The sequence below is a fragment of the Brucella sp. GW823-FHT04E01 genome (assembly GCF_058796175.1).
This window is the reverse complement of the sequence record NZ_JBXAIK010000004.1, coordinates 284,718-400,060: the sequence shown is the minus strand read 5'-3', so window position 1 is coordinate 400,060 and position 115,343 is coordinate 284,718. Positions and strand designations below refer to the sequence as shown.

Here is a 115,343-nt window from a genome sequence, read left to right as displayed (position 1 = left end):
CGGAAGCCATCATTCTTGCTGCACTCGCTTCCGTTGTTCCGGATATTCCGGTTGTGGCTGAAGAAGAAGTGGCAGCGGGACGTTTGCCTTCACATTTGGGGCGGCGATTTTTATTGGTCGACCCTCTCGACGGCACCCGTGAGTTTCTGTTGCGAAACGGCGATTTCACGGTGAATATCGGCCTGATCGAGGACGGCGCTCCGGTTCTCGGCATCGTTTATGCACCAGTTCGCAATCGCTTGTTTATTGGAAACAGCAATGGTGCTGAAGAAATAACGACGACCAAAGATCATGCAATCGGAACAAGGCGTGGGATAGCGGTGCGCGTCCATGGGCCAGAGCGGGTGGCCGTCTGCAGCCGGTCACACAAGAACCCGGAAACGGAAAAGTTCCTGAACGACAACAGGATCAACAGCTGTGTTTCCATCGGTTCGTCGCTGAAATTCTGCCTGATTGCCAGTGGAGAGGCCGATATTTATCCACGTTTCGGCCCGACGATGGAATGGGATACGGCGGCGGGCGATGCCGTGTTACGCGCCGCTGGTGGCCTCACCACGACTTTCGAGGGAACGCCGCTCTCTTATGGTCAACGCGCCAATGAAGGTGTTGCGGGTTTTGCAAACCCCAATTTCGTGGCTTTTGGCGGTGGTACGAAGCCTGTTTTTGCTATGCTTTAATAGATTTTGGAAGCAAACGGATAGCGCCGTCCTGCTCTCATATGCAACTCGTCTGAAGCCATTTCCAACTTTTGGGGTTAGGCATTAAAAAAACGACAGGATGCTCTTGCAGCTTGAAATTGGGGGCGTTATAAGCCGCCTCAATGGTCAAGACCACGTGGTCACGGAGTGTAGCGCAGCCTGGTAGCGCACCTCGTTCGGGACGAGGGGGTCGGAGGTTCGAATCCTCTCACTCCGACCATTTTCCTGAGAGTGAAGGCTGCTCTTTCATCCGATTTTTAGTATCAGACAGAGTATATCATCGCCGATGATGGGCAATTGCTTGTGTGTCAGGCGATGCTTTTTTCCTTCAGAACATCAGTATTGGCTACCTCCTAAACGGATACTGTGGTAAGTGCCTTTTCGAAGAGCATTGGCGCATTGAGGTAGACTTTGCCTAACTAATACCGGTCTCAACCCAGTTTCACCTACGCGACCTGACAGCAGAGAGCTGTCGGGCGTGTGAACTTGTTCATTGGGTGGTGGCTAGAGACCGGTTTGGCATTGTCAAATGTGCCGGAACAGCTTGCGCTGTCTCTGCTCTTCAGCCACTTGAAATATCGCCATGCCGCGCCCGGATTGGGCACCTCATTCGCCATCTTGGTGAACTTCCAAAATGGAAGACCGAGATATTATGAGCGATACTCTTCGGGTGCGGTGGATGATCACACCGAATATTGCCCCCCAGCCTTGGATTGCGTGCAGCGGATGCGGCAAGCTGAAGCCTTTTCAATCAAGTGGAAAGGTTCGGTTGAATGCCAACGGTCGCAAGCTTGATGCGTGGCTGATCTATAAATGCCTGACATGCGACAAGACATGGAACCGGACGATCTTCGAACGACAGAATATCCGCGAGATCAATCCCAGGATACTGGAGGCACTTCATTCCAACGATCCGCAATGGATTTGGGTCGAGGCGTTTAATATGCAGGCACTGAAACGGAAATCGCAGCGCGTCGATGAGTTCCCGGAGTACGATGTTGCTAAACGTATCGTGTGTGGGGCTGCCAGCTGCAAGGCAATCGAGATCGAATTGCAAATTGCCCTGCCGGTCAGCATTCGCCTTGATCGTCTGCTTGCAGCTGAGCTTAAATTATCTCGTGCTCGCCTTCAGGCACTTAGCGATGGAGGTGTAATTCGGATTGTACCGGATGAAAACGGCATGCTGCGACGACGCCTCAAAACCGGTGTCATGATCTCGATAAAACCGGGAGAACCGGGTCAAGAGACTGGTTGGCAGTCGCTGCTTACGGCAGTCACGTCCTGACATAAAAGGAGGCCCGTTTCGGGCCTTCTATCATCCTCAATGGGTGATGTTTGAATGCTGTTGCGCTCACTTAGTCCGTTTTCCCGAAAACCGACATGCGCATGAACTCCCCATCATATTGGGCGAGGGCGACCACGCGTTTGCGATCCAGTATCTCCACTCTGTTTGAGCGAAACAGGATCAGCCCTTCCTCGCGCAGGTCACGCAGCATCCGATTGAGATGTATCGGTGTCAGCCCAAGAGCGTCGGCAAGCTGATATTGCGTCAGCGGGCAGTAGAACGAATTCGGATCACCCATTCCGCACGATTTCACGCGGTCGGAAAGCTCCAGAAACAGATGCGCAGTTCGGACGAACGCCGCGCGGCATCCGATATTGGTGAGATGTTCGATCAACATCGACCGCTGCCGCGCCAGAAGTTCGATAAGGATCAGACTGAGACGTGGCGCGCGTTCGATAGAAGCTTCAAGTGAGGCAAGCGGAATCTCGAAAGCCGACATAGGCGTAATTGCCGCGATTGTGTTGTAGCTGTAGCCATCGGCGGTTCGGAGTCCGAGAAAATCGCTTCGCATGGGAAAGTCGATGATCTGCCGCTCGCCGCTTGAAAGATCGCGATATACGCACCCCCAACCGGATCGCACGAGATGGATGCTTCTGACACGTGCCCCCTGTTCAATGAGGGTGGCATCGGCCGCATAATCGTTTTCGATAACAGTGAGAGAAGAAAGCGCATCTGTTTCCCGCGCTTCCAGCTTGGCAAGAATTGGAGGTGCCTCCAATAAACCAATAAGCGCTTCAATCGATGGGTCTGTGATCTGCTTGCCACTATGCATTTCTAACCCACTAGAGCGTATCCCGAAATTTGTGAAACAGCCTTTCGGAAAAGATGCGCGTCAACATGAACAGTTAGGGCGCTCGTTCGATTCAATCAAATCGATATGCAATTTAAAGCACTTCCACCATACCGCATGGCGGTTTTGCGCGGAAATCGAATAAACAACCAGTTGAACATTTCAGTTGGAAGTCTGAGTTGCCCCTGAGCTTTGAAACGCGCAATTGCCCCCCTTTGCGCTGACGAATTCAGTAAAATCGAAAACCAACTAAACGAAAGATATAGAGGCTATATCCTACCTCTCTCCAAGTCGTTCTTATGGACGGTCATAAATTTTCTGCATTGCTAACATAAGTTAATGACACGATTATTTCCCGATAGCAATATTTACCCCAGTCAAGGCTACAGGTCTATCCAGACAAGCACCGGAAATCACTCGTCTCTGACGAAAGTAATAGTTGGATGCATAAACATAGAGCAACTTGAGTAGCGCCGGGAGTATCACATGTTGGAAACAAGAGGGGATAGCCTTTGGGCTGCTTCGGAAAGCATGGGCGACAGGGGAAACGCCGCAAGCATTGAGGCAGCACGTGGTCGGCGTTTGTTGCTCGTATGCAAGAGCAATCTTGAGCGGCAGTGCCTTTATAACGGGCTTGTGCTGAACGGACTCAAGCTTCCCGTGGAAACACAAGCGGCGGTTGAACTCGCAGATCCAACGGACGATATTGCTGTTGTTCTGATCAATATCGGCTCAAAGCGTTTGGCCGATCCGTTTTTTTCGGAGAAGTTGCAGGCTGTGATCGAACTCTGGCGTCCGGTTCCGGTCGTTTTTCTCGCCGAACGCGAGGAGTGGTCCCAGGTTGTGCGCGCCATGGAAATCGGTGCTCGTGGCTACATTCCCACTTCAGTCGATATCAAAGTCTGTGTTGAAGCCATCCATCTTGCCACCGCTGGCGGTATGTATGTTCCGGCCTCCATGGTTTTCCAAACCGCGCCGACCGATATCGACGACGATGTTTTGGGTGAACTGCTCACGGCACGAGAGATCGAGGTCGTCCATGCCATCCGAATTGGCAAATCGAACAAGATCATCGCGTTCGAACTCGGTATGAGCGAAGGCACGGTAAAGGCACACGTGCATAATATCATGAAGAAGATCGGTGCCGCGAACCGCACGGAAGTAGCGTGCAAGCTGCACAGAATGTACGGCGAGAAGTTCGATTTCGACTGACTATTTCGATTTTCGTTGGACTGGCTCAGCGCCTGTTGCCCACAAAATATGGAGGGGCGAACTGGTGATCCGCTCCTCCATAATAAGGATGGATGTTCTTTTGTTGGGCTCTCAGTCCAGTCTCCCCTGAAATACCAGCCTTCCAGAGCCCGATTACATACTCGATCTGCTACGCTATAACGCTACTCATTCCCCACATTCTTCGACCAAAGCTAAACAACATCATTAAACGGCTCGATGGTTTTGTTTTTTAGTTACATCGAACCGGGATAAATGCGCTATGCGAAGTTTTTACCATACCAGTAACTCTTGCTTTGCTTCAGTCTTTCGTGTGCAAGAGATAACTGAAAGAATACAACTGTTCGATTTTCAGTGAATATAGATATTGGATTCTCTATTAACGATTAGGTTTATGAGAGTTGCGTCGGGCCGTTCGAAGGGGCGGTCGAGCTTTAGACATTGATCGGTGAAATATGCGTTTCGTTTGAAATGTAAACGAATGTTTATACTTGAATTTATGCTGTTTTTGTTGGCCATTGGGCGAAAGCGACAAATATCGAAAATTGCTGAAAAGCGAATGCTATTCGAAGCCATTCGAACTGAAATGGTTGCTTTCTATTGAAAAAACGCGAAATTACCCGAACGTAATCAGAATAATGCCAGATCCGGGATAAAAATGCAGCTCACTCCCCGTCACAACGCAATTCTTGAGCTCGCTCGCAAGCAAGGGCAGGTTCTGGTGGATGATCTGGCTGCGGCTTTCGAGGTGACGCCGCAGACGGTCCGCAAGGATTTGAATGATCTTTGCCGCGCCCGGATGTTGCGCCGCATCCATGGGGGTGCACTCTATCCATCCGGCGTCGAGAACATGGAGTATGAAGCACGACGCCGCATCGCCGCGCATGAAAAGGAATCGATCGGGCGCGCTGCCGCAGAAATCATTCCGGACGGTGCTTCCTTGTTCATCAATATCGGCACCACAACCGAAGCCGTCAGTCAAGCGCTGGTCGACCACAACAATCTGATGGTCATCACCAATAATATCAATGTTGCCAATACGTTGCGTGTTCACCCCTCTATAGAGGTGGTGGTGGCAGGCGGCGTCGTGCGCCCGTCTGATGGAGGGATTGTTGGCGAGGCCGCCGTTGATTTCATCCGCCAGTTCAAGGTCGATTACGCAATCATCGGCGCTTCGGCTATGGACGAAGACGGTGCTTTGCTCGATTTCGATTTCCGCGAAGTGAAGGTGGCGCAGGCCATTATCGCCAATGCCCGGCACGTAATCCTTGTGACTGACGCCACAAAGCTGGAGCGGACAGCTCCGGTGCGTATCGGCCACATATCGCAGATCAATACCTTCATTACCGACCATTGTCCGTCGAACCAGTTGCGGGAGCTGTGCCACGAAAGTGAGGTAGAGCTGATTGAAACCCTTGGAGAAAGCCGGGCGGCAGAAAAACAAGCATAGTTTCGTTTATTTTCGATTTGCTTTCGTATGAAATGATTTATATTCGCTTTGGTTTTCGGAGAGTGGTCTTCGGGGTTCGCCATGGCGCAAGAGAAACTATTTGATATTTTTGTAATCGGCGGTGGCATCAACGGCTGCGGTATCGCACGTGATGCGGTTGGTCGGGGATTTTCAGTTGGCCTTGCCGAGATGAACGATCTGGCAAGTGGCACCTCATCGCGGGCAACCAAACTCATTCATGGTGGTTTGCGCTATCTGGAGCACTATGAATTTCGTCTGGTGCGCGAGGCGCTGATGGAGCGCGAGGTGTTGTGGGCCAACGCACCCCACATCATTCATCCGATGCGCTTTGTGCTGCCTTATCATAAGGGCGGAATGCGCCCTGCATGGCTGTTGAGGCTCGGGCTGTTTCTCTACGACCATCTGGGCGGGCGTAAAAAGCTCCCCGCCACGCGTACGCTTGATATGCGCTCCGACCCGGCTGCGCAGCCCTTGAAACCGCTTTTTACCAAGGCATTCGAATATTCGGACTGTTGGGTGGATGACGCGCGTTTCGTTGCCTTAACTGCCCGTGATGCAGCGGATCGCGGAGCGATAATCCAAACCCGAACCAAGGTCGTGGCGGCGCGCCGGGACAGGGAATACTGGACCATTACGCTCGAAGATACCGGCACACGTGAGCGCGAGGAAGTTCGGGCTCGTCTGCTGGTCAATGCTGCTGGTCCCTGGGCCGACAAGGTTCTGCAGGGTGTCGAAGGAGATCGACAGCTTCACAATGTCCGGCTTGTTCAGGGCAGCCATATTGTGGTGCGCAAGAAGTTCTCCGATCCCCGTTCCTATTTCTTCCAGAACAATGACGGGCGTATCATATTCGCCATCCCCTACGAGGATGAGTTCACCCTGATTGGCACAACCGATCAGGACTATCAGGGTGACCCGGCCAAGGTTGCGATCACCGACGGCGAGACCGACTATCTCTGCGCGGCAGCCAGTGAATATTTCAAGGAGCCGGTCAGACGCGCGGATATCGTCTGGACCTATTCCGGTGTGCGCCCGCTTTATGATGACGGTGCAAGCAAGGCACAGGAAGCAACGCGCGATTATGTCCTGAAAGAAGACGCACCCGATGGGCTTGCACCTCTGATCAACGTTTTTGGCGGTAAGCTGACCACTGCGCGGCGACTTGCCGAACATATGCTGGAGAAGATCGAGCATAGGCTGGGACAAAAAGGTGCGCCGTGGACCCATGCTGCTCCGTTACCCGGTGGTGATTTCGTGGATGTCGAGTTCGAGCGTGAGCTGCAGAAGGTGAAAGTTGCATATCCTTTCCTGACGCCTGCTCATGCGCGGCGCCTGTTCCGGCAATATGGGACGCGTATTCGTGTTCTGCTTGGGGAAGCCGCTTCACTTGCCGACCTTGGACAGCATTTCGGTGCCGATCTTTATGAAGCCGAAGTGCGGTATCTGCTTGAGAATGAATGGGCGGTGAGCGCCGAGGATATTTTGTGGCGGCGTACGAAACTTGGTCTTCGCCTGAATGCGGCGGATGTTTCCTCGCTTGAGGAATATCTGAAGCCTGCACGCGTCGCCTAAGCCCTCTCAATCTGTAGCCGCACTTGCCAGTTGTGTTTTGAGCGGTCATTATCCTCCCAGACAGCGGGTTCCAGCCTTCCTGGGAGGAAAAGATGGGCACACCGCAAGACCGAACACATGCCGATCTGATTCAATCCGCGATCATGACAGCGGGAGGGGCAGCGCGATCTGCTCTGGTCGCCTCGTGGCGACGCTCGTCGGAACTGCACGGGCTTGATCCTGCCGAACTGGGGTCTGTGCGCACCCTTTCCGATGGTGAATTCAGAACTGCTCATCAACGTATCGAACGTCTTGTCAGCATAGCGCAAGCCAGTATGGATCGCCTTTATCTGGCCGTCGGTGGTGTGGGTTGTTGCGTGCTTCTGGCTGACAGCGAGGGCGTTCCCGTTGAACGTCGTGGTGCGCCGGGCGATGATGATACATTCTATCGCTGGGGGCTTTGGACCGGTGCTGTCTGGAGCGAACAGAGCGAAGGTACCAACGGGATCGGCACCTGCATTGTTGAACAGCGCCCGCTGACAATTCATCGCGACCAGCATTTTCATACCCGTAATATCGGGCTTTCCTGTACGGTCGCCCCGATCCATGATCATCAAGGGCGTTTGATGGCAGCGCTTGATGTTTCCTCGTGCCGCGCCGATCTGACGGAGGCTTTTGCGCAGCTTATATCTGTCGCAGTGATCGATGCTGCACGGCGCATCGAGGCTGAAAATTTCCGTCAGGCTTTTCCCGAGGCTCGTATCATGCTGGCGCCAAGCCCCGACAGAACCGGCGGAGCACTGATCGCGGTCGACAAGGATGATCTGGTCATCGGCGCCACACGTGCGGCGCGTCTGGCAATGGGCCTTGACGATGCCGCTATTGCAGTTCCGTTGCCTGCAGCCGATCTTCTCGGCTGGCATGCTGACCCTCGTGAGGATATGGCCGAGTCAGAGCGCAGCGTTATTCTGCGCGCTCTTGCGCGCGCGGAAGGGAATATTTCGGCCGCAGCCGGCCTTTTGGGCATCAGTCGCGCCACGCTTCATCGCAAGCTCAACCGCCTGAAGATCATTCGTCCGCACTAATCAGCAATAAGCGGGCGCAACTGTCTCAATATTGCGACACATAACCTTGCGAGCTTGAATGCGCGGGATGACTCTTTCGTGCTGCCGCGCGATCCTCACTCATGAAACGCTGTAGGAGCAGCGTGGTTTTGGGAGGAATGTCATGAACAAGGTTGAATTCAGCCGGACCGTGAAGCCGGCTTTCGCAAAACGCTACGGAAACTTCATCGGGGGCAGATGGGTCGAGCCCAAGTCGGGCCGCTATTTCGAGAACACTTCACCGGTCAATGGTCAGGTGCTTTGCGAAGTAGCCCGCTCGGATGCCGCCGATGTTGAAGCGGCTCTTGATGCAGCGCATGCCGCCAAGGATGCCTGGGGCAAGACGAGCGCGGCGGAACGCGCGCTCATCCTCAATCGCATTGCTGACCGGATTGAGGAAAATCTGCCTGCGCTCGCTGCCGCCGAAACCTGGGACAACGGCAAGCCAATCCGCGAAACCACCGCTGCCGATCTTCCTCTGGCCATCGACCATTTCCGCTATTTCGCCGGTGTGATCCGCGCCCAGGAAGGCAGCATTTCCGAAATCGACCACGACACGGTCGCTTATCATTTCCATGAACCACTCGGCGTTGTCGGTCAGATCATTCCGTGGAATTTCCCGCTTCTCATGGCGACGTGGAAGCTCGCTCCGGCCCTTGCGGCGGGCAACTGCGTCGTACTGAAACCGGCTGAACAGACACCGGCATCGATCCTGGTGCTCATGGATCTGATCGGCGATCTTTTGCCCCCCGGTGTGATCAATGTCGTCAATGGTTTTGGTCTTGAGGCAGGCAAACCGCTCGCGTCGAGCCCGCGCATCGCCAAGATCGCCTTCACCGGCGAAACGACGACGGGTCGATTGATCATGCAATATGCCAGCCAGAACCTCATCCCGGTTACGCTGGAACTCGGCGGCAAGTCGCCGAACATCTTCTTCAAGGATGTCGCAGCGGAAGACGACGATTTCCTCGACAAGGCCATCGAAGGCTTTGTGATGTTCGCACTCAATCAGGGCGAGGTCTGCACGTGCCCAAGTCGCGCGCTCATCCATGAATCGATTTACGACAAGTTCATGGAAAAGGCGCTCAAGCGCGTGAATGCAATCGTGCAGGGCGATCCCCTCGATCCTGCCACGATGATCGGTGCACAGGCTTCCAGTGAGCAGCTGGAAAAAATCCTGAGCTATCTCGATATTGGCCGCCAAGAAGGTGCTGAAGTGCTGGCAGGTGGCGAGCGCAATATTCTGCCGGGCGATCTGGCTGGCGGTTATTACGTCAAGCCAACCGTATTCAAGGGCACTAACAAGATGCGCATTTTCCAGGAGGAAATCTTCGGACCGGTTGTGTCAGTTGCTACCTTCAAGGACGATGCGGAGGCGCTATCGATTGCCAACGATACGCTTTACGGTCTGGGCGCCGGTATATGGACGCGTGATGGCACGCGTGCATATCGCTTCGGGCGTGCCATTCAGGCCGGTCGTGTGTGGACCAATTGCTACCATGCCTATCCGGCGCATGCAGCATTCGGCGGTTACAAGCAATCGGGTATCGGTCGCGAAAACCACCTCAAGATGCTGGATCATTATCAGAACACCAAGAACATGCTGGTGAGCTACAGCCCGAAGAAACTGGGTTTCTTCTAGCCGAAGCTGACCCCGGAACTGCAATACGGAGAAAACATCTTCGTATTGCGCTCAATCAAGGGATGGAACCGTTCCTCATGCCAGTATTGCGTCGAGCATAACGGTTTCCAATACCCCTCCCAAGGGGGCCTGGGCGGAAACGCCCGGGCGACCTTCTTCTAGTGCCTCCGGAAAGCATTCAGTTTTCGACATTCATTTCTTCCCTCCCCCAGGAAGCCAGCTCAGTTCGACAACGAAGGAGAAACTTCATGGCAAAGACAATGAAAGCCGCTGTGGTGCGCGCATTCGGAAAGCCACTGACAATCGACGAAGTGCCGATACCCGAGCCCGGACCGGGACAGATACAGGTTGCCATCCATGCGTCCGGCGTTTGCCATACCGATCTGCATGCAGCCGAAGGCGACTGGCCGGTAAAGCCCAACCCGCCATTCATTCCGGGGCATGAAGGCGTCGGTTATGTTTCGGCTGTCGGTAGCGGTGTCAAACACGTTAAGGAAGGCGACCGCGTCGGCGTTCCATGGCTTTATACCGCATGTGGCCACTGTCGTCATTGCCTGGGCGGCTGGGAAACACTCTGCGAAGAGCAACTTAATACAGGCTATTCGGTCAATGGTGGCTTTGCCGAATATGTCGTTGCCGATCCGAATTTTGTTGGTCACTTGCCGAAGAACATTGATTTCAACGAAATCGCGCCGGTTCTCTGTGCTGGCGTGACGGTCTACAAGGGTCTGAAGGTAACGGATACCAAACCCGGTGACTGGGTTGTGATCTCCGGTGTCGGTGGTCTCGGCCATATGGCGGTGCAATATGCCAAGGCAATGGGGCTTAACGTTGCCGCTGTCGACATCGACGACAGAAAGCTTGATCTCGCGCGGAAGCTTGGCGCGACGGTTACCGTCAATGCAAAAACGCATAATGATCCGGCGGCCTATATCAAAAAAGAAACCGATGGCGGTGCGCAAGGCGTGCTGGTTACGGCTGTTTCGCCGATCGCATTCGAACAGGCCTTGGGCATGGTATCGCGTGGTGGGACTGTATCTCTAAACGGTCTGCCACCCGGTGACTTCCCGCTCTCAATATTCAACATGGTGCTGAACGGCGTCACCGTGCGCGGCTCAATCGTCGGTACGCGGCTCGATCTGCAGGAGTCGCTGGATTTTGCTGGCGACGGCAAGGTCCGCGCTACCATCCGCACGGAGAAGCTCGAAGATATCAACTCCATCTTCGATGATATGCGCCAAGGCAATATTGAAGGTCGCGTAGTCGTGGACCTGACTCAATAGGCAAGTTGGGCTAATATTAAGAGAGGGCGGTGAATTTCCGCCCTTTCGTATCATGGAGGAGGATATGGTTGAGGTAGCTCCCGGCGACGGCAAGGGTCAGGTTAGCGCCACGGCGGCAGCGCTTGACCTCATCCGTGAATTGCAGGCCGAATATGGGCCGATCATGTTCCACCAGTCGGGTGGTTGTTGTGACGGGTCATCACCGATGTGCTATCCACAAGGAGAATTTATTGTCGGCGATACGGATGTAAAACTGGGCGAAATCGGTGACGCTCCGGTCTATATCAGCGGCCCGCAATATGAGGTCTGGAAGCATACCGAACTCATCATCGATGTCGTTCCGGGGCGCGGAGGCATGTTCTCCCTCGACAATGGGCGCGAAGTTCGGTTTCTGACGCGTTCGCGGGTCTGTTCGGTTCCCTGATTTCTCTTTTCGTTTTGTGGCGAAGCGGTTAGTTAGATCGGAGAGGGAGGGAGACGATCCAACATGGCCGCAGCAGGAAAACGAGCAACCATTCATGATGTGGCACGCCTTGCCGGTGTGTCGATCAAGACAGTTTCACGCGTCTACAATGACGAACCGAATGTGCGCGAAGCCATTCGCGAAAGGGTCAGACAGGCGGGGGGTGAGCTCCGTTACCGTCCCAATGCTGCAGCACGCAACCTTGTTGAACGGCGTTCTCACCTGATCGGACTTTTCTTCGAGAACCCCAGCGCCAGCTATGTCACCGAACTGCAGATGGGCGCACTGGAACGGCTGCGCGACACGCGATACCGGCTGCTGATCTTCCCCGTCGAAAATCGCGAAGACATCCGTGGTGCGCTGATCGAAACAGCCCACGCTTCAGGTCTCGACGGCATCATCGTGACGCCCCCCATGTCGGACGATCCTGAAATTCTGGCCGAACTGACGGCTTCCGCAATGCCATTTGCCCGTGTCGCAGGCGACGCGAATGTTCACCCGACCGATAGCGTCACGATCGATGACGAAGCGGCTGGCGTCGATCTGATGGAGTATCTTCTGAAACTCGGCCATCGCCGGATTGCGATCGTGATTGGCGATCCAACCCATCGCTCGGCAGAGCTGCGCCTCGCAGGCTATCGCCGCGCACTGGAAAAGGCAGGGATCAAGCGCAATCCCGATTATGAGGTGCAGGGTGGCTTCAGTTTTGCGAGCGGTCTCGCCGCCGGAAAGAAGCTGCTTTCGCTTGAGGAACCACCCACCGCAGTGTTTGCGTCAAACGACGATATGGCCGCCGCCGTCATGCAGGTCGCCTATGACCGCAACATTGCGATACCTGATCAGCTAACGGTGGTTGGCTTCGATGACAGCGCGATTGCCAGCATGGTTTCGCCGCAGATCACCACCGTCCGCCAGCCGATTTTCGAGATGACCCGCGATGCGGCGGACATGCTTCTCAACCAGATCGAAACCGGTCATTTGTCGGCCTCCCGGCGGATTGAGTATAAACTCATCATCCGCCAGTCATCGGGAAAAGCGCCGGTATAGGCCTGTCTAGCTCTGGGCAGGATGCGAGGGGAAGAACCGCTCGCGGGCGAAATTGCTGCCGAAGATCATGTCATATTGCAGCATCTGATAGTCACGCAGGAGAGGAGGAAATGGCGGCCTCTGTTGCCAGCCTTCCTCGACTTTCTCCGAGCGGTCGAAAACCGCATGATTGTCAACGACCTGGTAGCGCTCATGCAACTGACGCAGGAAGCCTGTGTAATAGGGATGCTGCATCCCTGCCATATCCAGAATGTGCAGGGGCAGGAAGGCAGGGCTGATCGTACCGGTTCCCCGCTCGGCACCACGTTTATTCGACCAGAGAACAAGCGGCGTTTCGTGTTGCAGCATCATATCGGCGGCAGGCGCTGTGCGGCTCGCGACCCGGTTTGCCATGAACCCGGTCTCGACATAGACGGGGCCGAGTGGTGGCAGATGGTCACCGAAGAAGACGAGAATGGTTTCGCGGTCGCGCTTCGACGCCCACTCCATCAACCGTGCAAGGCTCGCATCGGCATCCATGGCGCCTTGCGAATAGGAACGGATCGACTGGCGCGTGTGCTCGCTGGCGTCAGTCTGCACCTCAAGTTTGGAATCCGGGTAACGATTGGCTTCGTAGGGGCCATGTCCCTGAAGCGAGACGGCAAAGAAGAAGAACGGCGCATCCATGGAATCTGCTTCGCGGATGATTTCGTCGGTCAAAGCAGCGTCGGAGGCCAATGAGCCGCGCTTTTCCAGCGGTGGCATGTTTTCTTCTGACATGAACTTGTCAAAGCCCATGCTTTCATAGACGGGGCCGCGGTTCCAGAACCATTGGCGATAGGGGTGGATGGCGCGCGTCGCATAACCCTGATCCTTGAAAAAGCTTGCAAGCGAGGGAAGCGGGCGACGGATATATTGCTGATAAGGGATACTGCCGGAGGGCAGGAAGGCTTTGGAAAAACCGGTCAGAGCCTCGAACTCGACATTGGCAGTCATGCCACCGAATTCTGGCGAGAAGACATGGCCGGATTGTTCCGCCCGGACTGTCGGAATCGGGTCGGCGCTGAAAGCCACGCCCGGAAGGCGGGTCGGATCCCAGAAGGATTCGCTCATCACCATAATGACGTCAGGCTTGCTGGTATCGAATGCAGCAGGGATCAACTGCGCCGGCGGTTCGATGGCGGCAATTGCTTCGGAAGAATAGCCTTCCGGAGCGAAGACGGTAGCCATTGGCACATTCAGGATGAAGGCCATGGTAAAGCCGTTATGGGCGTAGTTTTCCTTCTGGTCCCACATGATCGGCAGGATGCGCAGACGGTCGCGCGCCAGCGAAAAACTGGCATAGTCGGAAATCACTGCGAACCAGGCGAGCAAGGGCAGCGCGAAGGCAATACGCAGCATCCGACCCTTCCATGGGATCGGATCAAAGCGCCGCCACCAGAACAGCGTCACGGTGATCATCACCGCTGCCGAAGCGATGAGAAGCAGGGCTATGCCGACCGCACTCCACGGGCGGTCACGCACCAGAAGCGGCAGAAGATCGACGATCTGACGGGCATAGAGAAAATCGCTCGGATAAAGCGGGTCACCGAGATAAAGGCTCTTTTCGCGTGCAGTTGTGGCCGCAATCAGTGCCAGCGGGGCGACAACAAAGAAGCCATAGTGAATGCGTCCGAAAATAGCGTCGCTTGCTGTCAGGACCACGACGAAGAGCGCAACGGTCGTCCATGCAGGCTTATGCGGTGTGCGGAAGAACTGCATCGTGTCGGTGAACGAGCCGCGCACGATCCATTCGACAGTGAAAACCAGCAGCGTTGAAAGTACAATGGAAGCGAGCGCAATTGCGGCGAGGCGCAGCGGCCAGGCAATACGGGCAGGCCCGAAAATCGCGGCATCGCTCCAGCGACGCGCTGCGGTATTTTCCATCACACCCGGCATGTTTTACTCACTAACTCCCGCACTTCTACAAAAAGCCTGTCACATTTCTGTCATGGAAATGTCAAGGCACGCTTGGGCCGCGAGTGATACGCACCGTGATCTGAATGGATGATGAATGGAGCATGTCTCCCGAAAGTGGGAACCGGTTTCAGGATAAAGACATGCGTAAAAACAAACAGATAGAGCATTTCGAATGTTTCAATCAAAACAGGGAATGCTCTAAAATGAAAACAGGGCCGGAACTATTCCGGCCCTGTCCATGGCATTATAGCGGATTGGATTACGAAAAGACGTCTTCCAGTCCCTTGGTCAGTTCCAGCGCCTGCCGCTCGAACAGGCGGCGATAGATGCCACCCGGCTTGCGGATAAGCGCATCATGATCGCCTTCTTCAAGGATCTTGCCCTTGTCGAAAACCAGCAACCGGTCAAGCGCACGAACCGTCGAAAGCCGGTGCGCAATGACAAGCGTCGTACGACCAACCATCAGCCGTTCCATTGCCTGCTGGATCAGCACTTCCGATTCTGAATCGAGGCTCGATGTGGCCTCATCCAGAATAAGGATTGGTGCATCTGCCAGAAACGCACGGGCAATCGCCACACGCTGACGCTCGCCACCCGAAAGCTTCACACCCCGTTCACCGACAAGCGTTGCATAGCCTTTCGGCAGGCGGCTGATGAAGTCATGCGCGCTTGCGAGGCGTGCAGCCTCTTCGATTTCCGCCTGTGTCGCACCGGGGCGGGCATAGGCGATGTTCTCGGCCAGCGTCCGGTGAAACAGGATTGGCTCCTGCTGCACGATGGCGATCTGCGATCTGAGCGATGCCTGTGTGACTTCGGCAATGTTCTGTCCGTCAATCTTGATGGCGCCGCCACTGACATCGTAGAGACGCTGGATCAGCTTGACGAACGTCGTCTTGCCCGAGCCCGAATGACCGACCAGACCAACCCGTTCGCCTGCCTCGATCTTGACTGAAAAGTCGCGATAGAGGGCTGCTTCGTGGTTGCCATAGTGGAAAGTGACGTGATCGAAGGTGATCTCGCCATTTCCAATCTTGATCGCCGGTGCACCTGGCTTGTCGGCAATGCCGTAAGGCTGTGCCTCGATGTCGACCAGTTCTTCCATGTCGTTGACCGAACGCTGCAGGTTGCGGATATGCATTCCTACGTCGCGCAGATAGCCTTGCAACATGAAGAAGGCTGTCAGGACGAAGGTGATATCACCCGCCGTTGCCTTGCCCTGGCTCCACAGATAGAGCGCAAAGGCGATGACCACGCCGCGCATCACCAGCAGGTTCGCGCCCTGAATGAAGCCATTCAGCGTACCGATCAGCCATGTGCGGCGTGTGCGACCGCGCCACTTGGAAACGACCTTTGCAAGACGCGCATCTTCACGGCTTTCCGCGCCAAATGCCTTGACAACGGCGTTGCACGAAATGGCATCGGCCAAAGCGCCGCCCATGCGCGTGTCCCAGCTATTGGCAAGCGTTGCCGCAGGCGCAACAAAGCCAAGCGAAATCACGATCGTGCAGACGATGAACAGCACCGAACCGATTGCAACCAGCAACCCCATCAGCGGCCAGTACCACGATAGAAGTACCACCGAACCAACCAGCATCAGGATTGACGGCAACAGTGCCACGATCAGCGTATCGTTGAGCAGGTCGAGCGCCCACATGGCACGCGAGACCTTGCGCACGGTCGATCCGGCAAAGGCGTTGGCGTGCCAGTCTGTCGAAAACCGCTGCAGCTTACGGAACGAACTTGCTGCCATGTCGCTCATGATCTTCAAGGTGAAGTCCGTGATGACATAGAAGGTCAGCTGACGCGTAATCAACGCCAGCGCACCCAGCGCAAGCAGGATGATCAGGGCGTGGATGGCCGCATCCCATCCACTGTCGCCGCCAAGCGACAATGCGTCGACCAGCCGACCGGAATAGAGCGGTGTCAGAACATCTGCGGCTGTTGCAAGCAGCATGCCGATTATCATCAGCGTCAGCCGCAAGGGCTGACTTCGCCAATGGCCGAAAGTGTAGCCGAGGACATTGCGGAAGGCAGGTCCCCGGAAATCTATGCGAAACCGAGTCATATCTATAATACCAGGCCGTGTTTAAACGGATTCTGGTTCCTTTAAAGAAGACAAAACAAGCAGCCGGTGAGGGCTGCGGCAAATTTGGAAGTTTTGGAATTTGCCCTTTTAGGGAGGGCGTTCAGGCCTCAGCCTGCAATGCGGGCCAAAGACTTAAAGCTTGGAAGCGCCCGCGCAAACACTGGGCACCATGGGGAATGGGTAATAGACACGCATCTCATACCTCTTGCCAGTGTTGCAGATGCGTGCACAATAAATGAGCAGAAAATTTTGCCAAGACGCAAAATGGCGAATTTCCTATCCAGCCATTTGACTGTGACAAATTTGCAAGCCTTGTTTAAAGGGCGTTGTTAGCTTTCAGCCCTTTGCCGACCGGATATTTTCACTTTTTCCGTTACAGGACGGCTCCGGCCTTGCAATTCTGCCGCTCATGGGTGAAGGGTCGTCCTGAGATATATCAGAGCCGTGCGGCGCACAGGGAGAGTTCATGACAGTCCATCAAAATCTGATCGCGGGCGAATGGGTCGGCGGCGACGGGATCGCCAACATCAATCCTTCGGATACGAATGATGTCGTTGGGACCTATGCGCGGGCAACTGCCGAAGACACCAAGGCAGCCATTGCCGCCGCGAAAGCCGCTTTCCCGGCCTGGTCGCGTTCCGGCATTCTGGAACGCCACGCCATCCTGCGCAAAACTGCCGATGAAATTCTGGCGCGCAAGGACGAGCTTGGCCGTCTCCTGTCGCGCGAAGAAGGCAAGACGCTGGCTGAAGGCATCGGCGAAACCATTCGCGCCAGCCAGATTTTTGATTTCTTCGCGGGCGAAGCCCTGCGTTTGGCTGGCGAAGTTCTGCCTTCTGCACGTCCGGGTATCGGTGTGGAAATCACCCGTGAGCCGATCGGTGTCGTGGGCATCATTACCCCATGGAATTTCCCGATCGCTATTCCGGCCTGGAAGATTGCGCCGGCACTTTGCTACGGCAACACGATTGTGTTCAAACCGGCTGATCTCGTGCCGGGCTGCTCCTGGGCGATTGTCGATATCCTGCACCGTGCGGGATTGCCAAAGGGCGTTCTCAATCTCGTCATGGGCAAGGGTTCGGTTGTCGGCCAGACCATTCTGGACAGTGCGGACGTTCAGGCCGTCACCTTCACCGGCTCGACCGGCACGGGCAAGCGCGTTGCGGCGGCTTCCATCGAGCACAACCGCCGCTTCCAGCTCGAAATGGGCGGCAAGAACCCGGTTGTCGTCCTGGATGACGCTGATCTCGATGTCGCTGTCGAGTCCGTGGTCAATTCGTCCTTCTTCTCGACGGGCCAGCGCTGCACGGCGTCGTCGCGTATCATCGTGACGGAAGGTATCCATGACAAGTTTGTCGCTGCTGCAATCGAAAAGCTGAAAAGCGTTGTGGTCGACAATGCCCTGAAGCAGGGCACGCATATCGGCCCGGTTGTTGATGAAAGCCAGCTTCAGCAGGACATGGATTATATCGAGATCGGCCGCAAGGAAGGCGCAAAGCTTGCTTTTGGCGGCGAACGTCTGAACCGCGAAACGCCGGGCTTCTATCTCCAGCCTGCGCTTTTCACTGAAGCCACCAACCAGATGCGTATCAGCCGCGAGGAAATCTTTGGCCCGGTCGCTTCGGTCATCCGCGTCAAGAATTATGAAGAAGCGCTTGCTACCGCCAACGATACGAGCTTCGGCCTGTCGTCGGGCATCTGCACGACGAGCCTGAAATACGCCACGCATTTCAAGCGCAATTCGGAAGCGGGCATGGTGATGGTCAATCTGCCGACCGCCGGTGTCGATTTCCACGTGCCATTTGGCGGACGCAAGGGTTCGAGCTACGGTCCGCGCGAGCAGGGCCGCTATGCCGCCGAGTTCTACACGACGGTCAAGACAGCCTATACGCTGGCCTGATAGCAATGTGAGTGGATGCAAAAACCGGCGGGAAACCGCCGGTTTTTTCTATGCGGCTTTTTTAGGCCAGGCAGCAAGCTTGCGGGCGAAATGCGACACGGTGCCGTGCAGCAGCATGGTGAAGGCCGCCAGCACGAACAGGCAGGCGAACATCAGATCCACCTTGGCGCGTCCATTGGCGAGCAGCATCAGATAGCCGAGACCTTTCGATGCGCCCACCCATTCGCCGACTACAGCGCCGATGGGCGCATAGACTGCGGCGAGGCTCAGACCCGACGCCAGCGAAGGAAAGGCGGATGGGATGCGGATGCGAAACAGGATCGCCATGCGTCCGGCACCGAGAATTTCCGCTGCGTCGATAAGGCTGCTGTCGGTCCGCCGCATGCCGTCGAAGAATGTCGAAACGACGGGAAAGAAGATCATCAGCACTGTGACTGCAATCTTCGATGCGGGACCGTAGCCAAGCCACAAAGTCAAAATGGGGGCGAGCGCGAAGATCGGGATCGCCTGACTGAACACCATGGCGGGCATGACAAGCCGCTGCGCCAGCGGTGACATCATCAGGCAGATGGCGGTGGCAATGCCGACCGCGCAGCCAAGCGCCAGACCGCCCAGAACTTCGCCGATAGTGGCGGCAGCGTTTTCGGCAATCAGCCCGGCATTGCCGATCAGTGACTGCAACACATCCAGCGGGCCGGGCAGGATGAAGCGCGGCATCTGGCCGATGCTCACCACCGCCTGCCAGATGGCAAGCGCTATGGCTGCCGACAGTAAACCGTCGGCAGCACGCTTTTTTCGACTTCGGTTCGGGAGTGCTTCGTTCACTATCCGGCCTTCAAGCCCATGGACCAGAAATCGGCTTCGAGCCTGCTTGCCGTCGCGAAAATCTGGCAGAGCCTTGGCCAGCGCGGGCTTTTCTCAAAGTCGTCGCCGATGCGGTCCTTTGCAGCCTGATCGAACAGCTTGCCGACCGTGTGGCACATGTCCTGATAGTCAGGCCCCGCATAGGTGTCGATCCATTCTTGATAAGGCGTACCGGGCAGGGCGGTCACGGCAAGGTTGAGGCCGATCTCGCCGTAGCCGTGTGCGCAGGGCACGAGCGCCGTCAGCAGGTCGAGGAAATCGCCCGCCTGTCCGCAGTCGAGCACATAGCGCGTATAAGCGAGGTTTTCCGGTTCTTCCTTCGTCGCGTAGAGCTCGTCTTCACTGATCCCTTCACGAGCACAAATGCCGACATGAAGCGGCAGTTCCGTGACGGCCAGACCATGCATGATCTGGGCGCAGAGCCGTGTTTCCTGCAGTGTGTTGGCCTTGACGACGCCGAGCGCAAAGGCGCGGGCATAGTGGTGCAGATAGACATAATCCTGACGGAGATAATGCAGGAAGGCTGCCTTGGGTAACGTGCCGTCACCCAATCCGCGCACGAATTCATGATCGATATAGGGCTTCCAGTCATCAAGCGTCGCGGCGCGCAGGCGCGTGAACAGTTCGGATGAATAATGCGGTTGCGGCTGGCTCATGACTTGCTCCCTTCCGCGTTGACGTCGATGGCGAATTTTTCGACCGGAAGGACCGAAGGCACGAGACCGTTTTCCTTGAGATAGGTTTCGTAGCGGCTCCAGCGTCCGTAATCGAGACTTGCAGGCGAGCGGGAGAAACGGGCGACCGTGTCTTTCCAGGCGCGCTGGTTCAGCTCGTCCTTGAGTTCGGAACTATAGGATGCGAAGACGTCGTAGCTCTTCTCCGGGTGATTGACGATATACTGCGCGGCCTTCTCGGTAGCCGAGAGGAAGCGTGCGATCTTGTCCTTTTCCGCCGCGTCCAATTTGTCGGAAGCTGCGACATAGACGAGCTCGTCATAAACCGGCACGCCTTCTTCCTCGACGAAGAAGCATTTTCCGGGCACGCCTTCGACAGCCATCTGGTTCAGTTCGACATTGCGATAGGCGCCCATCACCGCATCGACCTGCTTCGACATCAGCGATGGCGCGAGCGAGAAATTCACATTGATGAGCTCGACATCCGAAAGTTTGACGCCGTGCTGGCCGAGAATGGTGCCGAGCAATGTTTCCTCGGTTCCGGCGACCGAATAGCCGATCTTCTTGCCCTTGAGATCGGCGATGGAATTCACCGATCCATCGTCTCTGGTCATCAGGCAGTTGAGCGGCGAGTCGATCAACGTGCCGACGCGGATAAGCGGCAGGCCTTCATGCACCTGAAGATGCACCTGCTGCTGATAGGAAATGGCGAGATCCGCCTGTCCTGCCGCCACCATCTTGGTGGGCGTCGAGGCGTCAGCAGGTGCGACGATGTCCACATCCAGACCGGCATCCTTGAAGTAGCCAAGCTTGTCGGCGACGATGATGGGGCCGTGATCGGGGTTCACATACCAGTCGAGAATGAGCTTCAGCTTGTCGTTAGCGTGAGCCGAAGTGGCAGCCGTGAGGGCGAGGCCGAACAGGGCGGCGAAGGCGGTCTTTTTCATAGGGTCTGCTCCAGAGTATGGCCTGCATAAGTGCGCGTGGTTTCGATCCATTGGCGCAGGCGGCTTTCGGGGTCGGCATGGAGGGTAATGTCGGTGACGACGGAAACGATATCGGCGCCTGCTTCGAAAACACCGGGCGCGCGTTCAACGCTCATGCCACCGATGCCCACCAGCGGAATGTCGCCGATGCGCGCTTTCCATTGTCCAAGGCGCGGCAGGCCCTGCTCGTGCCACTTCATCTTTTTCAAAATGGTCGGATAGATGGGGCCGAGTGCGATATAGTCAGGCTTCACCGACAAGGCACGGTCCAGTTCGGCCTCGTCATGGCTTGAAACACCCAGTTTCAAGCCACCGCCGCGAATGGCACTGAGATCGGCATCGTCGAGGTCTTCCTGCCCAAGATGGATGAAGTCGCAACCTTCCTCCAGCGCCAGCTTCCAGTAGTCGTTGACGATCAGCTGGCAGTTATGTGCAAGGCAGATTTCCCGTGCGGCACGGATTTCACTGCGCAGCTCCGGCTCGCTCTTATCCTTGACGCGCAGTTGCACCAGCTTGACGCCGAGCGGCACCATACGCTCCAGCCATTGGGCGCTATCGAAGATCGGGTAGAACGGATCGAGGGCCATTACAAAAATGCCTTTCCGAGAAGAGGGGTGGACGGCGCGGCCATGTCGCGCGCCTCGATGGCGTCTGCTTCGAAAGCAAGCCGCCCGGCTTCGACCGCAAGCGCGAAGCCGCGTGCCATGGCGACGGGATCGCCAGCCTTGGCGACGGCGGTGTTGATGAGCACGGCGTCGAAGCCCAGCTCCATCGCCGCTGCCGCATGGGACGGCACGCCGATGCCGGCATCGACAACAAGCGGAATATCGGGGAAATGCGCCCGCATGGTCTTCAGCGCATAAGGATTGTTGAGGCCTCGGCCCGAGCCGATCGGCGCCCCCCAGGGCATCAGCACCTTGCAGCCAGCTTCAATGAGCCTTTCCGCGACGACCAGATCGTCATTCATATAGGGAAAGACCTCGAAGCCGTCGTCGCAGAGTGCGCGTGCCGCCTCGACCAGTCCGAACGGGTCTGGCTGCAATGTGTCGGTATCACCGATCACTTCCAGCTTGATCCAGTTGGTGCCGAAGATTTCGCGCGCCATTTTTGCCGTGGTCACCGCTTCGCGCGGCGTGTGGCAGCCTGCCGTGTTGGGCAGAACGGCTACGCCCAGCTCCCGGATAAGCGCCCAGAAATCCTGTCCGGCGCGAGCCCCGCCACTCTCACGACGCAGCGAGACGGTGACGATATCGCTTTGCGAAGCGCGCACCGCATCGGCCAATATGGCAGGCGATGGATATTGCGCCGTGCCGAGTAGCAGGCGGCTTTCAAATTTTTGTCCGTAGAATTCCAGCATCTCAGCCTCCCTGCATCGGGGCCAGAACTTCGATGCGGTCGCCAGCCGACAGGGTCGCGGCTGCGCGCTCGTCGCTGGCCACGAATTCGCCGTTCAGCGCGGTTGCAACAACCGCTTCATCCAGTTCGATTTCGGCGAGCAGCGCCGCCAGATTGGCGGCTGCCGTGGTGATGACCTCACCGTTCAGCACGATCGTCATGCATAGTCCTCCACAAATTCTGGTTTGGGCTCTGGCGCATCCTCCGGCATGGTCGCGCTCGCAACCGCCATGCGCGCTATCGCCGGCGAAAGCAGGAAGCCGTGGCGGTAAAGCCCGTTGACATAGACGGTTTTGCCGCGCCGTCGGACGCGGGGCAGATTGTCGGGAAAGGCCGGGCGCGCATCGACGCCGGTTTCGAGAATTTCCGCCTCGCCGAAGGCCGGATGCAAGGCATAAGCGGCGCTCAAGAGTTCCAGCGTCGAGCGCACGCTGATGCCACCCCGCTCATCGCTTTCGATCATCGTCGCGCCGATCATGTGCACGCCGTCGCCGCGTGGCACGATGTAGAGCGGAATCCGCGGATGCAGGAGGCGTATGGGTCGCTTGAGATTGATATCGCGCGAGCGCACAACCAGCATTTCACCCTTGACGCCGCGCAGGTCCTGCAACTGATCACGCGCTGCAAGACCGCGTGCATCGACGGTAATGTCGGCCTCGACTTTGACGTCTTTCGCATCCTGTCCCAGATGAAAGACCACGCCTTTCTTCTGCAGTTTTTCGGCGAGCTCGATCAGTGTCTGGCGCGGGTTGAGATGGCCTTCTGCCGCAAAGAAAAGTCCCTGCCGAAAACGGCCGGCAAGGTCTGGTTCCAGCGTATCGATCTGGTCTTGATCAATGGTGTCAAATGCTTCCGTCCGGCGGGCGAAGCGGCGCAGTTCGGTCGCATCGCGTGTGTGCGAGAGTACAAGCGTACCCTTGCGATGGACTGTCGAAACGTGCCGCTCCCACCAGCCGATCGCTTCCTGTCCCAAACGAACGACCGGCTCTTCCGCGCTCTCGCCTTCGCACCATGGTGCCAGCATTCCGCCTGCAAACCATGAGCAGCTGTCGGAACCGATCTCAGTGCTTTTGGCAATGACAGTGACGGCATGTCCCTGATCGTGAAATTCTGCCGCGCACACTAGACCGGCGACACCTGCTCCGATGATGGTGACGCGCATCACATTGCCTCCTCTGAGTGAACTTTCCAGAGATTATGGAAGTGATGAACAGGCCCATGGCCGTGTCCGATCTTCAACGCATCGGCGGCGCGGATTGCCCCTTGCAGATAGGCATGGGCTGCAATGACTGCTTTTTCGAGCGGCAGGTTCTTGGCAAGCTCTGCAGCAATGGCTGAGGAGAGCGTGCAGCCCGTGCCATGGGTGTTGGCGGTCCGGATACGCGGTGCCTCAACACGCAACGTGGGCTGATCGCGGCGAACCAGCAGGTCGACGCAGATTTCGCCTTCCGCATGGCCGCCCTTCATCAAAACAGCTTTCGCGCCGAGTTCGAGCAAGGCACGCCCCTGTTCTTCGGCGTCTACATCGTCGCGAGCCAGATCGCTGTCGAGCAGGCAGGCCGCTTCAGGCCGGTTGGGCATCAGCAGCGTGGCCAGCGGAACCAGTTTCTGGCGCAAAAGCGCAATGGCGTTTTCGCTCAAAAGCCGGTCGCCGGATTTTGCAACCATCACCGGGTCGAGTACGACAGGGCCGGAGAAATGCGCAAGGCCCCGCGCTATGGCCTCGATGGTTTCGGGCACGGAAACCATGCCGATCTTCACCGCCGCTACATCGAGATCGCTGAAGACGGCATCGATCTGCCCTGCGACGATGGCGGGTGGGATATCGTGCACCGCGCTCACCGTGCAGGTGTTCTGCACGGTCACAGCGGCAATGACGCTCGCACCATAGACGCCGAGCGCCGAGAATGTCTTGAGGTCGGCCTGAATGCCAGCTCCGCCACCACTATCGGAACCGGCAATAGTCACGCATATGGGCACGAATGCCGCACTGCCGTTTGATGTGGTTCGGGAGAAACTGTTTTTTTGGTCCATCATCACGTCTCTCATTCCGAACGGAAAAATGAGACGTCATGAACCTGTTTGGAGCTTGAACTCCGATGAGGGAAACCCTCGGCTGCGACGCGTCAAACTCCGTTCCCTACGCAGGTATTACCCGGATCAGGTTCAATGGGTTAACGCGATCAGCGTCTCTCAGCCTTTTGTGTCGCAACATCGGACGGAAAACTGCTTGGCACTTTTCCTGATATTGCTTCGAAGGCACCCCAACGAATTTTGCGTCTTTAGGCATAGGCTGGAAGTTGAAGCCGGTCAAGCGATGGAAAAATGCAGTTTTAAAGAAAATCCTTAAATCGACCCTCAATTTGTATATGGTTTATTAAAATTCTCGGCTTTAATCTATGTTCGGGGTGCATCTTCCGCGTGTTACTCATGGTGCCATGAAACTTGACGGTCCACTTATAGGGTGGATCGAGATTATCCAGTAGGATCAGTTGGATGAGGGATTTACGATGAGGAAGCGGAGGGGCGCTTCAGCTTCGACGGAAGGCACGATGGCGCGCACGTCCGAGCAGGACTTCCGCATCCTTTTCACAACCCATCCGACACCGATGTGGGTTTATGACCCGGAGACGCTGCATTTCATCGTGATGAATGACGCTGCCTATCGGCTCTATGGATACACTGCTGATGAAATTCCGGGCATGACAGTGCTCGATATTCGACCCCAGACAGAACGGGATCGAATGCTGGCTGCCATTCGTGATCGCAGCGACCTTGAACGACCGGAGCGCTGGCAGCATCTGCGCGCGAATGGTGAAATCATTGATGTTCTGACTTATGGACGTCAGGTTCTTTTCGACGGCAAGGAAGCGATTCTCGCCATTGTTCAGGACAGGACAGAGTTGGCAGAAGCCAATCGTCAGGCAAACCACGCCCAAACCCTGCTGGACAGCCTCGTCAACAATCTGCCGCTTGGTGTCTTCGTCAAGGATATGCACGATGACGGTCGGTATGTGCTCTACAATCAGGCCGCATCAGCGGCGAGCGGACAGCCGGTAGACGAAGCCATCGGTTCGACCGACCTCGATCTTTTCCCTGAACGCGAGGCAACCGTCATCATCCAGCAAGATCGCACGGCGATGCGGCGTCGGGGCGTGTTGAACGTCGAACGCAAGATCGAGCGCAAGGACGGAACGTCACGAACGATGCGGATCATAAAATGTTCGATCCCACCGGTCGAGGGCAACGAGCCTCGCTATTTGATCGGGCTCGTTGAGGATATAACCGAACGGCGTGAGATTGAGGAACGCATGGCACATATTGCCATGCATGACAGTCTGACAGGCTTGCCGAACCGCGCCTATTTTGCTCACCATGTAGAGAGTTTGTTGAAAAAGGGCGGGGATTCCGAGCCTTTTGCCTTGTTCTACCTTGATATCGATCATTTCAAGAACATCAACGACAATATCGGGCATCAGGCTGGCGACCAGCTTTTGCAGGAAGTGGCGCGTCGACTGAAGCAGATCACGACTTCGGACGAATTCATTGCCCGGCTGGGAGGCGACGAATTTGCCATTGTCTACCGGAGCGGGACGCTGGCACAAATTGCAATGTTCGCTGACCGTATCCTTTCTGCTTTTCAGGATCCGTTCGAACTGGTGCGCAATTCAGAATTCGTCGCCTGCAGCATGGGCATCGCCCAAGCGCCATTGCATGGAGACAACCCCGATGTGCTGATGCGCAATGCCGATCTCGCGCTTTATGCTTCAAAATCAGGTGGACGCCGTACATTCCGGTTCTATCAGCACTCCCTGCGCCTGGCGGCGGAGAAGCGTTATGTCATGACCGGCGAACTTCGTCAGGCTCTGCTGGATGAACAGTTTGAACTGCATTATCAACCGATTTTCAATCTTGAGAGCGGCAAGATTTCCGGCTTTGAAGCGCTGATCCGCTGGCGTCATCCTGATCGCGGTATGGTTTCACCGGCGGAATTCATTCCACTGGCAGAAGAAACCGGGCTCATCGGACCGATCGGCGACTGGGTTCTAAGGACTGCATGTCGGGAGGCTGTGCTCTGGCCGGAGGACATAAAAGTCTCGGTCAATCTTTCACCGGTCCAGTTCAGTCAGACCACGCTCTTGAATTCCGTCACGGATGCGTTGGAAGCAGCACGTCTTTCACCCGACAGGCTTGAGCTTGAAATCACGGAGTCGGTCTTCCTGTCGAACAGCAAGAACAATATCGAGTTGCTGTTCGAACTTCGCCGATTGGGTGTTCGTATCGCGATGGATGATTTCGGGACTGGCTATTCCTCTTTGAGCTATTTGCGATCATTCCCATTTGATAAGATCAAGATTGATCGCAGTTTCGTTTCCGGGATCGAAGTCGATACCCGCGATCTGGCCATCATTCAGGCTGTGGCAACGCTCGGTGCGGGCTTCAATATTGTCACGACGGCTGAGGGCGTGGAAACCGCACAACAGCTGGAACGTTTGAAGACCGAGCGTTTTGGTGAGGTGCAGGGTTTCCTGACCGGGCGGCCAATGCCTGCCGGAGACGTGCATTCCTTTATCCAGAATCGCAGCAATGTCGGTCTGGAAATGCCTGCGGCACACAACAGATTGCCGATTTAGGGCATCGCCCACCTGTTATTGAGCGGCGCTCGAAAAGCCATAACACCAAACGAAAAGTCCAAATCGAACCTCGCCTTAAAAAGGGCTTGACCTTCCAACGGTGGGAAGGCCTATCTAAGGAGCAACTCTCGAATTATGCCCTTTCCGGGCGATGAAAGGGATTGCCATGAACAAGCCTGTTAATCACGAAACCATCAGTTTTCCAGTGCCCGTCGAAGGGATGAGCTGCGCGTCTTGCGTGTCATCCGTTGAAAAAGCCGTGTCCAAAGTTCCGGGCGTCGACAAGGTTTCCGTCAATCTTGCAACGGAACGCGCCGACGTGACTTTCAAGGGCGAACCGGATTTGCCGTCGGTGATCGATGCCATTCGCAAGGCGGGTTATGATGTCCCGGCAGGGAACATTGATCTCGCTATTGAAGGCATGACTTGCGCTTCCTGCGTTAGCAAGGTTGAGAAGGCGCTGAATGCTGTGCCGGGCGTAACACGCGCCAGTGTTAATCTCGCAACTGAACGTGCCCATGTGGAACTGGCCGGGCCGGTACAGCCCTCCGAACTCATCAAGGCGGTTGAACAGGCAGGTTATGAGGCGCGTTCGCTGGGTGACGCGCAGAGCGACGTCAAGCAGGAAACCCAGTCCGAGAAGCGGGATGCTGAAGCGGCAGAACTGAAGAAAAGCGTCATTCTCTCTGCCGTTTTGACCTTGCCTGTTTTCGTTATGGAAATGGGTTCGCATCTGATCCCTGCGGTTCATATGTTCGTCATGGACAGGATCGGCATGCAGAACAGCTGGTATCTGCAGCTTGTGCTCACCACGCTGGTTCTGTTCGGTCCGGGATTGCGCTTTTTCAAGAAAGGCATTCCGGCGCTGTTGCGCGGCACGCCTGACATGAATTCGCTCGTCGTGGTTGGCACGCTCGCGGCATGGGGCTATTCGGTGGTCGCGACTTTCCTTCCCGGTGTGCTGCCGGAAGGCACGGTGAATGTTTATTTCGAGGCCGCCGCCGTCATCGTCACATTGATCCTGATCGGGCGTTATCTGGAGGCGCGTGCCAAGGGACGCACCAGTGCGGCTATCAGCCGGCTGGTTGGCCTGCAGGCGAAATCGGCGCGTGTGGTGCGTAATGGCGAGACGATCGATGTGCCGCTGGAAGATGTTCGCGCTGGTGACGTCGTACAAGTCCGCCCCGGCGAGAAAGTGCCGGTCGACGGCGAAGTGATCGAAGGTTCGTCCTATGTGGATGAATCGATGATTACCGGCGAGCCTGTGCCTGTTGCCAAGGAAAAAGGCGCGGAAGTGGTTGGCGGTACGATCAACAAAACCGGTGCTTTCACCTTCCGCGCAACCAAGGTTGGCCGTGATATGGTGATCTCGCAGATCATCCGCATGGTCGAGGACGCTCAGGCTGACAAGCTGCCAATTCAGGCAAAGGTCGACAAGGTGACCGGCTGGTTCGTACCCGCTGTTATGGCAGCCGCAGCACTGACCTTCGCATTGTGGCTTGTGATCGGTGGCACGGGCATGCTGGGTTACGCGCTGGTGAACGCCATTGCGGTTCTCATCATCGCCTGCCCGTGTGCCATGGGCTTGGCCACGCCGACCTCCATTATGGTTGGCACTGGCCGCGCAGCCGAGTTCGGCGTCCTGTTTCGCCGCGGTGACGCATTGCAGACCTTGCGCGATGCTTCCGTTATCGCCGTCGACAAGACCGGTACGCTGACACAGGGAAAGCCCGCGCTGGCTCATTTCGCGACCGTCGAAGGCTTTGAGAAGGACGAACTTCTGGCGCTTGTCGCGGCTGTGGAGGCACGTTCCGAACACCCGATTGCCGACGCGATTGTGGAAGCAGCAAAAGAGAAGGGATTGAAGCTTGCGGATGTATCGGCTTTCGAAGCCGTTCCTGGATTTGGCCTGAAGGCTCATGTGTCCGGCCATGAGATTGCCATCGGCGCTGATCGTTACATGGCAAAGCTTGGTCATGACGTTGCTGTCTTTGCCAATGATGCGAAGCGTCTCGGCGATGAAGGGCAGTCTCCGCTCTATGCAGCTGTCGATGGTAAGCTGGCAGCAATCCTGACTGTTGCCGACCCAATGAAGGAAACCACGCCAGCGGCGATTGCTGCCCTGCACGAGCAGGGGCTGAAGGTCGCCATGATCACCGGCGATAACCGCCGCACGGCGGAAGCCATCGCAAAACGTCTCGGCATCGATGAAGTCGTTGCAGAAGTGCTGCCGGACGGCAAGGTCGAAGCGTTGAAGCGGCTTTCGGCAGGTGGCAAGCGGATTGCTTTTGTCGGTGACGGTATCAACGATGCGCCTGCACTGGCTGCTGCCGATGTTGGCATTGCGATTGGCACCGGCACGGATATTGCGATCGAAAGCGCAGATGTGGTGCTAATGTCGGGCGATCTTCGCGGCGTGGTCAATGCCATTGCCATATCGAAGGCGACGATCCGTAATATCAGCGAAAACCTGTTCTGGGCCTTTGCCTATAACGTCGCGCTGATCCCTGTCGCGGCGGGTGTCCTCTATCCGTTCACTGGCACGTTGTTGTCACCGGTTCTGGCGGCAGGCGCCATGGCTTTCTCCAGCATCTTCGTGCTGAGCAATGCCTTGCGGCTCAAGGCTTTTAAAAGCCCGATAGAGGCCTGAGCAAAAGAAAGGCGCGGTGTTGACCGCGCCTTTCGATTTCAGTGGGTTCCGACAGCCTTGCCGTATGTCCGGACCACATTGCGGACGGCCTCCACCATCAAGGCGTGGGGCGTCGCTTCAATCTCACCCGAGGCGACTGCTGGATAAAGCGTGCCCAGATACTGACTGATCAGCGTTTCCGGTATCTTGCGCCCTTCCAGACGGTTCAAAAGCGCATCCACGGCAGCAGTTGCGACCGGATGCGGCCAGTAATAGCGAATGCGGTCGCTATAGGAGAAATGGCGTTGCAGGCGCAGTTCTTCCGCGTCGCCGTGGTAATATTTTTCCCAGTTCTTCGGTTCGGCCAGCAGCAGTGCTTCCATCTTGCCGCGCAGGGTTTCTTCTTCCGGCAGCTTGTCGAGGAAAGCCGCAATCTGGTCGAGCCCATAGAGCGCCTCGCGCAGCGCAAAAGTCAGGCCGGGGCCGACTTTCAGAATGGTGAAACCGTCATCAACCAGATCGGAAAGCGCTTCCACCGGCTGATAGTCGGTGGAGTGGGCTTCAAAGACGAATTGCGCCATTTCGCTGAGAACGCCGCTGAGAGCTGTCGCCTTTTCGCTGTTGTAGAAGACGACATTTTCGTTGCCGAACTCGACGCCCGGCTGCACCACGACACCGATGGCGCGGGCGAAGGCGTCCTCCAGCCCGAGTGCCGCAAAAGCCTTGCGGTGAATGGCGACGGTTTCGACCGCCGCACCCGGCTTGGTCAGCTCCAGCTCTTCGATTTCTTCCATCGCGCCGCCTGGGATCGGGACTTCCGTTCCGATGATATAGACAGGCAGGTCGTATCCGGCTTCACGGGCCGCTGCTTCCGAAACCTTGGCCAGACGCGCAGCGCGCCCGGCGGTCACGGCATCAGGCAGCGCGACCGGTTCGCCAGCGCAACCCATCGACGTATCGAGATGGATTTTGGTGAAGCCTGCGCGCACGAAGGCGTCGATCATCACATCCGACTTCGCAAGGGCTTCTTCGGCGGGCAGATGCTTCCACGGGTTGGGGCCGAGATGGTCGCCGCCCAGAATAAGCCGCTTGGTGTCGAAGCCGACACGGGCGGCGATGTCTTCCACAAAACGGCGGAAGTCGGCGGGCGTCATGCCTGTATAGCCGCCGTCCTGATTGACCTGATTGCAGGTGGCCTCGATCAGCACGTCGGTCTCGGTCGCGATGCCTTCAAGAAGGGCTGCTTCAATCACCAGCGGATGCGCAGAGCAGATCGACGTAATGCCGCCGCGAACGCCGCTGGCGTAACGGGCGGGAAGTGCGCTCAGAACCTTCGTGCTGCTCATGCTGGAACTCCGTTTTTCTGAAGGAAGGCTTCAATTTCGGCCATGGTCGAGGTGCCTTCCATCGGTCCCTTGACGCCGACGGCGCGTGCGCCGGTGGCGTTGGCGATGACGAGGGCTTCTTTCGGTGCCATGTCGCGCAGCCAGCAGGTAACGAATGCCGCGCCAAAACTATCGCCCGCTCCGGTCGGGTCGATCTCATCGACCTTGAAGGCAGGCGCGAAAACTTCGCCGGACTGATCGAAATAGCTTGCGCCTTCCGCACCGCGCTTGACCACAACGGCCTTGACGCCCCGCGCCAGCAGTTCTTCCACGGCCGCCTTTTCCTCGGTCGCCTTGGTGAAGAGGAAGATTTCCGGGCCGCTTGGCATGAACAGGTCGGTGTTTTCCAGCGCATGGGCCAGTGCCTGGCGCATACCCGGCAATTCCAGCATTTCCTTGCGGATATTCGGGTCGAAGGAGACAGTGCCGCCCTTTGCCTTGATGCGGATCGTCGCCTCGTGGATCGCCGAAACAATGCCCTCGGAGAACAGGGCAGAACCCATGATATGCAGATGATCGGCGGTCTCGATCAGCTTTTCGGCTTCCGGCGTCAGGCCGATGGCACTGCATGCGCTGTGCTTGATGTTGAAGATGAAATCGCGATTGCCATCCGGGCGATAACGCACGAAGGCGCTGCCGGTGGCGGCTGTCGGATGCACGCCGATGGCCGAAACATCCACGCCGTCCTTCTGCAGGCGCTCGACATTGAGCGCGCCGAAATCGTCATTGCCGACCGCGCTGACCATGCCGCAAGGCTGGCCCATCTTGGCCACCTGATCGATGAAGATTGCGGGCGCGCCGGAGGCGAACGGCCCGATCAATGGGATGGCGGTCTTGAAACCGTTGCCGGTTTCTAGGGCCATGATTTCGACGACGATCTCGCCGATGGTGATGATCTTTTTCATAAGGTGCACCGCGATTATGTGCGCATGGATTTCGAGCGCACGTCCAGCCAGACGGCGACCAGAATGACCACGCCCTTGACGATGAGCTGATAGAAATAGGGCACCGACAGCATGTTCATGCCGTTGTTGATGACACCGATGATGAGCGCGCCCAGAATGGTGCCGACCATGGTGCCGACGCCGCCAGCAAGCGAGGTGCCGCCAAGCACGACCGCCGCAATGGCGTCGAGTTCATAGCCCATGCCTGCATTGGTCTGTGCTGAGGACAGGCGTGATGAGAGCAAGATGCCGCTGATGGCTGCCATGACGCCGGAGAGCATGAAGACGATGATCTTGATGCGGTCGACGCGGATACCCGAATAGATCGCCGCTTCCTTGTTGCCGCCCGAAAGATAGATGCGGCGGCCGAAAACGGTCTTCGACAGCAGGATATAATTGAAGATGAACAGGATGCCGACGATCCAGATGATGATCGGCAGACCGAGCCAGTTTTCCGAGCCGATGGTAAGCCAGGTATCGTTTTCGATGATTTCAGGCGCGCCATTGGTCGGCAGACTGACCATGCCGCGATAGATGCCCATTGTCGCAACCGTCACGATGAAGGATGGCAGCATCAGCTTTGCCGAAAGCACGCCGTTCAGGCCACCCATGATGGCGCCCGCCGCAAGGGTGAAAACGACCGTCGGCACAAAGCCGAAGCCCATGGCGAAGGCTTGCGCTGCCACCATGCCGGAAACTGCGATGATCGAGCCGATGGACAGGTCGATTTCGCCGAGCAGGATCACATAGGTCATGCCATAGGCAGCAACGGCGATCACCGCCACCTGCTGCATGATGTTCATGAAGTTGTTGAAGGCGAGAAAGCGCGGGTTCAGCACCGCGAAGACCACGCAGAGCACGGCCAGTGAGATGATGATGCCGCCATACTGGCGAACCAGCGGGGAGGAGAAAAGCGAACGGCGGACTTCCGCGTCCACGGCTTTCTTCTGAATATTTTGTGCGTTGCTCATATGTGCATTCCTGCTGCGTAGCTCATGACGGTTTCGGGCGTAAGACCATCGGCATCGACAATGGCGGCGACATGCTTGTTATGCATGACGGCCACGCGGTCGCTCAGGCCCAGCACTTCCGGCAGTTCGGAGGAAACCATCAGGATCGCCGCGCCATTGGCGGCAAGTTCACGGATGATGCGATAGATTTCGAATTTCGCGCCGACATCGACGCCGCGTGTCGGCTCATCGAGAATGAGAATGCGCGGCTTTGTCTGCAGCCACTTTGCCAGCACGATCTTCTGCTGGTTGCCGCCGCTGAGCGACCCGGCAACCGTGTCGATGGATGCTGTCTTGATGGCAAGACGCAGTACTTCCGCCTTGGCGGCGGAGCGCTCTGCTCTGGAACGCATCAGGCCGAAAGGCCCTGCAAGCTGTCCGAGCCCAACCATGTTGATGTTGCGCTCAACGCTATGCGGAAGGACAAGGCCTTCTTCCTTGCGGTTCTCGGTCACGAAAGCAATGCCGTTGCGGATGGCGTCGGTCGGTGAGGAGAGGGTGATAACCTCTCCGTCCAGCCTGATTTCGCCCGTGGGCCGCAGCATACCGAACAATGCCTTCATCACGTCCGAACGGCCGGAACCGACCAGTCCGAAAAGACCCAGAACTTCGCCGGGTTTCACGTCGATGGAAACATCGCTAAATTTGCCCGCAACCGAGAGGTTCTTCGTTTCAAGTATGGGCGGCACGCTTGCCGATGGTCTCGGCGCTTCGCGCGGCGGATAGATGTCGTTCATCTCACGGCCGACCATCAGGGCGATCAGTCGCTCGATCGTGGTCTCACTCTTCTCGGTTGTCGTTACATATTCGCCATCGCGAACGACCGTAATGTCGTCGGAAAGCCGCATGATTTCTTCCATGCGATGCGAAATATAGATGACGGCTGTGCCCCTGGCTTTCAGGCGCTCGATAATCGAAAACAGGATTTCCGCTTCGCTGTCTGAGAGCGATGAGGTCGGCTCATCCAGAATGACGACGTCAGCAGGCTGGCTCAGGCCCTTGGCGATTTCGACGAGCTGGCGCTGGGCAATCGACAGGTCGCCAACCTTTGCGCGTGCATCGACAGGCAGACCAAGCTCATCGATGAGCTTGTCGGCAGCGGCGTTCAGTTCGCGCTCCCGCACAAAACCGAAGCGGCTTGGCTCATGATTGGCGAAGATGTTTTCGGCCACGCTGAGATTGCGCGACAGGCTCAATTCCTGAAAGACGATGGCAGTACCATTTGCACGGGCATCGCGCGGGTCTTTCGGCGCATAGGCCGCGCCCTTGAGCAAAATGGTGCCGGAGGTTGGCTTGAAAACGCCAGCCAGAATCTTCATCAGCGTGGATTTGCCGGCGCCGTTTTCGCCAAGAAGCGTATGCACGCGGCCGCGGCGCACGGTCAGGTTCATGCGCTTGAGCGCGATGACCGGGCCGAAGGATTTCGCCACATCGCGAATTTCAAGCACCGTATCCGGCAGGGCGTTTCGTTCGGATCTGGTGGCTGTCTCGGTATCTGTCACTTTGGGGGCCTCCACTCTCCGTTATTCAGTTTCGCAGTGGATTTTAAGATCGATCCCGAGCGAAGTCTGCAATTCAAAAGGGTTGCGGCGGCGGCAAGGCGTGTGGTGTTCGCCGGGCCGCCGCACGCAGATAGGAAACAGCGACTGGGAGGAGTGTCGCTGTTTCACGCGGTGTTACTTGGTTTCGCCGTCCTTGGTGACGACGCCCGGAACGATTGGCTGCTTGGCTGGAACTTCCTCGCCCTTGATGACCTTGGCAGCGGTTTCAACTGCAACCTTGCCCATCTGGTCCGGGTACTGGGCGATAACGCCGACCATGACCGGGTCGCTTTTGACGGCATTGCGGGCTTCTTCCATGCCATCGAAGCCGATCACCTTGACCTGGTTTTCAAGCTTGGCCGACTTTACTGCCGAGGCAGCAGCCAGCGCAGCGTCGTCACCGAAACCGAAGATGCCGACAATATCCGGATTGGCCTGAAGGATGTTCTGGGCAGCCGAAAGAGCTTCCGGACGGGTGATGCCCGGCTGGATCGCCACGATCTTGATGTCGGGATATTTGGCAATGCCCTTCTTGAAGCCTTCAATACGGTCCACGACCGACTGAACCGTCGGATAATCGATCACGGCGACGTTGCCCTTCTCGCCGATGGACTTTGCCATCAGTTCGGCAGCCTTTTCACCGCCTGCGAAATTGTCCGTGCCCACAAAGGAGGTCACATCGACATTGTTGGCCGGTACGTCGACAGTAATGACCTTGATGCCAGCCTTTTCAGCCTTGTTGATGGCCGAGCGAACGCCCTTGCTGTCAACCGGCGAGATGATGATGACGTCAACGCCCTTGGTGATGAAATCTTCCACATCAGCAAGCTGCTTGCTCAGGTCCTGATTGGCGATGGAGACTTCCAGCGGTACATTTTCTGCCTGCGCTTCCTTCTTCATCGCGTCTGCGAGCGAGATGTAGAACGGATGCTGCTGGGTGAGAAGCGATGCGCCGATGCCTTCGGCAGATGCAGCACCTGCCATCATTGCCAGAGCTACACCGGAAAAGAGAATACGGCTGAGCGATTTGCGAAACATGATTTCCTCCGAATGACCGGCGCTCGCCGGGGCGTCCTTCTATGGGACATGAACAACGGTTTTCCTGCTGGTCCGTCAGTTGTCGCCAACTTCAAACCTCCCGAAGGGCAGGGCCTTCAGCTCGTGATTGAGCTCCCCTAGACATGCTAGAGCTTGTTCAGTGTGTCAATATAAAATTTTTCACGTGTAAAAATTATAACGATTGAATTTGGGCAGGTTACATAGGCGTGAACTGCAGTAAGCACGTGAAGGCGTGGACTACTGATCACTGATGTGTTGAAACTTGTTGCTTCCGGGCGGAAATAAATTTACGCATGAAAAGAAAAGTGGGTGGCGCCGAAAAAACGCTTCGATACCCCAATGGGAAAAGCAGGGCATGACCGAACAGAAGATCAGGACGATGGAAGAGTTCGCGGCGGCAAGCGGATTGTCTCGTCCTACGGTCTCGAAATATTTCGACAATCCTGAAAGCGTAAAGCCTTCCACGCGGGCTCGTATCGAAAAGGCGTTGAAAGACTATAATTATCAGCCCAACATTTTTGCAGTCAGCCTCAATCGCAAGAAGCCGAAGAACATCGGCGTTATCGTTCCGCATATATCCGATCCATTCTACGCGGAAATCATTCGCCAGATCGAGATGCGCTGTCTGGCGGAGGGCTACTGGACCATCGTGCTGTCATCTCATGGTGAGAGAAAACTCGAAGCGCGGGCGATGCGCACCTTGATGTCTCTCAAGATTGCGGGTGTTCTGATGGCTCCGCTCGGTTTCGATACGGATGAGAAGCTTCTTTCCAGTCTGTCGAACTCGACACCTGCAGTTTTCCTGGACAGCCGTATCAGCGACGATCAGCCGTTCGTCGGCACGGATAATCGTCAGAGCATAGGGAATATCACCGAGTATCTCTATCGAACGGGGGAACACCCCTGCTTCCTCGAAATGCCGGCCGTAAACCAGAATGCGCTGGAACGGCGTTCGGCCTATATCGAAACCATGGAAAGGCTTGGCGTTGAACCGATCGTCCTTCCCATAGAAGCAAAGAACTGGAATTTCGAGGAACTGGGCTATCAGGAGGCAGGCCGGATTTTTGATCGCGGCGGGTTTCCGACGCGCACGGTTCTGTGTGCCAATGATCGTCTGGCCTTCGGCGTGATCTCCGCCGCCTTCGAGCGTCGGCGCCATGTCGGACGCGAAGAGGGCTGCGATCTTCGTGTTGCCGGTCACGACGACCATCCTCTCAGTCGCTTCACCTGTCCGCCGCTGACGACGGTTGCGCAGGATTATCGGCAAATCGCGCAATTGGGTCTCGATATGCTTTTCTCGCGGATCAATGCGCAGGAAAGCGGGGTAGCCGTCGAGAAGGAAATTCGCCGTCTCGATAGCCACCTCATCATGCGCGGCTCTGCGTGATGCCACCGAAAAGCCTCCTGAAAGCCGGAATATACACAGTTTTGCCATGCGTTAGCCATAATTGATGGGCGAAAATACGCCTATTCGCGCAACCTTTCGCGTCTTCTGACAGCTCAAAGCTTCTTTTCGGCACTCTGCCTTAATTAAGGATGCCGCTTGGACTGAAACCAGTCCCTCTCGACCTTTCCGGCGAAAGAATTACTCTGCCGCTCCCTAGATTTTTTCCATGCTCGCCTATGTGGATATGTAGGCAGCAGGGAGTTGTGCGGCACACGGATTGCTGCAAGACTTGCAACCTATATCTGACCATATCTGGCCATATCTGGAATGCCTCGAAATTGGTGAGCGGTTAATCCGCCCGGCTTCCCTGCACATATGACGGGATGCCGGTTGTGCTAGAAGGGGGTAATGTCTTGCTTATCTGGTTAACTTCTATTGTTCTTTTCCTGATCGGGCTTGCGCTCGGCGCGGGAGGCATCTGGCTCGCCGCACTCGGCGGTAGCTGGTATTACATACTCGCGGCGATCGGCTTTCTGCTGACCGCCGTTTTGCTTTCCCGGCGCAGCGCCACAGCATTATGGGTCTATGCGCTTGTCATTCTTGGATCGCTCGGCTGGGCCGTTTATGAAGTCGGCTTCGATTGGTGGCAGCTTGGCGCACGCGGCGGCATCATCGTGCTGCTCGGCTTCTGGATGCTGACGCCCTGGATCAGGAAACCATTGAATAACGGAGCAGGCGATAGCGGTCTGCCATTGGCTGCAGCCTCGGTGATCGCAGTCGTGGTCGCAGGCTATGCGATAACACAGGATAGCTACAATATTGCCGGAGACCTGCCGACGGAGAAGGTCGCTGCAACGCCCGATCTTGGTGGCAACGTACCCGATGGTGAATGGCATCAATATGGTCGAACGCCTTACGGTCAGCGCTATTCGCCACTGGCACAGATAACGCCGGAGAATGTCTCCAGGCTTCAGGTCGCCTGGCAGTATCAGACCGGCGATGTGAAGCAGCCGCAGGATGTGGGCGAAACGACCTATCAGGTCACGCCGCTCAAGATTGGCGATTCCCTTTATCTCTGCACGCCGCATAACTGGGCTATTGCGCTGGATGCGGCGACCGGCAAGGAAAAGTGGAAATTCGATCCCAAGGTCGGTTTCAATACAGACCGCCAGCACCAGACCTGCCGTGGTGTGAGCTACTGGAAAGATACGACCGCAACGGCTGGAGCGAAATGCGCCGAGCGTGTCTATCTGCCGACATCTGATGCGCGATTGATTGCACTGGATACGGCCACCGGAGAAATCTGCACGGATTTCGCCAATGGTGGAACTCTCGATCTCAGCCACGGCATGAAATACAATCCGGCAGGGTATTACTACTCCACTTCGCCCCCTGCGGTCGTCGGCGACAAGATCATCGTTGGCGGTGCCGTCAACGATAATTATTCGACGGAAGAACAGTCGGGCGTCATTCGCGCATTCGATATCCGCACCGGCCAACTGCTGTGGAACTGGGATTCAGGCAATCCGGATGTCACCACGCCGCTGCCGGAGGGTGAGCACTACACGACCAACTCACCCAATAGCTGGTCCGTTTCAAGCGTCGATGAGAAGCTCGGGCTGATCTTTGTTCCGCTCGGCAACAAGGTGCCCGACCAGCTTGGTATGGACCGCAGCGAGAATGTGGAGAAGTTTTCCTCGTCCATCGTCGCTCTCGATGTGAACACCGGACAGCTTCGCTGGGTGCGCCAGACAGTTCACCATGATCTATGGGATATGGACGTTCCAGCCCAGCCGGTCCTGCTGGAAATCAACGGGGTTCCGGCACTGGTCGGACCGACGAAGCAGGGCGATCTCTATGTTCTGGATCGACGCACTGGCGAGCCGATCATTCCAGTCAGGGAAATTCCTGCTCCGACAGGCGCGATACCCGAGGACCATACTGCGCCGACGCAGCCGATCTCCGATCTTACTTTCAGTCCGCCGCCCTTGCGCGAAAGTGACATGTGGGGTGTGACGATGTTCGATCAGCTCGCTTGTCGTATCAAGTTCCACGAGCTGTTCTATGAAGGCCGATATACCCCGCCTTCGCTGCGCGGAACGATTGTCTATCCAGGCAATTTCGGTGTGTTCAACTGGGGCAGCGTTGCTGTCGATCCGGTGCGGCAAGTCATGTTCGGTATGCCGACCTATCTCGCCTTCACCTCGCGCCTCGTTCCACGCGCGGACATTCCGCCGAAAGGACAGGATGAAAAGGGAAGCGAGCAGGGCCTGAACCGCAACGACGGCGCCCCTTATGGCGTCTTCATGGGACCATTCCTGGGCCCACTCGGTATTCCCTGCCAGACGCCGCCATGGGGTTATGTCGCTGGTGTTGACTTGCGAACCGGCAAGATTGCCTACAAGCATCGGAATGGAACGATCCGCGATATGTCACCGGTTCCACTTCCGCTGAAGGTCGGCGTCCCGGGCATTGGCGGACCGATGATCACCGCAGGCGGCGTTGCCTTCCTTGGTGCAGCCGTGGATGATTATCTGCGCGCCTATGACCTGACTTCGGGCAAGCAGCTCTGGGAAGCACGGCTTCCTGCTGGCGGGCAGTCGACGCCAATGAGCTATACGGTCGGCGATCAGCAATTCGTTCTGATGGTTGCCGGCGGGCATGGTTCTGTTGGCACCAAGCCCGGCGATTATGTGATCGCCTATACTCTGCCGAAAGGCTGAGCCGGTGATGTGAAAGAAAAGCGCCGGGAGTGATCCCGGCGTTTTATTTGCAGACCTTAAATTTTACCGTGCAGCAATTCACCTTTGCGTGGAGCCGGGCGTTTGCGGCTTTCCACGCTGTTTTCTGCGAGCTGGTGAATGATCGGGCAATCGGGGCGGTTGTCCCCGTGGCAGTTTTTCGCGAGGTAGCGCAGCGTATCAGCCATTTCCTGCAACTGACGCATCTTGGCTTCCAGCTCCTCGACATGGCCAAGCGCTACCTTCTTGACGTCAGCCGATGCGCGGTTGCGATCGCGCCAGAGCGTCAGCAGTTCCTTGATCTGTTCAACCTGAAAACCGAGATCGCGGCTGCGGCGGATGAAGCGCAGCGTCTCAACGTCTTTCTGCGTATAGACGCGATAGCCCGAACCGGTTCTCTCGGCAGCTTCAATGAGTCCGATCGTTTCATAATGGCGGATCATCTTCGCCGATATGCCAGATGCTGCAGCTGCCTGCCCTATATTCATCCCGTTCCTCGCTGGCTGGTTATTTGCAAGGATATAGGAATGCAGAGACGTCTTTCAAAGAGGCTTATGCGTTCAGATGGCTCGTCCGGAACGTTTCATGAGGTAATGTTCAATTGCCTGAAACCCATCAAAGATGAGTATGGCAAGTGCAGCCACGACGAGCCCTCCTTGCAAAACAAAAGCAAGATTGTTGGAAATGAGCCCGGCGATGATGACTTCTCCAAGTGTTCTGGCAGCGACAGTCGAGCCAATGGTAGCCGTTGCAAGGCCGATCACAACGGAAAGTCTGATACCCGCCAGAATAACCGGCATGGCAAGCGGAACCTCGACTTTGACAAGCCGTTGCGCGCTGGTCATCCCCATGCCGCGTGCAGCTTCGACAACCGGAGGCGGCAAAGTCGTTAGTCCTGTCAGTGTATTTTCAAAAATCGGAAGCAGACCATAGAGGAAGAGTGCAATCAGGGTCGGCTTGTCTCCGAAACCGAAGACCGGCACTGCAAGTGCCAGCACTGCAACTGGAGGAAAGGTCTGGCCGATATTCACAAGGCTGCGTGAGAGTGGCAGAAACTCTGCGCCCTGCTTTCTGGTAACAAAGATTGCCATCGAGACGGCTACAATCGTGGATGCAAGTGCGGCCAGAGCGACCAGGCCGAGATGCTGCAAAGTCAGTGTCACGAAGTTTGCACGATCATAAATGACCGGGACGCCCTCATCGACGAGCGGTCGAAACAACGGCTCGAAAAGATGGGGCCGCCACAGAAACAGCAGCAGAACGCCCAGAAGCAGCGCACGCGGAACAAGGGACAGGAACAACCTCATGCCGGACGCTCTGCCTGATGCAGGAGCCTGTCGAGCGTAACTTGTCCAAGTGGTCTTCCATCATGATCAAGAACGGGAAGAGCCTTGCGTCCTGACCACAGAAGCTCGGCAAGGGCATCGCGTTGCGACGCTGTTACAGGCATTGTTGCACCGCTTGCATCACCGGGCTGGAGCACGGTTTTAAGGTCCATGAGAGAGAGGAGGCGGAAAGGCCGTTCGCCCGTACCGACAAGACGTTCGACGAAATCGGTTGCCGGACGGGCAAGAATTTCTGCCGGTGGACCATATTGCAGCAATTTTCCGTCATCCATGACGGCGATACGATCACCCAGCGATATGGCTTCCTCCATGTCGTGCGTGACAAGGATTATGGTCGTGCCGAGCCGCTTCTGGATCGCCTTCAGATCTTCCTGTGCCTTGGCTCGGATTACCGGATCGAGTGCCCCGAATGGCTCGTCCATGAGAAGGATGTTCGGCCCGGCAGCGAGTGCGCGTGCCACACCGACGCGTTGCTGTTGCCCTCCGGAAAGTTCATGCGGATAGCGGTCGCGATAGTCCGCTGGTTCAAGCTGGAAGAGGTCAAGCAGTTCATCCACACGTGTATCGATGCGCCGTTTCTGCCATCCAAGCAGAAGGGGAACCGTCGCTATGTTTTCCGCGACGGTACGATGCGGAAAAAGTCCGTTCTGCTGGATGACGTAACCGATCTGCCGCCGCAGAACATGACCAGGTTCGTCCATGATGCTGCGGCCATCGATGCGGATTTCTCCGTCGGTCGGCTCGACCAGACGATTGACCATCCGCAGGAGGGTCGTCTTGCCGGAACCTGACGTCCCGACAATGGCAGCAATACTGTGGGGTTCGATGGTGAAGCTCACCGCGTCCACCGCTGCGCGTCCGTTATAGCGCTTCGTGATATGGTCAAACTCGATCATTGGGAGCTGCCTTTCCCGGTGATTTCTATCGCTGCATCGAGAATGACAGCAGCCGCAAAGGCGAGGAGAACGGTAGGCAAGGCACCCAGCAGAACAAGATCCATGGCCGTTTGCCCAATGCCCTGAAAGACGAATGTTCCGAAGCCGCCGCCACCAATCAATGCCGCAATGGTCGTCAGGCCGATATTCTGCACCATGACGATACGTATGCCGGTGAGAATAACGGGAAAAGCGAGCGGAAATTCCGTTTTGAAGAGGCGTTGCAGGCGCGTCATGCCCATGCCGCGGGCTGCGTCCGTTACCGGCTCCGGCACCTGTGCCAGCCCTGCGACGGTATTTGCCACGATAGGCAGCAGCGAATAGAGGAAAAGCGCAACGAATGCCGGTGCAGCGCCGATACCACGGATACCGATAGCACCCGCCCAGGGAAACTGCGTGGCGACCCAGCCGAGTGGCGCAATCAAAATACCGAACAGGGCCATCGATGGAATGGTCTGCACGATATTGAGGCTGTTCAGAACGAAAGCGCGCAACCCGGCCAAGCGATGGCAGACAAGCCCCAGCGGAATGCCCACTGCGGTCGCCGCTGCAAGCGACCCCAAAGCCAGGGCTATATGTCGTTCGGCTTCGTTCCAGAAGCTGTCCGCGCGGCTTTGATATTCCTTCATGAATGAGATGCTGTCCCAGAGGCCTGAGGAAAGCAGCGCGGCCAGAAGTAATCCTGCAATGACCAGCAGTCCGACCCGTAAAAACGGACCGGCACGCAACCGGACCAGCCCATCCGCGACATAAAGTGCGCTCGCAAAAAACAGCAGCCAGAAACCGGAAGCCGGAGAAACGCGCGCATATCTGCTTCCTTCAGGCGACAGATATGACGCGGCCAGGCCGATTGCCACCATGACGGATGTGAGGCAGAACAGAGCCGCGAACAGCCGCAACAAATTGTTGCTGCGGACAAAGCCGATCAGCAGTCCTGCCGCTACGACAGCGGCGAACAGCAGCGCCAATGAGGGTGGCAGGGCATCCAAAAGATAACGCGGCTCGCCTTGAACGATGCGGTTTGCCCGAAAGTTTGCGAATGGCAGAAGCAATCCCGATAAGCCGATTGCCGCAATGACCAGTCCGAGCTTGTCGATATATGCAAACAAGCCCCTCGTGCCATTTGCCTGGATCGTCTGGTGTGTTGCACTCATGCCCGGCAATTATCCGTTATCGCGCTCTCTACTTGAGAAATCCGTTGGCTTTAAGAAAATCCTCGGCAACCGCCTTTGCCGGTTCGCCACCCAGTTGCACGCGACCGTTGAGTTCCTGAAGGGTGGTCAGATCGAGTTTCTCGAAGACGGGTTTCAGAAGTTCCTCGATCTTCGGATTTTTCTTCAAGACTTCCTCACGGATGATCGGGGCGGGCTGGTAGACCGGCTGCACATGCTTGTCGTCTTCGAGAACGACAAGTCCGGAAGGCGCGATGCCGCCATCGGTGCCGTAGACCATGGCCGCGTTGGCGCCGCTGGTCTGGTTGGCAGCGGCAGCAATGGTTGCAGCCGTGTCCCCGCCTGAAAGTGTGATGAGCTGGTCGGGTTTCAGGGTAAAGCTATAGGCGGTCTGGAAAGCGGGCAGGGCTGCTGCCGAGTTCACGAATTCCGAGGATGCGGCCAGAATGACCTTTCCGCCGCCTGAAATGTACTTTCCGAATTCGCTCAGGTTCGTAAGCTTGTTTTCGTCGGCGACATCCTTGCGCACCGCAATGCCCCAGGTGTTGTTTGCCGGTGATGGTGCCAGCCAGACGATCTTGTTGGCATCGTAATCGAGCTGCTTTGCAGTCTCATAAGCTTTGGCTGGGTCTTTCCAGAGCGGGTCGTCAGCCTTGTTGAAGAAGAAGGCGGCATTGCCCGTATATTCGGGATAGATGTCGATTTCGCCAGCGGTGATCGCCTTGCGAACGACCGGCGTGGCGCCGAGCTGGATGCGATCAGTGGTCTGGATACCATTTGCATTGAGAATGGCCAGAATGATGTTGCCAAGGACGCCGCCCTCAGTGTCGATCTTGGAAGACACGACCACCTGTGCCTGCGCGAGGCTGGGAAACTGAACTGCGCCTGCAAAGAGGGCAAGTGCGATGGCACTTCCCTTGAATAGGTTTCTGTACGACATGCTCATCATCCCATCGCGCTGGTTTTTCCTTGTGAAGGTAAACTATAGCGCCAACGGGAAAAGGAAACCGCCGTTCGACACCCCTCCTGACAGCAGGCTGGCAGGAGGGGTAATGTCAAAAGGCTGGATCAGGCAGCAAAATCGTTTTGCGTGCCGTGTGCTTCAATAGCCTGTGCAAGACGCTGCAGCGCATGGACATAAGCTGCCGAGCGAACCGTCACATTGTGCTGCTTGGCATGGTTCCAGATGGCGCGGCCTTCACGTTCCATGATGGTTTTCAAGCGCTCGTGGATTTCTTCAAGCGTCCAGTAATAGCCCTGACGGTTCTGCACCCATTCGAAATAGGAAACTGTCACGCCACCGGCATTGGCCAGAATATCCGGCAGAACGATGACGCCATTTTTCGCAAGGATTTCGTCTGCTTCCGGTGTCACTGGACCATTTGCAAGCTCGACAATAAGCTTTGCCTTGATGGAAGCTGCGTTGTCGGCATGGATCATGTTTTCCATGGCGCTTGGCACCAGAACATCGCAGTCGGCTGCAAGCAATTCATCGGGAGTGATGGCTTCATGGCCGTTCTTGCCAGCTGTCGAGACAACCGACTTGTTCTGTGCTTTCGCTTCCAGAAGAGCATCGAGATCAAGGCCGTTGGCGCAATAAACAGCACCTGACGAATCCGATACGGCAACGATCTTGTGACCATCGCTAGCCATCAGCTTGGCGATGAACTGACCGGCATTGCCGAAGCCCTGAACCGTGACGCGAAGCTGCGCAGCAAGGCCCAGATCGTGTGACAGATGGCGCACGAGATAAAAGCCGCCGCGCGCCGTGGCATCATTGCGTCCAAGCGAACCGCCAAGCGCCAGCGGCTTGCCGGTGATGACGGCAGGCGAGGACTGTCCGACGATCTGGGAATATTCGTCTGCCATCCAGCCCATGATCATGGAATTGGTGTAGACATCCGGTGCCGGAATGTCGCGATCCGGCCCGATAATACCGGAGAAAGCCTGGATATAGGCGCGCGAAAGACGCTCCAGCTCAGCCTTTGAGAGTTGACGTGGATCGACCTGAATTGCACCCTTTCCGCCGCCATAAGGCAGGTTCATGACTGCGCATTTGAAAGTCATCCAGAAGGCCAGCGTTTCAACCTCTTCCGCGGTCGATTCCGGATGATAGCGGATGCCGCCCTTCGTCGGTCCGCGCGTGTCGTCGTAGCGGCAGCGCCATGCAAGAAAGGATTTGCGAGAACCATCATCCATGCGGATCATCAGTCGCACTTTCATGGTCTCACGTGCATATTTCAGCTTCTCGATGACGTCCGCATCGATGTTGATGTGGCCTGCAGCCTCGTCCAGACGGACAAGTGCACTTTCGAGTAGATTCTCCTTAGTCACGGAATCACCTTTCTTGCGTTTCTTTTATTTTGGACGCGATTTTACGAAAGAATGCGTAGTCTTTTGCGCAATAAAAGAAAAGGGAAAAGGACAATAATGTTGTCCTATTTTACAGGGGCGATTTTTGAAACTGCTTTGCCGTCAGGTTGCAGACGCGGGCCCACTTGTATGAGGTGGGCGAGATGTCGCGAAATGGTGGGCATGTCGTATTTGTGGCGTCTTTTGACGCAAGCCTGCTGTCGGGTTTGAAACGGAAACAATAGAAATATCATCAAAGGCTTCGCTTGTGCCGACAGGGCGCTTGCGGTCGCGAAACTGGTGGTTGTCTATGTCCCGTTTTTCTGCAGCTTCTATTATTAAAAATGCGCTTTCCGGCAACAAGAACTGGAAGCCGCAATGGCCGAATGCCGAACCCAAGGCCGAATATGACGTGATCATCGTCGGCGCTGGCGGGCATGGTCTGGGTGCGGCCTATTATCTGGCCAAGGAACATGGCATCACCAATGTCGCGGTCATCGAAAAAGGCTGGCTTGGCGGCGGCAATACCGGGCGCAACACCACAATTATCCGCTCCAACTATCTCTATGATGAGAGCGCACATCTCTACGAACATGCGATGAAGCTGTGGGAAGGCTTGAGCCAGGACCTCAACTACAATGTCATGTTCTCGCAGCGCGGCGTGATGATGCTGGCGCATACGGTGCATGATGTGCAGAGCTTCAAGCGTCACATCCATGCCAACCGCCTCAACGGCATCGACAATGAGTGGCTGACCAAGGAGCAGGCGAAGGAATATTGCCCGCCGCTCGATATTTCAGCCAATGCGCGCTATCCGGTCGTCGGTGCCACCTTACAGCGGCGCGGCGGCGTGGCCCGTCACGATGCGGTTGCATGGGGCTATGCACGCGGCGCGACGGAGCGCGGCGTTGATATCATCCAGAATTGCCCGGTCACGGCCATTCGTCGCGATGCGTCGGGTCGCGTGACCGGCGTGGATACGCCACGCGGTTTCATCAAGGCGAAGAAAGTGGCGGTTTCCGCTGCTGGCAGCACATCGATTGTCATGGATACGGCAGGCGTGCGTATGCCGCTTGAAAGCTTTCCGCTACAGGCGCTCGTGTCCGAGCCGGTCAAGCCGATCTTCCCATGTGTGGTCATGTCCAACACGGTTCATGCCTATATCAGTCAGTCCGACAAGGGCGAGCTGGTGATCGGTTCCGGCACGGACCAATATGTGTCCTACAGCCAGCGCGGCGGCCTGCCGCTGATCGAGCATACGCTTGCGGCCATCTGCGAAGTCTTCCCAATCTTCACCCGTATGCGAATGCTGCGCAAATGGGGCGGTATTGTTGACGTCACGCCGGATCGTTCGCCGATTATCGGCAAGACGCCGGTTCCGGGCCTGTTTGTCAATTGCGGCTGGGGTACCGGCGGCTTCAAGGCGACGCCAGGTTCGGCGCATGTCTTTGCCCATACGATCGCACGCGACGAACCACACTGGATCAACGCACCGTTCACGCTTGAACGCTTCACCACCGGTCGCCTGATCGATGAAGCGGCTGCTGCCGCCGTCGCGCACTAAGGGAGGTATGATATGCTTTTAATCCGTTGCCCTTATTGCGAGATGGAACGTCCTGAGCTGGAATTCGCCTATGCGGGCGAAGCGCATATTGCGCGTCCAGCCGACCCATCGACACTGACCGATGATGAATGGCGCGACTTCCTGTTCACGCGCTCCAATCCGCGCGGCACCCATTATGAACGCTGGCGGCATATCAATGGCTGCGGCCGCTTTTTCAATGCGGTGCGCGATACGGTGAGCGACAAGTTTGTCACCACCTACAAGGCCGGTGAGCCCCGTCCTGCTTTGGCAGAAACTCCGGCTGCGGAGACGAAATGATGACCGATATGCGCATTCATAACAAAGGCCGTGTCAACAAGACCAAGTCCGTGCGATTCAGCTTCAACGGCAAGACCTATTCCGGTTTTGAAGGTGACACACTGGCATCCGCGCTGCTTGCCAATGGCGAACATCTGGCCGGTCGTTCGTTCAAATATCACCGCCCGCGCGGCATTCTTTCTGCCGGTTCCGAAGAGCCGAATGCACTGATGGGCGTCTCGCGTGGACCAGGTCGGTTTGAGCCGAACACCCGCGCAACGGTGCTGGAACTCTATGATGGTCTCAAGGCCGAAACCCAGAACCATTGGCCGTCGCTGAAGCACGATGTCGGCGCGATCAATGATGCGTTCTACATGTTCTTCTCGGCAGGCTTTTACTACAAGACCTTCATGTGGCCGAAAAGCTTCTGGAACAAGGTTTATGAGCCTTTCATCCGTGGCGCTGCCGGTCTTGGCAAATCGCCGTCCGAGCCCGATCCGGACACCTATGCCAGCCGCTATGCTTTCTGCGATGTGCTGGTTGCCGGTGGTGGACCTGCCGGTCTGGCCGCCGCCCTTGAAGCCGCAAAGAGTGGCGCGAAGGTCATCCTCGTCGACGAGCAGGCCGAATTTGGCGGCTCGCTTCTGTCGGAACCGGAGCCGGTCATCAATGGCCGCGCAAGCTGGGACTGGCTGAACGAAACCATAGCGGCCCTTAAAGCCAATCCGAATGTCACGCTTTTGCCGCGCACGACGGCCATCGGCTATTACCATCAGAACATGGTTGGTCTTTGCGAACGCCTGACCGATCATCAGGCCAAGCCTGCCTCCAATGCGCCGCGTGAGCGTATGTGGCGCGTGCGCGCAAAACAGGTGGTGCTGGCGCAGGGCGCGATTGAAAAGCCGCTGGTCTTTGCAGGCAATGATCGCCCCGGCGTGATGCTGGCTTCTGCCGCACGCACCTATCTCAATCGCTATGGCGTCAAGGTCGGCAATCAGGCTGTCGTCGTCACCTCGCATGACAGCGCATGGCTTGCGGCTTTCGATCTCGCGGTCGCAGGCGTCAAGGTTCCGGCCATCATCGATGTGCGTTCAAGCGTTGCCGACAGCCTCGTCAATCGCGCAAAAATGCTTGGCATTGAAACACTGACCGGCTGGACTGTGACGGATACCGGCGGACGCCATCGCGTGTCGTCGGTCCGCGCTAATCCGGTTTCTAACGGCTCGGTCGGTGCTGCGCGCACGATTGCCTGCGATGTGCTGCTGATGTCCGGCGGCTGGAATCCGAGCGTGCATCTGTTCTCGCACACGAAAGGCTCTCTCGTCTGGGATGAGGCACGCCAGATTTATCTGCCAGGCGAACGCACCGAGGAAAGCCGCTGCGCCGGTGCAGGCAATGGCAATTTCGACCTGCAGGCTGCATTGCGTGAGGGTGCGGAAGCGGGTGCCGCTGCTGCCAATGATTCCGGACACAAAGCCAAGGTATCGGAATATGCGGTCGCCGGTGATTTTGTCTGCGATGGCGTAAGCTGTCGCGAACTGCCAACCGATCGCGATCCGGGCAAGGCCAAGGCTTTCATCGATTTCCAGAACGATGTGACTGCCAAGGATATTCGTCTGGCCGTGCGCGAGGGTTTCCATTCCATCGAGCACGTCAAGCGCTATACCACCAACGGCATGGCGACCGATCAAGGCAAGACCTCGAACATCAACGGTCTGGCCGTTGCAGCCGATGCGCTCAAGCGCCCAACGCCGCAGGTGGGTCTCACTACCTTCCGCCCGCCCTATACGCCGACGACCTTTGGCGCTTTCTGCGGTTACAATCGCGGCAAGCTGTTCGATGTCACGCGCAAGACACCAATCGATAGCTGGGCCGAACAGCATGGCGCAGCTTTTGAGCCGGTCTCACTGTGGCGTCGCGCATGGTACTTCCCGAAAACCGGCGAAGACATGCATCAGGCCGTGGCGCGCGAGTGCAAGGCGACCCGCCAGTCGCTCGGCATGTTCGACGCCTCAACGCTTGGCAAGATCGAAGTGGTCGGCCCGGATGCCGCGGAATTCATGAACCGCATGTACACCAATCCATGGACGAAGCTTGGTGTCGGGCGCTGCCGTTATGGTCTGCTGCTTGGCGAAGATGGTTTCATCCGCGATGACGGTGTTGTCGGTCGTCTGACGCAGGACCGCTTCCACGTGACGACCACGACCGGCGGCGCCGCGCGTGTTCTCAACATGATGGAAGACTATCTCCAGACCGAATGGCCTGACCTGAAAGTCTCATTGACCTCGACCACCGAACAGTGGGCAGTGGTGGCAATCAACGGCCCGAATGCGCGCAAGCTCATTGAGCCAATGGTTGAAGGTCTGGATATTTCCGATGAAGCCTTCCCGCATATGTCGGTTGCGGAATGCACATTCCTTGGCGTGCCAGCGCGTCTGTTCCGCATGAGCTTTACCGGCGAGCTGGGCTATGAAATCAACGTGCCTGCCCGTTACGGCCTGTCACTCTGGAAGGCGCTCTATGAGGCCGGTCAGCAATATGACATCACGCCTTATGGCACCGAAGCCATGCACGTTCTGCGCGCTGAAAAGGGCTATATCATTGTCGGTCAGGACACTGACGGCACGATTACGCCGGATGATGCAAGCCTTGGCTGGGCTGTCGGCAAGCAGAAGCCGGATTTCGTCGGCAAGCGTTCGCTGGCGCGTCCGGATATGCTGAAAGCGGATCGCAAGCATCTCGTGGGTCTGTTGACCAACGATCCGAAGCTGGTGCTGGAAGAAGGTGCGCAGATTGTTGCCGATCCAAAGCAGGCGCTGCCGATGACCATGCTTGGTCATGTCACCTCGTCCTATTGGAGCGAGGCGCTTGGTCGTTCCATCGCCATGGCAGTGGTCTCCGGTGGCAAGGATCGTATGGGTGAAACGCTTTATATGCCGATGCCTGATGGCACAGTGCATGAGGCTGTGGTTTCGGGAATGGTCTTCTATGACCCCGAAGGAAAGAAACTGAACGGATAACACTACAGCTGCATTCTTCGTGATGCCGGGCTGCAAAGAGCAATTTGTCTGCGTTCCGGTGCTCACGTACCTTTAAGTACGCTCCGCTCCGGTACTCGAAAATCACTCTTTTCGCCACGGCCTGACGAATTTGCAACTGTAGTGATAAGGATTGAACCATGCTTGTTGAGACAAAACCTTATTCGAACCGCAAGGTCGTCATTCCCGGTCGTCTGGAAATCCATGCAGCCGATGATGCCGCCCGTTTCATCCTGCGCATTGCCCCGGCAAAACTGGCCTTGGCCGAAAAGGCACTGGGTGCAAAAATCCCGGCAAAGATCGGCGGTTTGATCCGCACGGACGATATTGCCGTTGCCTGCATCGGACCGGATGAATGGTATATCTGGGCTGATGAAGCCAAGGGTGCTGCGATCACGCAGGCTTTCGCCACGCTTTATGAAACAGAGCCGCACAGCCTGACGGAAGTAAGCCATCGGGAAACCGGCATCGATATTTCCGGTTCGCAGGCCGAATGGCTGTTGAATGCCGCTTCCCCACTTGAGCTTTCGCAGATGAGCTTTCCGGGTGCTGCGCGCACAATCTTTGATCACGCCCAGATCATTCTGTTGAAGTGGGATGCCGATCACTACCGGATCGAAGTGTGGAACTCGTTTGCCGATCACGTCTGGACCTTGCTGGAACTGGCCAGCAACGAGGTTTAACACGCAATCCAATTCATCAAATCGAGACTGAAAACGCCGCCCAACCGGGCGGCGTTTTTGCATTCAAAGCCCAAATTCGGTCTTGCCTTCCATAAATCCATATGTGAAGACTGTATTCACATAAGAAATTCATGAGGAGGGAATTTCCCGATGTCGGAAAGCGAACTGCCGCTGAGCGGGCTTGTCGTTGTCGATATGAGCCAGTTTCTGTCGGGGCCTTATTGCTCGTTGCGTCTGATGGATCTGGGCGCACGCGTCATCAAGATTGAACGGCCCGATGGTGGCGATCTCTCGCGCAGGCTTTATCTGAGCGACACGGAGATCGGCGGCGATTCCACGATTTTTCATGCGATCAATCGCGGCAAGGACAGTCTTGCGATCGACCTCAAAAATCCTGACGATTTGGCTGCTTTGAAAAAGCTTCTCACACAGGCGGATGTGCTGATCCAGAACTTCCGTCCCGGTGTCATCAAGCGTCTTGGCCTTGACTACGACGCCGCTAAAGAAATCAATCCGCGTCTCGTCTATGCATCGATCAGCGGCTATGGCGAAGAGGGGCCATGGGTCGGGCGTCCGGGGCAGGATCTGCTGGCGCAGGCGCGCTCGGGCCTGATGTGGCTCAATGGCGATGAAGGGCAGGGGCCGGTGCCATTTGGTCTGGCGGTTGCCGATATGCTGGCGGGTGCAGCCGCAGCGCAGGGCATTCTTGCAGCACTGGTTCGGCGCGGCATCACCAATAAAGGCTCGCATGTCGAAACCAGCCTTCTCGAAGCGCTGGTTGATTTCCAGTTTGAAGTGCTGACCACCCACCTTAACGATGGTCGTCGTCTGCCAAAACGTTCCGATTTCCGCAGCGCCCATGCCTATCTTGCTGCTCCCTATGGCGTCTATCCGGCAGCGGACGGCTATCTTGCCATCGCCATGATGCCGATTGCGAAACTGGCAGCATTGCTTGAAACAGATGCGCTTTCGCCTTTTATCGACGATCCGAAAGTGGCTTTCGCCAAGCGCGATGAGATCAAGCGTCTGATTGCCGAATGTATTGCCAAGAAAACTGTCGATGAATGGCTCGCCATTCTGGAACCTGCCGATATCTGGTGCGCCCGCGTTCTCAACTGGGAAGAACTGCTCGCAAGCGAAGGGTTTTCGACCCTCGACATGCTCCAGACGGTAACGCGTGAGGATGATGTTTCCATTACCACGACACGTTCGCCGCTGCGCATCAACGGACAACGCCCAAAGGTGGCACGTGCTGCACCGCGCATTGGCGAAAACAGCAAAGAAATTCGCGAGGAGTTCGGTCTATGAGTACGATCAAGCTGAAAGGCATGACCTGGAGCCACCCGCGCGGCTATGATCCGATGGTTGCGGGTGCCGAACAATGGCTTGCTGACAAGGGCGTCGAAATCGAGTGGGAAAAGCGGTCGCTACAGGATTTCGAGACCTTTCCGGTCGAGGAACTGGCCCGCAATTTCGATATGATCGTGATCGACCATCCGCATGTGGGGCAGATCACCAAGGAAGGCTGTCTGCTGCCGCTTGATGTGCCGGGCCGCGAAACGGAACTGAAAGAGCTTGCCGATGGTTCCGTGGGCCAGTCCTTCCCAAGCTATAACTGGCAGGGGCGGCAATGGGCGTTTCCGCTCGATGCAGCAACACAGGTTCAGGCATGGCGTCCGGACCTGATGGATAAGCCAGTCACCTCATGGGGCGAGGTGTTGCGTCTTGCCCGCGCCGGGAAAGTTCTGCTTCCACTGCGCTCGCCGCATTCGCTGATGTGTTTTTACACGCTTGTCGCCAATGCTGGAACACCGTGCGCGGTCGAAGGCGAGCTGATCTCTGTTGAGGATGGTGTCAAAGCTTTCGAGCAACTGCGCGAGATCGCTTCGCTAGTAAAGCCGAAATGCTTCGGCATGGACCCGATTGCCGTGTTTGAGGAAATGGCAAAGCCAGATTCGGATATTGCCTGCTCACCGCTGATCTACGGCTATGTGAATTATGCCATGCCGGGCTTCCGCGATCGCCTGATCCGTTTTGCCGATATTCCAGCGGGTGCGGCGGGTGTTGCTGGTTCTGCTCTGGGTGGCACAGGCATTGCAGTTTCTGCCTTCAGCAAGCATCCTGAAGCGGCAATCGACTTTGCTTATTGGATTGCCAGTGGTGACGTGCAAAAGGGGCTTTATGCGGCGTCCAACGGCCAGCCCGGACATGCAGATGCATGGGAAGACGATACCGTAAACAATGCAACTTCAGGCTTTTATCGCGACACGCGCGCGACGTTGGAAGGCGCATGGGTGCGCCCGCGTCACGATGGCTATATGCCGTTTCAGGAAGCGGCGTCGGAACGCATCAACAAAGGCTTGCGGGAGAATGAGAAGGCGGAGGTCGTCATCGCCGATCTCAACCGGCTTTTCCGCGAAAGCTTCTGATTTATATGGAAAGGCTGGCGGCGTGCCGCCAGCCTGATTGGTTTTATAGTTTCCAGAGGCGCGTTGCATTCTCAGAGAGAAGCAGCGCTTTTTCGTCTTCGCTGCATCCTTCAAGAAGCGCATGGGTTGTGGCCACCCATGTCGAAAGTCCGGCATCGACATTGCTTGCCAGTGTGCAGACAGGCCAGTCGCTGCCCCACACAATCCGCTCCCAGCCGAAGGCCTCAATGACATGCTCCACATAGGGACGTACCGTGTCGACGGTCCAGCTTGTCTGCTCGGCATAGGCCACTACGCCGGAAATCTTTGCCGTCACATTGTCGCGCTGCGCAATCTCGGTAATGCCCTTTTTCCAGCCGTCCAGCGCACCTGACTTGATGTCCGGAACGCCGCAGTGATCGAGCACGAATTGCACGTCCGGGGCAAGATCGGCCAGCGCAAGTACCTTGTCGATCTGATGTGGGAGTGTGCAGAGATCGAAGGTCAGGCCAGTGCCTTCCAGCCGCTTGATATTCTCGCGGAAAAGAACACCCTCGGAAACGTCATCAGGTACGACATGCAGCACACGACGAAAGCCTTTGACGAAAGGATTGCCAAGCTGCAATTCGAGATACTCGGGAAAGCCCGGTTCTTCCGGGCGGCAGGAGGCAATTGCACCTTTTATGAAGCCATCATTCGCGATTGAAATATCCTGAACATGGTGCGTCTCGGCTTGAATGCTATCAGCCGCAACATCCACTTCCATATGCAGTGCTGCCTTGATGCCGCAGCGCTCAGCCTGCTTCCGATAGGTCTCAAACAGAAAATCGCGGTCGAGCGCCGGTACATCCCCCAGCCATGGGTAAGTCAGCGCGCTTTTGTCTATCAGATGCAGATGGGTATCGATAATCATGAAAACTCTCCTCCATTGACATACTTTCAAAAAAGAAGAGAGTTTTCAAATAAGAATTATCGGCATTGCTTAGTCGGTTGCCCCGATATCGGAGCCAACCAGTTTCGACAGGTCTTTGACGGTCTTTTGAAGCAGGCTGATGGTCTGCGTAATGTCGGGTGCTGAAGCCGAATTGACGAGTGTCACATAGGGACAGGTCAGTGAGGCAATGCAAGTACCATCCGGGCCGAGAATCGGGGCCGAGAGATTGTAGACGCCTGCCACCTGAGCGCTGGGCATCATTTCATAGCCACGTTCGCGAATCTGGTCGAGGCGCTCGTAGAAACTCTCATCGAGCTTCACGCTTTCACCGTCTTTTGCATATTCGGCAATCATCATCTTGCGTTCTTCCGGTGACCGGAAGGCGAGAAGCACATGGCCGGAACCGGTATCGAACAGACTGATATGCGAACCGACGCGGATTGAGATGCCCCAGTAATCCGGAGCCTCCTGCTGTGCAATGACAACGACAGATCCCCGGTCAAACACGGCAAGCTGGTTGGCCTGCTTTGAGCGGTCGGCAAGTTCACGCATGAAAGGCGTGGCAAAGGAAGCAAGTCTGCGCACCGGTGCATGAAGGTGTGCAAGACCGAACAGCTTGAGCGTCAGTGAATAGCGGTCGCCCTCGAGCTTGGTCACGTAACCGCGCTTCACCAGGCGATCCAGCATCCGGTAAAACTCGTTGGGGCTGCGGTCGAGGTGTTTGGCAATTTCTGCCTGTGTCAGCCCACCATCCACGCTCGCAAGCAGTTCCAGAATATCCAGTCCTTTGTCCAGCGCGGGCGCGCGGTAGCGATCGTCTGTTTCCAAGTTGGCTCCCCTCATGAATATCCCTCTTCATATACGAACAACCCGGAATGCGAAAGTCGCAAATGTGCGGAAACTCGCCTTGACCGGTTTTGAATAATATGTTTGCATATAAATACCAAATTCACAATTGGGGGCGGACCGGGGAAAAGTCCGTCGTGAGGAGGAGAAGCATGATGAGTTTCAAAACGTCCTGCCTGGCGGGAACGGCTCTACTGGCGTTGGCAATGGGTTCCGCTGGTGCGGCCGATTTGCCGGGTAAATTTGAAGGCGTGACGGTAAACGCCAAGCTGATCGGCGGTCAGCAGTATGAAGCGCTGTATTCACGCATTGCCGAATGGGAAAAAGCGACCGGTGCCAAGGTCAACATCCTGTCCAAGAAGAACCACTTCGAACTGGACAAGGAAATCAAGTCGGACATCGCTTCTGGTTCGATCAACTGGTGCGTCGGCTCCAACCATTCGTCCTTTGCGCCGCAATATCCTGATCTCTATGCCGACCTGAATGGTTTGCTTCCATCGGGCGAAATCGAAGGTTTCGTGCCATCGGTGATCAAGGCTTCGACGCTTAACGACAAGCTGGTCATGCTGCCGCGCGCGCAGTTCGACGTCTCGGCGCTCTACTATCAGAAGAGCCTTTACGAAGACGACGCCAAGAAGACCGCGTTCAAGGAAAAATACGGCTACGATCTGGCACCGCCAAAGACCTGGAAAGAAGTTTCCGATCAGGCTGTGTTCTTTGCCGATCCACCGAATTTCTACGGCACGCAGTTTGCGGGCAAGGAAGAGGCGATCAATGGCCGCTTCTATGAAATGCTGGTCGCAGAAGGCGGCGAATATCTCAAGGACGGCAAGCCTGCTTTCAATTCTGAAGCCGGTGTCCGTGCGCTCGACTGGTTCGTCAATCTCTACAAGGCCAAGGCCGTTCCTGCAGGCACCACCAACTATCTGTGGGATGAGCTCGGCGCTGGCTTTGCATCCGGCACCATTGCAATCAACCTGGATTGGCCGGGCTGGGCGACCTATTTCAACGACCCAAAGTCGTCGAAGGTCGCAGGCAATGTCGGTATCGTTCCGCCTCCGACAGGTTCTTCCGGCAAGCGCACCGGCTGGTCGGGCCATCACGGCTTCTCGGTCACCGAATCCTGCGCCACCAAGGAAGCTGCTGCTTCGCTCGTCTGGTTCCTGACCAACGAGGATTCGCAGAAGCAGGAATCGGCTGCTGGCACGCTGCCAACCCGTACGGCTGTCTGGGATTATGTCATCGAACAGGCTGCTTCCGATCCATACAAGAAGGAAGTGCTCTCCGTGTTCCAGGAAACGGCAAAGACCGCTTTCCCGGTTCCGCAGACCCCTTCCTGGATCGAGATTTCCAACGCTGTTTATCCTGAGCTTCAGGCGGCGATCCTTGGCGACAAGACCTCACAGCAGGCGCTTGACGATGCAGCCAAGAAGGCAACGCAGATCCTTGAGGATGCTGGCGAACTCTAGTCTCGCTTTGTGACTTCATGGCCCGCCTTTGGGAAACCAATTGGCGGGCCGTTTTGACAGGTTTTCTGGCTGATCCACCGCTTCGGAAGAACAATGTTTAAACGAATTTCTCCGCCGGTTCTGCTTTTGCTTCCGGCCATTATCATCCTCGCAGCGGTGGTTCTTTTTCCCCTCGCGCTTTCGCTTTATTCAAGCTTCACGCCATTCCGGCTGACGCGCCCTGACAGCCTGTTCAACTTCATCGGCTTGCGCAACTATCAGCGCATCATGAGTGATTGGGTGTTCTGGGCTGCATTCATCCGCACGGTGATTTTCCTCACCATCGCGCTCAATCTGGAAATGCTGCTCGGCCTTGGCTTGGCGCTGCTCATCAACAAGGCCACCCACGGTCAGCGTGTTTTGCGCACGCTGATGATGTTCCCGATGATGTTTTCGCCGGTTCTCGTCGGCTTCCAGTTCAAGTTCATGTTCAACGACAATATCGGTCTCGTGAACAATGCGCTGCAATCTCTGGGCATCACCAGCCAGGCTATTCCATGGCTGATCGACGGCAATCTGGCGCTGTTTGCGATTTTGCTGGCAGAAGTCTGGATGTCGACCTCGGTGTTCGCGATCCTTATTCTGGGCGGTCTTCTGTCCATGCCGCAGGACCCGGTTGAAGCCGCGCGCGTCGACGGCTGCACGCCATGGCAGACATTCCGCTATGTCATCTGGCCTTATCTGATGCCCTTTGCTTTCATCGCAATGACCATTCGTTCGCTCGATGTGGCCCGCGCTTATGACATCGTGAAGATCATGACCGATGGTGGCCCGGCACGCCGAACCGAGCTGATCTGGACGCTGGTCGGGCGCACCGCCTATTCGGATGCGCAGATGGGCTTGGCCAATGCCATGGCCTATGTCGCGATCCTGCTCTCGATCCTCTTCACCGTAATGTTCTTCCGCAAGCTTGCAGCCGCACGCGCGCAAATTGGAGCGGAGTGGTAATCATGGCATCAACAACGCTCTCCAATAACCAGCATCGCCTGCTGCGCCGCGTCAAGAAAGTCGCCTATCTTATCGGCCTGTTTCTCGCGATGGCGATCATTTGTCTGCCCGGTCTGTGGATCGTGCTGTCCTCGCTGCGTCCGCCGGTCGAAATCATGGCAAAGCCGCCGGTCTGGATTCCGCAGGAAATCACGCTTGATGCTTATTATGCGATATTCTCAGGCGCAGGCGGCGGCGGTATTCCTGTCTGGGATTATTTCCGCAACTCGCTGATTATCTCGGTCACATCCACCATCATCGCGCTGATTGTCGGCGTTTCGGGTGGCTATGCCTTTGCGCGCTTCCGCTTCTGGGGCAAGTCGACGACATTCCTCGGCCTCATGCTGACGCGCTCGGTGCCGGGCATTGCGCTTTCACTGCCGCTCTTCATGCTCTATTCGCGCATCGGCATTATCGACACGCATTTTGGTCTCATCGTCACCTATGTGGCGCTCAATGTGCCGTTTACGATCTGGCTGATCGACGGCTTCTTCCGTCAGGTACCGAAGGATCTGGCAGAGGCTGCCCAGATTGACGGTTGCACGCGCTGGCAGGCCTTCTGGCAGGTGGAATTTCCGCTGGCCGGTCCCGGCATTGCGACTGCTGGCATCTTCGCCTTCCTCACCTCATGGAACGAGTATGCGCTGGCGTCCCAGCTTACCCGTTCCGTCAATTCCAAGACCCTTCCAGTCGGTCTTCTCGATTACACCGCTGAATTCACCATCGACTGGCGTGGCATGTGCGCGCTGGCGGTCGTGATGATTATTCCGGCGCTGACCCTCACATTCATCGTTCAGAAGCACCTTGTTGCTGGTCTGACGTTCGGCGCGGTTAAAGGTTGATATAAAATGGCTCAGCTTTCCATTAAAAATCTCGTCAAGCGCTACGGCAATGTCGGCGTGGTACATGGCATCAATCTCGAAATCGCCGACAAGGAGTTCGTGGCGCTGGTCGGTCCGTCCGGCTGCGGCAAGTCCACGACGCTGCGCATGATCGCAGGTCTTGAGAGCATCTCCGACGGCGCGCTCGAAATCGGCGGCAAGGTGGTCAACGATCTGCCGCCGCGTGATCGCAACATCTCCATGGTGTTCCAGTCCTATGCGCTTTATCCGCATATGTCGGTGCGCGAGAACATGGGCTTCTCGCTCAAAATCGCCAAGCAGCCGCAGGCGGAAATCGACCGCCGCGTCAATGAAGCCTCCGCCATTCTTGGCCTCGAAGCGCTGATGGAACGCCGTCCGGCACAGCTTTCGGGCGGTCAGCGTCAGCGCGTTGCCATGGGCCGCGCCATCGTGCGCAATCCGGAAGTGTTTCTGTTCGACGAACCGTTATCGAACCTCGATGCCAAGCTGCGCACGCAGATGCGCACGGAGATCAAGAAGCTTCATGCCAAAGTGCAGTCCACCGTCGTTTACGTGACGCACGATCAGGTCGAAGCCATGACGCTGGCTGATCGTATTGTCATCATGCGCGACGGCCATATCGAGCAGGTCGGCACACCCGATGAAGTGTTCAAGCACCCAGCAACGCAGTTTGTCGCGGGCTTCATCGGCTCGCCACCCATGAATATGGCCGAGGCTACCGTGCAGGGTTCGGAACTGGTTTTTGCCAGTGGCGACCGCCTGCCAGTGCCGGCACAGTTCAAGGCCAAGGTCACGGATGGCTCCAAGGTCACGTTCGGCCTGCGCCCGGATGATCTGTTTCCGAAAGGCCATGGGCTTTCATCGGGAGACGCCGTTCATGAGGGCGAATTGCGCGTTTCGATCACCGAGCCGCTTGGCAATGAAACGCTGGTCTTTGTCGAATTTGCCGGCAAAGAGTGGGTGGCGCGTATGCTGAACCCGCGTCACCTTAATTCCGGTGAAGCGGTCTCCATGCATTTTGATCTGTCGCAGGCGCATCTGTTTGATGCGGCAAGCGGCAAGAGCTTGGCGGTGTAGTTATGGCGCGTATTGAAAAAGTCGAACTGCGCATGGTCGACCTTCCGCCGAAGGTCAAGCGCACCGATGCGATCCAGAGCTTTGTCAGCCAGGAAACGCCAATCGTCACCATCACCGACAGTGATGGTGCGGTGGGTACGGGCTACAGCTACACCATCGGCACCGGCGGCTCGTCTGTCATGCGCCTGTTGAACGATCATCTGGTGCCGCTGATTATCAATGAGGATGCGGATTGCATCGAGGCGATCTGGCGCAAGCTCGAATTTGCAACCCACGCCACCACCATCGGCGCGATTACGGCTTTGGCGTTGGCTGCGATTGATACGGCCCTTTGGGATTTGCGTGCGAAAAAACAGAACCTGCCGCTGTGGAAGCTTGCAGGCGGTGCCAAGGATCGTTGTCCGCTGTACACGACCGAAGGTGGTTGGCTGCATATCGAGAAAGAAGCGCTGGTCGAGGATGCGTTGCAGGCCAAGGCCAAGGGCTTCTCCGGTTCCAAGGTGAAGATCGGTAAGCCGCATGGTTCGGAAGACTATGCGCGTTTGGCGGCTGTTCGTGCTGCCGTGGGCGACGGCTTTGAAATCATGACCGATTGCAATCAGGGCTTTACGGTGGACGAAGCCATTCGCCGCGCCGAACGCCTGAAAGAACTCGATCTCGCTTGGATTGAAGAACCACTTCCGGCGGATGATCTTGACGGCCATATCCGTCTGACCCGTTCCACCCCGACACCGATTGCTGTGGGTGAATCGATCTATTCGATCCGCCATTTCCGCGAATATATGCAGAAGGGCGCTTGCTCCATCGTGCAGGTCGATGTGGCGCGTATCGGCGGCATCACGCCATGGCTGAAAGTGGCACACGCCGCAGAAGCTTTCGACATTCCTGTCTGCCCGCACTTCCTGATGGAACTGCATGTCAGCCTTACCTGTGCCGTCCAGAATGGCCGCTATGTCGAATATATCCCGCAGCTTGATGATCTGACCACCAAGGGCATGGAAATTCGTGATGGTCACGCTATTGCTCCATCGGAGCCAGGTATTGGTATTTCGTGGGATTGGGATGCCGTGCGTGCGCGCTCCGTTTCCGAATTCACCCGCGAGATCGTGAGGTCGTGATGTCGCAGCGAATGGGCATGGTGATCGGGCTGAAGCCTGAGAAGATCGCAGAATATAAAAAGCTGCATGCGAGCGTGTGGCCGGAGATTCTGTCGCTCATTTCCGAGTGCAACATCACCAATTATACGATCTTTCTGAAAGAGCCGGAAAACCTGCTGTTTGGCACATGGGACTATGTAGGCACCGACTTTGAAGCCGACATGAAGAAGATGGCCGATAACCCTAAAAATCAGGAATGGTGGTCAGTCTGTATGCCATGCCAGCAGCCGCTTGAAACCCGTAAAGAGGGTGAGTGGTGGGCGATGATGGAGGAAGTTTTCCATCATGACTGAGACTTTTGATCCCAAGAGCCTGCGCCAATGGTGGGCCAGGCCGTCGAAGCCGAAGCCCATCGTGATCTTCGGCGCGGGCAGCATTGTCGGCGACGCGCACCTGCCCGCCTACAAGAAGGGCGACTTTCCGGTTGCGGGCATTTTCGATCCCAATCTGGAAAAGGCTAAAGAGCTGGCCGACCAGTGGGGCATCAAGGCTTTTGCAAGTACTGAGGAAGCTCTTGCCGTCGAAGGCGCGATCTTCGATCTGGCGACGCCGCCCTCAGCCCATGCTTCGATCCTCGCGCAATTGCCGGAAGGTGCAGCCGTCCTCATTCAGAAGCCGATGGGCAGCGACTTGGCTAGCGCCACGGAAATTCTGAAAGTCTGCCGCGCGCGCAATCTGAAAGCGGCGGTGAATTTCCAGCTGCGTTTCGCGCCGATGATGTTGGCACTTTATGATGCTGTCGATAAGGGCTTGCTTGGTGAAGTGGTGGATTTCGACGCGTGGCTGGCGCTTGCGACTCCTTGGGGTCTGTGGCCGTTCCTCAAAGGTCTACCACGCATCGAGATTGCCATGCATTCGATCCATTATCTGGATTTCGTGCGTGGTCTGCTCGGCAATCCGCTCGGCGTTCACGCCAAGACCATCGGCCATCCGAACCACGAAGTTGCCCAGACGCGCACCGCAGCGATTCTCGATTATGGCAACCGCGTGCGTTGTGCGCTGTCGATCAATCATGACCATGATTTTGGCCGCAAATTTCAGGCTTGCGAGTTTCGCATCTGCGGCACCGAAGGTGCTGCCTATGTGAAACTGGGCGTCAATCTCGACTATCCTCGTGGCGAGCCGGACGAGCTGTGGATCAAGCCAAAGGGCGACGACGACTGGGTGCAGGTCGCACTTCAAGGCGCGTGGTTCCCGGACGCATTCTTGAACCGCATGGCGCAGTTGCAGCGTTTCGTGACTGGCGAAGACGCTGAACTTGTCGGCTCGGTCGAAGATGCCTGGCACACCATGGCACTGGTCGAGGCCGCCTATCAGTCGAGCGCTGCGCCTGCCACGCCGCTTGCCGCAAAACCGGAGGTCTGATCATGGCCGAACAGAAAATCTACTACGAAGATTATGAAATGAACCATGTGCGCCTCACCACGGGCCGCACCATCACCGAAACGGATTTCGTGGTTCACGCCGGGCATACGGGCGATTTCTTTCCGCATCATATGGATGCGGAATTCGCCAAGACCCTGCCGGGTGGTCAGCGCATTGCCCACGGCACAATGATCTTTGCAATCGGTGTCGGATTGACCGCAACGCTGATCAATCCGGTTGCATTTTCCTATGGTTATGATCGTCTGCGCTTTATTCGTCCGGTTCATATCGGAGATACGATCCGCACGCGCGTGACAATCAGCGCCAAGGAAGATGACCCGAAGAGGGCCAATATGGGCCGCGTTACCGAGCGGTGCGAAGTGCTTAATCAGCGGGATGAAGTGGTGCTGGCTTGCGACCACATCCTGCTTGTCGAACGGAAGGCTTGAAAATGACGATACGATTTGATGGAAAAACCGCACTGGTGACAGCCGCCGCTCAGGGCATTGGCCGTGCAAGTGCGCTGGCTTTTGCGGAAGCTGGCGCCAAGGTCTATGCGACCGACATCAACGAGGCCGCACTCAAGGAAATCGAAGGCGTTTCGGGCATTATCACCCGCAAGCTCAACGTGCTTGACGAGGCGGAAGTGAAGGCAGCGGTCGCCGAGATCGGTCAGGTCGATATCCTGTTCAACTGCGCGGGCGTCGTCCATGGCGGCTCAATCCTTGAGATGAAGGACGAAGATCTCGACTTTGCCGTCAATCTCAACGTCAAGGCCATGATCCGCACCATTCGCGCCGTGCTGCCGGGAATGCTGGAACGCAAGGACGGTTCTATCGTCAACATGGCGTCGGTCGCTTCGAGCGTGAAGGGCGTGCCGAACCGCTTTGCTTATGGCGTCACCAAGGCGGCGGTCATCGGCCTCACCAAGGCTGTCGCTGCCGACTACGTTGCCAAGGGCATCCGCTGCAACGCCATCTGCCCCGGTACGGTTGAAAGCCCGTCGCTTCAGGACCGTCTGCGTGCGCAGGGCGATTATGAAGAACAGCGCGCAGCCTTCATCGCGCGTCAGCCAATTGGCCGTATCGGCCAGCCGGAAGAAATCGCCGATCTCGCGGTCTATCTCGCAGGTGCCACGTACACCACCGGTCAGGCGTATAACATCGATGGTGGCTGGACGATCTAGAGCTATCGCTATTCAGGCTCTGGCGGCCTGCAAACGGTATTCTTCTGCGCTTCCGGTGCTCATGTACCTTTAAGTACATTCCGCTCCGGTTCTCGAAAAACACCATTTTCGGCACGCCATAACCAGAATTTCGACAGCTCTAGGCATTTCCACCACCCCCAATTTTATCCCCTCAAGGAGTAAACTCATGAAATTTCTTCGCTATGGCGAAACCGGTCAGGAAAAGCCGGGCCTTCTCGATGCAGACGGCAATATCCGTGATCTTTCCGCCCATGTAGGCGATCTTTCCGGCGCGGCTCTGACCCCGGATGCACTGGCCAAGCTTGGTGCGATCGATATCAATTCGTTGCCGAAGGTCGAAGGCAATCCACGCCTCGGTCCATGCGTTGCAGGCACCGGCAAGTTCATCTGCATTGGCCTCAACTATGCTGATCACGCTGCAGAATCCGGCATGGCCGTTCCGCCAGAACCAGTTATCTTCATGAAGGCCACCTCGGCCATCGTTGGCCCGAACGACGATCTGCTCATCCCGCGCGGCTCGGAAAAGACCGACTGGGAAGTCGAACTCGGCATCGTTATCGGCAAGACCGCGAAATATGTTTCGGAAGATGATGCGCTTGATTATGTCGCGGGCTACTGCACGCTGCACGACGTCTCGGAACGCGCTTTCCAGATCGAGCGCGCCGGTCAGTGGACCAAGGGCAAATCCTGCGACACGTTCGGCCCGACCGGCCCATGGCTGGTGACGAAGGACGAGGTTGCCGATCCGCAGAACCTTGGCATGTGGCTCAAGGTCAATGGCGAAACCATGCAGGACGGCTCGACCAAGACCATGGTCTATGGCGTACGCCACCTCGTTTCCTATCTCTCGCAGTTCATGTCTTTGCAGCCGGGCGATATCATCTCCACCGGCACGCCTCCCGGCGTTGGCATGGGCATGAAGCCACCGCGCTATCTCAAGGCTGGCGACGTTGTCGAACTCGGCATCGAAGGTCTCGGCACGCAGAAGCAGAACGTGCGCGCTGACGTTTAATTTTTTTGAGCATGCTCTGATCACGGATAAATCATGACGAAAATCACTGATCTGCGCGTCTTCGATCTCCGCTTCCCGACTTCGCAAAGTCTGGACGGCTCTGACGCGATGAACCCGGACCCGGACTATTCGGCAGCCTATGTCATCCTCGATACGGATGACGGGGCGCTGAAGGGCCATGGCCTGACCTTCACCATTGGACGCGGCAACGACATTTGCTGTCAGGCGATTCTCGCCATGCGTCATCTGGTCGTGGGTGCCTCGATGGATGATTTCCTCGCGGCCCCCGGCAAGTTCTGGCGCTACCTGACCGGTGACAGCCAGCTGCGCTGGATCGGCCCGGACAAGGGCGCGATGCATCTTGCCACCGGCGCTGTCGTCAACGCCTTCTGGGATTTGGCTGCAAAGCAGGCTGGCAAGCCGGTATGGCGGCTTGTGGCCGACATGTCACCGGAAGAGATCGCCGATATCGTCGATTATCGCTACCTCACCGATGCGCTGACCCGCGACGAAGCTGTCGAAATTCTGCGTAAAGCGGAAGCCGGCAAGGCTGAGCGTATCGCGAAGCTCGAAGCCAAGGGTTATCCTTGCTACACGACGTCTGCTGGCTGGCTCGGCTATGACGATGACAAGCTGCGTCGTCTTTGCCAGGAAGCGATTGATGAAGGCTTCAATCATGTGAAGATGAAGGTTGGTCGCGATCTCGAAGACGATATTCGTCGTCTCACCATCGCACGTGAAGTAATCGGCCCGGATCGTTATCTGATGATCGACGCCAATCAGGTCTGGGAAGTCAATCAGGCAATCGAGTGGGTCAACAAGCTTGCCTTCTCCAAGCCCTTCTTCATCGAAGAACCGACCAGCCCGGATGATGTTGCAGGCCATCGCAAGATCCGCGAAGCCATTGGCGATGTGAAGGTTGCGACTGGTGAAATGTGCCAGAACCGCATTATGTTCAAGCAGTTCATCGCGGAAGGCGCTATCGACATCGTTCAGATCGATTCATGCCGTATGGGTGGCCTGAATGAAGTTCTGGCCGTGCTGCTGATTGCTGCAAAATACAACAAGCCGGTTTGGCCACATGCGGGCGGCGTTGGCCTGTGTGAATATGTGCAGCACCTTTCCATGATCGATTATGTTGCCGTTTCCGGCACCATGGACGGTCGTGTGATCGAATATGTCGATCATCTGCACGAACACTTCATCGAGCCATGCATCATCAAGGATGCGGCTTATATGCCACCATCGCTGCCGGGCTTCTCGATTGAAATGAAGCCGCAGTCGATTGCGGAATATACGTTCAAGGATTGAGAGCCAGTTTTCGGCTTATTGTAAAATAAAAAGCCGCGCTGAAAAGCGCGGCTTTGTTTTTAGAGGAAGCGGATCATCAATGCGCCGGAAAGCAACAGAACCGCCCCGGCAATGCGCCCGGCGGTGATTTCACGCACCGCAACGCCCATGAAGCCGATGCGGTCAGCAGCCAGTCCGGCCATCAATTGTCCAGCAACAGCAAGCCCCATCACGGCAGCAGCCCCGATGCGCGGCGTCAGCAACACCGATGCGGTCACATAGATACAGCCAAGCGCACCGCCAGCCACGAACAGCCAGCCCGCAGGCACGTTGAACGCTGGCATTGCACCCGTCGCACGCGCGGTAATTCCGGCGATAACGGCAAGGATGACGGCACCGGAAAGAAACGAAATCGCAGCAGCTGTTACCGGCGATCCCAATCCACGAGCCAAGGCTGCATTGATTGGCGCCTGAATAGCAATACAGGCACCGGAAAGGATGCCGAACAACGTCCAGAGCATGGAGATTTCCTCGCTTGGTGAAGAACCTGGAAGGAACAAATGGAATGATTAGTCCTTGCAGAGGATAATCGTCAGGTCAATATTTCGAGCATGATCACGCCGAATACAGAGGCCTGATTGAACAAGTATTTTTGCGACGACTATTGAAGGGCTTAAAGTGGTGCCCGGAGGCGGATTCGAACCACCGACACGCGGATTTTCAATCCGCTGCTCTACCAACTGAGCTATCCGGGCATCCGTAACAAGCAGTTAGCTCGTTCGAGGCGGTGTTGGTTCCCGCCGGAAGTGGGTGGGTTATAGCATTAAATTTCGCGCTGTCCAGCACCGTATCGCAATTTTTATCAGCTTTTCTCACATCTTTGATAAATAACTGATTTTATTGGAGGAAGCCACTTTGAGAGAGGTTTAGTTTCCTTCTTCTTCCTCTTCGTCAATCGGCTTCCCCGGCAGGACATAGCTGCCGGATAGCCAGCGATTGAGGTCGATGCTTTTACAGCGTGGCGAACAGAACGGATAGGATTCGCGCGATGAAGGCTTTCCGCATTCCGGGCAGGGGCGCGTCGGACGCAATGGCGTCACTCGTGCACCTGCTGCGGTCGATATGTCCTTCTTGTCGCTCATACCTGCTCTCAGACTTTCCCGCTGTTCCAGTTAGCGTAAACCGGGTAGTCGACGTCGTTCAGCAGGCTGATAGTTTCCTGCAGCGGCAATCCCACGACGTTTGTATAGGAGCCAACCAGCTTCACAACGAAACTACCGGCCAGCCCCTGGATTGCATAGCCGCCCGCTTTCCCTCGCCATTCACCAGACGAGAGATAGGCATCCATCTGCTGGCGGGATAACCGTTCAAAACGCAATCGTGTTTCAACCAGTGTCTGGCGCAAATTCCCGTTCGGCAAGACAAGGCTCACTCCTGTGAACACCTTGTGCGTACGCCCGGAAAGCAGCCGCAGACATTCTCTTGCCTCGTCGGCAATCTCCGTTTTGGGGAGAATGCGCCGGCCCACGGCCACAACAGTATCGGCAGCAAGAATGAAGGCACCGGCGAAATTCGCATCGTCCTTCAGCTGCTCTTGTGCCTTGCGCGCCTTCTCCCGCGACAGACGTCGCGCCAGCGAGCGCGGGTGTTCCGCGCGCTGCGGCGTTTCATCTATATCGGCCGGATGAATGTGGTCCGGTTCGATGCCTGTCTGCCCCAGAAGCTCGATCCTGCGTGGAGAACCGGAGGCAAGAACCAGCTTGTGTTGCGCGCTCATCGAATAGACATTTCCTGGAACGGGAACGGATTGCTTACTTGAAGCGGTAGGTGATGCGGCCCTTGGTCAGATCGTAAGGGGTCATCTCAACCAGAACCTTGTCGCCGGCCAGAACGCGGATGCGATTCTTGCGCATACGGCCTGCCGTATGGGCGATGATTTCATGTTCGTTCTCGAGCTTCACGCGGAACATAGCATTCGGCAGCAGTTCCGTAACAACACCCGGAAATTCTAGGACTTCTTCTTTCGCCATGCGATACCTGTGTCTTTCTTTGATAAAATGCCGCTCTCGAGCGGTCTTTAGGTCGGAATTTGCGCGGAACCTATATGATTAGGCGGCATTTGTGAACAACGGAATTCCGTGAACTTGATGCTGGAGCATTTCCAGCAAAAGTGCGAAGCCGTTTTGCGTCGGATAATGCGACAAAACAAACAGTTAGAGCGGTTCCGCCGATTCCGTATTAGCCGGAACCGTTCTTGTCAAAACGCTGCATGATTTGCCGCTTCAGGCGGTCCCGCACATCGCGATAAGCCGCCATGATCTGACTTCTGCTGCCTGCCACCAGCGTGGGGTCCGGCGTTGGCCAATATTCGACATCAACCGAGAAACCCCGCATTCGCTCCAGCACAGTATGGTGGGCAAGTGGTGTCAGCGTTACAATCAGGTCGAAATATCCATCAGCAAGTTCTTCGAGGCCACGCGGTTGCCGGTTATCAAGCGACAAGCCTTCCTCTTGAAGTACAGCATCGACAAACGGATCACGTTCACCCCGCTTCACACCTGCAGAAGCTACATAAATATTGGGTGGCAGGGCCTGTCTTGCAAGTAACTCCGCCATGGGTGAACGAATTGCATTCTTGCCGCAGACAAAAAGCAGGGACTTGGGCAGGCTCGATTTATGATCTTCGTCGCCGTCGGCGCTGAAATTCACGGGAGGGGCATCGGTGATGACCATCAATGATCAGCCTCTCCAGTGCAGGACGCAGACAAGTGTGAAAAGCCGCCGTGCCGTGTTGAAATCAACCTCGATCTTGCCCTGCAGCCTGTTCTGGAGCGTCTGCGATCCTTCATTGTGCAGGCCGCGCCGTCCCATGTCGATTGCTTCGATCTTGCTTGGTGTGGCCGACCGGATCGCCTGATAATAGCTTTCACAAATCATGAAATAATCCCGCACGACGCGCCGTAAGGGCGTGAGCGAGAGAATATGAGTTGCGACGTCTTCACCGGCCTCCCGGGTGATGGCGAAGATCAGTCGCGATTCCATCAGCGAAAGCTTGAGACGGTACGGCCCTCCCGTGTCGTCTCCGATCGGGTGGAAGGAATTTTCTTCGATGAGGTCAAAAATGGCTACCGCACGTTCATGCTCGACGTCAGGCGTCGAGCGCCCGATGGATTCATCGAGCTCGACGTCAACAAGGCGCGCATTTGGAACAGCGGCAGTCATGTCACCTCATAGATTCAGCCGGATAGCGACAGACTGCGCGTGTGCGTCAAGGCCTTCGGCGCGGGCAATCTCGATTGCCGCAGGTCCGAGCACGCGCAGTTGATCAGGGCCGAGTTTGAGAAGCGACGTGCGTTTCATGTAGTCGAGAACCGACAAGCCGGACGAAAAGCGCGCCGAGCGCGCCGTTGGCAGAACGTGGTTACAGCCGCCGACATAATCGCCGATCACTTCCGGCGTATAGCCGCCGATGAAGATCGATCCCGCATTACGGATTTTGGGCAGCAATGCTTCCGGATCGGCCGTAGCGATTTCCAGATGCTCGGCTGCAATGCGATTGGCAAGCGGAATGGCTGCCTCGAAATCCTCGACCAGAATAACCGCGCCGAAATCACGCCAGCTCGCGGCGGCAGTTTGCGCGCGCGGGAGATTGCGGAGCTGTCGTTCGACAGCTTCTTCGACAGCTAGAGCAAGAGCCTCATCATTGGTCATAAGGATCGATTGCGCAGCGGTATCGTGCTCCGCTTGAGCAAGGAGGTCAGCGGCGATCCAGTCGGGATTGTTGTCCTTGTCAGCGATGACCAGCACTTCTGATGGCCCGGCGATCATGTCGATGCCAACCGTGCCGAAGACGATACGTTTGGCCGCCGCAACATAGGCGTTGCCGGGGCCGACGATCTTGGCAACCGGACTAATTGTTTCGGTGCCATAGGCGAGGGCTGCGATAGCCTGTGCGCCGCCGACACGATAAATCTCGGAAACGCCAGCCAGACGTGCTGCCACCAGAACCAATGGATTGAGAATGCCGTCAGGTGCTGGAACCACCATGACAATGCGCTCTACACCTGCCACCTTGGCTGGAACAGCGTTCATCAATACGGAACTTGGGTAGCTTGCCGTGCCGCCCGGAACATAGAGCCCCACAGCTTCGATAGCGGTCCAGCGCGAACCGAGCTCAACGCCAAGCGCATCCGTATAACGATCATCTTTCGGCAATTGCCGCGCGTGGTGTTTCTCGATGCGCTCGTGAGCAAGCTTCAGCGCTTCGATCGTCGATGCCGGGGCTATGTCGAATGCGGCATCGATTTCAGCTTCAGTGACCGCAATTCCCGTTTTTTCGAGATCGATCCGGTCAAAGCGTCGGGAATAGTCGATGAGCGCACTGTCACCTTCACGACGCACCCGTTCAACGATCTCGCGGGCCGCACGATCGACATCCTCGGACGCCTCGCGTTTGCTGGCCAGAAATGTCGCGAAATTATTCTCGAAATCGGGATCGGTTTGTCTGAGCGTCTTGACCACGCTTCTGTTCCTTCAAATATGCTTTGCCAGACTGGCGTCTGGCTGACGAAAGACGGTTTTGTATAACCCTCTCTTATGCCAGGGTGCTAAGATGCTGACGCTATCCAAGCCCTGAAAATGCTCAATCGCCACACAGGCTTTCCAAATCTCGATGATTCAGCTCATCAAGGTTTGGTATTAGACGTTATGGCGAGGAAGTGATTCTGTTTCCCATGCCGCGCCAAGGTCCGTCATTTGCGCTTCGATACATTCCACTTCAAGACGGATAGCCGCATTTGCCGAGAAAGTCAGTTCTATTGTTCCGGCAGGTGTTTCACCGGCCGTGAACTGAATGGCCATCAGGGAAAGCACTTCATCCGGTTTCTGGCGGTCAATACCGACTGCCTTGGCTGCGATCACACGGTTGAAGTGCAGAGCGGTGCGCCTGCGCTGGTATTGCGGCTTGCGCAGGAACTTCGGTTTGCTTTCTTCCCAGACAAAACGGTTTGCAGTGAGAACGAAGCGCTTCTCGTTCCCGAGATACTGAAGGTCGGATACTTTCAAAACTGCGTCCTGAAGATGAGCGGACAGGACCTGCAAATCCTCCTCATCCAGCGCCACAAGCTTCAACATCTCCATACTCCAGCACCACTTTCCGTTGTCGGTTAATAACTGCTCCCAACAGGCAGAAAATCAATCACCCGCTCGGCCGATTATCAACTTGGCATGTCAAAACAAAAAAATCGACAGGCTTTTCAAGCCTGTCGCCCTTCGATTGGAATCTTTAGCGTAGCACAAGAAAAAGCCGGAGCGATGAATGTCACTCCGGCTTGGTCAGATCAGCCACTGATACGTTCTACTGTCGCGCCGCAGCGTGACAGTTTTTCTTCCAGGCGCTCAAAGCCGCGATCCAGATGATACACGCGGTTGACCATGGTTTCGCCCTCAGCAGCAAGGCCAGCGATCACAAGCGAAACCGAAGCCCGAAGATCCGTTGCCATCACCTGCGCGCCTTTGAGGCGTTCTACGCCTTCGACGGTTGCAGTCTGGCCGGACAGAGAAATCTTTGCGCCAAGACGTGCCAGCTCCTGCACGTGCATGAAGCGATTTTCAAAAATGGTTTCCGTGATGCGCGAGGTGCCCTTGGCCTTGGTCATCAGGCCCATGAACTGCGCCTGCAAGTCAGTCGGGAAACCGGGGAAAGGATCCGTGGTAACGTCGACGGGATGGATACCATGACCGTTACGGACAACGCGGAGACCGCTATTGGTTTCGGTGATTTCAGCTCCTGCCTGTCGCAGCGTTTCGAGAGCGGCTGAAAGCTGGCTTTCCTGAGCACCTTCCAGAAGCACATCGCCGCCGGTCATGGCGACGGCCATGGCATAGGTGCCGGCTTCGATACGGTCTGGAATAACACGAACGCGCGCACCCGACAGGTTGGTGACCCCATCGATATGGATAGTGCTGGTTCCGGCGCCGGTGATCTTGGCGCCCATTGCATTAAGGCAGTCGGCGAGATTGACGACTTCCGGTTCGCGGGCAGCATTCTCGATGACGGTTTCGCCCTTGGCGAGGGCTGCTGCCATCAGCATGACATGGGTCGCGCCGACGGAGACCTTCGGAAACTTATAGCGTGCGCCGACGAGACCGTTCCTGGCTTTCGCCTTGGCGTAGCCGTTTTCGATTTCGATGTCGGCTCCAAGAGCTAATAAGGCTTCGAGGAGAAGGTCGACCGGGCGTGTCCCGATAGCGCAGCCGCCCGGCAGGGAAACATTTGCTTCGCCCATGCGGGCGAGAAGCGGCGCAATAACCCAGAAACTCGCACGCATCTTGGATACGAGTTCATAGGGTGCAGTGGTGGTGACGATATTACGGGCAGTAAAATGGATCGTACGCGAATAGGCCCCATCCTGATGTTCGCGGCGTCCGTTAACCGAATAATCCACGCCGTGATTGCTGAGGATGCGGATCAACTGTTCGACGTCAGCCAGATGCGGCACATTTTCGAGCGTCAGCGTATCGTCGGTCAGAAGCGAGGCGATCATCAACGGCAGAGCGGCGTTTTTTGCGCCGGAGATTGGAATGATGCCGTTGAGCTTGTTGCCACCAACGATTTTGATGCGATCCATGCTGTGTCACCTTCTGGGCCGATACCTTGCCCGATAAATTTTCACCAAATCCGGCAGCCCTTACGGCGCGGTGGCGTTGCGTCATGAAATTACGAGTCTTGCGGCCAAATTACGTCAAATACGAATCACAATAGGACGACATCGCTGCGAAGAACAGAAATGAGCTTTTACCGCAGAGCCCCCCTATCTTCAAGGAAGGCTTTGTTGTTGCGATTCTCAGTCGGTATCGTCACTGGCGGCGGTGATGCCGTCGTTTCGTTCATCCGCTTCGCCTGCGCGACGTGATCTGGATTGTGCTTTGCGGCGCATCAGATTCGCGCGCAACTCCTCAGCCCGGCGCTTTTTGCGCTGGTCCGATTGGGTTTGTTTCTCTTTGTTGGTCGTATTTTCGCTCATGGCGGTCTTCTACTACGGGAAAAAGGGCCGGAAAAGCTGCTTTCAAATGCGCGTCCGGCAGATTTCCACATTATGTGAAAAGAAATGCAATTGCTTGCTTGCGATTTGCGTAATGATGTGGCAGAAGTCCGCCGCACTCAAGAGATTGCTGCGGTAGCTCAGTGGTAGAGCACTCCCTTGGTAAGGGAGAGGTCGAGAGTTCAATCCTCTCTCGCAGCACCATTATTTTCCAATAAAATCCAGAAACTGGCTTTGCCGTGCTTTCGTTAAAGCACGTTTCGATCTGACCGGATCAGATCGGCGCTCTAATCATTTGTTGTTACGCGCATCTTTTCCGAAAACCGTTTCACACTTTTCGGGATGCGCTCTAATGGAAAGTGCGTGTGGTTGCTGATTTGAGATCAGTTCACGCGGGGTTCAATCTCATTGAGCCGCTTTTCTTTCGCCACCAGTCTTTTCGATGTATACTGTTCGCCAGACCGTCAGGCGTAGCCCGACGAATTGGCGTCACGAAATCGGATTTATCCGGTGACCGGTTGAAAAAGCCAGAAATTGCGTGCAGGCCATGTCCTGACCGTTTCCTTGCCGTCAGGACTGCTTAATCCGCAGGAGGAGCGTCATGGCACAGTTTCATGTTGTTGCAGGTCGAGACCAATCAGCCTTTTATCCCGAAGTTAAGCGCATTCGCATGGCAGATGTATTTGATGCCCTGCGTCTGGGCTTCGACGACTTCTGGGCAAAGCCATCGCATTACGTTTTCCTTTGCCTCATATACCCGCTGGCGGGGTTGTTCATCACTTACTGGAGCACGAACGCAAACGCGTTACCGCTCTTGTTTCCCCTGATGTCCGGCTTTGCCTTGATCGGGCCAATTGCTGCGCTGCCGCTTTATGAGATGAGCCGCCGCCGTGAAGAAGGGTTGGATACATCCTGGAAACGTGCGCTCGATGTGAGCCATTCACCGGCATTGCCGTCCATCGTGGCTGTCGGTGCTTTTCTGTTCGCAATCTTTATTGTCTGGCTGCTGGTGGCTCAAAATCTCTATGTTCACTATTTCGGGCCGATGCCGCCCGAGAGCTTCTCAATGTTGATGAATCAGGTGTCGTCAACGGAAGAGGGACGCAGTCTGATTTTTGCCGGTTGTGGCATTGGTTTGCTTTTTGCAATCGTTGTCCTGTGCTCGACGATTGTGACTTTCCCGATGCTGCTTGATCAGGATTGCGGCGCTGCGGCAGCGGTTGCGACATCGTTGCGTGTTGTCATGCGCAACCCCATGGAATCGCTGCTCTGGGCTGCAATCGTAACCGCGATGCTGATCGTCGGTTTTGCCACGATGTTTGCCGGGTTGGCGGTAGTAATACCCATCCTTGGGCATGCAACCTGGCATCTCTATCGAAAGACGGTCACGCACCCGGCGGCAATGCGTATTTGACCGGGGAACTGATCGATAAATCCCATCCGAAACATTGCTTCGGGTGGGATTGCCGTGGCTTTTGATGAAACATTTTCAAGCTTTCCAATATGTGGCGGCGTCCTGCCGCACCCCCACCCCCCTTTATTCTGCGGTCAGTTCTGCTTTAGAAGAGCAAGACGAGATTCGCGCAGATGATAATAAATAACAATAAGTTAGCGGAGCTCTCCTCGCAGCGCGTCAACGGGCTGGGTGGGCTTTCGATACATTTCAAGGACGGGCGTTCGCGCATTTCCAGGCTTTACCAGGAAGGCGCAGCCAAGATCCGCATGCCGCAGGTCGGAGGCGATCCGCTGGAAGCAATCCTGATCAACACATCAGGAGGGCTGACGGGCGGTGACCGACTGCAATGGGATGTGGAGCTTGGCGAAAACGCTTCGGCTGTCATTACCACGCAGGCCTGTGAGCGTATCTATCGCTCAGGGGGCGGCGGGGCACGCATTGCCACGCGTTTGAAGGCTGCAAAAGGCACGCGTCTTGCTTGGCTTCCGCAGGAAACCATTCTGTTCAATCAATCCGTGTTGTCACGAACGCTGGATGTCGAGCTGGAGGAGGGGGCGGAAATCCTGGTGGTGGAGGCGACTATATTCGGGCGCCTTGCCATGGGTGAGCGGGTTGATGAAGCGATGTTCAGTGATCGTTGGCGTGTGCGGTTGGGTGGGCGGCCCGATGGGAGGCTTGTGCATGCCGAAGAGTTTCGGCTGGGACCGGATATTGGGGCTGAATTGCAAGCCCGTCCGGTGGCAGATGCGGCCTGTGCAGTCGCCACCGTGCTTCTGATTTCAGGGGAGGCCGGGAAACATCTGGAAGCTGCCCGGCAGATCATTGGAGAGGAGGGCGGTGCCAGCCTCTGGCAGGTTGGTCCTGCAACCAAACTGATGATGCGACTTCACGCGCCGGATAGTTACACCTTGCGCAAACGTCTGGGGCCATTGCTTGCCCTGCTTAACGGTAAGGCAGGACTGCCCAAAGTTTGGACATTTTGAGTTCGCGGCAATCCCGCCGCTTTTAACGCCAGCGGAATGCATACCGCTTTGAAAGTATGAAGTTTGGAACGAAGTCATGAATTTGACGCCCAGGGAAAAAGACAAGCTTTTGATCGCCATGGCCGCCATGGTTGCCCGCCGCCGTCTGGAGCGCGGGGTAAAACTCAATCATCCGGAAACGATCGCACTGATAAGCGATTTTGTCGTTGAAGGTGCCCGCGATGGGCGCACGGTTGCCGATCTGATGGAAGCAGGCGCGCACGTCATCACCCGTGAACAGGTGATGGATGGTGTGCCCGAAATGATCCACGACATTCAGGTCGAAGCCACATTTCCCGATGGCACAAAGCTCGTCACCGTGCACGAGCCGATCCGCTGATTTTCAGGTTTCGCCGAGGCGAACCTGTTTTTTGAAAGGTACGATAATGAAGAAGACTACGGTCCTTGCCGCAGTGGCAATGGCGCTCACCGCAAGCCCTGCCTTTGCCCATCTTAACCCGGCCGAACACGGCTCATTCGCGGCGGGCTTCACGCATCCGCTCTCCGGCGCGGACCATATCCTGGCGATGGTTGCGGTCGGGCTTTGGGCCGCCATGCTGGGTGGACGGGCACTCTTCGTCGTGCCAGCAGCATTTGTCGGTGTGATGCTGCTTGGCTTTGTGGCGGCACTTCTGGGCATGCCACTGCCCTTTGTTGAGCCGGTCATTCTGGCTTCGGTGGTCGTGCTTGGTCTTATGGTGGCGCTTGCCTTCCCTGTCACTCCGGTTGTTGGTGCACTTATTGCCGGCTTCTTCGCCTTCTTTCACGGTCATGCACACGGCGGGGAAATCGGAGGCGCGACATTCCTCTCCTATGCGGCTGGATTTGCGCTTGCGACCGCACTGCTACACGCCGCTGGCATGGGTGTCGGCCTTGCCGCAGGACGGCTTATGGCGGGCAAGAATGGCAAAATTGCTTTGCGTATGGCCGGTGGCGCTACCGCACTTGGCGGCCTGATGCTGATGGCCGGGTGAGGTGTGACATGATCCCCGGCGAAATTATTACGCAGGACGGCGATATAGAACTCAATCAGGGGCAACCCACCATCACGATCAAGGTCGCCAATACCGGCGACCGACCCATCCAGGTCGGCAGCCATTTTCATTTTTACGAAGTGAATGCGGCCCTTTCTTTCGAACGCGACAAGGCGCTCGGACAGCGGCTGGATATTGCAGCCGGAACTGCCGTGCGCTTCGAGCCCGGTCAGGAACGCGACGTGACATTGGTTCCCGTGAGCGGCAAGCGCGAGATCTACGGATTTCGCCAGATGGTCATGGGAAAGCTTTAGAACAGGTGACGGAGACATTTCATGCCAGCCAGAATTAGTCGCGCCACCTATGCGCAAATGTTCGGCCCTACTGTTGGCGATAAGGTGCGTCTCGCCGATACGGAACTGTTTATCGAAGTCGAACGGGACCTCACCACCTATGGCGAAGAGGTGAAGTTTGGCGGAGGGAAGGTTATCCGTGACGGTATGGGACAAAGCCAGATGTCGCGCGCCGACGGTGCGATGGATACAGTCATTACCAATGCTCTGATCCTCGATCATACCGGCATCTACAAGGCCGATGTGGGGCTTTGCGACGGGCGTATCGCGGTGATCGGAAAGGCCGGAAATCCGGATACGCAGCCCGGCGTTTCGATCATCATCGGACCCGGTACGGAGATTATCGCGGGTGAAGGCAAGATCCTCACGGCGGGCGGTATCGACACGCATATCCATTTCATCTCACCGCAACAGGTGGATGAAGCACTTAATGCAGGCATCACCTGCATGGTGGGTGGCGGCACCGGACCTGCCCATGGCACGCTTGCAACCACATGCACGCCGGGGCCGTGGCATATAGCCCGGCTGATCCAGTCATTCGACGGCCTGCCGATGAATATCGGTGTGTTCGGCAAAGGAAACGCTTCACTGCCCGGTGCATTGGAAGAAATGATCCGCGCCGGTGCCTGTGGTTTGAAGTTGCATGAGGACTGGGGTTCGACACCAGCCGCGATCGATAATTGCCTGTCGGTTGCAGACCGGTTCGATGTTCAGGTTGCGATCCACACCGATACGCTGAACGAAGGCGGCTTCGTCGAAGACACGCTCAACGCCTTCAAGGGACGCACGATCCATTCCTTCCATACGGAGGGCGCCGGTGGCGGGCACGCTCCGGATATTATTCGGGTGTGTCAGTATCCGAACGTGTTGCCAGCGTCGACAAACCCGACCCGGCCATACACGGTCAATACGATTGCAGAGCATCTCGACATGCTGATGGTGTGCCATCATCTGTCCCCGGCAATCCCGGAAGATATTGCCTTTGCAGAAAGCCGTATCCGCAAGGAAACCATCGCTGCAGAAGACATTCTCCACGATATGGGAGCGTTCTCCATCATTTCCTCCGACAGTCAGGCGATGGGCCGTGTCGGCGAAATGATCATTCGCTGCTGGCAGACTGCAGACAAGATGAAGAAGCAGCGTGGCAGTCTTCCCGACGACAAGCCCGGAAATGACAATTATCGGGCGCGTCGCTACATTGCGAAATACACCATCAACCCTGCCATCGCCCATGGCATGGCGCATGAAATCGGTTCGGTGGAAGTGGGCAAGCGCGCCGATCTCGTTTTGTGGAATCCTGCTTTCTTCGGCATCAAGCCGGAGATGGTTCTGCTTGGTGGCTGGATCGCAACCGCGCCGATGGGGGACCCGAATGGCTCAATTCCAACGCCGCAACCGATGCATTATCGTCCGATGTTCGGCTCGTTTGGAAAAGCCCGCACCAATACGTCCATTACATTTGTTTCGCAGGCCGCAATGGATGAGGGGCTTCGAGAGAAGATTGGGGTGGACAAGCAGATGATTGCAGTGGCCAATACCAGAGGCGGTATCGGCAAACATTCCATGATCCTCAACAATGCGATGCCGCAAATGGAAGTTGACCCGGAAACCTATGAGGTGCGCGCAGATGGCGAACTTCTGACCTGCGAGCCCGTCGACGTCGTGCCAATGGCGCAACGCTACTTCATGTTCTGATCTTGAAAGGCAAAAAAATGTTTCGTGCCACTGCCATTATTCGTGCGGATAAGGTGATCGATGCCGTGCCTGCGGGCCATGCCGTTCTCGAACGTGATGAACGTCATTTGCGGCGCAAAGCCATTGTTCTGGAAGGCGGCGAGAAGGTACTCGTCGATTTCGCAGAGCCGGTGGTGCTGGAACACGGTGACCGGCTTGTCCTCGATGACGGACGCGAGATTGAAATCCGCGCCGCAAGCGAGGAACTTTACGAAATCCGCGGGCGTGATCCGCTGCATATTGCCGAACTCACCTGGCATATCGGCAACCGTCACCTCGCGGCCCAGATCGAGAGTGATCGTATCTTCATTCTTCGCGACCATGTCATAAAGGCTATGCTTGAGGGGCTTGGTGCAACAGTCACGGATGTAACGGCAATTTTCAGTCCGCTGCGCGGTGCTTATTCTGGCGGCCATTCGCATGATGACCATGACCATGATCATCATCATCATGGTCATCACGAACACGATCATGAACATCATCACCACCACCACGACTGATACCACCACCGCTTTGCTGCGGCTGATGGCCTGGCTGTCGCCCGTCTTTCCGGTCGGGTCGTTCAGCTATAGTCATGGGCTGGAGCGGGCCGTCCATGATGGCTATGTCGCAGACACCGCCACAATGAGCGATTGGCTGCGCTGGCTTGTAACACGTGGCTCCGGCTGGAATGATGCCGTGCTTTGCGCGGAAAGCTGGCGGCGTGCGGTTGCCAAAGGCGATCTTGTTGAAGTTGCAGAATTGGCCGAAGCACTGGCCGGTTCGCGCGAACGTCATATGGAGACGATGCTGCAGGGCGAGGCGTTTCTGGCTGCAGCCCAAAGCTGGTCCAGTTCTGTATTCGACCGCCTGCCAGCCGATTGTCCCTATCCGGTGGCAGTCGGTGCTGTGGCGGGCGCTAACAAAGTATCGCTTGGATTGACACTCGCCGCCTTTCTGCAAGCCTTCTGTATCAATCTTTTGCAGGCATCGATCCGTCTTTCGGTCATGGGGCAGAACGGCGTGACTGCGACAATGTCGGATTTGGAGCCGGTTCTCGCCGAAACAGCGGCGCGAATAGAAAAAACTTCATTGAGTGACCTTGGTTCCGCGACTTACATTAGCGACATCATGGCCATGAAACACGAAACCCAACATTCGAGGCTTTTTCGCACATGACACAGAAAAACGGACCCTTGCGTATCGGCATCGGCGGACCGGTGGGATCGGGAAAGACGACGCTGACCGAAAAGCTTTGCAAAGCGCTGCGTGATAAATACTCGGTCGCCGTGATTACCAACGATATCTACACGCAGGAAGACGCCCTCATTCTGGCGCGTTCTCAGGCTTTGTCCGAAGATCGGATCATGGGCGTCGAAACGGGCGGATGCCCGCATACGGCAATCCGCGAGGATGCCTCCATCAATCTGCAGGCAATTGCCGAAATGAACCGGCGATTTCCCGATCTGGAGATCGTCTTCATCGAATCCGGTGGTGACAATCTCGCTGCTACCTTCTCGCCGGATCTGGCGGACCTGACGCTTTATGTCATCTCTGTTTGTCAGGGTGAGGAAATTCCGCGCAAAGGCGGTCCGGGTATCACACGGTCAGATTTTCTTGTGATCAACAAGAGTGATCTTGCTCCTCATGTGCACGTCGATCTCGATATTATGCAAGGCGATGCGGCTCGCATGCGCGGCAAGCGTCCATTCGGTTTCACCGACCTCCATCGCGGCAAGGGCGTGCCGGAAATCATCGACTTTATCGTTGAGAATGGCGGACTGGAAGCGCGTTGATTACGGCTGGCTGTTGAGCCGTTTGCGGGCCTCCCGTTGTGAGGCCTGCAAATCAATGATTGGTTTGGGATAGGTACTGCCCAACGCAATTCCAGCGCTGGTCAGCACATCCTTGGGGGCCTCAAACGGCTTGTGCAGCCATTTGTTGGACAGGCCTGATAGTTCTGGCACCCAATGCCGGACATATTGTCCTTCGGCATCGAATTTTTCACCCTGCAAGATCGGATTGAACACCCGGAAATAGGGCGCAGCGTCCATGCCGCAGCCTGCCACCCACTGCCAGCTTCCCGGATTGCTGGCGATATCGCCGTCCACGAGCGTATCCCAGAACCATTCTTCACCCTTTCGCCAGTCGATGAGCAGATTCTTGGTGAGAAAAGATGCCACAAGCATTCGCACGCGATTGTGCATCCATCCGGTGGCCCAAAGCTGACGCATACCGGCATCGATGATGGGAAAGCCCGTCTGTCCGCGACGCCATGCTTCGAATGCAGCTCGATCATCGCGCCATGCGATGCCGGACAGTGTGTCACGCATATCGTGTCGACTGATGTCGCGGCGGTGATAGAGCTGGTGATAATTAAAATCGCGCCAGATCAGCTCTGACAGAAACTTTTCACCGCCAGCGCGTGCAGAGTGATGCTCGTCCATAAACGCCAGCGTGGCATACCACGCCTGACGCGCGCTGATTTCACCGAACCGCAAATGAGGTGAAAGTCTTGAAGTTCCGTCGATGCCGGGAACGTCGCGATCCTCGGTATAGGTCGAAAGCGTGCTCTCCAGAAAACGTGGCAGGCAGTCGCGCGCTGCGTCTTCTCCAATATTCCAAAGCCCATCGAACTTTTCCGCCCAGGCAGGAACGTTGGGCGCGTAGTGGGCTTCCTGTGTTGGTTTAACGTTCCATTGCCTGCGCGAAAGCGGGCGGGGAACGTTGTGGAGGCGCAACGCTTTGGCGAAAGGGGTGAAGACCTGATACGGCGTATCGCTGGCCGTCTTGAGCTCCCAGGGCTCAAGAAGAAGATTGCCAGGAAATGAGGTTACACCGGTTCCACTCTCCTTGAGTTGTGACTTCAGTTTTGCATCGAATTCACGTTCCGCCGGTGCGTAGCGACGGTTCCAGAACAGTTCGGTGACGGCCAGTTTCGCGATCAACTGAGGGAGGATATCCCTCGGATCACCGGTCTCGATGAGAAGTTCGATACCACGATCAGCCAGCTGTTTTCTTATCGCTTCAAGGCTCTGATCGAGCCACCACCGCGCCGCGCCGCCGGGCGCCCGAATCTCGGCAACGGTCTCATGAACGTAAACTGCTGTTATATGGCCGCCTGTTTCGGCGGCTGCATCCAGTGCGGGATTGTCGTTGATTCGAAGATCGTTACGCAGCCAGACGAGCGCGTGATGCTTCATGAGAAAAATTCCACTGCAGAAATGTGATGCCGATATGTCGAGCCACATATAGCGGGGCGAGCAAAAACGTCACGAGGTCGGGGGCAGTCATTTTGGGAAATATGCAAAGCAATGCATAAACCGGTTCGTCACGCGCCGAAAAAAATCACTGATTGTTTTGAGAAAAATGGCGCACCCGAAAGGATTCGAACCTCTGACCCCCAGATTCGTAGTCTGGTGCTCTATCCAGCTGAGCTACGGGTGCTTGCCTGTGTGCCGCTCGCTGCGGCGATGGGCGGTTGATAATCGGACGGATCGCTAAATGCAAGCGTCTTCTTAGAAAAAAATGTGGTTCTGTGAAGATTTCTTGTCAGGTCCCACATTTCCGGGCTTTTCGTTCAAAGTTGGCACAACGGTAGATTGCCTAAACACTTTCCTCTGCCCGTTGGGGGCTCCGGTCTCCGCGTTGCATCGGCAATTCGGGGATGCGAATCTCGAAATGTGCCCCAACTGGGCGGTCTTCTCGAAGCTCGATTGTCCCACCATGCGCGCGGATCAGTTCTTGCGCGATGGCAAGCCCAAGACCAGTGCCGTCACTGCGTGTCGATCCCTTGAAAGCCGTGAAAAGATTGTCGCGTGCTTTTTGTGGCAAACCGGGGCCGGTGTCCTCGACACCGATGATTGCCATCGTCCCGATTCTTCCGGCAGAAATCGTGAGTCGCTTGACGGTCGCGTCATCAATGCTCTGATCACGCTCCATGGCTTGCACAGAATTCCGGCAAAGATTGCTCAGCACGCGGAACAACTGCTCTGAATCGACATTGAGTTCGAAATCCTCCGGGACAAGATTCTCGAACTCAACGCTGCTTTCTGACCTGGGGCTCAGGGTTTCCTGAACGTCAGCGATAATTGTGTGCAGCAGAACGCGACGCGGGCGCGGTGGTGCTTCTTGCGAGCGACCATAGGCCATGACGCTTTCGGAATAGCTGATCGCGCGGCTGAGAGTGCGGATAAGTTTGGGTGCAAACCGCTGCACCATTGGGTCTTCGGTATCGGCAAGCCGGTCAGACATCAACTGCGCTGAGGCCAGAATATTGCGCATGTCGTGGTTGATTTTGGAGACGGCGAGGCCAAGATCGGCGAGATGTTTCTGTTCTTTGAGCGTTCTCTGAAGGTCGCTCTGAATATGCGATATCTGACGCTGGGCCACGCCGAATTCGTCCTTGCGGTTTTCTGGCACAAGGATCAGCGCGGGATTGTCAGGGGATGAGGCGAAATCGATCATGTTGCGATGCATGATACGCACCGGCCGCAACAGCATTTCGTGAATGATCAGGTAAATCAGGCTCGCCGCTATGACTGAAATGATGAGCGAGATAAAAGTCACGTTGCGCGCATAGACGAGCATAGCGTGTCGGAGGGGTGCATCCGAGGTCACGATTTCAATAATACGTCCCGGAGAACTGGATGGCGAAACCGAACCATAGATTCGTAGCGTTCTGTCTCCGCCGTTGAACAAGGTTCCGAATGCGTCCCATATGGCAGCTGCTTCGCTGATATTGTTGAGATCAATGACCTGGTCAATCTTGCCGGGTACTTCCGACATGGCGAGCAGACGCGAAGCACCGGCTTCACGCATGGCTATGGCTTTCGTACCGGTTGCCAGAAGTACCTTGTCCTGAATGTCACGCGGCACATCCATATCGCCGCCTGCGGCGAGAACCTCGCTGACCGCGCCCACCGTATCAAGTCTCGAACTCATCCAGCGCACGCGCATATTGGCAACAGACGGGACGAAGATCAGAACTTCGGTGATCAGCACGGCAAGTGCGGTCAAGAGCAATAGCTTGCTCGAAAGCCGGTTTCGCCAGGGTAAACGTGTGAACTGGGTTGACGAGAGCCGTTCCGTGGTCGCAGTTTGGGAGGCCGCTTCAGGGGAAGGCGTGCCCGTATCTGTGGTCTTTTCAACAACCGCCATAGCCTGTGCTTCCAACGCGAGGTGAACCGGCCTAATCGCCGCAGTGCCTCAACCTGTGTGCCATCGAAACGCAATACATAAAGGTAGCCTCCTATATATGGAGCCGATCGATAAATCCAACAGCCTTTGTTCAATCGGTTAAGAACGCACCCGCTCCCGGGATCTCTGCGAGCAGTATTACCGAAATTTAACTCGACGCCTTGAGATCGTGCGTGCAAAGTCTTGGTTGGAAAAATCCATGCATCCTGATGGGTTGCATGATTTGCGCAATGTGAAGGCAATCATCATTCTGATACTATTTGCTGGCATTTTCCGCGCCCGACAAATTGGTTTCGAAAACGAGGGCCGTCAGGTGACGGTAGGCCTTGCCGGAGAGCTGAATGAAATCCTGGAAGCAGATTGCCTTGTGCCTGCTCATAGCTGCGGCTGCCGTTGGCGGCTGGTATGCCTATAAGAACAAGAATGATGTGGTGAAGACCGCAGCAACGGGCGAGGAAGCGCCGAAAGGCGAAGGCGGGCGATCCGCACCACTCGTTGTTGTCGAGGCCGCCGGCGAAGAGACCATCAACAACCGTTTGACGGCTATCGGTTCGGCACGGGCTCTCAGCACCGTGTCGATAACCCCGTACTCCAGCGGTTACATGACGAAGCTTTACGTCAAGGCGGGCGATAGCGTGAAGGAAGGCGACTCGATTGCCGAACTTGACGCCGAGACGGAAAAGATCGCTGTCGCTAAGGCCGAGACGGCGTTGAAGGATGCGCAGACGACACGCCAGCGCATTGCAAAATTGCGAGCGACGAACACCGCAACTGAAGTTCAGGTGGTTGAGACTGAGCTGGCGGTCGCCAATGCGCAGCTTGCTTTGCAGGACGCGCAGCTCGCCTTGAGCCGTCGCACGGTTCGTGCGCCAATCTCCGGTATTGTTGGTATTCTTCCTGTCAATGTGGGTAACTACATTACCGCACAGACTTCCATCGGTCGTATCGATGACCGGTCGAAAGTGCTGATCGATATATGGGTGCCAGAACGCTTCGCACCGCAAATCAAGGTTGGCCAGCCGTTGACAGCGGAATCGACCGCTTTCCCGGGTGAGACCTATAGCGGCGAGATCAACGCGGTTGACAATATGCTGGATGAAGCCAGCCGTACGCTGCATGTTCGCGCAGAAGTGCCGAACACGCAGGATCGTCTGCGCGCGGGCATGTCGTTCTCCGTCACGGTTCTCTTTCCGGGTGATCGCTATCCCTCTGTCGACCCGCTGGCCATTCAATGGGGGGCTGACGGTTCCTATGTGTGGCGTGTTGAGGACGGTGTCGCCAAGAGAATTGTCGCGCGTATCGTTCAGCGCAATTCAACCAACATTCTCATCGATGGTCCGGTGAAGCAGGGCGACATGATCGTTACGCAAGGTGTTCAAACCGTGCGCGATGATGCGCCTGTACGTGTAAAGGACGAGCAGGGTACGGCACTGGCTGATCCTGTTTCGATAACACGTACTGCAGGATGAGGGTAAACGCGTGACCGGTCACAATTCCTCATCCAGTAGCGGCGGATCGACGGCGCTTTTCATCCGTCGTCCAGTTTTTGCTTTCGTTATCAACGTTCTGATTGTCGTCGCGGGTCTTGCTGCTTTCACAGGCGTCGATATTCGCGAACTGCCGGACGTTGACCGGCCTGTGGTGACAATCAGCACGGATTTCAGTGGTGCATCCGCTGAAACTATTGACCGTCAGTTGACACAGGTTCTCGAAAACGCTGTCGCGCGCGTTTCGGGCGTAAAATCTATTTCTTCAACATCGTCGTTTGAACGCAGCCGCGTCACGGTGGAGTTCAACGATGGTGTAGACCTCAACGTTGCCGCCGCCGACATGCGCGATGCGATTTCCCGTGTCGCCAATGACGTGCCGGAAGAAGCGGACCCGTCGCGCATCATCAAGGCCGATTCCAACGCTGATCCCGTGATGCGTCTGGCGGTTACGTCCGACACCATGTCTGTCGATGACATGACGGTGCTGGTCGAAGACCAGATACAGGATATCCTCTCCGCGGTTCCGGGCGTGGCTGACGTCCAGATCAACGGTGACCGCGACAAGATATTCCGCATCGATATCAATCAGGCGCGCCTTGCGAGCTATGGTCTGACCATTGCGGATATTTCTACGGCGCTTTCTTCCATGGGGCTGGACGCCCCTGCCGGTTCTTTGCGTAGCGCCGATCAGTCCATCGTTGTCCGTGCCACGGCCAATCTGGAAAAGCCTGAGGATTTCGAGAACGTCTACATCAACGGACGCACGCAGATCCGCGATGTTGCTACCGTCACGCTTGGGCCGGATATCGAAAGCTCGGCGGTCCGGTCCAACGGCAAGACGGCAATTGGTCTCGGCATCGTCCGTCAGGCACAGTCGAATACGCTCGATATCTCGGAGGGCATTCGGGCAGCGGTCGCCAATTTGCAGAAAACCTTGCCCGCGGGCGTGAATATCGCCGTTACCAGTGACGATGCGAATTTCATCAATGGCGCTATCCACGAGGTGGAAATCGCACTGATCGCGTCAGTGATCATCGTTGTGGCGATTATCTTCGTGTTCCTCTGGGATATACGCGCAACGCTCATCCCGGCCTTGTCCATGCCTGTCGCTTTGATCGGCACGATTGCGGCCATCTATCTGGCAGGATTCTCGGTCAATATTCTTACCCTTCTGGCTTTGGTGCTCGCCACAGGTCTCGTGGTCGATGACGCCATTGTTGTGTTGGAAAACGTTGTCCGACGACGCAATCAGGGCATGGGGCCGCGTGCTGCGGCAGTCCTCGGCACGCAGGAAGTCTTCTTCGCCGTTATTGCCACGACGCTGACTTTGGCGGCAGTCTTCGTTCCAATTTCGTTTCTGCCGGGGCAGGCGGGTGGTCTGTTCCGTGAATTCGGCTTCGTGCTGGCAATTGCTGTTCTTCTGTCATCTGTTGTTGCGTTGACGCTTTGCCCCATGCTTGCCTCTCGCTTCCTCAAGGAAGGGAATGGCGAAGACGGCGGCCACGGTCCGCTTTTCCTGCGTCGTATTGGCGGCGGGCTTGCGACCTTCTATAAAAAGACGCTGCACATCTGTCTGTCGGCGCCATTCGTTGTTGTGCTGGTGGCAATGCTTTTCGCAGGCGCATCCTTTGTCGGCTACGGTCTGATCCGTCAGGAACTGACGCCCTCGGAAGATCGTGCCGTTGCACTGCTGCGTATCAATGGGCCGCAGGGCATCAGTGTGGAGTTCCTCCAGTCTCAGCTCGACAAGATTGAGGAGGCCGTCCAGCCTCTGCGCGATAGCGGTGAAATCATTACTACTTATGCCATCGCAGGTTCCGGCGGGTCGTCCAATAACGGCTTTGTTGTCCTGACGCTGGCACCGTGGAAGGAACGCGCGCGCAGCCAGCAGGAAATCATGGCTGACATTACCCAGCGCATCAAAGGCATAACGGCGGTGCGTATTTTTACCACCCAGCCGAACAGCCTTGGTATTCGTGGTGCGGGCAACGGTTTGCAGTTTGCCATAGTCGGTAGCGATTATGCCAAGCTACAGCCTGCCGCGCAGGCGGTCGTTGCCGCGCTGGAAAAGGATCCACGGTTCGTGCAGCCGCGACTGTCCGTCGAGCCGACCCAGCCGCAGCTTTCCGTCGAGATCAATCGCGAACGAGCATCCGATCTTGGTATCGACATCACAGGGCTTGCGAATGCTGTGCAGTCGGTACTCGACGGTCGCAAGATCGGATCGGTTTATGTCGGAGATCGCAGTTTCGATGTGAAACTCGTTGCCACCACCAACCCGATCAACGATCCGACCGATCTTGAAAACATATTCATGAAGACGACGGACGGTCGTTATGTGCCGATGTCGTCTATTGCTACGGTCGTTGAGAAAGCGGTTCCGCCGCAGCTTGATCGCGAGACGCGCCAGCGCTCGGTGTCCATAACGACAAATCTGCGCGACGATTTCGCGTTGGGCGATGCCTATAAGGTCGCACAGGAAATCGCGGCACCTTTGCTGCCTCCGGGAAGCCATATCATTCCGCTGGCGGAAGCTTCGACGCTCAGCGAAACATCAAGCGGCCTGGCAATGGTGTTCGGTTTTGCCATCATCATCATTCTTCTGGTGCTGGCAGCGCAGTTTGAAAGCTTTGTCAGTGCGCTGATCGTGATGGCGACGGTTCCTCTCGGGCTTGGTTGTGCGGTTTTTGCGATGCTGCTCACAGGTACGAGCTTAAACGTCTACAGCCAGATCGGTCTCGTGCTTCTGGTCGGCATCATGGCCAAGAATGGTATCCTGATTGTCGAATTCGCAGATCAATTGCGTGACAAGGGCTTGAGCGTTCGAGAAGCAATCGAGGAAGCATCCAACATTCGTCTTCGCCCGGTCTGCATGACGATGATCTGCGCCGTGCTTGGCGGTGTGCCGCTGGTTTTGGCAAGTGGCGCTGGCGCAGAAGCCCGTGTGGCTCTGGGCTGGGTCATTGTGGGTGGTCTTGGATTAGCAACGATTGCTACGCTTTATGTAACGCCGGTCGCCTATCTGCTGCTGGGACGCTTTACGCAGCCCAAAGCCGAAGAGGAAGCACGGCTCGAAAGAGAGCTGAACTACGCCCTTAAAGGGAAGTCACAAAAGGGTGGCACCGCTGAACCGGCGGAATAAACAAAAAGAAACCGGCCTTTTGGGGCCGGTTTTTTGCTGTTTTGAACGGGATCACTTCTTCATGGCGTCGGTTATCTTGGCTGTCCACGCGCCTTCCGGTTTCTTGGTGATGACGGGGTCGGAGCCACCGCCCAGAAGCGTTTCCACGGTGCGGTCGGCAGCCGCCACATCAAGGGTGCCATCGGAGCCGTCAACCAGCTTGCCGATTTCCTTGACCATACGTTCCTGAACTTCCTTGGTCTGAGCACCGGAAGCATCGTTGTCGAGTATGATATCAGCTGCTTCTCCAGGGTTCTCGGATGCGTATTTCCAGCCCTTCATTGAGGCACGGACAAAACGGGCGAGCTTGTCGACCATTGCCGGATCATCTAGGCTCTTTTCCAGCACATAGAGACCGTCTTCCAGCGTGGCGACGCCTTGCTCTTCATATGGGAAGACCACAAGCTGATCGGCTGGAATGCCTGCATCAATCACCTGCCAATATTCATTATAGGTCATTGTAGAAATGCAGTCGGCCTGCTTCTGGATCAGCGGGTCGACGTTGAAGCCCTGCTTGAGCACGGTCACGCCATCCTTGCCGCCTTCGGTCGGAATTTTCAGATGGCTCATCCATGACAGGAACGGGTATTCATTGCCGCCGAACCAGACACCGAGCGTGCGACCCTTGAAGTCTTCCGGCTTGGTGATGTTAGTATCCTTGCGGCAGGTCAGCATCATGCCGGACTTCTTGAAGGGCTGGGCGATGTTGACGAGCGGGACGCCTTTTTCACGGGTCGCGAGCGCCGACGGCATCCAGTCAACCACAACATCCGCGCCACCACCGGCAATCACCTGCGGCGGAGCGACGTCCGGTCCGCCCGGCTTGATATCGACATCGAGATTTTCTTCCTCATAGAAGCCTTTGTCCTTGGCTACATAGTAACCGGCAAATTGCCCCTGCGTCACCCATTTGAGCTGCAAGGTCAGCTTGTCGGCTGCCATTGCCGAACTGCTCATAAGCGCGAGCGCCAGTCCGGCTGTTCCAAGGCATAAAGAAATTGCCTTTTTCATTTCAGTTCTCCTCTGGTTCTTTTTATTGCCGCGCATTTTGCCCGAAAACCGGTTCCCACTTTTCGGAATGCACTTTGGTCTGCCTTATTTTTGCAGATGCCAATTATTCAGGCTTATGCCCTCCTGTATGAAGGGTGCCAGAATGTCATTCTGCGCTCGATCAGCGCGATCAGCCCATAAGAGAGCGATCCCGCAAGAGCAGCTACAAAGATTTCAGCCCAAACCATATCCACATTCATGCGCCCGATTTCCGCAGAGATGCGGAACCCCATGCCGACAATCGGCGTGCCGAAAAACTCCGCCACGATCGCTCCGATAAGTGCGAGGGTGGAATTGATCTTGAGAGCGTTGAATATGAACGGCATGGCCGCTGGAAGACGCAGCTTGAACAATGTCTGCCAGTAGCTTGAGCCGTAGGTTTCCATCATGTCCCGTTCCATTGCCCCGGTACTGGCAAGGCCCGCAACCGTGTTCACCAGCATAGGGAAGAAGGTCATGATGATGACGACCGCTGCTTTCGATTGCCAGTCGAAGCCAAACCACATCACCATGATCGGTGCGACGCCCACGATTGGAAGTGCTGCAGCCAGATTGCCGAGCGGTAACAGCCCTTTACGCAGGAATGGAATCCGGTCGGCGATGATGGCGGTTATGAAACCGAGACCGCATCCCGCCACATAGCCGATGATGACGGCCTTCAGAAAGGTCTGTCGGAAATCCGCCCAGAGAATTGGTACGGACGCCGTTATGCGTGCCCAGATTGCTGATGGTGCTGGAAGGAGAACCTGAGGAATAGCGAAAAGCCGGACGGTTACTTCCCAGAGCAATAACATTGCGATGCCAAAGAGCGCTGGCACTGCGATATCCAGAAGCTTTTGGCCCAAAGGGTTACGGGTCTTGAGACTTGCGACCCAGCCCACAACCAGCCATGAAACAGCTATTAGCGCTATGACGGATAGGATGCCTGTCATCATGTGGCTGCCCTTTCCGGCTTTACACCCATGCGTCGGTTCACGAGCTGTGCCGCGACGCCAATCAGCGCAACCAGCACCGCAGCCATCAGAGCAGCGGCAACGAGTGCTGCCCATATCTGCACGGTCTGGCCATAGTACGAGCCTGCAAGCAGCCGGGCACCAAGACCGGCGACTGCACCGGTTGGCAATTCACCGACAATCGCGCCAACGAGGCTGATCGCGACGGCGATCTGCATCGATGTGAACAGGAATGGCATGGCCGCAGGCCAGCGCAGTTTCCAGAACACCTGCGATCTTGATGCATTATAGGTGCGCATGAGGTCGAGATGCATCACATCAGGCGATCTCAGCCCCTTCACCATTCCCACCGCCACGGGAAAGAAAGAGAGATAGGTGGAGATGATAGCTTTGGGCAGCAAGCCCGATATGCCAATGGCATTCAGGACCACGATAATCATCGGCGCGATGGCGAGGATCGGGATCGTTTGTGAGGTGATGATCCATGGCATCAGGCTCTTGTCGAGTGTGCGGGAATGAACAATTCCCACAGCGAGAAGAACGCCCAGCGCCGACCCAAGCACAAAACCGAGCAGGGTGGACGATAGTGTGACCCATCCGTGATAGATCAGGCTGCGCTTGGAACTCGGTTTGACACCGAAGACGGTTTTCCAGATTTCTTCAGCTACCTGATGCGGTGCGGGCAGGACCGGTCGGTCCTGATGCATCGTATTGGCAACAAGCGTCGAGAAGGTGATTTCTGTCCCTGCGCGTGTCGCCTGATCACGCTCAAACGGGGCGTTGAGTACCGCCGCCAGGCCGTACCAAAGCGCAATAATGACGGCGAGTATAGTCGCCACGGGGATGAATCTGTCGTGCAGGAAGCCTTTCATGGACGATCTCCAGCACGATGCCGTTGAAAAGTGCCCTTATTCATGGATGTGTCCCAAACGCAAACCCTCACGGACGCGGTGGGCAATTTTCAGGAACGCTTCGGACTCCCTGATTTCAAGTGGTCTGTCCGGGCCAAGATCGCAATCGATGATTTCATGAATGCGGCCTGGGCGCGGGCTCATGACAACGATCTTGGTTGAGAGAAACACCGCTTCCGGGATCGAGTGTGTGACGAAAATCACTGTTTTGCGGGTTGCTGCCCAAAGCTTGAGAAGCTGTTCGTTGAGATGATCGCGCACGATTTCGTCCAGAGCGCCGAAGGGCTCGTCCATCAGCAGCATATCAGGATCGAATGATAATGCGCGGGCTATCGATGCGCGCTGTTGCATGCCGCCGGAAAGCTGCCAGGGATATTTTTTGTCAAAGCCTGAGAGATTGACGAGCGCGAGGTTCTTTTCGATCCGCTCGCGCCTTTCTGCCTTGGAGAACCCCATAATCTCCAGCGGCAGGCTGATATTGTCTTCGATGGTGCGCCACGGAAACAGAGCGGCCGCCTGAAATACGTAACCATAGGACCGGTCGAGGCGGGCTTGCTCCGGTGTTTTGCCGTTGACCGTGACAGAACCTGATGTCGGTTGCTCCAGATCGGCCACGACGCGCATCAGCGTAGTCTTGCCGCATCCCGAAGGTCCGATGAAGGAAACGAACTCGCCGCGCTTGACGGCAAGATCAATATTGGACAGCGCATGGACAGGTCCGTCATTCGTCTCGAAGACGAGCGACAAGTCTTTGATGTCGATCACTGTCTGCGCATTTGCCTCGCCCCTCTCCGGGGCCATGCTGTCATTCAAGTTCATGCGCGGTTCCCGAAGCTGGACGATGGCCATGTCTCAGACCCCTATCGGCATATGTTCGGCGCTGCGTTCCACCTTGCGCGGCGCAACGATTTCCTTCCATTGTGACAGCGCCCGATTGACGGCACCGTTCGGTTCGCGCTCGATGAAGCGCCCGTCGCCTGGCTCTGCCTTGACGTGTCCCTTGTCGAAAGCGATACGTCCGCGTGAAAGCGTCGTCCTCGGCAGGCCCTTGAGCTCAAAACCTTCGAACACGTTGTAATCAATCGAGGAAAGCTGTGTTTTTGCAGAAACCTTCTTGGTTGCCTCCGGATCCCAGATGACAAGATCAGCGTCAGCACCCGGCAGCACTGCGCCTTTCTGCGGATAGATGTTCAAGATCTTGGCAATGTTTGTCGAGGTGACAGCAACAAATTCATTTGGCGTCAGGCGACCAGTGCGCACGCCGCGCGACCACAACACTGGCATACGTTCTTCCAGACCGCCCGTTCCATTCGGAATCTTGGTGAAATTGCCGATGCCGTAACGCTTCTGTTCAGTAGTGAATGCGCAGTGGTCGGTTGCAACGCATTGCAGGCTTCCAGCCGCAAGACCGGCCCACAGGCTGTCCTGATTGACCTTGTCACGGAATGGCGGAGACATCACGCGGCGTGCCGCATAATCCCAGTCCTTGTTATGATATTCGCTCTCGTCAAGCGTCAGGTGCTGGATCAAAGGCTCGCCGAACACGCGCATACCCTTTTGCCGGGCACGGCGGATCGCTTCATGGCTCTGCTCGCAGGAAACATGCACGACATAGAGCGGAACGCCTGCCTGATCGGCAATCATGATGGCGCGATTGGTTGCTTCGCCTTCCACTTCCGGCGGACGCGAATAGGCATGGGCTTCCGGCCCATCGTTGCCTTCGGCCATCAGCCTGGCCTGCAACTGCGCAACAATGTCGCCGTTTTCAGCATGGACGAGCGGCATGGCGCCCAGTTCCGCACAACGCTGGAACGAGGCGAACATCTCGTCATCATTCACCATCAAAGCGCCCTTATAGGCCATGAAGTGCTTGAAGGTATTGATGCCGCGCTTCACCACCTCGGCCATTTCATTGAAAGTGCGCTCGTTCCAGCCGGTGATCGCCATGTGGAACGAATAATCAGTGCGCGCCTTGCCTGCTTTCTGGAACCATTCCTGAAGTGCGTCGAGCAGGTTGCCTTCGGAATCCGGCAGCACGAAATCGACTACCATCGTCGTGCCGCCGGAAAGGGCGGCCGCAGTTCCGGTATCGAAATCGTCGGAAGAGTAGGTCCCCATGAAGGGCATTTGCAGATGGGTGTGCGGGTCGATGCCACCCGGCATAATATAGCAGCCGGATGCATCTATGACTTCATCGCCGGAGAGATTGTCGCCGACAGCGACAATCTTTTCGCCTTCGATGAGAACATCGGCTTTAAAGGTGCGGTCAGCCGTGATGACGGTTCCGCCTTTGATGACCTTTGCCATTGTTCGTCGTTCCCCTTTTTGGTTTTGTTGCGAACAGTAGCAGTAGTGGATGGTTGTGAAATCAGCTTACAATTTCAGCAGTCTCCAATACCGCATGCAGAAGCACGTCGGTTCCCGCCGACGCCCATTCCTTCGAAATATCCTCGTCTTCATTATGGCTGAGCCCGTCCACGCATGGACACATGACCATGGCGGTCGGTGCGACGCGATTGACCCAGCAGGCATCGTGGCCTGCGCCGGAAACGATGTTGCGATGGCTGTAGCCAAGTCGCTCTGCCGCATTGCGGATCGCCACCACACAACCATCATCAAAGGTCACCGGGTCGAAATGTCCGGCCACCTCAATCTCGATGCCGATGTCCAGTTCTGCGGCAATCTTCGGCGCTTCCTTTTCAAACCGCGTTTTCATGTCATCCAGCACATCCTGGTTGGGCGAACGGAAATCCACAGTGAAAACGATCTGGCCCGGAAGCACATTGCGTGAATTGGGTGAAACGTCGATATGGCCGACACCGCCAACCGCATCCGGCTGGTGGGACATGGCGATTTCGTTGACGAGTTGCAGCATCTTGCCGAGGCCAAGGCTCGCATTCTTTCGCATCTTCATAGGCGTAGAGCCGGTATGTGCTTCCTTGCCGGTCAGGGTCACCTGCAGCCACCACAGCCCCTGACCGTGCGTGACAACACCGATATCCTTGTGCTCAACTTCAAGGATTGGTCCCTGTTCGATATGAAGCTCGAACATCGCATGGATTTTGCGCTGCCCGACCGGTTCATCGCCTTTCCAGCCGATGCGCTCCAGTTCGTCTCCGAATTTCTTTCCTTTGGCGTCGGTGCGCTGATAGGCCCAGTCCTGCTCGTGGACACCGGCAAAAACTCCGGATGACAGCATCGCCGGGGCAAATCGCGTGCCTTCCTCATTGGTCCAGTTGACGACGACGATTGGCCGCTTTGTCTTGATATTCATATCGTTGAGCGTGCGCATGACTTCGAGGCCGCCGAGCACGCCCAGCACGCCATCGAATTTACCACCCGTCGGCTGCGTGTCGAGATGGCTGCCCATATAGACCGGATCGGCGTCGGCATCTTCGCCGGGGCGGAGGAAGAACATGTTCCCCATCGTGTCCACGCCCATGGAAAGTCCGGATTTTTCGCACCAGCTCTGAAACAATTTGCGGCCTTCGCCGTCCTCATCGGTCAAGGTCTGGCGGTTATTGCCACCGCGCACGCCGGGACCGATCTGGGCCATGTCCATCAGACTGTCCCAAAGACGATCGCCATTGACTCTAAGATTGCTGGTGAGCACCATGCGCTCTGCCTCCGCATTATGTATGTGCGTTTAAATTCGGGCCATTATACTTCTAGCCCGTATCCACCCGCCAATATATGTTCCCACGACCCGGCTCTTTGGCCACAATATTCTTGCCTTGCGGGCAAAAACTTGACTAGTTGGTCAAATTGCAGGCTAGAAGAGCGTTTGAATATGGTCAAGCGCTTTTGAAAAATTCTACACTGCTGAAAGGTGTCAAATGGCCACAGCTCCTTCAGACTCACGGACCGACACGGTTGAAAACGAGAAAATGTCGAACGACAAGTCGGAAGGCGCGACGCGCATTCAGGGTATAAATCGCAGGCTTATCCTCGATGCAGCGCTGGAGGTTTTTTCCGCTTATGGCTTTCGAGGTTCGACGGTCGACCAGATCGCCGAGAAGGCAGGCATGTCGAAGCCAAACCTGCTTTATTATTTCCCGCGCAAGCAGAATATTTATGTGACCGTGCTGGAAGATACGCTTGCCACCTGGCTGGAGCCTTTCGAACACATTAATCCGGACGGTGATCCGCTGGAAGAATTGCGGCGCTACATTGCTGTGAAGCTTGAAATGTCGGCGAAGAAACCGGAGGCTTCGCGCCTTTTCGCCAATGAGATACTGCATGGCGCTCCGGCGATTTCTGACTTTCTCAAAGGGCATCTGAAGCAACTGGTCGATGAAAAAGCGGCAGTCATTCATCGATGGATTGCTGAAAAACGCTTGGCTCCGGTCGATCCTTATCATCTGATTTTCACCATATGGGCGGTAACGCAGCATTATTCGGATTTTTCCGTGCAGGTCGGGGCCGTTCTCGGCAGGCGGTCGGAGGAGGCCGGTTTTTATGATGAGACGGCCAAAGCGGTGAGTGCCATTATTCTTGACGGCATCCGCCCACGAAACGAAAATTCGGCATCATGAAAACGATTCTTATTGCAGCAGCCATTGTCCGTGATGAAGCGGGCCGTTTCCTCCTCGTGCGCAAGCGCGGCAGCGAATTTTTTTTCAGCCTGGCGGCAAGATCGATGCAGGCGAGCAGCCTGAAACAGCCCTTATCCGCGAAATCGAGGAAGAGCTTGGCATTCGCATTGACGAGGACCAGTTAAGCTATGCTGCGAAAATGTCAGCGCCTGCAGCTAACGAGCTTGATGCAACGGTTGAAGCAGAGCTGTTTCACCTCACGCTGAAGGAAGGGCAGGTGCCTGCCGCTTCCAGCGAGATTGAAGAGCTGATCTGGCTCAAAGCTGGCGATCAAAGCCGCCCTGTTGCCCTGCTTTCACAGAGCATTCAGGCGCGGTTTTTGGATGCAGTTTAAGCGCTCTCGACGCGATTTCCTTCGCCATCGAAAAGATGCAGGTGCTGTGCCGGGAAGCTCACCTGAATGGAGCCCTGCGCATGAAGCGCATCGCGATCCAGTGTGAAAATCTTGAACGGCAACCCGTGCAGGCTGAGATGCAGAATAATGCCGAAGCCGGTCGGCTCGACCAAATCGACATCAGCCGTCAGGCCTGCTGAATTCTCGATATGCACATGCTCTGGACGAATGCCAAGCGTGGCGTTCGCGCCATCCTTGAGTTTTACGGGCTGCGGCAATGCGATGAGCGTGCCGTCTTTGAGTTTCAGACGCGGGCCACCATCCTGTTCAAGATAGGTCACATCGAGGAAGTTCATGGCGGGTGAGCCGATGAAACCTGCCACGAAGAGATTGGCCGGGTGGTCATAAAGCTCAAGTGGAGAGCCGACCTGCTGCACCACACCACCATGCATGGCGACGATACGGTCGGCCAGAGTCATGGCTTCGATCTGGTCATGTGTCACATAAATGGATGTGGCTTTCAGCTCACCATGCAGTTTCTTGATTTCGGCACGCATCTGCTCGCGCAGGCGCGCATCGAGGTTGGAAAGCGGCTCGTCAAAGAGGAAGGCCTTGGGCTGACGCACAATGGCGCGACCCATTGCAACGCGCTGGCGTTGGCCACCGGAAAGCGCCTTCGGTCGACGTTCCAGCAAAGGCTCAAGGCCAAGTTTGGCGGCGGTCGATTTGATGGCGCTTGCGATCTTTTCTTTCGGCGTTTTGCGCAGCCGCATACTGTAGCTCATATTGTCGGCGACACTCATATGCGGGTAGAGCGCATAGGACTGAAACACCATCGCAATATCGCGGTCTTTGGGCGCCAGTTCATTGACGCGCTTGCCACTGATCTGCACCTGACCGGCAGTGATGTCTTCAAGGCCTGCAATCATGCGCAACAATGTGGATTTGCCGCAGCCTGACGGACCGACAAGCACAATGAATTCGCCATCTTTGATCTCAAGGTCAACGCCGTGCAGAACAGCATGTTCGCCATAGCTTTTGCGGACTGACTGAATATCGATGGAAGCCATAGGGAAAAATCCTTTCAGAGCATTTCTTGTCTAAGATCAATCGTTAGAAATGCTCTATCTATCTGTTTTAACGCATGTCTTTATCCCAAAACCGGTTCCCACTTTTGGGAGACATGCTCTAGCCTTTGACCGCGCCAGCCGTGAGGCCCTGCACGAGATATCGTTGAATGAGAAAGAAGAAGAGACAGGCCGGGATCAGCGCGAGCACGCCCGCTGCCATCATCTGTCCGAAATCGACCGAGAACTTTGAGACGAAGCTCAAAAGCCCGACCGGGAACGTGGCTGAATCATTGCCGGAAATCAGCATCAGCGCGAACAGAAGCTCGCTCCACGCTGCGGTGAAAACAAAGCCGAGCGTTGCTGCAATACCGGGCAGGGTCAGCGGCAGAATGATCTGGCGGAAAGCCATGAACTGCGTTGCGCCGTCGATCTTTGCGGCTTCTTCGAGGTCCTTCGGAATGCCGTCGAAGAACGACTGCATCAGGAAGGTTGCAAAAGGCACATTGAATGCCGAATAGACGATGATGAGGCCGATCAGGCTGTTGGTGAGACCGAGCGGTGCCATGATCTTGTAGATCGGCGCGATCAGCATCACGAGCGGAAACATCTGTGTCAGCAGCATCAACGCCACAATCCAGTATTTGGCGCGGAAGTTGAAACGTGACAGCGCATAGCCGGAGAGTGATGCCAGCAGCGTAACGATAATGGCAGTTGAGCCGGACACGATCAGGCTGTTGCGGAAGAACAGCGGAAACGAGCTGTTATTCAACACATGGCTGAAGTGATCGAACGTCATGCGTGATGGCCAGAGCCGCACGCCTTCGCTGTAAAGCAAATCATTGGGCGTGACGGAAACCTTCACCAGCCAGAAGATCGGAAACAGCGCGAACAGAACAAACAGCAGAATGGCAATGCGATGCGCGCCGACAAGGAGGAGTTTACGGTTGGTCATGGCCTCAGTCCTTGTTCAGAAGCGTCTGGCGCAACAGCACGATGAGCATCGAATAGACCATCAGCAGCACAAGCAGGACCATCGCAATCGCCGAGGCATAGCCGAAATCGAGCCGTTTGAAGGCCTGCGTGAAGATGTAGCTGGCGACGATCTGTGTCCGGTCGGCAGGGCCACCGCCGGTCATCACGACGATCAGATCGGCACTGTTGGCAATCCAGACGGTGCGCAGCAAAATGGTGATGGCCATGGTTGGCGCAAGATAGGGAAGTGTGATCGAGAGAAAACGCTGGACTGGGCCGGCGCCATCGATGGCTGCTGCTTCATAAAGGTCGCGCGGGATAGCCTGCAAAGCGGCCAGCATGGTGATGGCAAAGAACGGAATACCCCACCACACACCCGCGGTAATGATGCCCCACATCGCAAGATTGGGGTCGGAAAGGATATTGTCTGGCGCGCTTAGAAGGCCGATTGCATGCAGCCAGTGCGGTAGTGGGCCGATCACCGGATTAAAAAGCCACGCAAAGTTAAGACCTGTGAGGAAAGTCGGCACAGCCCATGGCAGGAAGATCAGCGCCTGTGCCAGCCCACGTCCGGCAAATGGTTTGTCGAGCAGCAGGGCAAGAATAAGCCCGAACACGAATTGCAGCAGCACCGAACAACCGGTCCACCAGAGTGTGTTTTTCAAAGAACGATAGAAAGCCTGATCCGTTGCAAGTTCGCGGAAATGATCAAGCCCTACATAGCCACCCGAAAACGGGTTAAGCAACTGAATGTCGCGAAAGGCATAGGAGACGCCGAGGACCAGCGGAACCAGCATGATGGCGCCGATGAGGATCAGTGCGGGGGCGCTATAAAGATAAGGCTCGGATGCATGCGCAAGTCGCTGCAGAAAGCTGCGGCGGTCCTGCTTTTCACTCGGCACTTCGTTGCGCACCGGGGCCTTTATGGAAGCGGTGTCGTTCATCGTTTTTCCCTTCGCGGGGCTGCATCATTCGCTTTGCAGGCGCGGTTGTTCCACGCCTGCAGGCTGTTCATGGTGCTATTGCTTTGAAAGGTGCTTCTGCTGTGCCTTGGTCAGATATTCTGCCCATTGGTCGGCCAGCTGATCTGGCGTGATGTCGCCGAGAAGCGCTTCCTGCGAGGTCTTGATGACGAGCGAATCCTTGAAGAAGGCAAATTCTTCCAGATAGGTCGGCATGACGGTTGGAACGACGTTCTTGTCAGCCAGTTCATCGAACCAGCCCTTGAACTGCTCGCCGCTATAGAACGGATCGTTCTGAGCAGATTTAAGAACCGGCAATGCACCGGTGCGCTTGTTCCATTCGATATTGCCTTCCGGACCTTCAAGCATCGAGATCAGCTTCCAGGAGAGGTCCTTGTTCTGGCTGCCGCTCATCATCGACCAGCCGGCAAAACCGATGGTCGGGAAGGTTTTGCCATCCGGGCCCTTTGGCATGATGGTGACGCCGAAATCTTCCGGCTTCATGCGTTCGGCAATGGCGATCAGCGCATCTGGATCTTGGTTGAGGAAGGCGCAGGTGCCGCTATAGAAACCGGCGACGGTTTCGTTGAAGCCCCAGTTGACGCTGTCCTTCGGTGCAAGGCCGTTCTTGTAGAGATCGACCATCCAGGTGATGCCCTTTTTCCAGCCTTCGCTGTTCATGGTCGAGGTGCCGTCTTCGTTGAAGAACTTATTGTCACCGGCCATGGATGCGGCAAAAATCACCCAGCCATTGAGACCACCGGGGCCACCACGCATACAGAAGCCGGACTTGCCGGGAAGGGCTGCGATCTTTTTGGAGGCTTCGACAAATTCGTCCATCGTCTTTGGCGGCTCGGACACACCAGCCTCAGACAGCAGCTTCTTGTTGTAGAACATGGCGTTCAGATAGAAGCCGTAAGGCAGCGTATAGGCTGTGTTGTTGACACTGCGGCCAAGCTCAAGTGCGCGCTCGGTCAGGTCTGGCGTGGTTTCCCACTTTTCGAGATATGGCTCGAGGTTTTCCAGCATGCCATTGTTGGCATAGAGCGAAACCCAGGTGTCCGGCATTTCCATGACATCGGGAATTTCACCAGCCGAAACCATGGTTGCGAATTTCTGGAAGGATTCGCCCCATGGCAGCGAGATGATTTCGACCTTGGTACCCGGATTGGCTGCCTCAAACTTGGCAACGATGGATTCAAGCGTCTTGGTGCGTTCCGGGCTGGTGATGACTTCAACAAGCTTCAGAGTGGTATCGGCAAGCGCCGTACCGCTCAAAAGCATGGTTGCGAATGCGGCTGCTATTAGTTTTTTCATTGCAGTTCCCCTTATTGCTCCTCACTGGATTTTCGTTATTCGGTCGATGCTGCGAGCGCTCCTTCAATATCCCGCCACAGCGCTTCCGTTCCTTCCAGTCCGACATGCAGGCGCACGGAGCGCGGGTCGATGCCGAACGTATGTGCCGAATTTGGCTGTGCTTTCTGCTGCAGCACGACTTCGCCCGGCACGATCAGGCTTTCATGACCGCCCCAGCTCACGCCGAGCTTGAACAGATCGAGATGATTGCAGAATTCGCGAATGTTCACGCCTTCCCGGAAGATGACCGAGAACAGGCCGGACGTGCCCTTGAGACCCGCAGGCAGACGATTGGCAAGTGCCGGGTGGCAGACGGTTTCAACCACATCCAGTGCCTGAAGACGCTTTGCAATTTCCAGTGCCGAAGCCTCGTGCGCCTTCATGCGCGTCGGCAAAGTGCGCATGCCACGCACCAGAAGCCACGCATCAAACGGTGAAAGCTTGCCGCCGAGATATGGATAGGTTTCTGCGCGGATTGTATTGATCAGGGCTTTCGATCCGGTCACGACACCGGCCACGACATCGCTATGGCCACCGAGATATTTCGATGCCGAATGCACGACGAGATCAACGCCAAGCGACAGTGGGCGCTGGAAGATCGGGCTGGCCCAGCTGTTGTCGATGATGCTCAGCACGCCATGCTGCCTGGCAATCGCTGCCAGGGCACCGACATCATGGGCTTCCATGACCCAGCTCGTCGGGCTTTCCATGTAGAAGAGCTTTGCACCGGGCAGGGCTTTTGCAACCGCTTCCTCGTCGCGGCCATCGACGTAGTCTACCTGCACCTGCATACGCTTCATAATGGTGCCAAACAGGCGGAATGCATCCGGGTAGACATGACGTACCGCAACGATGCGATCACCGGGATTGACGAAGGCCAGCACACTTGAAGAGATGGCAGCCATGCCGCTGGCAAAGCCCAGCGCGTCTTCGCCGCCTTCAAGTTTTGCCAGCATTTCTTCAAATGCCCGCACGGTCGGGTTGAGGCCGCGTGTGTAGATCGGGCGAACCTTTTCGCCGCGATAAGAGGCGACCATGTCGTCATAGCTTGGGAAGGTGAAAAGCGAGGTCTGCACGATGGGTGGAACCACGGCGTCGTAGGCATTGCTTTCATCATGAGCAACCGTAAGCGCTGCGAAATCCAGCGGATCCATCCCGTCGGTCATTTGGACATTTCCTTGATGTCTTCCTCGACAATGTCGAGGATCTTGAGTGTTTCCTGCCGTGCGGCTTCAGGGTCCTGAGCCACGATGGCGTTAAAGAGCGTGCGGTGGAACGGAAAGGTCCGCCGCGCGAAGTCGATCCGCTCAAACGGATGATCCCAGAAGTGCAAGAAGGCTTCGCGCATCTGTTCGAGCAATTGTCTGAAAAGCGGATTATGGGTCGCGTCGTAAATGGCGAGATGAAACGCCAGATCTTCCGGGCCTGACGTGCCTTCCGCGATATGAACGCGCTCCATCTCATTGAGATTGCGTTCGATGATGACGAGGTCTTCCGCCGTGCGTTTGCGGGCGGCGACCATGCTGGCCTCGGCTTCGATGCCACGGCGCACTTCAAGCGATTGCAGCAATGCATCGCGCAATTGCGCGGGGTCGAATGAAAGCGGCATATGAATGGTTGCTGCCGAAATTGGCTTGAGCAGATAGGTGCCGCTGCCTTTGCGAGCTTCGATCACACCCAATGCCTGAAAATGACGGATTGCTTCGCGAATGGTGGAGCGCCCCACGGCCAGTGCAGCCATCAATTCACGTTCAGCGGGGAGGCGATCACCGGCCTGAAGATGCGCTGTCGCGATGTAGTTGGCGAGCGCGTCTGTTACCTGCCGGGCGCGATCCATCGGCGGTAGTGGTGCAATCTGCAGCAGCCTGCGATCTTTCATTCTGCCTCCATTTCACAGATTGGCCCAGAGACTAGCCCAGGGTCTGGCCCAGAGTCTCAACGCGCAATCAGGTCAGAGCCGGTTCCCTTATTGGTTCTTAAATTGGTCTGACATCATAGTAATATCGACAGGAATTCGAGACTGTCAAGCGCGGTTTATTTGCGAGTGAATAGACTGTTTGCATGCGCATGCTTTTCCGATTGCGCTTCGGCAAGCTTGCTCCTATCAATCGCTGGAAGAGGCGGCGCGTCCCAAAAAGTGTGAAGCGGTTTTTGGATAAGACGCGCTGAAAAAGGAGTGCGGCATGCTGCATGCCGCGATCGAGGAGATACCCATGCAATTGAAGGCATCCGAAAAGCGGACGCTTGGCCGAACTGGTTTGACTGTAACCGCGCTTGGTCTGGGAACCGCGCCTTTGGGCGGACTGTATGCGCCGGTTTCGCGTGCTGATGCGGACGCTTTGCTGGAAGCTGGTTGGGGCAGCGGTATCCGTTATTTCGACAGTGCGCCGATGTATGGCTATGGCCGATGCGAGCACCTTCTTGGCGATATGCTGCGTGAAAAACCCGAGCGCGCCGTCATTTCCACCAAAGTCGGGCGTCTGATGACCAATGAGCGTGCTGGTCGCACGCTGCCACCATCGCCGCCAAAGAATCCGCTCGATTCGGGCTGGCATAATGGCCTCAATTTCCGTGAGGTTTTCGATTACAGCTATGATGGCATCATGCGGAGCTTCGATGACAGCCAACAGCGCCTCGGCTTTCCTGAAATCGATCTGCTTTATGTCCACGATATTGGCCGTGTGACCCATGGCGACAGACACGAGCTTCACTGGAATGCGCTGACCAAGGGGGGCGGCTTCCGTGCGCTGACCGAGTTGCGCGCGGCAGGTAATATCAAGGGCTTTGGTCTTGGTGTGAACGAATGGCAGATCATTCGCGATGCGCTGGAAGAAGCTGATCTTGATTGCTCGCTTCTCGCTGGCCGTTATTCACTGCTCGATCAGGTTTCTGAAAAAGAGTTCCTGCCGCTGGCGCAAAAGCGTGGCATGGCGCTGGTGATTGCTGGTGTATTCAATTCAGGCATTCTGGCGGCACCGCGCGGCGGCGAACAGAAGTTCGACTATGCCGATGCACCTGCCGACATCATTGCGCGCACCAATCGTCTGCATGATATTTGCGATCAGTTTAATGTGCCGCTTGCCGCTGCCGCCATGCAGTTTCCGTTGAGGCATGAGGCCGTTAGCTCCATTCTGATCGGCGTCCGTTCGCCAGAACAGATCAGGCAAAATGTGGTCTGGTTCGAGCAGTCGATTCCGGATGAATTCTGGAACATGCTTCGCTCGGAAGGCCTCATTTCCTAATCATGACTTCCAAAATTCTCTGTGTCGGTGCCCTCACAATGGACACCATTTTCCGCCTCGACACGCTTCCCGAACAGGCAGGCAAATATCTGCCGCGCGAAGCGGTCGAGATTGCAGCTGGCATGGCCTCGAGCGCCGCTGCCGCGATTGCCCGGCTTGGCGGCGACGTGGCGCTCTGGGCTTCTGCGGGGACTGATCCGGTGGGCGATCGCGCCGTCGCCGAACTGGAAGCCGAAGGCATTGATTGTTCCTATATCCGGCGGCTGGAAGGCGCACGCACGGCCTTCTCTTCAATCCTTGTCGATGCAAATGGCGAACGCATCATTGTGCCCTTTTATGATCGCAAGCTTGCAAGCCCGTCTGATCTGGTGCCGCCGATTGTGGCGGGAGCCTATGCGGCTGTTATGACCGATGTGCGCTGGCCGTGGGCTGCGGAAACGGCGCTGCGTGCGGCTCGCGATGCCGGTATTCCGGCGATTCTGGATGCCGATACCGCGCCTGTCGAATTGCTGGAAACGCTGCTACCGCTTGCAACCCATATTGTTGCGTCGGAACCCGCTGCAATCAGCGTCACGGGCACGACGGATCTGCACGAATGCGTCCGTATTCTTAGCAACCGCTATGATGTTTTCACATCCGTCACGGCTGGCGCAGATGGCTGCTATTGGACTGAAGGTGCTGGCAAGCCTGTTTCCCATGTGGCGGGCTTCAAGGTTAATGCAGTCGATACGCTGGCCGCGGGCGACGTCTTCCATGGCGCTTTCGCGCATGGTCTGGTGGAAGGGAAGCCGATGACCGACATCATCCGCTTTGCCAATGCTTCCGCCGCCATCAAATGCGCGCGCTTCGGCGGACGTGCCGGTTCGCCAAGCAAAACAGAAGTTCTTTCTTTCATCGAAACCGGCGTTGTTCCAGTCCGATAAATTGAACGTCTCCTGTCGTCCCCTCCCTCATCCTGAGCCGATGCGAAGCACCGTGTCGAAGGACGAGGGGAGGCATTTGGTTCATTTTCCCTCGTCCTTCGAGACGCTGTTTTCAACAGCTCCTCAGGATGAGGGAAGGAGAGGTCAGCGCTCGAATTCTGCTTTCTCCCACGTTCTCCCAAAATCATGCGATTGCGCACTGAACTCGAATTGACTCTTTACTAACATGTTAGTATGTGCAAGCTTAAGGTTCAAATTTGGGAGGAGCCAGTTTTGGCACACAATAATTCTGGTCAGGAGCGCTTTGGACTCTCTGCAGCGCTTACGACGCCATTCGATGTAGATGGCAAAATCGATGTCAGCCGTGCGCTGAAGCACGCACGCGCACGCCTCGACAGCGGCTGCTCAAGCGTAACCTTATTTGGCACCACTGGCGAAGGGTCATCAATTGCCGATGCTGAGCGCGTAGCACTTCTCGATGCCTTCATCGCGCAGGGCTTCCCGGCTGCGAACATCGTTGTCGGCGTCATGGAAAATTCGATTGCCGATGCGGTCCTGCAGTCGGCCGATGCGCTGCGTCGCGGCTGCAAGGCTATTCTTCTGGCGCCGCCTTCCTATTTCAAGAATCTCTCCGACGAAGGTCTGTTCAACTGGTTTTCAGCGGTGTTCAAAGGTCTGGGCAGTAATGCCCGCAGCATCATTCTCTACAATATTCCGTCGGTGACTGCAGTTGAACTGTCGGTCGATCTCATCGGTCGCCTGCGCGCAACTTTCGGTGACATCATCATCGGCGTGAAGGATTCGTCCGGTAACTGGGCCTATACGGAAAAGTTGCTTGCTGCGCATAAAGACATTGCGATCCTGATCGGCGATGAACGCGACCTTGCTGCCGGCGTACGTCTCGGCGGGCAGGGTGCGATTTCCGGCATGGCCAATCTGTTCCCGGATCGCCTGCTGGGCATGATCAACGACGGTCAGGACGATGCCGAACTGGTCGGCGCAGTACAGCAATTGCTGAACTATCCGGTAACGCCTGCGGTCAAGGCCATGGTGGCGCGTCATACGGGTGACAAGGAATGGCGTCGCGTACGTGCACCGCTGATTTCACTGAATGATGCGGATTTCGATGCAATCGGCAGTGTATTCGACCGTTTGCATATGGCAAAAGCAGCTTAAGGGCGGCATAAGCAAACGGGACCAAGAGGGGGCAGGCTTTGGCAGACGATCACAACGAACCAGTAAAATTGCGGGATAAGGCTTATCAGAGCTTCACCCAGCATTTGCTGGCGCGTGATTTTCATCCGGGCCAGTTCGTTTCGCAGCGCCAGCTCGTCACCATGACGGGCTTGCCACTGGGTGCGATCCGCGAACTGATCCCGCGCCTTGAGGCGGAAGGTCTTATCAAGACAGTGCCGCAGCGCGGGCTCCAGATCGCCCATATCGATCTTAATCTGATCCGTGAAGCGTTTCAGTTTCGCCTTTTCATCGAAAAGGAGTCGATTGCGATTTTCTGTCAGTCGGCTTCCGACGAGCTGTTGCGTTCGCTGCGTGCCGAGCATGAAGACACTCTCAATCGCGCAATGAGCGAAGGTGAAACGCCGGAGCTTGAAGAACGGGCGCAGAATATCGACTGGAGCCTGCACGACACAATTGTCGGCTCGCTCGATAATGAGATCATCTGGCGTGCTTACCAGACCAATACGATCAAGATGCGCCTGATCAATCAGGAGCGCTTCCGTATCACCGGGCGTGTTATCCCGGTCATGCAGGAGCATCTCGCTGTGCTTGCTGCAATCGAAACACGCGATCCGCAGACAGCCATGGATGCCATCGCCGTTCACATCAACAATGCACGGAAGCTGGCTTTGCAGATTTAACAACCAGGGCCGCGCAAGAGGAGTTGCCGGGCCGGAAGAATGATAGGGCCAAGAAGCCATAGGGGAGGAGCATGTAATGAATCTATTACGTCCAACACGTCGTCAGTTTCTGGCGGGAACAGCGGCCATCGCCGCCTCGGGTGTCACGGGCATCAGCCCATCTTTCGCGCAGTCGACCGTTGACTGGAAGAAATATGCTGGCACCACGCTTGAAGTAAATCTTATCAAGAGCCCGCGCGGCGAAATCCTTCAGAAATATCAGAAGGAATTCGAAGAGCTCACCGGCATCAAGGTCAATTCCGAGCAGATGCCGGAACAGCAGCAGCGCCAGAAAGCGGTGATCGAGCTGACGTCCGGTCGTCCAAGCTTCGACGTTATTCACATCAGCTATCACGTTCAGAAGCGTCAATTTGAAAAGGGTGGCTGGCTTGCCGACCTCAACCCGTTTCTGAAAGACCCGACGCTGACCGATGCATCACTCACAGAAGATGATTTTGCAAGCGCCGGTCTGACCTTCGCCAAGGATGCCAATGGCCGCTTCGGCGCGCTGCCTTTCTCGGTCGATTACTGGATCATCTACTGGAACAAGGAACTCTTTGCCGCCAAGGGCATCGAATTCCCGAAGACTTTTGAAGAATTGGTTGCCGCTGCAGAAGCGCTCACCGATCCATCAACCAGAACCTATGGTTTTGTCGCTCGCGGCATGAAGAATGCCAATGCGCCGGTCTATACCAGCCTCCTGCTCGGCTATGGCAAGCAGTCGGTTGACGCAGACGGTAATCTGCAGACGGATTCGGCTGAAGGGATTGAAGCCGCCAAGCTCTATCAGCGCCTGATGACCAAATCGGCACCTCCCGGTGTTGCAGGCTTTAACTGGGCTGAATGCCAGTCGAACTTCCTGCAGGGCCGTGTCGGCATGTGGCTCGACGGTATCGGCTTTGCGCCGCCGCTCGAAGATCCGAACAAGTCGCGTGTTGTCGGCAAGGTTGGCTATGGCGTCATGCCAGCAGGCCCGAATGCGCAGGCAGCACCAACCACCGGCGATGGTATCGGCGTGACCGAAGCTTCCAAGAACAAGGAAGCTGCATATCTGTATTGCCAGTGGGCCATTTCCAAGGAAATGGGCGCTCGCCTGTTGCAGTCGGGATCGGGTGTTCCGTTCCGCAAGTCGGTCATCGATGATGAAGCCGTGCGCAAGGGCGTTACCATGCCAGCGGGCTGGGTGGAAGCTCTGTCAAAATCCGCACCAATCAGCCAGCTCTGCCTGCCGGTCATCGTACCTGTCACGGAATTCCGCGACATTATCGGTGTCGGCCTCACCAATCTGTTGAATGGTGCGGATGCAGAAACTGAAATGAAACGCGCGACGGAAGAATTCCGTCCGGTCCTCGCACGGAGCGAAGGAAAATGACATCTGCCGCCCCGATAGGTGCAAAAACGGAAGCTGCTGCCAATGCAGCTTCCTCCACCAAGACTGGCAAGAGCCGCTTGCGGCCAAGTTACTGGCCATTTGTTCTTCCAGCCTTGATTACCGTCGGGGCGGTGATCGTCTTCCCATGGGTGTTTACGCTCTGGATGAGCGCCAACCAGTGGCAGCTCGGCGGGGAGCAGAGCTTTGTCGGCTTCGACAATTATCTGCGTCTTGCAGCCGATATGCGCTTCTGGGAATCCATGTGGCATACGCTTGTCTATACAGTTCTCTCGGTCGTGGCGCCGATGATTCTGGGCACGATTGCAGCGCTGGTCTTTGACAGCAAGCTGCCAATGCGCGGGCTGTTGCGCGGTATTTTCGTGATGCCGATGATGGCGACGCCGGTTGCCGTCGCCCTTGTCTGGACGATGATGTATCACCCGCAGCTCGGTGTGCTGAACTATCTTCTCTCGCTGATCGGCATTGCGCCGCAGGAGTGGATATTTAATCAGAGCACGGTTATCCCGTCGCTGGTGCTGGTTGAAACCTGGCAGTGGACGCCGCTGGTCATGCTGATTGTGCTCGGCGGCTTGGCCTCCATGCCGCGCGATCCGTTTGAAAGTGCGGAAATCGATGGTGCCAATGGCTGGCAGAAGTTCCGCTATATCACGCTTCCGATGATCCTGCCCTTTATCATGGTGGCCGTCATCATCCGCTCGATCGATGCGCTGAAAAGCTTCGACATTATCTATGCGATGACGCAGGGCGGTCCCGGAACGGCATCGGAAACCATCAATATCTATCTCTATAACGTGGCGTTTTCCTATTATGACATTGGCTATGGATCGGCGATTGCCGTGGTGTTCTTCATTGTCATTATCGCCATGTCGATGATCCTTCTGGCCCTGCGCCAGCGAACCAAATGGAACTCGTGAGGACCGACCATGGCACGCAAGTCAATTCTTTCAAAGCTTGGCACGGCACTCATGGTTTTCATCATCGTGTCGCCTGCAATCTTCTTCTTCGTCTGGATGCTGTCGCTTTCCTTGAAATATGAAATCGACAACGGCGCCTATCCACCGATCCTGATCCCCGACCGCATCGCGTGGTCGAACTATAGCGGAATTTTCGAGACCAACGATTTTCTGCTCTATTTCTGGAACAGTATTCTCGTGACCGGAACAGCGACTTTGCTGGCATTGCTGGTCGGGGTTCCGGCAGGCTACGGCATTGCACGACTGCGCGCCAACAAGTCGGCAATCGTCATCATGATTGCGCGTATGACGCCGGGTCTGTCCTACCTGATCCCGCTGTTTCTGCTGTTTCAGACGCTCGGACTGCTCGGCACCCTCTGGCCGCAGATCATCATCCATCTGGTTGTGACTGTTCCAATCGTGATCTGGATCATGATCGGCTACTTCGAGACAACGCCGTTGGAGCTTGAAGAAGCCGCCATTATCGATGGCGCATCCTCGTGGCAGGTGTTCATGAAGGTGGCACTTCCAATCGCCAAGCCGGGCGTTGTGGTGTCGCTCATCCTTGCGGTGATCTTCTCGTGGAACAATTTCGTTTTCGGCATCGTGCTTGCAAGCCGCGAGACACGCACCCTGCCGGTCGCAGTTTACAACATGCTGTCCTTTGAACAGGTCAGCTGGGGTCCGCTTGCCGCCGCAGCCCTTGTGGTCACATTGCCGGTCCTGTTGCTAACCGTTTTCGCACAGCGCCAGATCGTTGCAGGTCTGACAGCAGGCGCCGTCAAATAAGAGTTGAGGTTCAAGATGGCATCTGTATCCATCCGAAATGCAATCAAGAAATATGGCAATGTCGGCGTGTTGCACGGCGTGTCCGTGGATATTCAGGACGGCGAATTTGTCGTGTTGGTCGGCCCGTCGGGCTGCGGAAAATCCACGCTTCTGCGCATGATCGCAGGGCTTGAGGAAATCAGTGACGGCGAAATCGCCATTGGTCCGCGTGTGGTCAATGACCTACGCGCTAAAGAGCGCGATATTGCCATGGTGTTCCAGAATTATGCGCTCTATCCGCATATGACGGTGGCCGACAATATGGGCTTCGCGCTCATGCTGAAAAATGCACCGAAGGAAGAACGCGACAGCCGCGTTAATCGTGCAGCAGAAATCCTCGGCCTCAACAAGCTGCTCGACCGCTTTCCACGCCAGCTTTCCGGCGGTCAGCGCCAGCGTGTGGCCATGGGCCGTGCGATTGTTCGCGATCCGCAGGTGTTTCTGTTTGACGAACCGCTCTCCAATCTCGACGCTAAATTGCGCGTGCAGATGCGCGGTGAGATCAAGGGACTGCATCAGCGCCTAAAGACCACCACGATTTACGTGACCCACGATCAGATCGAAGCCATGACCATGGCTGATAAGATCGTCGTCATGCGCGATGGCCTCGTGGAACAGATCGGCGCGCCGCTCGATCTTTATGACCGTCCGGCCAACATGTTTGTGGCTGGCTTCATCGGTTCACCATCGATGAACTTCGTCAATGGCAAGATCGAAGAAGGTTCGTTTGTGGCCGACGGCGGCTTCCGTATGCCGCTTCCGGAAGGCGATTATGCAAGTCTTTCGGGCAAGGCTGTTTATGGTGTGCGCCCTGAGCATATGAAGATCGCAGAGCAGGGCGTTCCAGTCACGGTCGAAATCGTTGAACCCACCGGCTCGGAAATCATGGTCATGGGCAAGCTCGGTGATCAGCCGATTACCTGCCTGTTCCGCGAGCGCCTGACCGTGCGTCCGGGCGATGTGCTGACCATTGCGATTGATCCGGCAACAAGCCATGTGTTCGAGCCGAAAAAAGGCAAACGCGTCAGCCGCTAACATCAAAACGCCGAGCTTTTGCCCGGCGTCTTTGTTTTATTCCGCGGCCTCTTTCACGGCCATCGGATTGTTTGGATGCGTGGTCCAATTGGCATATTGTGCCGGGATCGGTGCCTTGGTGCGCGGATCGAAATCGCCGATCTGCTCCATGGTGATGCAATCCTCGACCGGGCAGACATTGACGCAGAGATTGCAGCCAACGCATTCCTCATCGATCACCTCAAAGTGGCGCGCACCATTCACCAGACTGGTGATTGCCTGATGCGAGGTATCTTCGCAGGCAATATGGCAACGGCCGCACTTGATGCAGGAATCCTGATCGATCCGTGCCTTGGTGACATAATTGAGGTTGAGATACTGCCAGTCGCTGACATGCCCCACAGCCATGCCGCGGAAATCGTCCAGCGTCTGATAGCCTTTACTATCCATCCAGTCGGAAAGACCGTCGATCATTTCTTCAACGACCTTGAAGCCATAGGTCATAGCAGCGGTACAGACCTGAACCGTGCCGCAGCCGAGCGCGATAAATTCCGCAGCATCGCGCCATGTGGTAATCCCGCCAATGCCTGAAATCGGCAGGCCATAGGTTTCAGGATCGCGCGCAATTTCCGCCACCATGTTGAGCGCAATCGGCTTGACCGCTGGTCCGCAATAGCCGCCATGGCTGCCGCGACCGTCAATGGATGGGACCGGCGACATGCTGTCCAAATCAACCGAAACAATCGAATTGATCGTGTTGATCAGCGATACCGCATCGGTGCCGTTTTCTTTCGCGCCACGCGCTGGCTTGCGAATATCGGTGATGTTCGGCGTCAGCTTGGTGATCACCGGCATACGGCTATATTGCTTGCACCATTTCACGACCATCCCGACATATTCCGGCACCTGACCGACAGCCGCACCCATGCCGCGTTCGCTCATGCCGTGCGGACAGCCAAAGTTCAGCTCGATGCCGTCGGCACCGGTTTCTTCCACCAGGGGCAGGATTGCTTTCCACGCTTCTTCTTCGCATGGCACCATGATCGAAGCGATCAATGCGCGGTCGGGCCAGCGCATTTTCACTTCTTTCATTTCGCGCAGGTTCACTTCCAGTGGCCGGTCGGTGATCAGCTCGATATTGTTGAGACCCAGCAGGCGCCGGTCAGCACCATGGATAGCGCCATAGCGCGGACCATTGACGTTTACGACCGGCGGGCCTTCAGCCCCCAGCGTTTTCCAGACCACGCCACCCCAGCCAGCCTTGAAAGCCCGTTCGACATTGTAAGCTTTGTCCGTCGGTGGGGCCGAAGCCAGCCAGAACGGGTTTGGAGACTTGATGCCGAGGAAGTTCGTTGAAAGATCAGCCATTTTTACTCTCCTCAGCCCTGTTCCTGGCCCAATGGCACACTGCGGTCACGCGAAGCAGACGGGGAGGGCGCATGAAGTGCGCCGCCCGACAACACCGCATCGGCAAAACCTTCAATCGCTTCGGGACGTTTTGTCAGCGTCGCATGGATGGATTCTGCTGCAACCTTGCCGTCTTCCACCGATGCAACGGTCAGATCCTGACCACCTGCAACGCAGTCGCCTCCTGCCCATATGCCCTCAACGGATGTGCGACGATCTTCATCGACGCTGATGCGCCCTTTGGAAAGTCCGATGCCAGACCCGGCAATTGGCTCTGGTTCAAACTTCTGGCCGATAGCCTTGAACACCTGATCGGCTTCAAGAATGAGATATTCGCCGGTGCCGGAAAGTTTGCCGCTATCGGCATTGGTATATTCAAAGACCACGGCATTGACCGTGCCGTCTTCGTTCCGCTCAAGGGCATGCGGTTGCAACCAGTGACGGATCACCACGCCATGAATCTGTGCCAGTTCCTGCTCATAGGCGCTGGCATTCATGCTTTCCTGACCGCGACGATAAACGATTGTCACGTTTTCAGCGCCAAGCTTCTTGGTCTGGATCGCAACGTCTACCGCCGTCATGCCGCCGCCGATCACTACCACATTGCGGCCAACGGGGAGGGATGAGAGGTCTTTTGCCTGACGCAGATTGGCGATGTAATCCACCGCATCGATCACGTTGGGCGCATCTTCGCCGACAAGCGCCAGATCGTTGACGCCTGGCATGCCCATGCCGAGGAAAACTGCATCATAGCCAGCCTTCAGCGTTTCAATGGTGATGTCCTGACCGAGCGTCTGGTTATATTCGATATTGATCGCGCCGATTTTCAGCACGAATTCCAGTTCGCGCTGGGCGAAATTATTGACCGTCTTATAGGCGGCAATACCATATTCATTAAGACCGCCGCCCTTGGGTCGCGCTTCAAAAATCGTCACCTGATGCCCATACATCGCAAGGCGATGTGCTGCGGAGATACCTGCCGGGCCCGCGCCAACGATTGCGATGTGCTTGCCAGTATCGGGTGCGCGCTTGAATGGATGATTGCCGGTTTCCATCAGAACATCTGTGGCATAGCGCTGCAATTCACCGATCTTGACCGGTTTGCCTTCGGAGGTTTCGCGAACACACACTTCTTCGCAGAGCGTTTCTGTCGGGCAAACGCGGGCGCACATGCCGCCCAGAATATTTTCTGAGAGAATGGTCTTGGCTGCACCGATGGCATTGCCGGTGTTAATCTGGCGAATGAAACGCGGAATATCGATGCTGGTAGGACATGCATTCATGCAAGGTGCGTCATAGCAATAATAGCAGCGGTCGGATTCAACGAGGGCTTCATGCTTGTTCAGCGGCGGATGCAGATCATCAAAAACATGCGCATAGTCGGCCTTCTCAAGCCGCGAGCCGTGAATATCAGGCCCGTTCGTATGTCCCGGATTATCGACTGCATCAATAGGCGAATTGTCTGCTGATCTCATCGATCGCATCTCCCATTTTTGCTTGTTCAGGCGCGGGTTCCCTTTGCGCACCTTAAACGTTGTTCCGGGCTGCGATCTTTGCCGTCGCGTGATGCCCGTTAATGACAGGATGACAGATTTTTACGGAAGGTCAAATTTTTTATCATCTGGTCAATTTATGAGAGTTAGGCACTAGAAATAGAGAAAGGCCCGGCTTTGGAAGCGCGGGCCTTTGACAGTTGATCAGAGTGTGAAATCAAAGCGGATCGGACTTGAGGCCGTCCGGTGTCGCTTCCGAGGTAGGGAAAGTTTGGGATTCTTTGGGTAGTGCCGGGCGTGAGCTTAGCACCAGAGCACAGCCACTGATGATGACAGCAGCGCCGACAAACTGGATCAAGGAAAGCTGTTCTTTGAGGAACACCGCACCGACGAGAACCGCGATGACAGTCACGACGAATTCAACGCTGATGGCTTTGGTCGGGCCGACATTTCCAACCAGTTTGAAGTAAAGCACATAGGTAAGCGCACTCATCACACATGCCGAGATCAGCAGATATACAAAATCAATCATCCCCGGCATGGCTGGCACAGGAACGGCCAAGATCAGTGGCAAACTTAATATGCCGCCAAACACGAATGCGCCGATGGTGGTTTCCCATGAGCCGGTGGTAGAAAGACGACGGCTTGCATAGTTGCTGCCGAATGCTGCCGAGAAGCAGGAGAAAAGCACAGCAATACAGCCCATGATAAATTCAGGCGTAACCGCAACAGCCGGGAAGCCGACCAGAAGCACAATGCCGGTCACGCCGAGGAGCAGGCCGATGAGGCCGCGCGACGTGATGCGGTCGAGACCCCAGAGCTGGCTGATAACCATCGAGAAAAGCGGAATGGATGCGACGCAGATCGCGGCCATTGCGGTGCCGATCAGCGGCGTCCCGTAGGAAAGGCCAATAAGCTGGCCCGCAACGGTGGTTGCACCAACCACGGCGAAGGGTTTCCAGCCCGCCTGAAAATCAAGATTGCGTCCGGAGAGTTTCGCGATTGCAAAAAGTGTTCCGGCGGCAATGAAAGAGCGGAAGGCAACCGCACCGGCCCAGCCAAAGGCTTCGACCACGCGCAGCACCACGAGGAACGAAAGTCCCCATGCTACGGCAAGGAAAATATAGGTCGCGACGTCTCTGGGTTTCATGCCAGCGGGCTTTCAAGAAGTATTGCGAATTATCGAATACCGGATTGTTAAGGAACACCGTTGCAGCTTTATAAGAGTGAAGCTGGATCAGGTCGTTTTTGCGGCGGCGTTCGACGCCGCTTCTGCGATATTGGCAAAGAAGCGGTCTGCGATTTTTCGTGCGACTGAACCGAGCAATTTCGTGCCGATCTGTGCCACCTTGCCGCCGGCATCGCCACGTATGGCGTAGGATAAAATCGTGTCGGTACCATCTTCGTCCAGACGCACATCGGTCGCACCGTGAGCAAACCCTGCTATGGAGCCTTCCCCGTGGCCGGAAATCGTATAGGAGACCGGCGGTTTCATATTCGACAATTCCAGAATGCCGTGAAAGCGGACTTTCAGGATTCCGAAACTCACTTTGAGGGCGGCACGTATCTCTGTTTCCGAAATGCGCTCTATATCTTCGCAACCGGGAATGCAGGATTTCAGCGTTTCAATGTCGTTCAACGCATCCCAGACTGCTTGGCGTGGTGCCGCAATCCGCTCTTCTCCGGTCAGGTCCATGCTTCAC

104 protein-coding genes, 4 tRNA genes, 1 pseudogene and 1 riboswitch (1 of these 110 only partly in view) are annotated in these 115,343 nt (G+C 56.2%); of the genes and pseudogenes, 55 read left to right on the top strand and 54 right to left on the bottom strand.

The window, feature by feature from the left end:
* The 3 genes from cysQ to AC1RHM_RS17045 all read left to right on the top strand — a co-directional run.
* On the top strand, positions 1-677 hold the 3' portion of the coding sequence (gene cysQ, locus AC1RHM_RS17055; RefSeq protein ID WP_010658035.1) for a 3'(2'),5'-bisphosphate nucleotidase CysQ. Its footprint begins 169 nt before the window's first position; the window shows 677 of its 846 coding nt (coding positions 170-846); its start codon lies beyond the left edge, outside the window; it ends in the stop codon at positions 675-677.
* A gap of 164 nt (positions 678-841) precedes the next feature.
* Positions 842-918: transfer RNA gene (locus AC1RHM_RS17050), tRNA-Pro, on the top strand.
* A 432-nt stretch (positions 919-1,350) separates the two neighbouring features.
* Positions 1,351-1,983, top strand: coding sequence for a DUF1062 domain-containing protein (locus tag AC1RHM_RS17045; protein WP_029375858.1), 633 nt, complete (start codon positions 1,351-1,353; stop codon positions 1,981-1,983).
* Positions 1,984-2,053: 70 nt separating this feature from the next.
* Here AC1RHM_RS17045 and AC1RHM_RS17040 read toward each other — a convergent pair whose 3' ends face one another.
* Positions 2,054-2,815, bottom strand: coding sequence for a Crp/Fnr family transcriptional regulator (locus tag AC1RHM_RS17040; RefSeq protein ID WP_010658037.1), 762 nt, complete (start codon positions 2,813-2,815; stop codon positions 2,054-2,056).
* A gap of 504 nt (positions 2,816-3,319) precedes the next feature.
* On the opposite strand from AC1RHM_RS17040, the gene AC1RHM_RS17035 reads away from it, so the two are divergent.
* From AC1RHM_RS17035 to AC1RHM_RS17000, 8 genes are all read left to right on the top strand, one after another.
* The gene (locus AC1RHM_RS17035) at positions 3,320-4,045 is read left to right on the top strand and encodes a response regulator transcription factor (protein WP_010658038.1); all 726 of its coding nucleotides are present in this window, start codon (positions 3,320-3,322) and stop codon (positions 4,043-4,045) included.
* 676 nt (positions 4,046-4,721) lie between these two features.
* Positions 4,722-5,513 carry a DeoR/GlpR family DNA-binding transcription regulator gene (locus AC1RHM_RS17030; protein WP_010658039.1) on the top strand — a complete coding sequence of 264 codons (792 nt, stop codon included), beginning with the start codon at positions 4,722-4,724 and terminating at the stop codon, positions 5,511-5,513.
* Between the two features lie 81 nt (positions 5,514-5,594).
* Positions 5,595-7,106, top strand: coding sequence for a glycerol-3-phosphate dehydrogenase (gene glpD, locus AC1RHM_RS17025; RefSeq protein WP_010658040.1), 1,512 nt, complete (start codon positions 5,595-5,597; stop codon positions 7,104-7,106).
* Positions 7,107-7,198: 92 nt separating this feature from the next.
* On the top strand, positions 7,199-8,170 hold the full coding sequence (locus tag AC1RHM_RS17020) for a GAF domain-containing protein (RefSeq protein ID WP_010658041.1): 972 nt from the start codon (positions 7,199-7,201) through the stop codon (positions 8,168-8,170).
* A gap of 142 nt (positions 8,171-8,312) precedes the next feature.
* Positions 8,313-9,830, top strand: coding sequence for an aldehyde dehydrogenase (gene adh / locus AC1RHM_RS17015; RefSeq protein ID WP_010658042.1), 1,518 nt, complete (start codon positions 8,313-8,315; stop codon positions 9,828-9,830).
* 248 nt (positions 9,831-10,078) lie between these two features.
* Positions 10,079-11,113, top strand: a complete 1,035-nt coding sequence (gene adhP, locus AC1RHM_RS17010; RefSeq protein WP_010658043.1) for an alcohol dehydrogenase AdhP — start codon at positions 10,079-10,081, stop codon at positions 11,111-11,113.
* A 64-nt stretch (positions 11,114-11,177) separates the two neighbouring features.
* On the top strand, positions 11,178-11,537 hold the full coding sequence (locus AC1RHM_RS17005) for a DUF779 domain-containing protein (RefSeq protein ID WP_010658044.1): 360 nt from the start codon (positions 11,178-11,180) through the stop codon (positions 11,535-11,537).
* A gap of 63 nt (positions 11,538-11,600) precedes the next feature.
* Complete coding sequence (locus AC1RHM_RS17000; RefSeq protein WP_010658045.1) at positions 11,601-12,623, top strand: LacI family DNA-binding transcriptional regulator; 1,023 nt, start codon at positions 11,601-11,603, stop codon at positions 12,621-12,623.
* 6 nt (positions 12,624-12,629) lie between these two features.
* On the opposite strand, the gene AC1RHM_RS16995 is transcribed toward AC1RHM_RS17000, so the two are convergent.
* Together AC1RHM_RS16995 and AC1RHM_RS16990 are read right to left on the bottom strand one after the other, a co-directional pair.
* Positions 12,630-14,540, bottom strand: coding sequence for an LTA synthase family protein (locus AC1RHM_RS16995; RefSeq protein ID WP_010658046.1), 1,911 nt, complete (start codon positions 14,538-14,540; stop codon positions 12,630-12,632).
* Positions 14,541-14,820: 280 nt separating this feature from the next.
* Positions 14,821-16,626 (bottom strand): ABC transporter ATP-binding protein, encoded by a 1,806-nt coding sequence (locus AC1RHM_RS16990; protein ID WP_011982463.1) that lies wholly within the window; start codon positions 16,624-16,626, stop codon positions 14,821-14,823.
* 487 nt (positions 16,627-17,113) lie between these two features.
* Here AC1RHM_RS16990 and AC1RHM_RS16985 point away from each other — a divergent pair, with 487 nt between their 5' ends.
* On the top strand, positions 17,114-18,547 hold the full coding sequence (locus AC1RHM_RS16985) for an aldehyde dehydrogenase family protein (protein WP_010658048.1): 1,434 nt from the start codon (positions 17,114-17,116) through the stop codon (positions 18,545-18,547).
* Between the two features lie 48 nt (positions 18,548-18,595).
* Here AC1RHM_RS16985 and AC1RHM_RS16980 read toward each other — a convergent pair whose 3' ends face one another.
* The 8 genes from AC1RHM_RS16980 to thiD are packed head-to-tail and all read right to left on the bottom strand — an operon-like array spanning position 18,596 to position 24,500.
* The gene (locus tag AC1RHM_RS16980) at positions 18,596-19,372 is read right to left on the bottom strand and encodes an ABC transporter permease (RefSeq protein WP_010658049.1); all 777 of its coding nucleotides are present in this window, start codon (positions 19,370-19,372) and stop codon (positions 18,596-18,598) included.
* Positions 19,372-20,067: a thiaminase II gene (gene tenA, locus AC1RHM_RS16975; protein WP_010658050.1), complete on the bottom strand. Its 696-nt coding sequence runs from the start codon at positions 20,065-20,067 to the stop codon at positions 19,372-19,374. Before tenA ends, AC1RHM_RS16980 begins: the two co-directional genes overlap by 1 nt.
* Positions 20,064-21,032, bottom strand: coding sequence for an ABC transporter substrate-binding protein (locus AC1RHM_RS16970; RefSeq protein WP_010658051.1), 969 nt, complete (start codon positions 21,030-21,032; stop codon positions 20,064-20,066). The genes tenA and AC1RHM_RS16970 overlap by 4 nt, the downstream gene beginning before the upstream one ends.
* Positions 21,029-21,658, bottom strand: coding sequence for a thiamine phosphate synthase (locus AC1RHM_RS16965; RefSeq protein ID WP_010658052.1), 630 nt, complete (start codon positions 21,656-21,658; stop codon positions 21,029-21,031). The genes AC1RHM_RS16970 and AC1RHM_RS16965 overlap by 4 nt, the downstream gene beginning before the upstream one ends.
* Entirely contained in the window at positions 21,658-22,428 is a 771-nt protein-coding gene (locus AC1RHM_RS16960; RefSeq protein ID WP_151576459.1) for a thiazole synthase, read from the bottom strand. Before AC1RHM_RS16960 ends, AC1RHM_RS16965 begins: the two co-directional genes overlap by 1 nt.
* A 1-nt stretch (position 22,429) precedes the next feature.
* Positions 22,430-22,627 carry a sulfur carrier protein ThiS gene (gene thiS, locus AC1RHM_RS16955; protein ID WP_010658054.1) on the bottom strand — a complete coding sequence of 66 codons (198 nt, stop codon included), beginning with the start codon at positions 22,625-22,627 and terminating at the stop codon, positions 22,430-22,432.
* Positions 22,624-23,628, bottom strand: a complete 1,005-nt coding sequence (locus AC1RHM_RS16950) for an FAD-dependent oxidoreductase (RefSeq protein ID WP_010658055.1) — start codon at positions 23,626-23,628, stop codon at positions 22,624-22,626. Before AC1RHM_RS16950 ends, thiS begins: the two co-directional genes overlap by 4 nt.
* Positions 23,628-24,500, bottom strand: coding sequence for a bifunctional hydroxymethylpyrimidine kinase/phosphomethylpyrimidine kinase (gene thiD / locus AC1RHM_RS16945; RefSeq protein WP_492332611.1), 873 nt, complete (start codon positions 24,498-24,500; stop codon positions 23,628-23,630). Before thiD ends, AC1RHM_RS16950 begins: the two co-directional genes overlap by 1 nt.
* Before the next feature lie 86 nt (positions 24,501-24,586).
* Positions 24,587-24,743: riboswitch (TPP riboswitch) on the bottom strand.
* A 233-nt stretch (positions 24,744-24,976) separates the two neighbouring features.
* Between thiD and AC1RHM_RS16940 the strand changes: the two genes are divergently transcribed.
* A complete protein-coding gene (locus AC1RHM_RS16940; RefSeq protein WP_029375859.1) occupies positions 24,977-27,100 on the top strand; it encodes a putative bifunctional diguanylate cyclase/phosphodiesterase in 2,124 nt (707 codons plus the stop codon).
* A gap of 166 nt (positions 27,101-27,266) precedes the next feature.
* The gene (locus AC1RHM_RS16935; RefSeq protein WP_029375860.1) at positions 27,267-29,750 is read left to right on the top strand and encodes a heavy metal translocating P-type ATPase; all 2,484 of its coding nucleotides are present in this window, start codon (positions 27,267-27,269) and stop codon (positions 29,748-29,750) included.
* A 38-nt stretch (positions 29,751-29,788) separates the two neighbouring features.
* Here the strand turns inward: AC1RHM_RS16935 and AC1RHM_RS16930 are convergent, their stop codons facing one another.
* From AC1RHM_RS16930 to AC1RHM_RS16910, 5 genes are all read right to left on the bottom strand, one after another.
* Positions 29,789-31,075, bottom strand: a complete 1,287-nt coding sequence (locus AC1RHM_RS16930; protein WP_010658059.1) for a D-tagatose-bisphosphate aldolase, class II, non-catalytic subunit — start codon at positions 31,073-31,075, stop codon at positions 29,789-29,791.
* Entirely contained in the window at positions 31,072-32,019 is a 948-nt protein-coding gene (locus AC1RHM_RS16925; RefSeq protein WP_010658060.1) for a tagatose kinase, read from the bottom strand. Before AC1RHM_RS16925 ends, AC1RHM_RS16930 begins: the two co-directional genes overlap by 4 nt.
* Positions 32,020-32,033: 14 nt before the next feature.
* Entirely contained in the window at positions 32,034-33,029 is a 996-nt protein-coding gene (locus tag AC1RHM_RS16920) for an ABC transporter permease (protein ID WP_010658061.1), read from the bottom strand.
* The gene (locus tag AC1RHM_RS16915) at positions 33,026-34,570 is read right to left on the bottom strand and encodes a sugar ABC transporter ATP-binding protein (protein WP_492332603.1); all 1,545 of its coding nucleotides are present in this window, start codon (positions 34,568-34,570) and stop codon (positions 33,026-33,028) included. The genes AC1RHM_RS16920 and AC1RHM_RS16915 overlap by 4 nt, the downstream gene beginning before the upstream one ends.
* 174 nt (positions 34,571-34,744) lie before the next feature.
* Entirely contained in the window at positions 34,745-35,647 is a 903-nt protein-coding gene (locus AC1RHM_RS16910) for a substrate-binding domain-containing protein (RefSeq protein ID WP_010658063.1), read from the bottom strand.
* A 376-nt stretch (positions 35,648-36,023) separates the two neighbouring features.
* Here AC1RHM_RS16910 and AC1RHM_RS16905 point away from each other — a divergent pair, with 376 nt between their 5' ends.
* Together AC1RHM_RS16905 and AC1RHM_RS16900 are read left to right on the top strand one after the other, a co-directional pair.
* Entirely contained in the window at positions 36,024-37,055 is a 1,032-nt protein-coding gene (locus tag AC1RHM_RS16905; protein WP_010658064.1) for a LacI family DNA-binding transcriptional regulator, read from the top strand.
* A gap of 413 nt (positions 37,056-37,468) precedes the next feature.
* On the top strand, positions 37,469-39,778 hold the full coding sequence (locus tag AC1RHM_RS16900) for a glucose/quinate/shikimate family membrane-bound PQQ-dependent dehydrogenase (RefSeq protein ID WP_010658065.1): 2,310 nt from the start codon (positions 37,469-37,471) through the stop codon (positions 39,776-39,778).
* Positions 39,779-39,834: 56 nt separating this feature from the next.
* Here the strand turns inward: AC1RHM_RS16900 and cueR are convergent, their stop codons facing one another.
* The 6 genes from cueR to AC1RHM_RS16870 form a co-directional block, all read right to left on the bottom strand.
* On the bottom strand, positions 39,835-40,284 hold the full coding sequence (cueR, locus tag AC1RHM_RS16895) for a Cu(I)-responsive transcriptional regulator (RefSeq protein WP_010658066.1): 450 nt from the start codon (positions 40,282-40,284) through the stop codon (positions 39,835-39,837).
* A 72-nt stretch (positions 40,285-40,356) separates the two neighbouring features.
* A complete protein-coding gene (locus AC1RHM_RS16890) occupies positions 40,357-41,103 on the bottom strand; it encodes an ABC transporter permease (RefSeq protein WP_010658067.1) in 747 nt (248 codons plus the stop codon).
* On the bottom strand, positions 41,100-42,038 hold the full coding sequence (locus tag AC1RHM_RS16885) for an ABC transporter ATP-binding protein (protein ID WP_010658068.1): 939 nt from the start codon (positions 42,036-42,038) through the stop codon (positions 41,100-41,102). Before AC1RHM_RS16885 ends, AC1RHM_RS16890 begins: the two co-directional genes overlap by 4 nt.
* Positions 42,035-43,240, bottom strand: coding sequence for an ABC transporter permease (locus AC1RHM_RS16880; RefSeq protein ID WP_376752912.1), 1,206 nt, complete (start codon positions 43,238-43,240; stop codon positions 42,035-42,037). The genes AC1RHM_RS16885 and AC1RHM_RS16880 overlap by 4 nt, the downstream gene beginning before the upstream one ends.
* Before the next feature lie 19 nt (positions 43,241-43,259).
* Positions 43,260-44,189, bottom strand: coding sequence for a glycine betaine ABC transporter substrate-binding protein OsmF (gene osmF, locus AC1RHM_RS16875; RefSeq protein WP_029375863.1), 930 nt, complete (start codon positions 44,187-44,189; stop codon positions 43,260-43,262).
* A 128-nt stretch (positions 44,190-44,317) separates the two neighbouring features.
* Positions 44,318-45,583, bottom strand: coding sequence for a Glu/Leu/Phe/Val family dehydrogenase (locus AC1RHM_RS16870; RefSeq protein WP_010658071.1), 1,266 nt, complete (start codon positions 45,581-45,583; stop codon positions 44,318-44,320).
* A 328-nt stretch (positions 45,584-45,911) separates the two neighbouring features.
* On the opposite strand from AC1RHM_RS16870, the gene AC1RHM_RS16865 reads away from it, so the two are divergent.
* The 6 genes from AC1RHM_RS16865 to AC1RHM_RS16840 all read left to right on the top strand — a co-directional run bounded on the left by AC1RHM_RS16865 (position 45,912) and on the right by AC1RHM_RS16840 (position 53,612).
* Positions 45,912-47,165 (top strand): sarcosine oxidase subunit beta family protein, encoded by a 1,254-nt coding sequence (locus tag AC1RHM_RS16865; protein WP_010658072.1) that lies wholly within the window; start codon positions 45,912-45,914, stop codon positions 47,163-47,165.
* A 12-nt stretch (positions 47,166-47,177) separates the two neighbouring features.
* The gene (locus AC1RHM_RS16860) at positions 47,178-47,483 is read left to right on the top strand and encodes a sarcosine oxidase subunit delta (RefSeq protein ID WP_010658073.1); all 306 of its coding nucleotides are present in this window, start codon (positions 47,178-47,180) and stop codon (positions 47,481-47,483) included.
* A complete protein-coding gene (locus AC1RHM_RS16855) occupies positions 47,483-50,482 on the top strand; it encodes a sarcosine oxidase subunit alpha (RefSeq protein ID WP_010658074.1) in 3,000 nt (999 codons plus the stop codon). Before AC1RHM_RS16860 ends, AC1RHM_RS16855 begins: the two co-directional genes overlap by 1 nt.
* A 158-nt stretch (positions 50,483-50,640) precedes the next feature.
* Complete coding sequence (locus AC1RHM_RS16850; RefSeq protein WP_010658075.1) at positions 50,641-51,183, top strand: sarcosine oxidase subunit gamma; 543 nt, start codon at positions 50,641-50,643, stop codon at positions 51,181-51,183.
* Positions 51,184-51,333: 150 nt separating this feature from the next.
* Positions 51,334-52,491 (top strand): CaiB/BaiF CoA transferase family protein, encoded by a 1,158-nt coding sequence (locus AC1RHM_RS16845; RefSeq protein ID WP_010658076.1) that lies wholly within the window; start codon positions 51,334-51,336, stop codon positions 52,489-52,491.
* Positions 52,488-53,612 carry an extracellular solute-binding protein gene (locus AC1RHM_RS16840; RefSeq protein ID WP_010658077.1) on the top strand — a complete coding sequence of 375 codons (1,125 nt, stop codon included), beginning with the start codon at positions 52,488-52,490 and terminating at the stop codon, positions 53,610-53,612. The genes AC1RHM_RS16845 and AC1RHM_RS16840 overlap by 4 nt, the downstream gene beginning before the upstream one ends.
* Positions 53,613-53,655: 43 nt before the next feature.
* Here AC1RHM_RS16840 and AC1RHM_RS16835 read toward each other — a convergent pair whose 3' ends face one another.
* Positions 53,656-54,504, bottom strand: coding sequence for an amidohydrolase family protein (locus AC1RHM_RS16835; RefSeq protein ID WP_010658078.1), 849 nt, complete (start codon positions 54,502-54,504; stop codon positions 53,656-53,658).
* Positions 54,505-54,573: 69 nt separating this feature from the next.
* Positions 54,574-55,368 carry an IclR family transcriptional regulator gene (locus AC1RHM_RS16830; RefSeq protein WP_010658079.1) on the bottom strand — a complete coding sequence of 265 codons (795 nt, stop codon included), beginning with the start codon at positions 55,366-55,368 and terminating at the stop codon, positions 54,574-54,576.
* Positions 55,369-55,523: 155 nt separating this feature from the next.
* Between AC1RHM_RS16830 and AC1RHM_RS16825 the strand changes: the two genes are divergently transcribed.
* The 11 genes from AC1RHM_RS16825 to AC1RHM_RS16775 all read left to right on the top strand — a co-directional run bounded on the left by AC1RHM_RS16825 (position 55,524) and on the right by AC1RHM_RS16775 (position 65,858).
* Positions 55,524-56,840, top strand: a complete 1,317-nt coding sequence (locus tag AC1RHM_RS16825; protein WP_011982490.1) for an ABC transporter substrate-binding protein — start codon at positions 55,524-55,526, stop codon at positions 56,838-56,840.
* A 93-nt stretch (positions 56,841-56,933) separates the two neighbouring features.
* Entirely contained in the window at positions 56,934-57,827 is an 894-nt protein-coding gene (locus tag AC1RHM_RS16820; protein WP_010658081.1) for a carbohydrate ABC transporter permease, read from the top strand.
* A gap of 2 nt (positions 57,828-57,829) precedes the next feature.
* Positions 57,830-58,708 (top strand): carbohydrate ABC transporter permease, encoded by an 879-nt coding sequence (locus AC1RHM_RS16815; protein ID WP_010658082.1) that lies wholly within the window; start codon positions 57,830-57,832, stop codon positions 58,706-58,708.
* A gap of 6 nt (positions 58,709-58,714) precedes the next feature.
* Positions 58,715-59,806 carry an ABC transporter ATP-binding protein gene (locus AC1RHM_RS16810; protein WP_151576461.1) on the top strand — a complete coding sequence of 364 codons (1,092 nt, stop codon included), beginning with the start codon at positions 58,715-58,717 and terminating at the stop codon, positions 59,804-59,806.
* 2 nt (positions 59,807-59,808) lie between these two features.
* Positions 59,809-60,924, top strand: coding sequence for a mandelate racemase/muconate lactonizing enzyme family protein (locus AC1RHM_RS16805; protein WP_151576462.1), 1,116 nt, complete (start codon positions 59,809-59,811; stop codon positions 60,922-60,924).
* Complete coding sequence (locus tag AC1RHM_RS16800; protein ID WP_151576463.1) at positions 60,924-61,256, top strand: L-rhamnose mutarotase; 333 nt, start codon at positions 60,924-60,926, stop codon at positions 61,254-61,256. The genes AC1RHM_RS16805 and AC1RHM_RS16800 overlap by 1 nt, the downstream gene beginning before the upstream one ends.
* Complete coding sequence (locus tag AC1RHM_RS16795) at positions 61,249-62,328, top strand: Gfo/Idh/MocA family protein (RefSeq protein ID WP_151576464.1); 1,080 nt, start codon at positions 61,249-61,251, stop codon at positions 62,326-62,328. The genes AC1RHM_RS16800 and AC1RHM_RS16795 overlap by 8 nt, the downstream gene beginning before the upstream one ends.
* 2 nt (positions 62,329-62,330) lie before the next feature.
* Positions 62,331-62,777, top strand: coding sequence for a MaoC/PaaZ C-terminal domain-containing protein (locus tag AC1RHM_RS16790; RefSeq protein WP_010658087.1), 447 nt, complete (start codon positions 62,331-62,333; stop codon positions 62,775-62,777).
* 2 nt (positions 62,778-62,779) lie between these two features.
* Positions 62,780-63,514, top strand: coding sequence for an SDR family oxidoreductase (locus AC1RHM_RS16785; RefSeq protein WP_011982496.1), 735 nt, complete (start codon positions 62,780-62,782; stop codon positions 63,512-63,514).
* A gap of 187 nt (positions 63,515-63,701) precedes the next feature.
* On the top strand, positions 63,702-64,547 hold the full coding sequence (locus tag AC1RHM_RS16780; RefSeq protein ID WP_011982497.1) for a fumarylacetoacetate hydrolase family protein: 846 nt from the start codon (positions 63,702-63,704) through the stop codon (positions 64,545-64,547).
* Positions 64,548-64,580: 33 nt separating this feature from the next.
* Positions 64,581-65,858 (top strand): L-fuconate dehydratase, encoded by a 1,278-nt coding sequence (locus AC1RHM_RS16775; RefSeq protein ID WP_151576465.1) that lies wholly within the window; start codon positions 64,581-64,583, stop codon positions 65,856-65,858.
* 59 nt (positions 65,859-65,917) lie between these two features.
* Here the strand turns inward: AC1RHM_RS16775 and AC1RHM_RS16770 are convergent, their stop codons facing one another.
* The 11 genes from AC1RHM_RS16770 to AC1RHM_RS16720 form a co-directional block, all read right to left on the bottom strand.
* Positions 65,918-66,358, bottom strand: coding sequence for a DMT family transporter (locus AC1RHM_RS16770; protein ID WP_029925820.1), 441 nt, complete (start codon positions 66,356-66,358; stop codon positions 65,918-65,920).
* Positions 66,359-66,516: 158 nt separating this feature from the next.
* Positions 66,517-66,592 (bottom strand) — tRNA-Phe (locus AC1RHM_RS16765).
* Between the two features lie 171 nt (positions 66,593-66,763).
* Positions 66,764-66,979, bottom strand: coding sequence for a DNA gyrase inhibitor YacG (gene yacG / locus AC1RHM_RS16760; RefSeq protein WP_010658092.1), 216 nt, complete (start codon positions 66,977-66,979; stop codon positions 66,764-66,766).
* 8 nt (positions 66,980-66,987) lie between these two features.
* Positions 66,988-67,614 (bottom strand): Maf-like protein, encoded by a 627-nt coding sequence (locus AC1RHM_RS16755; protein ID WP_010658093.1) that lies wholly within the window; start codon positions 67,612-67,614, stop codon positions 66,988-66,990.
* 34 nt (positions 67,615-67,648) lie between these two features.
* On the bottom strand, positions 67,649-67,867 hold the full coding sequence (gene infA, locus AC1RHM_RS16750; RefSeq protein ID WP_002965531.1) for a translation initiation factor IF-1: 219 nt from the start codon (positions 67,865-67,867) through the stop codon (positions 67,649-67,651).
* Between the two features lie 208 nt (positions 67,868-68,075).
* Positions 68,076-68,570, bottom strand: coding sequence for an arsenate-mycothiol transferase ArsC (locus AC1RHM_RS16745; RefSeq protein ID WP_051917515.1), 495 nt, complete (start codon positions 68,568-68,570; stop codon positions 68,076-68,078).
* Positions 68,571-68,576: 6 nt separating this feature from the next.
* Positions 68,577-69,059: a UPF0262 family protein gene (locus tag AC1RHM_RS16740; RefSeq protein WP_010658095.1), complete on the bottom strand. Its 483-nt coding sequence runs from the start codon at positions 69,057-69,059 to the stop codon at positions 68,577-68,579.
* A gap of 6 nt (positions 69,060-69,065) precedes the next feature.
* Positions 69,066-70,358 (bottom strand): histidinol dehydrogenase, encoded by a 1,293-nt coding sequence (gene hisD / locus AC1RHM_RS16735; RefSeq protein WP_011982501.1) that lies wholly within the window; start codon positions 70,356-70,358, stop codon positions 69,066-69,068.
* 177 nt (positions 70,359-70,535) lie between these two features.
* Complete coding sequence (locus tag AC1RHM_RS16730) at positions 70,536-70,976, bottom strand: DUF2948 family protein (protein WP_010658097.1); 441 nt, start codon at positions 70,974-70,976, stop codon at positions 70,536-70,538.
* 200 nt (positions 70,977-71,176) lie between these two features.
* Positions 71,177-72,466 (bottom strand): UDP-N-acetylglucosamine 1-carboxyvinyltransferase, encoded by a 1,290-nt coding sequence (gene murA, locus AC1RHM_RS16725; RefSeq protein WP_010658098.1) that lies wholly within the window; start codon positions 72,464-72,466, stop codon positions 71,177-71,179.
* Between the two features lie 216 nt (positions 72,467-72,682).
* Positions 72,683-72,862: a hypothetical protein gene (locus AC1RHM_RS16720; RefSeq protein ID WP_010658099.1), complete on the bottom strand. Its 180-nt coding sequence runs from the start codon at positions 72,860-72,862 to the stop codon at positions 72,683-72,685.
* 147 nt (positions 72,863-73,009) lie between these two features.
* On the opposite strand from AC1RHM_RS16720, the gene AC1RHM_RS16715 reads away from it, so the two are divergent.
* The 10 genes from AC1RHM_RS16715 to ureG all read left to right on the top strand — a co-directional run bounded on the left by AC1RHM_RS16715 (position 73,010) and on the right by ureG (position 80,194).
* Positions 73,010-73,084 (top strand) — tRNA-Thr (locus AC1RHM_RS16715).
* A 397-nt stretch (positions 73,085-73,481) separates the two neighbouring features.
* Positions 73,482-74,294, top strand: coding sequence for a DUF2189 domain-containing protein (locus AC1RHM_RS16710; protein WP_151576466.1), 813 nt, complete (start codon positions 73,482-73,484; stop codon positions 74,292-74,294).
* A 173-nt stretch (positions 74,295-74,467) separates the two neighbouring features.
* Positions 74,468-75,319 (top strand): urease accessory protein UreD, encoded by an 852-nt coding sequence (locus AC1RHM_RS16705; protein WP_151576467.1) that lies wholly within the window; start codon positions 74,468-74,470, stop codon positions 75,317-75,319.
* A gap of 76 nt (positions 75,320-75,395) precedes the next feature.
* Positions 75,396-75,698, top strand: coding sequence for an urease subunit gamma (locus AC1RHM_RS16700; protein ID WP_010658102.1), 303 nt, complete (start codon positions 75,396-75,398; stop codon positions 75,696-75,698).
* 46 nt (positions 75,699-75,744) lie between these two features.
* Positions 75,745-76,332, top strand: a complete 588-nt coding sequence (locus AC1RHM_RS16695; protein ID WP_151576468.1) for a HupE/UreJ family protein — start codon at positions 75,745-75,747, stop codon at positions 76,330-76,332.
* 8 nt (positions 76,333-76,340) lie between these two features.
* Complete coding sequence (locus tag AC1RHM_RS16690) at positions 76,341-76,646, top strand: urease subunit beta (protein ID WP_010658104.1); 306 nt, start codon at positions 76,341-76,343, stop codon at positions 76,644-76,646.
* 21 nt (positions 76,647-76,667) lie between these two features.
* On the top strand, positions 76,668-78,380 hold the full coding sequence (gene ureC / locus AC1RHM_RS16685) for an urease subunit alpha (RefSeq protein ID WP_151576469.1): 1,713 nt from the start codon (positions 76,668-76,670) through the stop codon (positions 78,378-78,380).
* Between the two features lie 17 nt (positions 78,381-78,397).
* Positions 78,398-78,919, top strand: a complete 522-nt coding sequence (gene ureE / locus AC1RHM_RS16680; protein WP_151576470.1) for an urease accessory protein UreE — start codon at positions 78,398-78,400, stop codon at positions 78,917-78,919.
* Positions 78,891-79,577, top strand: a complete 687-nt coding sequence (locus tag AC1RHM_RS16675) for an urease accessory protein UreF (RefSeq protein ID WP_010658107.1) — start codon at positions 78,891-78,893, stop codon at positions 79,575-79,577. Before ureE ends, AC1RHM_RS16675 begins: the two co-directional genes overlap by 29 nt.
* Positions 79,574-80,194, top strand: coding sequence for an urease accessory protein UreG (ureG, locus tag AC1RHM_RS16670; RefSeq protein WP_010658108.1), 621 nt, complete (start codon positions 79,574-79,576; stop codon positions 80,192-80,194). Before AC1RHM_RS16675 ends, ureG begins: the two co-directional genes overlap by 4 nt.
* Here ureG and AC1RHM_RS16665 read toward each other — a convergent pair whose 3' ends face one another.
* The 3 genes from AC1RHM_RS16665 to AC1RHM_RS16655 form a co-directional block, all read right to left on the bottom strand.
* Positions 80,195-81,601: a cryptochrome/photolyase family protein gene (locus AC1RHM_RS16665; protein ID WP_010658109.1), complete on the bottom strand. Its 1,407-nt coding sequence runs from the start codon at positions 81,599-81,601 to the stop codon at positions 80,195-80,197.
* Positions 81,602-81,768: 167 nt separating this feature from the next.
* A tRNA-Arg gene (locus AC1RHM_RS16660) sits at positions 81,769-81,845 on the bottom strand.
* A gap of 159 nt (positions 81,846-82,004) precedes the next feature.
* Positions 82,005-83,558, bottom strand: coding sequence for a sensor histidine kinase (locus tag AC1RHM_RS16655; protein WP_036579983.1), 1,554 nt, complete (start codon positions 83,556-83,558; stop codon positions 82,005-82,007).
* A 380-nt stretch (positions 83,559-83,938) separates the two neighbouring features.
* On the opposite strand from AC1RHM_RS16655, the gene AC1RHM_RS16650 reads away from it, so the two are divergent.
* Positions 83,939-85,066, top strand: coding sequence for an efflux RND transporter periplasmic adaptor subunit (locus AC1RHM_RS16650; protein ID WP_010658164.1), 1,128 nt, complete (start codon positions 83,939-83,941; stop codon positions 85,064-85,066).
* 10 nt (positions 85,067-85,076) lie between these two features.
* Positions 85,077-88,229: an efflux RND transporter permease subunit gene (locus tag AC1RHM_RS16645; RefSeq protein WP_010658165.1), complete on the top strand. Its 3,153-nt coding sequence runs from the start codon at positions 85,077-85,079 to the stop codon at positions 88,227-88,229.
* Between the two features lie 51 nt (positions 88,230-88,280).
* Here the strand turns inward: AC1RHM_RS16645 and AC1RHM_RS16640 are convergent, their stop codons facing one another.
* The 6 genes from AC1RHM_RS16640 to AC1RHM_RS16615 all read right to left on the bottom strand — a co-directional run bounded on the left by AC1RHM_RS16640 (position 88,281) and on the right by AC1RHM_RS16615 (position 94,798).
* Positions 88,281-89,279, bottom strand: a complete 999-nt coding sequence (locus tag AC1RHM_RS16640) for an ABC transporter substrate-binding protein (RefSeq protein ID WP_010658166.1) — start codon at positions 89,277-89,279, stop codon at positions 88,281-88,283.
* Between the two features lie 113 nt (positions 89,280-89,392).
* A complete protein-coding gene (locus tag AC1RHM_RS16635) occupies positions 89,393-90,253 on the bottom strand; it encodes an ABC transporter permease (RefSeq protein ID WP_010658167.1) in 861 nt (286 codons plus the stop codon).
* Positions 90,250-91,143: an ABC transporter permease gene (locus AC1RHM_RS16630; RefSeq protein WP_010658168.1), complete on the bottom strand. Its 894-nt coding sequence runs from the start codon at positions 91,141-91,143 to the stop codon at positions 90,250-90,252. Before AC1RHM_RS16630 ends, AC1RHM_RS16635 begins: the two co-directional genes overlap by 4 nt.
* 36 nt (positions 91,144-91,179) lie before the next feature.
* Positions 91,180-92,001 carry an ABC transporter ATP-binding protein gene (locus tag AC1RHM_RS16625; RefSeq protein ID WP_080574579.1) on the bottom strand — a complete coding sequence of 274 codons (822 nt, stop codon included), beginning with the start codon at positions 91,999-92,001 and terminating at the stop codon, positions 91,180-91,182.
* Positions 92,002-92,034: 33 nt separating this feature from the next.
* Positions 92,035-93,489: a dihydropyrimidinase gene (gene hydA, locus AC1RHM_RS16620; RefSeq protein ID WP_125333711.1), complete on the bottom strand. Its 1,455-nt coding sequence runs from the start codon at positions 93,487-93,489 to the stop codon at positions 92,035-92,037.
* A gap of 61 nt (positions 93,490-93,550) precedes the next feature.
* Positions 93,551-94,798, bottom strand: coding sequence for a Zn-dependent hydrolase (locus AC1RHM_RS16615; protein WP_010658171.1), 1,248 nt, complete (start codon positions 94,796-94,798; stop codon positions 93,551-93,553).
* A 220-nt stretch (positions 94,799-95,018) separates the two neighbouring features.
* Here AC1RHM_RS16615 and rutR point away from each other — a divergent pair, with 220 nt between their 5' ends.
* Positions 95,019-95,717 carry an HTH-type transcriptional regulator RutR gene (gene rutR, locus AC1RHM_RS16610; protein WP_029375875.1) on the top strand — a complete coding sequence of 233 codons (699 nt, stop codon included), beginning with the start codon at positions 95,019-95,021 and terminating at the stop codon, positions 95,715-95,717.
* Positions 95,714-96,111 (top strand): annotated as a pseudogene (locus AC1RHM_RS16605) (NUDIX hydrolase). The gene rutR and the pseudogene AC1RHM_RS16605 overlap by 4 nt, the downstream one beginning before the upstream one ends.
* Here AC1RHM_RS16605 and AC1RHM_RS16600 read toward each other — a convergent pair.
* The 6 genes from AC1RHM_RS16600 to AC1RHM_RS16575 form a co-directional block, all read right to left on the bottom strand.
* Entirely contained in the window at positions 96,108-97,181 is a 1,074-nt protein-coding gene (locus AC1RHM_RS16600; protein WP_010658174.1) for an ABC transporter ATP-binding protein, read from the bottom strand. The pseudogene AC1RHM_RS16605 and the gene AC1RHM_RS16600 overlap by 4 nt on opposite strands.
* Before the next feature lie 118 nt (positions 97,182-97,299).
* Entirely contained in the window at positions 97,300-98,133 is an 834-nt protein-coding gene (locus AC1RHM_RS16595) for a carbohydrate ABC transporter permease (RefSeq protein ID WP_010658175.1), read from the bottom strand.
* A 4-nt stretch (positions 98,134-98,137) separates the two neighbouring features.
* Entirely contained in the window at positions 98,138-99,097 is a 960-nt protein-coding gene (locus AC1RHM_RS16590; protein WP_010658176.1) for a carbohydrate ABC transporter permease, read from the bottom strand.
* A 75-nt stretch (positions 99,098-99,172) separates the two neighbouring features.
* Entirely contained in the window at positions 99,173-100,432 is a 1,260-nt protein-coding gene (locus AC1RHM_RS16585; RefSeq protein ID WP_010658177.1) for an ABC transporter substrate-binding protein, read from the bottom strand.
* A 35-nt stretch (positions 100,433-100,467) separates the two neighbouring features.
* The gene (locus AC1RHM_RS16580; RefSeq protein ID WP_010658178.1) at positions 100,468-101,637 is read right to left on the bottom strand and encodes a PLP-dependent transferase; all 1,170 of its coding nucleotides are present in this window, start codon (positions 101,635-101,637) and stop codon (positions 100,468-100,470) included.
* Positions 101,634-102,350 (bottom strand): FadR/GntR family transcriptional regulator, encoded by a 717-nt coding sequence (locus AC1RHM_RS16575; protein WP_010658179.1) that lies wholly within the window; start codon positions 102,348-102,350, stop codon positions 101,634-101,636. Before AC1RHM_RS16575 ends, AC1RHM_RS16580 begins: the two co-directional genes overlap by 4 nt.
* Positions 102,351-102,684: 334 nt before the next feature.
* Here AC1RHM_RS16575 and AC1RHM_RS16570 point away from each other — a divergent pair, with 334 nt between their 5' ends.
* From AC1RHM_RS16570 to AC1RHM_RS16535, 8 genes are all read left to right on the top strand, one after another.
* The gene (locus tag AC1RHM_RS16570) at positions 102,685-103,713 is read left to right on the top strand and encodes an aldo/keto reductase (RefSeq protein WP_029375877.1); all 1,029 of its coding nucleotides are present in this window, start codon (positions 102,685-102,687) and stop codon (positions 103,711-103,713) included.
* Between the two features lie 2 nt (positions 103,714-103,715).
* On the top strand, positions 103,716-104,636 hold the full coding sequence (locus AC1RHM_RS16565) for a PfkB family carbohydrate kinase (protein WP_010658181.1): 921 nt from the start codon (positions 103,716-103,718) through the stop codon (positions 104,634-104,636).
* A 273-nt stretch (positions 104,637-104,909) separates the two neighbouring features.
* Positions 104,910-105,812 (top strand): dihydrodipicolinate synthase family protein, encoded by a 903-nt coding sequence (locus AC1RHM_RS16560; protein WP_010658182.1) that lies wholly within the window; start codon positions 104,910-104,912, stop codon positions 105,810-105,812.
* 38 nt (positions 105,813-105,850) lie between these two features.
* Complete coding sequence (locus AC1RHM_RS16555) at positions 105,851-106,513, top strand: GntR family transcriptional regulator (RefSeq protein WP_012090686.1); 663 nt, start codon at positions 105,851-105,853, stop codon at positions 106,511-106,513.
* A gap of 76 nt (positions 106,514-106,589) precedes the next feature.
* On the top strand, positions 106,590-107,924 hold the full coding sequence (locus AC1RHM_RS16550) for an ABC transporter substrate-binding protein (protein ID WP_012090687.1): 1,335 nt from the start codon (positions 106,590-106,592) through the stop codon (positions 107,922-107,924).
* A complete protein-coding gene (locus AC1RHM_RS16545) occupies positions 107,921-108,859 on the top strand; it encodes a carbohydrate ABC transporter permease (protein WP_010658185.1) in 939 nt (312 codons plus the stop codon). Before AC1RHM_RS16550 ends, AC1RHM_RS16545 begins: the two co-directional genes overlap by 4 nt.
* 9 nt (positions 108,860-108,868) lie before the next feature.
* Complete coding sequence (locus AC1RHM_RS16540) at positions 108,869-109,687, top strand: carbohydrate ABC transporter permease (protein WP_010658186.1); 819 nt, start codon at positions 108,869-108,871, stop codon at positions 109,685-109,687.
* A 15-nt stretch (positions 109,688-109,702) separates the two neighbouring features.
* On the top strand, positions 109,703-110,761 hold the full coding sequence (locus AC1RHM_RS16535) for an ABC transporter ATP-binding protein (RefSeq protein WP_010658187.1): 1,059 nt from the start codon (positions 109,703-109,705) through the stop codon (positions 110,759-110,761).
* A 36-nt stretch (positions 110,762-110,797) separates the two neighbouring features.
* Here the strand turns inward: AC1RHM_RS16535 and preA are convergent, their stop codons facing one another.
* The 4 genes from preA to AC1RHM_RS16515 all read right to left on the bottom strand — a co-directional run bounded on the left by preA (position 110,798) and on the right by AC1RHM_RS16515 (position 115,336).
* A complete protein-coding gene (gene preA / locus AC1RHM_RS16530) occupies positions 110,798-112,108 on the bottom strand; it encodes an NAD-dependent dihydropyrimidine dehydrogenase subunit PreA (protein ID WP_010658188.1) in 1,311 nt (436 codons plus the stop codon).
* 11 nt (positions 112,109-112,119) lie between these two features.
* A complete protein-coding gene (locus tag AC1RHM_RS16525; protein WP_029375879.1) occupies positions 112,120-113,631 on the bottom strand; it encodes an NAD(P)-dependent oxidoreductase in 1,512 nt (503 codons plus the stop codon).
* Positions 113,632-113,857: 226 nt separating this feature from the next.
* Positions 113,858-114,790, bottom strand: coding sequence for a DMT family transporter (locus AC1RHM_RS16520; protein WP_010658190.1), 933 nt, complete (start codon positions 114,788-114,790; stop codon positions 113,858-113,860).
* A gap of 87 nt (positions 114,791-114,877) precedes the next feature.
* Positions 114,878-115,336: an SRPBCC family protein gene (locus AC1RHM_RS16515; protein ID WP_010658191.1), complete on the bottom strand. Its 459-nt coding sequence runs from the start codon at positions 115,334-115,336 to the stop codon at positions 114,878-114,880.
* Positions 115,337-115,343: the final 7 nt, after the last annotated feature.

Coding starts and splice junctions, on each gene's coding strand:
- AC1RHM_RS17045 (WP_029375858.1), top strand. CDS start 1,351: ATGAGCGATACTCTTCGGGTGCGGTGGATGATCACACCGAATATTGCC.
- AC1RHM_RS17040 (WP_010658037.1), bottom strand. CDS start 2,815: ATGCATAGTGGCAAGCAGATCACAGACCCATCGATTGAAGCGCTTATT.
- AC1RHM_RS17035 (WP_010658038.1), top strand. CDS start 3,320: ATGTTGGAAACAAGAGGGGATAGCCTTTGGGCTGCTTCGGAAAGCATG.
- AC1RHM_RS17030 (WP_010658039.1), top strand. CDS start 4,722: ATGCAGCTCACTCCCCGTCACAACGCAATTCTTGAGCTCGCTCGCAAG.
- glpD (WP_010658040.1), top strand. CDS start 5,595: ATGGCGCAAGAGAAACTATTTGATATTTTTGTAATCGGCGGTGGCATC.
- AC1RHM_RS17020 (WP_010658041.1), top strand. CDS start 7,199: ATGGGCACACCGCAAGACCGAACACATGCCGATCTGATTCAATCCGCG.
- adh (WP_010658042.1), top strand. CDS start 8,313: ATGAACAAGGTTGAATTCAGCCGGACCGTGAAGCCGGCTTTCGCAAAA.
- adhP (WP_010658043.1), top strand. CDS start 10,079: ATGGCAAAGACAATGAAAGCCGCTGTGGTGCGCGCATTCGGAAAGCCA.
- AC1RHM_RS17005 (WP_010658044.1), top strand. CDS start 11,178: ATGGTTGAGGTAGCTCCCGGCGACGGCAAGGGTCAGGTTAGCGCCACG.
- AC1RHM_RS17000 (WP_010658045.1), top strand. CDS start 11,601: ATGGCCGCAGCAGGAAAACGAGCAACCATTCATGATGTGGCACGCCTT.
- AC1RHM_RS16995 (WP_010658046.1), bottom strand. CDS start 14,540: ATGCCGGGTGTGATGGAAAATACCGCAGCGCGTCGCTGGAGCGATGCC.
- AC1RHM_RS16990 (WP_011982463.1), bottom strand. CDS start 16,626: ATGACTCGGTTTCGCATAGATTTCCGGGGACCTGCCTTCCGCAATGTC.
- AC1RHM_RS16985 (WP_010658048.1), top strand. CDS start 17,114: ATGACAGTCCATCAAAATCTGATCGCGGGCGAATGGGTCGGCGGCGAC.
- tenA (WP_010658050.1), bottom strand. CDS start 20,067: ATGAGCCAGCCGCAACCGCATTATTCATCCGAACTGTTCACGCGCCTG.
- AC1RHM_RS16970 (WP_010658051.1), bottom strand. CDS start 21,032: ATGAAAAAGACCGCCTTCGCCGCCCTGTTCGGCCTCGCCCTCACGGCT.
- AC1RHM_RS16965 (WP_010658052.1), bottom strand. CDS start 21,658: ATGGCCCTCGATCCGTTCTACCCGATCTTCGATAGCGCCCAATGGCTG.
- AC1RHM_RS16960 (WP_151576459.1), bottom strand. CDS start 22,428: ATGCTGGAATTCTACGGACAAAAATTTGAAAGCCGCCTGCTACTCGGC.
- thiS (WP_010658054.1), bottom strand. CDS start 22,627: ATGACGATCGTGCTGAACGGTGAGGTCATCACCACGGCAGCCGCCAAT.
- AC1RHM_RS16950 (WP_010658055.1), bottom strand. CDS start 23,628: ATGCGCGTCACCATCATCGGAGCAGGTGTCGCCGGTCTAGTGTGCGCG.
- thiD (WP_492332611.1), bottom strand. CDS start 24,500: ATGGACCAAAAAAACAGTTTCTCCCGAACCACATCAAACGGCAGTGCG.
- AC1RHM_RS16940 (WP_029375859.1), top strand. CDS start 24,977: ATGAGGAAGCGGAGGGGCGCTTCAGCTTCGACGGAAGGCACGATGGCG.
- AC1RHM_RS16935 (WP_029375860.1), top strand. CDS start 27,267: ATGAACAAGCCTGTTAATCACGAAACCATCAGTTTTCCAGTGCCCGTC.
- AC1RHM_RS16930 (WP_010658059.1), bottom strand. CDS start 31,075: ATGAGCAGCACGAAGGTTCTGAGCGCACTTCCCGCCCGTTACGCCAGC.
- AC1RHM_RS16925 (WP_010658060.1), bottom strand. CDS start 32,019: ATGAAAAAGATCATCACCATCGGCGAGATCGTCGTCGAAATCATGGCC.
- AC1RHM_RS16920 (WP_010658061.1), bottom strand. CDS start 33,029: ATGAGCAACGCACAAAATATTCAGAAGAAAGCCGTGGACGCGGAAGTC.
- AC1RHM_RS16910 (WP_010658063.1), bottom strand. CDS start 35,647: ATGTTTCGCAAATCGCTCAGCCGTATTCTCTTTTCCGGTGTAGCTCTG.
- AC1RHM_RS16905 (WP_010658064.1), top strand. CDS start 36,024: ATGACCGAACAGAAGATCAGGACGATGGAAGAGTTCGCGGCGGCAAGC.
- cueR (WP_010658066.1), bottom strand. CDS start 40,284: ATGAATATAGGGCAGGCAGCTGCAGCATCTGGCATATCGGCGAAGATG.
- AC1RHM_RS16890 (WP_010658067.1), bottom strand. CDS start 41,103: ATGAGGTTGTTCCTGTCCCTTGTTCCGCGTGCGCTGCTTCTGGGCGTT.
- AC1RHM_RS16885 (WP_010658068.1), bottom strand. CDS start 42,038: ATGATCGAGTTTGACCATATCACGAAGCGCTATAACGGACGCGCAGCG.
- osmF (WP_029375863.1), bottom strand. CDS start 44,189: ATGTCGTACAGAAACCTATTCAAGGGAAGTGCCATCGCACTTGCCCTC.
- AC1RHM_RS16865 (WP_010658072.1), top strand. CDS start 45,912: ATGTCCCGTTTTTCTGCAGCTTCTATTATTAAAAATGCGCTTTCCGGC.
- AC1RHM_RS16860 (WP_010658073.1), top strand. CDS start 47,178: ATGCTTTTAATCCGTTGCCCTTATTGCGAGATGGAACGTCCTGAGCTG.
- AC1RHM_RS16855 (WP_010658074.1), top strand. CDS start 47,483: ATGACCGATATGCGCATTCATAACAAAGGCCGTGTCAACAAGACCAAG.
- AC1RHM_RS16850 (WP_010658075.1), top strand. CDS start 50,641: ATGCTTGTTGAGACAAAACCTTATTCGAACCGCAAGGTCGTCATTCCC.
- AC1RHM_RS16845 (WP_010658076.1), top strand. CDS start 51,334: ATGTCGGAAAGCGAACTGCCGCTGAGCGGGCTTGTCGTTGTCGATATG.
- AC1RHM_RS16840 (WP_010658077.1), top strand. CDS start 52,488: ATGAGTACGATCAAGCTGAAAGGCATGACCTGGAGCCACCCGCGCGGC.
- AC1RHM_RS16835 (WP_010658078.1), bottom strand. CDS start 54,504: ATGATTATCGATACCCATCTGCATCTGATAGACAAAAGCGCGCTGACT.
- AC1RHM_RS16830 (WP_010658079.1), bottom strand. CDS start 55,368: ATGAGGGGAGCCAACTTGGAAACAGACGATCGCTACCGCGCGCCCGCG.
- AC1RHM_RS16825 (WP_011982490.1), top strand. CDS start 55,524: ATGATGAGTTTCAAAACGTCCTGCCTGGCGGGAACGGCTCTACTGGCG.
- AC1RHM_RS16820 (WP_010658081.1), top strand. CDS start 56,934: ATGTTTAAACGAATTTCTCCGCCGGTTCTGCTTTTGCTTCCGGCCATT.
- AC1RHM_RS16815 (WP_010658082.1), top strand. CDS start 57,830: ATGGCATCAACAACGCTCTCCAATAACCAGCATCGCCTGCTGCGCCGC.
- AC1RHM_RS16810 (WP_151576461.1), top strand. CDS start 58,715: ATGGCTCAGCTTTCCATTAAAAATCTCGTCAAGCGCTACGGCAATGTC.
- AC1RHM_RS16805 (WP_151576462.1), top strand. CDS start 59,809: ATGGCGCGTATTGAAAAAGTCGAACTGCGCATGGTCGACCTTCCGCCG.
- AC1RHM_RS16800 (WP_151576463.1), top strand. CDS start 60,924: ATGTCGCAGCGAATGGGCATGGTGATCGGGCTGAAGCCTGAGAAGATC.
- AC1RHM_RS16795 (WP_151576464.1), top strand. CDS start 61,249: ATGACTGAGACTTTTGATCCCAAGAGCCTGCGCCAATGGTGGGCCAGG.
- AC1RHM_RS16790 (WP_010658087.1), top strand. CDS start 62,331: ATGGCCGAACAGAAAATCTACTACGAAGATTATGAAATGAACCATGTG.
- AC1RHM_RS16785 (WP_011982496.1), top strand. CDS start 62,780: ATGACGATACGATTTGATGGAAAAACCGCACTGGTGACAGCCGCCGCT.
- AC1RHM_RS16780 (WP_011982497.1), top strand. CDS start 63,702: ATGAAATTTCTTCGCTATGGCGAAACCGGTCAGGAAAAGCCGGGCCTT.
- AC1RHM_RS16775 (WP_151576465.1), top strand. CDS start 64,581: ATGACGAAAATCACTGATCTGCGCGTCTTCGATCTCCGCTTCCCGACT.
- AC1RHM_RS16770 (WP_029925820.1), bottom strand. CDS start 66,358: ATGCTCTGGACGTTGTTCGGCATCCTTTCCGGTGCCTGTATTGCTATT.
- yacG (WP_010658092.1), bottom strand. CDS start 66,979: ATGAGCGACAAGAAGGACATATCGACCGCAGCAGGTGCACGAGTGACG.
- AC1RHM_RS16755 (WP_010658093.1), bottom strand. CDS start 67,614: ATGAGCGCGCAACACAAGCTGGTTCTTGCCTCCGGTTCTCCACGCAGG.
- infA (WP_002965531.1), bottom strand. CDS start 67,867: ATGGCGAAAGAAGAAGTCCTAGAATTTCCGGGTGTTGTTACGGAACTG.
- AC1RHM_RS16745 (WP_051917515.1), bottom strand. CDS start 68,570: ATGGTCATCACCGATGCCCCTCCCGTGAATTTCAGCGCCGACGGCGAC.
- AC1RHM_RS16740 (WP_010658095.1), bottom strand. CDS start 69,059: ATGACTGCCGCTGTTCCAAATGCGCGCCTTGTTGACGTCGAGCTCGAT.
- AC1RHM_RS16730 (WP_010658097.1), bottom strand. CDS start 70,976: ATGGAGATGTTGAAGCTTGTGGCGCTGGATGAGGAGGATTTGCAGGTC.
- murA (WP_010658098.1), bottom strand. CDS start 72,466: ATGGATCGCATCAAAATCGTTGGTGGCAACAAGCTCAACGGCATCATT.
- AC1RHM_RS16720 (WP_010658099.1), bottom strand. CDS start 72,862: ATGAGCGAAAATACGACCAACAAAGAGAAACAAACCCAATCGGACCAG.
- AC1RHM_RS16710 (WP_151576466.1), top strand. CDS start 73,482: ATGGCACAGTTTCATGTTGTTGCAGGTCGAGACCAATCAGCCTTTTAT.
- AC1RHM_RS16705 (WP_151576467.1), top strand. CDS start 74,468: ATGATAATAAATAACAATAAGTTAGCGGAGCTCTCCTCGCAGCGCGTC.
- AC1RHM_RS16700 (WP_010658102.1), top strand. CDS start 75,396: ATGAATTTGACGCCCAGGGAAAAAGACAAGCTTTTGATCGCCATGGCC.
- AC1RHM_RS16695 (WP_151576468.1), top strand. CDS start 75,745: ATGAAGAAGACTACGGTCCTTGCCGCAGTGGCAATGGCGCTCACCGCA.
- AC1RHM_RS16690 (WP_010658104.1), top strand. CDS start 76,341: ATGATCCCCGGCGAAATTATTACGCAGGACGGCGATATAGAACTCAAT.
- ureC (WP_151576469.1), top strand. CDS start 76,668: ATGCCAGCCAGAATTAGTCGCGCCACCTATGCGCAAATGTTCGGCCCT.
- ureE (WP_151576470.1), top strand. CDS start 78,398: ATGTTTCGTGCCACTGCCATTATTCGTGCGGATAAGGTGATCGATGCC.
- AC1RHM_RS16675 (WP_010658107.1), top strand. CDS start 78,891: ATGAACATCATCACCACCACCACGACTGATACCACCACCGCTTTGCTG.
- ureG (WP_010658108.1), top strand. CDS start 79,574: ATGACACAGAAAAACGGACCCTTGCGTATCGGCATCGGCGGACCGGTG.
- AC1RHM_RS16665 (WP_010658109.1), bottom strand. CDS start 81,601: ATGAAGCATCACGCGCTCGTCTGGCTGCGTAACGATCTTCGAATCAAC.
- AC1RHM_RS16655 (WP_036579983.1), bottom strand. CDS start 83,558: ATGGCGGTTGTTGAAAAGACCACAGATACGGGCACGCCTTCCCCTGAA.
- AC1RHM_RS16650 (WP_010658164.1), top strand. CDS start 83,939: ATGAAATCCTGGAAGCAGATTGCCTTGTGCCTGCTCATAGCTGCGGCT.
- AC1RHM_RS16640 (WP_010658166.1), bottom strand. CDS start 89,279: ATGAAAAAGGCAATTTCTTTATGCCTTGGAACAGCCGGACTGGCGCTC.
- AC1RHM_RS16635 (WP_010658167.1), bottom strand. CDS start 90,253: ATGATGACAGGCATCCTATCCGTCATAGCGCTAATAGCTGTTTCATGG.
- AC1RHM_RS16630 (WP_010658168.1), bottom strand. CDS start 91,143: ATGAAAGGCTTCCTGCACGACAGATTCATCCCCGTGGCGACTATACTC.
- AC1RHM_RS16625 (WP_080574579.1), bottom strand. CDS start 92,001: ATGAACTTGAATGACAGCATGGCCCCGGAGAGGGGCGAGGCAAATGCG.
- hydA (WP_125333711.1), bottom strand. CDS start 93,489: ATGGCAAAGGTCATCAAAGGCGGAACCGTCATCACGGCTGACCGCACC.
- AC1RHM_RS16615 (WP_010658171.1), bottom strand. CDS start 94,798: ATGGTGCTCACCAGCAATCTTAGAGTCAATGGCGATCGTCTTTGGGAC.
- rutR (WP_029375875.1), top strand. CDS start 95,019: ATGGCCACAGCTCCTTCAGACTCACGGACCGACACGGTTGAAAACGAG.
- AC1RHM_RS16600 (WP_010658174.1), bottom strand. CDS start 97,181: ATGGCTTCCATCGATATTCAGTCAGTCCGCAAAAGCTATGGCGAACAT.
- AC1RHM_RS16595 (WP_010658175.1), bottom strand. CDS start 98,133: ATGACCAACCGTAAACTCCTCCTTGTCGGCGCGCATCGCATTGCCATT.
- AC1RHM_RS16590 (WP_010658176.1), bottom strand. CDS start 99,097: ATGAACGACACCGCTTCCATAAAGGCCCCGGTGCGCAACGAAGTGCCG.
- AC1RHM_RS16585 (WP_010658177.1), bottom strand. CDS start 100,432: ATGAAAAAACTAATAGCAGCCGCATTCGCAACCATGCTTTTGAGCGGT.
- AC1RHM_RS16580 (WP_010658178.1), bottom strand. CDS start 101,637: ATGACCGACGGGATGGATCCGCTGGATTTCGCAGCGCTTACGGTTGCT.
- AC1RHM_RS16575 (WP_010658179.1), bottom strand. CDS start 102,350: ATGAAAGATCGCAGGCTGCTGCAGATTGCACCACTACCGCCGATGGAT.
- AC1RHM_RS16570 (WP_029375877.1), top strand. CDS start 102,685: ATGCAATTGAAGGCATCCGAAAAGCGGACGCTTGGCCGAACTGGTTTG.
- AC1RHM_RS16565 (WP_010658181.1), top strand. CDS start 103,716: ATGACTTCCAAAATTCTCTGTGTCGGTGCCCTCACAATGGACACCATT.
- AC1RHM_RS16550 (WP_012090687.1), top strand. CDS start 106,590: ATGAATCTATTACGTCCAACACGTCGTCAGTTTCTGGCGGGAACAGCG.
- AC1RHM_RS16545 (WP_010658185.1), top strand. CDS start 107,921: ATGACATCTGCCGCCCCGATAGGTGCAAAAACGGAAGCTGCTGCCAAT.
- AC1RHM_RS16540 (WP_010658186.1), top strand. CDS start 108,869: ATGGCACGCAAGTCAATTCTTTCAAAGCTTGGCACGGCACTCATGGTT.
- AC1RHM_RS16535 (WP_010658187.1), top strand. CDS start 109,703: ATGGCATCTGTATCCATCCGAAATGCAATCAAGAAATATGGCAATGTC.
- preA (WP_010658188.1), bottom strand. CDS start 112,108: ATGGCTGATCTTTCAACGAACTTCCTCGGCATCAAGTCTCCAAACCCG.
- AC1RHM_RS16525 (WP_029375879.1), bottom strand. CDS start 113,631: ATGCGATCGATGAGATCAGCAGACAATTCGCCTATTGATGCAGTCGAT.
- AC1RHM_RS16520 (WP_010658190.1), bottom strand. CDS start 114,790: ATGAAACCCAGAGACGTCGCGACCTATATTTTCCTTGCCGTAGCATGG.
- AC1RHM_RS16515 (WP_010658191.1), bottom strand. CDS start 115,336: ATGGACCTGACCGGAGAAGAGCGGATTGCGGCACCACGCCAAGCAGTC.